At 55.0% G+C, this 115,343-nt stretch carries 82 protein-coding genes and 4 pseudogenes (1 of these 86 only partly in view); 43 read left to right on the top strand and 43 right to left on the bottom strand.

The window, feature by feature from the left end; all coding sequences use genetic code 11:
* Positions 1 to 64 precede the first annotated feature (64 nt).
* A complete protein-coding gene (locus tag JTM80_RS20530; RefSeq protein WP_172356496.1) occupies positions 65 to 1,147 on the top strand; it encodes a Gfo/Idh/MocA family protein in 1,083 nt (360 codons plus the stop codon).
* A gap of 59 nt (positions 1,148 to 1,206) precedes the next feature.
* On the opposite strand, the gene JTM80_RS20535 is transcribed toward JTM80_RS20530, so the two are convergent.
* The gene (locus tag JTM80_RS20535; RefSeq protein WP_172356494.1) at positions 1,207 to 1,851 is read right to left on the bottom strand and encodes an SH3 domain-containing protein; all 645 of its coding nucleotides are present in this window, start codon (positions 1,849 to 1,851) and stop codon (positions 1,207 to 1,209) included.
* A 702-nt stretch (positions 1,852 to 2,553) separates the two neighbouring features.
* Here JTM80_RS20535 and JTM80_RS20540 point away from each other — a divergent pair.
* Complete coding sequence (locus JTM80_RS20540) at positions 2,554 to 4,398, top strand: DUF2779 domain-containing protein (protein WP_205370197.1); 1,845 nt, start codon at positions 2,554 to 2,556, stop codon at positions 4,396 to 4,398.
* 109 nt (positions 4,399 to 4,507) lie between these two features.
* Here JTM80_RS20540 and JTM80_RS20545 read toward each other — a convergent pair whose 3' ends face one another.
* The 4 genes from JTM80_RS20545 to JTM80_RS20560 all read right to left on the bottom strand — a co-directional run bounded on the left by JTM80_RS20545 (position 4,508) and on the right by JTM80_RS20560 (position 11,874).
* Complete coding sequence (locus JTM80_RS20545) at positions 4,508 to 5,830, bottom strand: homoserine dehydrogenase (RefSeq protein ID WP_172356490.1); 1,323 nt, start codon at positions 5,828 to 5,830, stop codon at positions 4,508 to 4,510.
* Between the two features lie 174 nt (positions 5,831 to 6,004).
* Complete coding sequence (locus tag JTM80_RS20550) at positions 6,005 to 6,508, bottom strand: nucleoside deaminase (protein WP_225906695.1); 504 nt, start codon at positions 6,506 to 6,508, stop codon at positions 6,005 to 6,007.
* Between the two features lie 252 nt (positions 6,509 to 6,760).
* Positions 6,761 to 10,372 (bottom strand): AAA-like domain-containing protein, encoded by a 3,612-nt coding sequence (locus JTM80_RS20555; RefSeq protein WP_172356488.1) that lies wholly within the window; start codon positions 10,370 to 10,372, stop codon positions 6,761 to 6,763.
* Positions 10,369 to 11,874: an AAA-like domain-containing protein gene (locus tag JTM80_RS20560; protein ID WP_205370198.1), complete on the bottom strand. Its 1,506-nt coding sequence runs from the start codon at positions 11,872 to 11,874 to the stop codon at positions 10,369 to 10,371. The genes JTM80_RS20555 and JTM80_RS20560 overlap by 4 nt, the downstream gene beginning before the upstream one ends.
* Before the next feature lie 976 nt (positions 11,875 to 12,850).
* On the opposite strand from JTM80_RS20560, the gene JTM80_RS20565 reads away from it, so the two are divergent.
* The 3 genes and pseudogenes from JTM80_RS20565 to JTM80_RS20575 all read left to right on the top strand — a co-directional run.
* Positions 12,851 to 15,778, top strand: coding sequence for a GAF domain-containing hybrid sensor histidine kinase/response regulator (locus JTM80_RS20565; RefSeq protein WP_205370199.1), 2,928 nt, complete (start codon positions 12,851 to 12,853; stop codon positions 15,776 to 15,778).
* A 34-nt stretch (positions 15,779 to 15,812) separates the two neighbouring features.
* Entirely contained in the window at positions 15,813 to 17,183 is a 1,371-nt protein-coding gene (locus JTM80_RS20570) for a hybrid sensor histidine kinase/response regulator (RefSeq protein WP_205370200.1), read from the top strand.
* Positions 17,184 to 18,198: 1,015 nt separating this feature from the next.
* Positions 18,199 to 18,435 (top strand): annotated as a pseudogene (locus JTM80_RS20575) (IS1 family transposase); the annotation flags it as partial.
* Between the two features lie 12 nt (positions 18,436 to 18,447).
* Here JTM80_RS20575 and JTM80_RS20580 read toward each other — a convergent pair.
* From JTM80_RS20580 to JTM80_RS20600, 5 genes are all read right to left on the bottom strand, one after another.
* Entirely contained in the window at positions 18,448 to 19,686 is a 1,239-nt protein-coding gene (locus JTM80_RS20580) for an AbrB family transcriptional regulator (RefSeq protein ID WP_172356480.1), read from the bottom strand.
* Between the two features lie 249 nt (positions 19,687 to 19,935).
* Entirely contained in the window at positions 19,936 to 20,574 is a 639-nt protein-coding gene (locus tag JTM80_RS20585) for a cofactor assembly of complex C subunit B (protein ID WP_172356478.1), read from the bottom strand.
* Between the two features lie 49 nt (positions 20,575 to 20,623).
* Positions 20,624 to 22,189, bottom strand: a complete 1,566-nt coding sequence (gene kaiC, locus JTM80_RS20590) for a circadian clock protein KaiC (protein WP_172356476.1) — start codon at positions 22,187 to 22,189, stop codon at positions 20,624 to 20,626.
* Positions 22,190 to 22,422: 233 nt separating this feature from the next.
* A complete protein-coding gene (gene kaiB, locus JTM80_RS20595) occupies positions 22,423 to 22,737 on the bottom strand; it encodes a circadian clock protein KaiB (RefSeq protein ID WP_068507005.1) in 315 nt (104 codons plus the stop codon).
* 95 nt (positions 22,738 to 22,832) lie between these two features.
* A complete protein-coding gene (locus JTM80_RS20600; RefSeq protein ID WP_399366448.1) occupies positions 22,833 to 23,738 on the bottom strand; it encodes a circadian clock protein KaiA in 906 nt (301 codons plus the stop codon).
* Positions 23,739 to 24,089: 351 nt separating this feature from the next.
* On the opposite strand from JTM80_RS20600, the gene JTM80_RS20605 reads away from it, so the two are divergent.
* Positions 24,090 to 26,891, top strand: coding sequence for an ATP-binding protein (locus tag JTM80_RS20605; protein ID WP_172356474.1), 2,802 nt, complete (start codon positions 24,090 to 24,092; stop codon positions 26,889 to 26,891).
* 249 nt (positions 26,892 to 27,140) lie between these two features.
* Positions 27,141 to 27,488 (top strand): DUF952 domain-containing protein, encoded by a 348-nt coding sequence (locus JTM80_RS20610; RefSeq protein ID WP_205370204.1) that lies wholly within the window; start codon positions 27,141 to 27,143, stop codon positions 27,486 to 27,488.
* Between the two features lie 26 nt (positions 27,489 to 27,514).
* Here JTM80_RS20610 and JTM80_RS20615 read toward each other — a convergent pair whose 3' ends face one another.
* The gene (locus JTM80_RS20615) at positions 27,515 to 28,387 is read right to left on the bottom strand and encodes a P-loop NTPase (RefSeq protein WP_205370206.1); all 873 of its coding nucleotides are present in this window, start codon (positions 28,385 to 28,387) and stop codon (positions 27,515 to 27,517) included.
* A gap of 99 nt (positions 28,388 to 28,486) precedes the next feature.
* Positions 28,487 to 30,133: a citramalate synthase gene (gene cimA / locus JTM80_RS20620; protein ID WP_172356468.1), complete on the bottom strand. Its 1,647-nt coding sequence runs from the start codon at positions 30,131 to 30,133 to the stop codon at positions 28,487 to 28,489.
* A 469-nt stretch (positions 30,134 to 30,602) separates the two neighbouring features.
* Here cimA and JTM80_RS20625 point away from each other — a divergent pair, with 469 nt between their 5' ends.
* The 4 genes from JTM80_RS20625 (at position 30,603) to thiO (ending at position 34,069) form a co-directional block, all read left to right on the top strand.
* The gene (locus JTM80_RS20625; protein ID WP_172356466.1) at positions 30,603 to 30,983 is read left to right on the top strand and encodes a hypothetical protein; all 381 of its coding nucleotides are present in this window, start codon (positions 30,603 to 30,605) and stop codon (positions 30,981 to 30,983) included.
* Positions 30,974 to 31,417 carry a hypothetical protein gene (locus JTM80_RS20630; RefSeq protein WP_172356464.1) on the top strand — a complete coding sequence of 148 codons (444 nt, stop codon included), beginning with the start codon at positions 30,974 to 30,976 and terminating at the stop codon, positions 31,415 to 31,417. Before JTM80_RS20625 ends, JTM80_RS20630 begins: the two co-directional genes overlap by 10 nt.
* A 144-nt stretch (positions 31,418 to 31,561) precedes the next feature.
* The gene (locus JTM80_RS20635; protein ID WP_172356462.1) at positions 31,562 to 31,981 is read left to right on the top strand and encodes a hypothetical protein; all 420 of its coding nucleotides are present in this window, start codon (positions 31,562 to 31,564) and stop codon (positions 31,979 to 31,981) included.
* Positions 31,982 to 32,020: 39 nt separating this feature from the next.
* Positions 32,021 to 34,069 carry a glycine oxidase ThiO gene (gene thiO / locus JTM80_RS23545; protein WP_205370208.1) on the top strand — a complete coding sequence of 683 codons (2,049 nt, stop codon included), beginning with the start codon at positions 32,021 to 32,023 and terminating at the stop codon, positions 34,067 to 34,069.
* Positions 34,070 to 34,126: 57 nt separating this feature from the next.
* Here the strand turns inward: thiO and JTM80_RS20645 are convergent, their stop codons facing one another.
* The 3 genes from JTM80_RS20645 to psbA form a co-directional block, all read right to left on the bottom strand.
* Positions 34,127 to 34,549, bottom strand: a complete 423-nt coding sequence (locus JTM80_RS20645) for a polymer-forming cytoskeletal protein (protein WP_172356458.1) — start codon at positions 34,547 to 34,549, stop codon at positions 34,127 to 34,129.
* 252 nt (positions 34,550 to 34,801) lie between these two features.
* A complete protein-coding gene (locus JTM80_RS20650) occupies positions 34,802 to 35,698 on the bottom strand; it encodes a M23 family metallopeptidase (protein WP_205370210.1) in 897 nt (298 codons plus the stop codon).
* 267 nt (positions 35,699 to 35,965) lie between these two features.
* Positions 35,966 to 37,048 (bottom strand): photosystem II q(b) protein, encoded by a 1,083-nt coding sequence (psbA, locus tag JTM80_RS20655; RefSeq protein ID WP_172356454.1) that lies wholly within the window; start codon positions 37,046 to 37,048, stop codon positions 35,966 to 35,968.
* 364 nt (positions 37,049 to 37,412) lie between these two features.
* On the opposite strand from psbA, the gene JTM80_RS20660 reads away from it, so the two are divergent.
* Positions 37,413 to 38,186 (top strand): IS1 family transposase, encoded by a 774-nt coding sequence (locus JTM80_RS20660; protein WP_205370213.1) that lies wholly within the window; start codon positions 37,413 to 37,415, stop codon positions 38,184 to 38,186.
* A 2-nt stretch (positions 38,187 to 38,188) separates the two neighbouring features.
* Here JTM80_RS20660 and coaE read toward each other — a convergent pair whose 3' ends face one another.
* Genes coaE through glgB form a run of 3 tightly spaced genes read right to left on the bottom strand, consistent with a single transcriptional unit; the run spans position 38,189 to position 42,891 of the window.
* Entirely contained in the window at positions 38,189 to 38,857 is a 669-nt protein-coding gene (gene coaE / locus JTM80_RS20665) for a dephospho-CoA kinase (protein WP_205370215.1), read from the bottom strand.
* Between the two features lie 17 nt (positions 38,858 to 38,874).
* Positions 38,875 to 40,533: a uroporphyrinogen-III C-methyltransferase gene (gene cobA / locus JTM80_RS20670; protein WP_205370217.1), complete on the bottom strand. Its 1,659-nt coding sequence runs from the start codon at positions 40,531 to 40,533 to the stop codon at positions 38,875 to 38,877.
* Positions 40,534 to 40,578: 45 nt separating this feature from the next.
* Entirely contained in the window at positions 40,579 to 42,891 is a 2,313-nt protein-coding gene (glgB, locus tag JTM80_RS20675) for a 1,4-alpha-glucan branching enzyme (protein WP_172356446.1), read from the bottom strand.
* A gap of 617 nt (positions 42,892 to 43,508) precedes the next feature.
* Between glgB and JTM80_RS23365 the strand changes: the two genes are divergently transcribed.
* On the top strand, positions 43,509 to 45,449 hold the full coding sequence (locus tag JTM80_RS23365) for an ABC transporter ATP-binding protein (protein ID WP_172356444.1): 1,941 nt from the start codon (positions 43,509 to 43,511) through the stop codon (positions 45,447 to 45,449).
* A gap of 31 nt (positions 45,450 to 45,480) precedes the next feature.
* On the opposite strand, the gene JTM80_RS20690 is transcribed toward JTM80_RS23365, so the two are convergent.
* The 3 genes from JTM80_RS20690 to JTM80_RS20700 form a co-directional block, all read right to left on the bottom strand.
* A complete protein-coding gene (locus JTM80_RS20690) occupies positions 45,481 to 46,044 on the bottom strand; it encodes a Uma2 family endonuclease (RefSeq protein ID WP_172356442.1) in 564 nt (187 codons plus the stop codon).
* Between the two features lie 619 nt (positions 46,045 to 46,663).
* A protein-coding gene (locus tag JTM80_RS20695) for an IS630 family transposase (RefSeq protein WP_205371487.1) occupies positions 46,664 to 47,618 on the bottom strand; the annotation gives its coding sequence in 2 pieces (ribosomal slippage) (positions 46,664 to 47,276 and positions 47,275 to 47,618; 957 coding nt in all).
* 330 nt (positions 47,619 to 47,948) lie between these two features.
* Positions 47,949 to 48,416 carry a helix-turn-helix domain-containing protein gene (locus JTM80_RS20700; RefSeq protein WP_205370219.1) on the bottom strand — a complete coding sequence of 156 codons (468 nt, stop codon included), beginning with the start codon at positions 48,414 to 48,416 and terminating at the stop codon, positions 47,949 to 47,951.
* 57 nt (positions 48,417 to 48,473) lie between these two features.
* On the opposite strand from JTM80_RS20700, the gene JTM80_RS20705 reads away from it, so the two are divergent.
* Positions 48,474 to 49,382 (top strand): PTPA-CTERM sorting domain-containing protein, encoded by a 909-nt coding sequence (locus JTM80_RS20705; protein ID WP_205370221.1) that lies wholly within the window; start codon positions 48,474 to 48,476, stop codon positions 49,380 to 49,382.
* Between the two features lie 297 nt (positions 49,383 to 49,679).
* Here JTM80_RS20705 and JTM80_RS20710 read toward each other — a convergent pair whose 3' ends face one another.
* Complete coding sequence (locus JTM80_RS20710) at positions 49,680 to 49,859, bottom strand: hypothetical protein (RefSeq protein WP_172356438.1); 180 nt, start codon at positions 49,857 to 49,859, stop codon at positions 49,680 to 49,682.
* A gap of 129 nt (positions 49,860 to 49,988) precedes the next feature.
* Between JTM80_RS20710 and JTM80_RS20715 the strand changes: the two genes are divergently transcribed.
* Positions 49,989 to 51,656, top strand: a complete 1,668-nt coding sequence (locus JTM80_RS20715) for a DUF3352 domain-containing protein (RefSeq protein WP_205370223.1) — start codon at positions 49,989 to 49,991, stop codon at positions 51,654 to 51,656.
* 48 nt (positions 51,657 to 51,704) lie between these two features.
* Here JTM80_RS20715 and JTM80_RS20720 read toward each other — a convergent pair whose 3' ends face one another.
* Positions 51,705 to 53,894, bottom strand: coding sequence for a tyrosine-protein kinase domain-containing protein (locus tag JTM80_RS20720; protein WP_205370224.1), 2,190 nt, complete (start codon positions 53,892 to 53,894; stop codon positions 51,705 to 51,707).
* 564 nt (positions 53,895 to 54,458) lie between these two features.
* Here JTM80_RS20720 and JTM80_RS20725 point away from each other — a divergent pair.
* The 20 genes from JTM80_RS20725 to JTM80_RS20820 all read left to right on the top strand — a co-directional run bounded on the left by JTM80_RS20725 (position 54,459) and on the right by JTM80_RS20820 (position 76,729).
* A complete protein-coding gene (locus JTM80_RS20725; RefSeq protein ID WP_172356432.1) occupies positions 54,459 to 56,243 on the top strand; it encodes an ABC transporter ATP-binding protein in 1,785 nt (594 codons plus the stop codon).
* A gap of 55 nt (positions 56,244 to 56,298) precedes the next feature.
* A complete protein-coding gene (locus tag JTM80_RS20730; RefSeq protein WP_205370225.1) occupies positions 56,299 to 57,465 on the top strand; it encodes a polysaccharide pyruvyl transferase family protein in 1,167 nt (388 codons plus the stop codon).
* Positions 57,466 to 57,522: 57 nt separating this feature from the next.
* On the top strand, positions 57,523 to 58,449 hold the full coding sequence (locus JTM80_RS20735) for a glycosyltransferase family 2 protein (RefSeq protein WP_172356428.1): 927 nt from the start codon (positions 57,523 to 57,525) through the stop codon (positions 58,447 to 58,449).
* Between the two features lie 207 nt (positions 58,450 to 58,656).
* On the top strand, positions 58,657 to 59,583 hold the full coding sequence (locus tag JTM80_RS20740) for a phytanoyl-CoA dioxygenase family protein (RefSeq protein ID WP_172356426.1): 927 nt from the start codon (positions 58,657 to 58,659) through the stop codon (positions 59,581 to 59,583).
* A 2-nt stretch (positions 59,584 to 59,585) separates the two neighbouring features.
* On the top strand, positions 59,586 to 60,845 hold the full coding sequence (locus JTM80_RS20745) for a glycosyltransferase family 4 protein (RefSeq protein WP_172356425.1): 1,260 nt from the start codon (positions 59,586 to 59,588) through the stop codon (positions 60,843 to 60,845).
* An 11-nt stretch (positions 60,846 to 60,856) separates the two neighbouring features.
* Positions 60,857 to 62,125 (top strand): glycosyltransferase, encoded by a 1,269-nt coding sequence (locus tag JTM80_RS20750; RefSeq protein ID WP_172356424.1) that lies wholly within the window; start codon positions 60,857 to 60,859, stop codon positions 62,123 to 62,125.
* Positions 62,103 to 63,281 carry a glycosyltransferase family 4 protein gene (locus JTM80_RS20755; protein ID WP_172356423.1) on the top strand — a complete coding sequence of 393 codons (1,179 nt, stop codon included), beginning with the start codon at positions 62,103 to 62,105 and terminating at the stop codon, positions 63,279 to 63,281. Before JTM80_RS20750 ends, JTM80_RS20755 begins: the two co-directional genes overlap by 23 nt.
* Complete coding sequence (locus tag JTM80_RS20760) at positions 63,278 to 64,525, top strand: glycosyltransferase family 4 protein (protein ID WP_172356422.1); 1,248 nt, start codon at positions 63,278 to 63,280, stop codon at positions 64,523 to 64,525. Before JTM80_RS20755 ends, JTM80_RS20760 begins: the two co-directional genes overlap by 4 nt.
* Before the next feature lie 17 nt (positions 64,526 to 64,542).
* Positions 64,543 to 65,700, top strand: coding sequence for a glycosyltransferase (locus JTM80_RS20765; protein WP_172356421.1), 1,158 nt, complete (start codon positions 64,543 to 64,545; stop codon positions 65,698 to 65,700).
* A gap of 93 nt (positions 65,701 to 65,793) precedes the next feature.
* The gene (locus tag JTM80_RS20770) at positions 65,794 to 66,960 is read left to right on the top strand and encodes a glycosyltransferase (protein ID WP_172358942.1); all 1,167 of its coding nucleotides are present in this window, start codon (positions 65,794 to 65,796) and stop codon (positions 66,958 to 66,960) included.
* A 48-nt stretch (positions 66,961 to 67,008) separates the two neighbouring features.
* Positions 67,009 to 68,373, top strand: a complete 1,365-nt coding sequence (locus JTM80_RS20775; RefSeq protein WP_172356420.1) for a hypothetical protein — start codon at positions 67,009 to 67,011, stop codon at positions 68,371 to 68,373.
* A 118-nt stretch (positions 68,374 to 68,491) separates the two neighbouring features.
* Entirely contained in the window at positions 68,492 to 69,835 is a 1,344-nt protein-coding gene (locus tag JTM80_RS20780) for a hypothetical protein (protein ID WP_172356419.1), read from the top strand.
* Positions 69,836 to 70,066: 231 nt separating this feature from the next.
* Complete coding sequence (locus JTM80_RS20785) at positions 70,067 to 71,380, top strand: NF041680 family putative transposase (RefSeq protein ID WP_205370226.1); 1,314 nt, start codon at positions 70,067 to 70,069, stop codon at positions 71,378 to 71,380.
* A 195-nt stretch (positions 71,381 to 71,575) separates the two neighbouring features.
* Positions 71,576 to 72,076, top strand: coding sequence for a helix-turn-helix domain-containing protein (locus JTM80_RS20790; protein ID WP_172354232.1), 501 nt, complete (start codon positions 71,576 to 71,578; stop codon positions 72,074 to 72,076).
* A gap of 20 nt (positions 72,077 to 72,096) precedes the next feature.
* A complete protein-coding gene (locus tag JTM80_RS20795; protein ID WP_172354233.1) occupies positions 72,097 to 72,642 on the top strand; it encodes an IS630 family transposase in 546 nt (181 codons plus the stop codon).
* A gap of 246 nt (positions 72,643 to 72,888) precedes the next feature.
* Positions 72,889 to 73,686: a ChaB family protein gene (locus tag JTM80_RS20800; RefSeq protein WP_205370227.1), complete on the top strand. Its 798-nt coding sequence runs from the start codon at positions 72,889 to 72,891 to the stop codon at positions 73,684 to 73,686.
* A 127-nt stretch (positions 73,687 to 73,813) separates the two neighbouring features.
* Positions 73,814 to 74,809, top strand: a complete 996-nt coding sequence (locus tag JTM80_RS20805) for a DnaJ C-terminal domain-containing protein (protein WP_205370228.1) — start codon at positions 73,814 to 73,816, stop codon at positions 74,807 to 74,809.
* Positions 74,806 to 75,105 (top strand): chaperone modulator CbpM, encoded by a 300-nt coding sequence (locus tag JTM80_RS20810; protein ID WP_205370229.1) that lies wholly within the window; start codon positions 74,806 to 74,808, stop codon positions 75,103 to 75,105. The genes JTM80_RS20805 and JTM80_RS20810 overlap by 4 nt, the downstream gene beginning before the upstream one ends.
* 68 nt (positions 75,106 to 75,173) lie before the next feature.
* Positions 75,174 to 75,839, top strand: coding sequence for a DUF1614 domain-containing protein (locus JTM80_RS20815; protein WP_205370230.1), 666 nt, complete (start codon positions 75,174 to 75,176; stop codon positions 75,837 to 75,839).
* Positions 75,840 to 75,961: 122 nt separating this feature from the next.
* Positions 75,962 to 76,729, top strand: coding sequence for a PRC-barrel domain-containing protein (locus tag JTM80_RS20820; protein WP_205370232.1), 768 nt, complete (start codon positions 75,962 to 75,964; stop codon positions 76,727 to 76,729).
* Between the two features lie 435 nt (positions 76,730 to 77,164).
* Here the strand turns inward: JTM80_RS20820 and JTM80_RS20825 are convergent.
* The 3 genes and pseudogenes from JTM80_RS20825 to JTM80_RS20835 form a co-directional block, all read right to left on the bottom strand.
* Positions 77,165 to 78,479, bottom strand: a pseudogene (locus JTM80_RS20825) (NF041680 family putative transposase).
* 571 nt (positions 78,480 to 79,050) lie between these two features.
* Positions 79,051 to 80,190 (bottom strand): transposase, encoded by a 1,140-nt coding sequence (locus JTM80_RS20830; RefSeq protein ID WP_205370234.1) that lies wholly within the window; start codon positions 80,188 to 80,190, stop codon positions 79,051 to 79,053.
* Positions 80,191 to 80,482: 292 nt separating this feature from the next.
* A complete protein-coding gene (locus JTM80_RS20835; RefSeq protein WP_172354363.1) occupies positions 80,483 to 81,400 on the bottom strand; it encodes a M23 family metallopeptidase in 918 nt (305 codons plus the stop codon).
* Positions 81,401 to 81,712: 312 nt separating this feature from the next.
* Here JTM80_RS20835 and JTM80_RS20840 point away from each other — a divergent pair, with 312 nt between their 5' ends.
* Positions 81,713 to 84,046 (top strand): cation:proton antiporter, encoded by a 2,334-nt coding sequence (locus JTM80_RS20840; RefSeq protein ID WP_205370236.1) that lies wholly within the window; start codon positions 81,713 to 81,715, stop codon positions 84,044 to 84,046.
* 34 nt (positions 84,047 to 84,080) lie between these two features.
* Here JTM80_RS20840 and JTM80_RS20845 read toward each other — a convergent pair whose 3' ends face one another.
* Positions 84,081 to 84,770 (bottom strand): hypothetical protein, encoded by a 690-nt coding sequence (locus JTM80_RS20845; RefSeq protein WP_172354361.1) that lies wholly within the window; start codon positions 84,768 to 84,770, stop codon positions 84,081 to 84,083.
* On the opposite strand from JTM80_RS20845, the gene JTM80_RS20850 reads away from it, so the two are divergent.
* The 3 genes from JTM80_RS20850 to JTM80_RS20860 all read left to right on the top strand — a co-directional run bounded on the left by JTM80_RS20850 (position 84,769) and on the right by JTM80_RS20860 (position 88,996).
* A complete protein-coding gene (locus JTM80_RS20850; protein WP_172354360.1) occupies positions 84,769 to 85,008 on the top strand; it encodes a hypothetical protein in 240 nt (79 codons plus the stop codon). The genes JTM80_RS20845 and JTM80_RS20850 overlap by 2 nt on opposite strands.
* Before the next feature lie 844 nt (positions 85,009 to 85,852).
* A complete protein-coding gene (locus tag JTM80_RS20855) occupies positions 85,853 to 86,557 on the top strand; it encodes a hypothetical protein (protein ID WP_172354359.1) in 705 nt (234 codons plus the stop codon).
* Between the two features lie 144 nt (positions 86,558 to 86,701).
* Positions 86,702 to 88,996, top strand: a complete 2,295-nt coding sequence (locus JTM80_RS20860) for a penicillin-binding protein 2 (RefSeq protein ID WP_205370238.1) — start codon at positions 86,702 to 86,704, stop codon at positions 88,994 to 88,996.
* Positions 88,997 to 89,068: 72 nt separating this feature from the next.
* Here the strand turns inward: JTM80_RS20860 and JTM80_RS20865 are convergent, their stop codons facing one another.
* Positions 89,069 to 90,496 (bottom strand): ABC transporter substrate-binding protein, encoded by a 1,428-nt coding sequence (locus JTM80_RS20865; RefSeq protein WP_172354357.1) that lies wholly within the window; start codon positions 90,494 to 90,496, stop codon positions 89,069 to 89,071.
* A gap of 483 nt (positions 90,497 to 90,979) precedes the next feature.
* On the opposite strand from JTM80_RS20865, the gene JTM80_RS20870 reads away from it, so the two are divergent.
* A complete protein-coding gene (locus JTM80_RS20870; RefSeq protein ID WP_172354355.1) occupies positions 90,980 to 92,128 on the top strand; it encodes a DUF1517 domain-containing protein in 1,149 nt (382 codons plus the stop codon).
* A gap of 40 nt (positions 92,129 to 92,168) precedes the next feature.
* Here the strand turns inward: JTM80_RS20870 and pcrA are convergent, their stop codons facing one another.
* From pcrA to JTM80_RS20890, 4 genes are all read right to left on the bottom strand, one after another.
* Positions 92,169 to 94,520, bottom strand: a complete 2,352-nt coding sequence (gene pcrA, locus JTM80_RS20875) for a DNA helicase PcrA (RefSeq protein WP_205371489.1) — start codon at positions 94,518 to 94,520, stop codon at positions 92,169 to 92,171.
* 367 nt (positions 94,521 to 94,887) lie between these two features.
* On the bottom strand, positions 94,888 to 95,262 hold the full coding sequence (locus tag JTM80_RS20880; RefSeq protein WP_172354353.1) for a DUF2237 family protein: 375 nt from the start codon (positions 95,260 to 95,262) through the stop codon (positions 94,888 to 94,890).
* A gap of 216 nt (positions 95,263 to 95,478) precedes the next feature.
* Positions 95,479 to 96,435, bottom strand: coding sequence for an agmatinase (speB, locus tag JTM80_RS20885; protein ID WP_172354352.1), 957 nt, complete (start codon positions 96,433 to 96,435; stop codon positions 95,479 to 95,481).
* Positions 96,436 to 96,664: 229 nt separating this feature from the next.
* A complete protein-coding gene (locus JTM80_RS20890) occupies positions 96,665 to 96,895 on the bottom strand; it encodes a hypothetical protein (RefSeq protein WP_172354351.1) in 231 nt (76 codons plus the stop codon).
* 456 nt (positions 96,896 to 97,351) lie between these two features.
* Here JTM80_RS20890 and JTM80_RS20895 point away from each other — a divergent pair, with 456 nt between their 5' ends.
* Positions 97,352 to 98,173, top strand: coding sequence for an ABC transporter ATP-binding protein (locus tag JTM80_RS20895; protein ID WP_205370240.1), 822 nt, complete (start codon positions 97,352 to 97,354; stop codon positions 98,171 to 98,173).
* A 585-nt stretch (positions 98,174 to 98,758) separates the two neighbouring features.
* Positions 98,759 to 100,987, top strand: coding sequence for a hypothetical protein (locus tag JTM80_RS20900; RefSeq protein WP_205370241.1), 2,229 nt, complete (start codon positions 98,759 to 98,761; stop codon positions 100,985 to 100,987).
* A 41-nt stretch (positions 100,988 to 101,028) separates the two neighbouring features.
* On the opposite strand, the gene JTM80_RS20905 is transcribed toward JTM80_RS20900, so the two are convergent.
* From JTM80_RS20905 to JTM80_RS20915, 3 genes and pseudogenes are all read right to left on the bottom strand, one after another.
* The gene (locus JTM80_RS20905) at positions 101,029 to 102,675 is read right to left on the bottom strand and encodes a glycoside hydrolase family 3 N-terminal domain-containing protein (RefSeq protein ID WP_172354365.1); all 1,647 of its coding nucleotides are present in this window, start codon (positions 102,673 to 102,675) and stop codon (positions 101,029 to 101,031) included.
* Between the two features lie 234 nt (positions 102,676 to 102,909).
* Positions 102,910 to 103,281, bottom strand: a pseudogene (rbfA, locus tag JTM80_RS22845) (30S ribosome-binding factor RbfA); the annotation flags it as partial.
* A gap of 103 nt (positions 103,282 to 103,384) precedes the next feature.
* Positions 103,385 to 103,579 carry a DUF751 family protein gene (locus JTM80_RS20915; protein ID WP_172354367.1) on the bottom strand — a complete coding sequence of 65 codons (195 nt, stop codon included), beginning with the start codon at positions 103,577 to 103,579 and terminating at the stop codon, positions 103,385 to 103,387.
* Positions 103,580 to 103,675: 96 nt separating this feature from the next.
* On the opposite strand from JTM80_RS20915, the gene JTM80_RS20920 reads away from it, so the two are divergent.
* On the top strand, positions 103,676 to 104,506 hold the full coding sequence (locus JTM80_RS20920) for a DNA adenine methylase (RefSeq protein ID WP_225906696.1): 831 nt from the start codon (positions 103,676 to 103,678) through the stop codon (positions 104,504 to 104,506).
* Between the two features lie 224 nt (positions 104,507 to 104,730).
* Here the strand turns inward: JTM80_RS20920 and JTM80_RS20925 are convergent, their stop codons facing one another.
* The 8 genes and pseudogenes from JTM80_RS20925 to JTM80_RS20960 all read right to left on the bottom strand — a co-directional run.
* Positions 104,731 to 105,933: an MFS transporter gene (locus tag JTM80_RS20925; RefSeq protein ID WP_205370242.1), complete on the bottom strand. Its 1,203-nt coding sequence runs from the start codon at positions 105,931 to 105,933 to the stop codon at positions 104,731 to 104,733.
* A 23-nt stretch (positions 105,934 to 105,956) separates the two neighbouring features.
* Complete coding sequence (gene moeB / locus JTM80_RS20930) at positions 105,957 to 107,132, bottom strand: molybdopterin-synthase adenylyltransferase MoeB (protein WP_172354370.1); 1,176 nt, start codon at positions 107,130 to 107,132, stop codon at positions 105,957 to 105,959.
* Positions 107,133 to 107,890: 758 nt separating this feature from the next.
* On the bottom strand, positions 107,891 to 108,118 hold the full coding sequence (locus JTM80_RS23260) for a helix-turn-helix domain-containing protein (protein ID WP_205370243.1): 228 nt from the start codon (positions 108,116 to 108,118) through the stop codon (positions 107,891 to 107,893).
* A gap of 373 nt (positions 108,119 to 108,491) precedes the next feature.
* Entirely contained in the window at positions 108,492 to 108,980 is a 489-nt protein-coding gene (locus JTM80_RS20940) for a Mov34/MPN/PAD-1 family protein (protein WP_172354372.1), read from the bottom strand.
* 75 nt (positions 108,981 to 109,055) lie between these two features.
* Positions 109,056 to 109,870, bottom strand: a pseudogene (locus JTM80_RS20945) (IS5 family transposase).
* Positions 109,871 to 110,035: 165 nt separating this feature from the next.
* Positions 110,036 to 112,861 (bottom strand): CHAT domain-containing protein, encoded by a 2,826-nt coding sequence (locus JTM80_RS20950; protein ID WP_205370245.1) that lies wholly within the window; start codon positions 112,859 to 112,861, stop codon positions 110,036 to 110,038.
* Between the two features lie 425 nt (positions 112,862 to 113,286).
* A complete protein-coding gene (locus JTM80_RS20955; RefSeq protein WP_172354406.1) occupies positions 113,287 to 114,318 on the bottom strand; it encodes a YdcF family protein in 1,032 nt (343 codons plus the stop codon).
* Between the two features lie 97 nt (positions 114,319 to 114,415).
* Positions 114,416 to 115,343: the 3' portion of a spermidine/putrescine ABC transporter substrate-binding protein gene (locus tag JTM80_RS20960; protein ID WP_172354404.1), read on the bottom strand. Its footprint extends 188 nt past the window's final position; 928 of the gene's 1,116 nt are visible here — the last part of the coding sequence; its start codon lies off the right edge, out of view — the gene reads right to left on this strand; it ends in the stop codon at positions 114,416 to 114,418.

The following is a 115,343-nucleotide window of genomic DNA, read 5'->3' on the forward strand; positions in this document are numbered from 1 at the left end:
TCCCTCTTCCTCCAGCCCCCTTCTGCTATATCGTGAAAAAGGCAGATGAGCGGACGAACCTCGCATGACACTGTCGGAAATTGGCGTAGCCGTTGTGGGCACTGGGTTTGGGCAAAAGATCCACATTCCCGGTTTCCAGATTCATCATCAAACGAAATTGGTGGCGGTGCAGCACCGCGATCGCCCCAAGGCAGAGGCGATCGCCCAGACGCACGGCATCCCCCACGCTTGCCAAACGGTGGAAGAAATAGTAGCCCTACCAAAGGTGCAGGCAGTCAGCGTCACCACGCCCCCGTTCTTGCACTACGAGCAGGCGAAAACCGTGCTGAATGCAGGCAAGCATTTGCTGCTAGAAAAGCCCACAGCTCTGTCGCTGGCCGAGGCGGAGGAATTGCAGAATCTAGCCCAGTCCAAAGGGCTCGTTGCGGCGCTGGATTTTGAGTTCCGCTTTGTGCCCACCTGGATGCGGCTGGCAGAACTGCTGGCTGAAGGTTTTGTGGGGCAAAAGCGGCTGGTGAAGGTGGACTGGCTGGTGAGCGGTCGCGCTGATGCCAATCGCCCTTGGAACTGGTACGCCCGCAAAGATCAGGGCGGTGGGGCGCTGGGGGCGCTCGGTTCCCATACGTTCGACTATTTGCGCTGGCTCTTTGGCCCGGCGACGCGCCTCTGCGGCAGCCTCAGCACCACCATTCCCACCCGACCCGACCCAATCACGGGCGAGCCAAAACCCGTCGATTCGGACGATACCTGCCGCGTCTGGCTGGATCTGGCGGACGGAACGCCCGTGCAAATCACCCTTAGCACCGTCACGTTTCAGGGCCGTGGGCATTGGGTGGAGGTGTATGGCGATCGCGGTACGCTGATTCTCGGCAGCGATCATCAGACCGATTATGTCCACGGCTTCAAGCTCTGGGCTGCTCCAGCAGGGCAGTCGCTCCAGGAGGTCGAAATTCCCGATCGCCTCGCGTTTCCCCAAACCTACCCGGACGGTCGGCTTGCGCCGTTTCTGCGGGTGGTGGATAGCTGGGTGCGGGCGATCGCCCAGGAATCGTCACCCATGCCCACGCTGGCCGATGGGGTCTATTCGCAGCGGCTAATCGACCGCACCCACGAATCCCATCAAAAAGGGGGCTGGGTGAGCCTGTAGTGACCCGTCCAAACCCCCTAGTTTGTCATAGCAGGAGCGAACTAGCGACGAACCTGCCCCTACCGGCCGCTAAAGTTGCTGCGACCGTGGTCAATCCCAGAGCCAGTCACGCTGCAAAAACTGCGGCTGACCGACGTGCCGCCGCTGGTCTGGATGTTGCAAGTGCCAGACGCAGAAACCGTGCGATAGCCCATCTCAGAAGAGCGGAATTGGTTAATCTGAAGTTCCACCGCACCCTCAAAGTTGCTTCGCACCGTGCCAATGTACTCGACGTTGAAGCGCCCACCCGTGAGGCTAAAGGAACCGTTGCGGTTTTGGCGACCAATCACTAGCTGGGCCTCGCCGGAGCCATTGTAGCGGGCGTTGTCGATAGTGCCCGTGCCGCGAAATACATCGTTTGTGGGCGTGGGGGAGGGGGCAGGAGAGGGGGTAGTGGTGGAGAGGTATTGACCAAAGACCCAGCCTTCGCCGCCGCGCTCGCCCACCACAAAAGCCCAGTTGCCCTGGCGGCGGATAATCTCGACGCGATCGCCACGACGAAGCACAAAAGTGACTGGGAAGCTGGTGCCTGGGCCGCTGCGAACGTTTAGCTCATTGGCCGTCACCGTGGCAACTTGGGCCAGCGCAGCCGTTGCTGCAATGACCAGGGCTGAGCAGGCTGCAAGACCGCCTGCGATCCAGTGTTTTACACGCATATGAATCATCAATTCCTGTTTTTGAGAACACGACAAAACGAACGCTAACGGTTCGATAAAGGCGCAGTAGAATTAACCCAAAATCAACGCTTGTTACACAACGCTTGTCACACAACACCTTCAAACCAGCGCATACGCTGCGTGAACGTCCTGCGTCATACAAGCCGACTCTTGTGTTTGATAAGCGGTTTGATAAACCTGAAGCTGATCCTAAACGCTTAAACTTTACCAGATTTGCCCAAAATCACTTCAAAAAATAGAGAAAAATTTCCTTAAGAGCTTCGTTCTCCAGCAAATTCCCGGCAAGTCTCCGATCAAGATAAACCAGCATCATCGCACAATCTCTTTTGCATCCTCTGTTTTCTTCACCTCTCTTCTGACGCAGTAGCGATTGTGAAACAGATTTAAGCCGAAACAGATTTTAACTAATGCGTTGGGTAGCGCCAAAAGTATCGGTTCTAAGGGATTCGGCTCTAGGGAATTGGCTCTATTGACGATCGCCTAGCCAGAATGCCAAAGATAGAACAGCGCAACGCGATTTCTTTTGGGCGATCGCCATTATCTCTTTGTTCGCACTGTTCGTGCTGTTTGCACTGTTCGTGCTGTTTGCACTGTTCGTGCTGTTTGCACTGTTTGCACTGTTTGCACTGTTTGCACTGTTTGTTTTGTACTGCTTGCACTGTTTGTACTGTTTCTTCACCAATACTCCGCATGTATTTGTCAAAATCTGACTTCAAGCTGGCTCGGTCTTGCCCTACGAAGCTTTACTACCACAAACTGGGCTATCCTTCGGTGCAGGCCGGCAGCGAGTTTCTGGAACTGCTGGCAGAGGGCGGATATATTGTGGAGGCGATCGCCAAACTGCGCTTTCCAGACGGAGTTCGGGTGCAAGCCGAAGCAGACCCAGAAGCGGCAAATGCAGAAACGCTGGCGCTGCTGAACCGTACAGACTCCATCACGCTGTTTGAGGCAACCTTATTGTGCGATCGCGTCGTGGCGCGGGCCGACATTTTGGTAAAACGGGGGCGACGGATTGACCTGATCGAAGTCAAGGCCCGATCCTTTGACCCCACCGAGTATCAAAAGCGCATCGCAGAAGGAAAATCCAGTCTGTTTTCGCTGGCGGCCTGGCGCGACACGCTCGAAGATGTTGCGTTCCAAGCCCACCTGCTGCGATCGCACTTCCCCGATTTCGAGATTCGCGCCTTTCTCATGCTGCCCGACAAGACCAAACCCTCCGCCATCGACCAACTGCATCGCCAGTTTCAAGTACGGCGCATTCCAGTAGATGCAGGCTTTTCGCAGATTCAGGTCGAGTTTTTGGGCGACGAAGCAGCGCTCAGCGCGGCCAGCTTTCTGACCCAGAAGATCGACATCACCGCCGAAGTAGAGGCGACGCTGCCGACAGTTCGTGCAGGCATTCAGCAATACACAGCGCTGCTCTGGCCCAGCTTGCAACGGGCCGAACCCGCCCTGTCGATCAGTTGCCGTGACTGCGAGTATTGGGTCGAGGACGAAGCCCCACTCAACGGTTTTCGCCACTGCTGGGGCGACTTAGCAGACGTGTCGCCGCATCTGCTAGACCTATATCGCGTCGGCAGCCTGGGCGATCGCGCTAATGAACTCATTCAGCACGGCAAGGTCAGCCTATACGACGTAACGCCAGATCTGCTGGTCAAAAAAGACGGCTCCATGAGCGCCTACACCGATCGCCAACTGCGCCAACTCCATCACACCCGCGAAGACACCGAGTGGGTTTCGGCAGAGCTAGCGGACATTTTAGACAGTTTTGACTATCCGCTGCACTTTATCGACATGGAAACCTGTGCGCCTGCCATTCCCTGCTACAGCGGGATGCGCCCCTACGAAACGATCGCCTTCCAGTGGAGTTGCCACACGCTGACCGCACCCAATGCCGAACCGCAGCACGAATGCTGGCTCTGCACCGAAGACGAGTTCCCCAACTTTGCCTTTGCCGAATCGCTGATGCAGCACCTCGGCAGCACGGGCACGCCCTTTATGTGGAGCAAACACGAAAACACCGTGCTGCGAGAAGTGCTGGAGCAAATGACCCGGCGCAGCTATGACAACCCTGCCCTGCGCGACTGGCTTGGCCACACCGTCAAGCTCAACGGGGACGATCGCGGCCGCCTGGTCGATCTCTGCCAGCTAACAGAAAAGCACTACCTCCATCCCCAGATGCGCGGCAGCACCTCGATCAAAGTCGTGGTAGAAGCGATCTGGCGCACCAATCCAGTCCTGCGCGATCGCTTTCCAGAATATGTCCGCTACGACGAGACCGGCCGCCTGCTCAGTCCCTACAAAGCACTACCCACGCAGTCGATCCACGGAGCAGCGATCGCCGTCACCGAAGGCCCTTCCGCCGTCCGCGCCTACCGCGCAATGGTTCACCACACCGAGGGCCCCTGCGACCCCGCTACCCGCGACCAGTGGAAAGACCTGCTGCTGCAATATTGTCAGCTTGACACCGCCGCAATGGTGATGATCTGGTGGCACTGGGCGGGACTGTTGCGGGGGAAAGCGAGAAGAGGGTGAGGGAAGAACGAAGAACGAAGAGGGAAGAACGAAGAACGAAGAGGGAAGAACGAAGAGGGAAGAATGGGGTTTTCGTTCTTCGTTTTTCGTTCTTCATTTTTCATTTTTTCTACAGCACCCGCAGCACGCTAGGAATCTCCGCCACGCCCTCAAAGCCGCGAATCTCTGCCAGGGCTTTGCGGAAGTTGCCCTCGCGCACGTCATGGGTGACAACGACAATTTCCGCCAGGTCGTCCTGAAAGCCAATCTGCACCACGGATTCCAGACTCACGTCATGGTCGCCAAAGCAGGTGCCCAGTCGCCCAATCACACCGGGCATATCGCGGGTGAGGAAGCGGGCGTAGAAGCGGCTGACGACTTCATCCATCGGGCTGATGGTGCAGTAGTGCTGATGGATGCAGGCCAGCAGCAGATGCAGGTCGGCAGTGGAATGAGGCGACCTGCTACCCGTTGCTTTCAAAATCGCCACGATGTTTTGAATATCGGACACCACGGCGCTGGCGGTGGGCCCAGACCCCGCACCCCGGCCAAACAGCATTACCTGCCCCACCGGATCGCCTTCAAACAAAATCGCGTTGTAAACGTCATTGACGCTGGCGAGGGGGTGGCTCTTGGGCAGCAGCGTCGGGTGGACGCGCACTTGCAGATGGTCGGTTGCGTCGTCCGGGGCGCTGGGTTCCCGCAGGGCTGTGGCCAGCAGCTTGATCACAAACCCTAGGCGATCGGCGTAGGCGATGTCGGCGGCGCTGATGCTGCGGATGCCTTCGCAGTAGACTTCGGGCAGCTTGATGCGGCCGCCAAAGGCGAGGGAGGCCAGGATAGCAATTTTGTCGGCGGCATCGAGTCCGTCTACGTCGGCGGTGGGGTCGGCTTCGGCATAGCCCAAGCGCTGGGCATCCGCCAGCACTGCATCAAAGTCTGCGCCTTCGCGGGCCATGCGCGTCAGGATGTAGTTGGTCGTGCCGTTGACGATGCCCATGACGCGGTGAATGCGGTTGACGCTGAGGGATTGTTTCAACGGCTGAATGACCGGAATGCCGCCTGCTACGGCCGCCTCGATCATGACGTACACCCCGGCAGTGCTGGCTGCATCAAAGATTTCGTCGCTGTAGCGGGCAATGACGGCTTTGTTGGCGGTGACGACGTGCTTGCCGTGGGCGATCGCCTTCAAAATGAGCGATCGCGCTGGCTCTAGCCCGCCAATCACTTCCACCACAATGTCAATGTTTGGATCGGTGACGATGGCTTCTAGGTCAGTGGTCAGCAGGTCGGCGGGCAGATCCACCGGGCGCGGCTTGTCGAGCGATCGCACGCCCACTTTGCCAATCTCGATTTCCTGCACCAGCGGATGGCGCAACTCCGGATTCAGCAGAATCTCTGCCGTCCCTGCGCCCACCGTTCCCAAGCCCAATAGCCCAATCTTGAATGCCACAGTTCTCGACCCGTGAAAATCGTCTTCCCCCAATTGTAGGAGGGAATGTCTGCGCGGGTGAGGGCGCTGCTACTGCAAAAAATTCGTATCCAGGGTTCGCCCCGGCTGCTCCAGGCGTTTGGCCGATGCTTTCCGGCGTAAGCGTTAGGTTTTGTAAGGTCTTGACAGGAGACTTCAGGGCGATCGCCAAAAGTCTCGATGCACCGCTACGATTTCGTCCTCCAGCGCATCGAACGGCCCCCAAACGCGAATTGGCTTTTGTCCAGCAGCAAACACCTGGCGACAGGGCAGGCTCAGCGTCGGGTTTTGCGCGTCGCTGCCCGTCAGCGCCAGCAGGCTGGTTTCGGCAATACCATAGACCAAGCGCCCAATGTTGCCCCAATACTGGGTTCCCGCGCACATGACGCAGGGTTCGGCGGTGGTGTAGAGCGTGCAGTTCCACAGATACTCCGGGCTGAAATTGGTGCTTGCAACCCGCACCAGCACGGATTCGGCGTGGTTCACCGTGTTGACGTTGCCCTGTTCTAGCAGCACCGTTTCGTGATCTGGCGCGACGAGAATTGCCCCGAAGGGATGATGCCCAAAGCCCCTAGCGCGGAGGGCGATCGCATTGGCCCGCCGCAGATGATGCAGCATTTGCGCTGGCGTGGGGTCTGGATGGTCGAAGGTGTAAGGCATAAGGCATACGTCTTTCTCAAAATTCGCGCTTACACCACACTCAGCGCGACTCCGCAAAATTAAGCTCGCCCATGACCGACTATATCCCGGCTTCGCTCCGCCAATTTGTCACCCGGCGAGCATCCGAAGCCAGGGAGTATTGCCTAATCCATCAGACTTTCTCTATCTATCGCCATGAGTCTCCATGAGGTTGCCCCGAATGTTGCTTAACGAGGATTCCGCTTGCAATGACCTGCCCACCGGCCCGGGCGCTCAGAAAAACTTGCGGCAAAGTTGGCGATCGCCCTCGTTCAGGGTCGGATGGGTTTTAAAGTAATCCCGCAGCCAGTTGCAGCCGTAGCCCATCAAGTCCAGATTCAGCAGAGAATCCATATTCCAGATAATGGCCACCCGGTCTTCGCCCCCCGATACCACCGTTTTCCTATCGGGGCTAAAGGCAATCGATCGCACGCCCGAATTGTGCCCTTGCAGATTAAACAAGCGCCCGGTAGTGCGATTCCACACAGTCACAGTGTTGTCCATGTTGCCAACTGCAACCTGCTGACCGTCTGGACTGATGGCTACCCGCGACAGGCCAAGCCCGTCTACTTCAACTGCTTCTAGCAGTTCTCCCGTGCGGCTCCATCGCCTAATCGTGCGATCGCGCCCCGTAGACACCAGCCACGTTCCATCTGGGCTAAACGCCACCCCCCACACGGCCCCCAGATGGTCTGCCAGGGTTAGCTTCGGTTCTGGAGATAGCCGTCCATCCGGTTCCAGTCCCCACACTTTAACTGTGCGGTCAATCGCTGCGGTTGCCACCTGCTGACCGTCGGGGCTAAAGGCCACGCTCCAGATCCGCGATGCCGGATGCGCCAGAATCGCTTGGTGTGGTGCAAACGAACCGTCCGCCCGGCGCGTCCAGAGCCGCAGGGCCCCGTCGTCTCCCACAGAGGCAATATGTCGTCCATCGGGGCTATACTGCACGTTCATAATGGAAGCCGTGTGGCCCGAAAGCGCGGTCGTGGTGCGGCTTTGTAGGTCGAGCAAGTAAAGGTTTGTATCTACGCTACCCAGGGCCAGGGTTTTGCCATCCGGGGCAAATGCGCCGGAGTTGAGCCGCTCTGGCAGGCTGAATTGATTGACTAATGCCCCATCCGATCGCCAGAAGCGAACCTGCGCTCCAGAGATGGTCGCCAATAGCAGCGGCTCTCCAGGCGCTTGAGGCTTATAGGCGACTTGATTCACCACTTCTGGTAGCCCAATCAGGGGGATTGAGAACGACGACGGTTTCCATAGCTTGACCTGTCCATCTTCTGATGCGGAAGCAATGGTCTGGTTGTCCGCTGCGATCGCCACATTCCGAACAACCGCCTGATGGCCTTGAAATGTTCTCAACGGGGTTCCATCGCTCCGCCAGAGCTTGACTGTCCGGTCGGCGCTGGCAGAGGCGAGGGTTCTGCCGTCGGCGCTAAAGCGGACGTGCAACACTTCGGCATCATGACCGGCCAACGTTTTGGAGAGGCGACCGGCCCGACTCCAAAGCCGGATTTGACTGTCCCCGCTGCCTGTGGCAAGCAGTTGCCCATTCGGGCTATGGGCGACACTCCATACAGGCGCATCGCTGACCTGAGTGGTCCGAATCAAGGTGCCATCCACTGTCCAGAAAGTCAGTTTTCCATCAGTGCTGCCCGACACAATCTGCTGACCATCAGGACTAAACACGGCTTGCCAGGTAGCCGCATCGTAGCCCGTTAGGGTGCGAACTAGGCTGCCGTCGGCAACGCGCCAGAGCTTGAGCGTGCGATCGCCGCTGGCAGACACCAAAAGGCGACTATCCGGGCTAAACGAAACGTTCCACACCGGGGCAGTGTGCCCTTTCAGCATTAAGCCAACGGAGCCGTCTAGCCTCCACAACTGCACCATGCCGTCTACGTTGGCCGTCGCTACAAATTGGCTATTGGGGCTGATGCGGATGCCGTGGGGCGTGGCGCTGGTGGACAGGGTGCGAACCAGGGTTCCGTCAGGCTTCCAAAGCTTAACGGTGCGATCAGTTCCCCCGGACGCAATCCACTCACCATCAGCACTCTGATCGACTGCCAGGACTCCTCCCTGATGACCGACCAGCCGATTCGTTTCATCCGCACCCTGAACCGCTTGCGCCAAAACCCTGTCAGTTTTCGCATCCAGATCTTGGCGCAGGGTCGGGTCGAGGAATAGCAGCGATTGAAATTTGTGACGCGCCTGAATCGCTTGGAACAGTGCATCGAGCCGCTGGTGTGAGGCGTAGTTGCCCTTGGAAGCAGCGGCGATCGCCCGCACCTCGCTCACTGCCGACCGCTGATAAGCATTGAGCGCCGCCAAACCAGACAGCACCGCAACCCCCAGCGCAATGCTCATGCCCACCAGTAGCCGCCGCTGGCTGCGAGAGCTCCGGCGCTCTAGCTCTAGCCGTGCTTCCACTTCTTGCAGCCGCTCCGCTTCGAGCTGCTGCTGCATGATGCGTCGATCTAGCCCCTGGCTAGCTGCCAAAAATTGATAATCTAAATCGCTTAGATATTTGCCCTGGGCCCAATCTACGGCCGCCTGGAGCGCCTGCCCCCGCAGCAGCCGCGATTCATCCTGAAAGCCAGAGTCTACCCAGGCATTCAGCGACTGGGCATAGGGACGCAGCCGATCCAGTTGCGTATTCACCCAGGCTTTGTCAAACACGGCTCTGTAAATGCGGTTTTTGACGCGCAGGATGCCGTTGTGCTTTTCGACCAGCCCGGAGAGCAGGAGTTGGGTTTGTTCGGGAGAGTCGGGTAGATTTTGGATTTTAGGTTTTGGATTGCTGGAGATTGCAGGTTCGCAGGGCGTTTGTGCAACAGGCTGGGGCAATGGAATCTGGGGCGATGGAATAGCCGTGTCGGCAGTTTCTCGCTGCAAGATCTGCTGATAAAGGCCCAGGAGACGGCTGGCGCATTGCTCGTTAATCAAGAGGCGATCGCGGATTGTTTTCAGGTGTTCTGGCTCGTCTTGCGATTCCCAATGCTGGAGAATGCGCGATCGCACCAGTTGATCAATCCACAGCGCTTCAGTGCCCGGTGGCAGCACGAGCTTGCCCGATGGAGCCTCCAGCGCAATCTGCACCACCAGATGACACAGCTTTTGGGTCAAAAACGGCTGCCCATTCGTCCAGCCCAAAATCGCCCGCACTACGGCAGACGGCTGGCTGACGATCCCCACTAGCCCTTCGATCAGCGGGGCGACTTCATCCGGCTGAAACCCAAATAGCTCGATCGCCGTGCCAATATTAAACGGGGTGCGGCGCTTGTCGTCGATCAGGTCAGAGGGCGTGGCTACGCCAAACAGAGCAAAGCTCAACTGCTGAAACAGGGGATTGTGCGATCGCTGGTTATAGCAATGCCGAATCCAGGCAAAAAAATCGCTCACGCCAAAGGGCAGGCTCAGCAGGCTGTCGATTTCGTCAATCAGAACTACGATGGGCTGCTGCGCCAACCGAGAGACTAGAACATCTTCTACAAACTGGTGCAACTGCTGCACAGGCGAGAGGTCAGCGTGGTTATCGCGCCACTGCTTCAGGTTGATCTGGCTATCTAGACCTACGCCGTGGTGCAGAATCGTGATAATGCCGCGATACCACTGGAGCGGTGTCAGGTTTTCGCTGCCCAGTTGCGTAATATCGAGATAAACGCAGAGACGGCCAGCTTCCTGAAGACGAGCGCTGGTGCGCTGGAGCAGCGACGACTTGCCCATCTGCCGCGAATTCAGCACATAGCAAAACTCTCCCCGAATCAGCGCTTGATAGAGATGCTCATCGGCCTGGCGCACCACATAGGTTGGGTCGCTGGCGCGGAGGCTGCCGCCGACCTGATATCTCATAGCAAGGGCGACTCAGACATAAACTGCTGCCGGAAGTATTGATGGTACAGCCGACAGCGGGACAGTACGCGATTCCCGCAGGGATTGTTTTGCAAATCACCCTCGTAGCGCAGCAAGCCCCGGCTTTCCAGCCGATAGGCCTGGAGCGGGTCTAGCAACACGCTCTGCCCACACTCGGCCAGCACAACGGTTCGCAGCGCCGCCAGCAGGTTTGGATGCTGTTGTATTGTTACCCAGTGTCGCCAGAGGTGGGGACGAAAAATGCCGCCTGTGGCGATCGCCCCTTGCACCAGTTGCGACAGCGACAGTCCATAGGTACAGATGTGATACAGCGCCATCCGCACCAGCCCTGGATGGCCGCCAATCAGATCGATCAGTTGCTCCACTTCGTCCATGCCCCAGGGTAGCCCATGCCGCTGCGCCAGATTTAGCACCTGCTCAGCCGAGAACTCCGGCAACCGCAGCGGCAAGCCGATATTAAAGGGCGATTGATTGATATCCAGCGCTACATACGCTTCGGTAGAATAAACCACCACCAAACGCAGCTTTTGCAGTGTTAGATCTCGCCGCGACTCCTCGTACCACGAGCGCAACAGCGGAAAAAAGTCCTGAGCAAAGGCGGTATGCTCAAAAAATCGATCGATCTCATTCAGCACCAGCACAACGGGCGCGTCGATCTGCTTGAGCAGATAGGTTTTCAGATAAAAGCTACAGCTTAGCTTGCTGCCAATCTCCTCATCCCAATAGTCTTCCAGGTTTGGCGGAATATGGAGCGCCTGCGCCAGCCGCAGACAGAAACTCCGCAAAAACTTACTGAGATCGTTTAGCAGCGCCGAGTCAAACTGGTTGCAGTCTAGCGTCACCGTGCGATAGCCTTGCGCCTCGGCCACCGTCAGCAGGCGCAGCGTCAGCGAGGTCTTGCCCATGCCGCGCGGCGCACGAATCCGGATGACGCAACCGGGTTGAGAAATTTCCTGGTAGGCTAGCGCCTCGATGGGCGGGCGATCGATATAGAACGGTGAGTCGAGCGGTACAGGCCCGTCGGGGTAGGGCAGCGCTCCTGAGAGCGACGGGTTTGAAGGATGAACCGCCGCAGCAGCGGGGCGAGGGCTGGCTTTGGGCCAATGAGTTGGAGGACTCAACGAACCAGACGATTCGCTGGAGCCTAGTTCTATCTCCGTTCTGGGTGATTGGGCAGGCAAGGGGCAAGGCGATTCGCCTGGGGCAACCTCCGATTCCGCCAAATCGCCGACGACAACGTAATCCCTGGACTGCAAATCTAAATTAAAGCTACTAAAGCAGAGGTGCAGCGTTCTTCGATCGATGCCAGAGTTGAGAGACCAGAGGCGGCTGAGGGTTTTGGTAGACACCCGAATCCGGTCGCCCAACTCTTCCAATGTAAAGCGTTCACCATCGTTTTCTGCAATTTCCACAGCGGCGATCGCCGCCTGCAATCGCTTCAGCCCTGCATGGGTCAGCACTACTCCTCGCCGTCGTTTCATTTTCGACTGCTTCGCTGTACCTGATTTTCCTATACTAGATATCTTTGCTTGATCTGCGTCTATCGTTGCCATAGCCCCTTTTCATTTCGCCAGTCCTATTGGTAGTGATACGGAGAGAGTAGTCTGCTGTACGCTACCACCAGAGATCCGCCTTCTGGAATTCAGGCTTACCATAGGCGATCGCCCGCTTAATCGACACGTTAGTCCAGCTTTTCTGACAGCCAACGCCAATATCCACTCATACTACCCGCAAATTTCCTGTAAAGACTTTAGATACGCTCCTGGTTAACTTCCTAACCGTTCCCACGCAATACCTCCCTTGACAACCGAAACCCGGCACAGAAATCCAGCGATGAAATCTGGCCCCTTATCGTCGCAAGCGATACAGCATTTCCTTTCGAGGGGACGCAAGTGCCAACTAAGAAAGGCGAGGGCTTTTGTCCCATCTCATGCCTCACCTGCTTCAAAAACGCTGTATTGGGCGCTTAGTAAACAAGCTTCTAGACAAGCCCCCACTCCATAGCCCGCAGGAATCGATGCAACTCCTTAAAGGCAAGGCAACCATGCGAAAACTGTAATATTAAGAATTTGTAACGTCACTTGTCGTGTCTGCCGCACTCTGACCTTTCTTTCGTAAAACTTCTCCATCCGTTTGAACCTTCCCTCTAGCGGGTATTCTATGCTGTATAGTAGCCAAAATATAGACTTAATCAGCTTTTATAGCTGGTTTTCCAGTATTTTAGAGATTCTGTCAATCCCCTGGCGAAGAAACCTTCTTGCCAATCCACTTGTATTTGGATCTCTCATCGTTGTGTTTGTGTTTGATGGTTTGCCCGACGCGTTTCTAGGCTGTTCTCTCTGGTTGGCTGTCTTTTCTTTTCATACTGTTTAGTATCCGTGTGTTTATTGTTCGTTCGCCTCTACTAGCAAAATGTTTAGCCCATTGATGAATGGTCTTCTGTTGTCCGAGCAGTATATGCCCCACGGTCATTGTTATCTTTGGCAGACACCGCTGGTCAGCCTGCATGTGGTCAGTGATGCCCTAGTGGCGATCGCCTATTTTTCCATTCCAGCGATCCTGATTTACTTCGTCCGCAAGCGCGAAGACTTGCCCTTTTCCAGAGTGTTTTTCCTGTTCAGCGCGTTTATCGTGCTGTGTGGCATTGGGCACCTGTTCGACATTTGGACGCTGTGGCATCCGGACTATTGGCTTTCGGGGTTGGAACGAGCGCTAACCGCACTAGTGTCTTGCTATACAGCGCTCCAGCTGGTGGAACTGGTGCCGCAATTTTTGGCCCTCAAAAGCCCTGAGCAGCTAGAGCGGCTAAACCATCAGCTTGCCGCCGAGGTGGAGCAGCGCAGGCAGGCCGAGTCTCTGCTGGAGGTGCGGGTACAAGAGCGCACCAGCGAACTGTTGAAAACCAACGAGGCGATGCGCCAGGAGATCGAAGAACGCACCATAGCCGAACGCAAGCTACAGCAGTCGTTTGAGCGGGAACAGGCGATCGCCCGCGTGGTGCAGCGGATGCGCCAGAGCCTCAGCCTCAGCCACATTTTTGAGACGACCACCCACGAACTGCGACAAACGCTGGCGTGCGATCGCACCCTCATCTATCGATTCAACCCAGACTGGAGCGGCGAGGTGGTTGCCGAATCGGTCGCCGACGGCTGGAGCAAAATTGTCGTGTCGTCAGAAGTGACCGACGCTTCGTCGCTTTCTTCCAGCCTGGAAAACACAAATTCACACCACTCTTACAACGCTTCTCGCAACTCTGTAGATCTATCCAGTCCCAAAGATCTATCCAGCCCAAAGGATACGAACCCGCCTCCTGAAGCCAGCACGCTGGTCAACCAGGCGGGCTGCACCGTCAAACAATTCGATGGCACCGAAACCCTGATTCGGGATACCTACCTGCAAAATACCGAAGGCGGCATCTATCGGCGCAAGACTGGCTCGTACTGCTGCGTTCCGGATATCTACACGGCTGGCTTTTCTCCCTGCTACCTCAACGTTTTAGAAACCTTGCAGGCTCGTGCGTATACGATTGTCCCCATCTTTTGTCGCAATCAGCTTTGGGGGCTACTTGCCGCCTACCAAAACAGCGCTCCGCGCCAGTGGCAAGAGAACGAAGTGCAGATGATTCTGCAAATTGGTAGCCAGCTAGGGGTTGCGGTGCAGCAGGCAGAACTGCTTGCCCAAGCGCAGACCCAGGCAGAGGAATTGCAGCGGGCCAAAGATCAGGCCGATGCTGCAAACCGCGCAAAGAGCGAGTTTTTGGCCAACATAAGCCACGAACTGCGGACTCCGCTGAATGCCATCCTGGGGCTTAGCCAATTGCTCAGCCTAGATCACAGTCTTCACCAGGACTATCGAAATGACTTGGATACCATTCAAGCCAGCGGGGAACACCTGCTCCAACTGATCAACGACGTGCTGGAGATGTCGAAGATTGAGGCAGGGCGGCTCACCATTCAGGAGAGCGTGGTAAATCTCCAGGATTTGCTCAACAGTTTGCAAAGTATGCTGCAAGTCCGGGCAAATGCGAAAGGGCTGCGGTTGGCGTTTGAGATAGATGCGGATCTGCCCGTGGCGATCGCCACCGATGAAGGCAAGCTGCGCCAGGTTCTCATTAATCTGCTGGGCAATGCGGTTAAATTTACAGAAAAAGGCTGTGTGACGCTACGGGTTCGTGCAGTTCCACATTCCAGCAATTTGACAGCCTCAGATCTGCTGGCGTTCTACCGGTCACCGGCCGACTTGTATCTAGGTTCCATTGATGCAGCGGCTCATTCCACAGCCCACGCTGAAGCCCATTCCGAAGGAGCAGTGAAGCTGGCAACGCCATCCGGACTCAGCCAAACAGCATTCCACTTGCCGTCCAATCCCAAATCAGGCAACGAGGCTGCTCAGAAATACACGCCCATGTATCTGGTGTTTCAAGTAGAAGACACGGGCTATGGCATCGCTGAAGACGAGCTAGACCAACTCTTTAAGCCGTTTAAGCAGACTCGCAGCGGCATGAACGCTTCAGAAGGAACCGGCCTGGGGCTGACCATCAGCCGTAAGTATATACAGATGATGGGGGGCGACATCACGGCTCACAGCAAACTGGGGCAAGGCAGTGTGTTTACCTTCTGCATCCAGGCAGACGCGGTGGATGAATTCCTTTGCGTCCCCGAAACGACGGAGCCAAAAGGACGGGTATTGGGGTTGGCAATGGATCAGCCCACTTACCGTCTGCTGGTGGTAGAAGATCATCCGGTGAATCGAGATTTGCTGATTCGCTTGCTTAGTATTCACGGATTTGAGGTGCAGCAGGCGACTAATGGGCAAGAGGCGATCGCCCTCTGGAAAGCCTGGCGGCCCCACCTCATCCTGATGGATATGCAAATGCCCGTGATGAATGGCTACGAGGCAACTCGGCAGATTCGTCAGGAAGAGGAGAAACTGTTAGATACCAATCCCACTGCCAGTCACACCTGCATCATCGCCCTCACGGCCAGTGCCTTTCGAGAGCAGCGCCAGCAAATCCTGAATATGGGCTGTGACGACTTCATCAGCAAGCCCTTTAAGCGAGAGCAAATCTTTGAGGCGATCGCCCGCCATCTCTCTGTGCGCTATGTCTACGACGATGTTTCGTCAGAACGTGCAGTGGGTAGCGCCAGCACAACCCTCCCCATGCAGCTAGAGCCGGAGCAGTTTCAGTCGATTCCAACTTCCTGGATCGCCAATCTTCATCAGGCTGCCCTCCAGGGAAACGACCTGCGGATTTTAGACCTGTTGGGCGAACTTTCTTCCGATCAAGCCGAACTGCATCAAGCCTTGTCTTACATGGCCCAAGAATTTCAATTCGACAAAATTCTAGCGGCGACTCAGCCGCTTCTTGCCAATGCTGCATCCTAATCCTCCGATGGCTGAGACATCTCAGCACACCAGTATGCCAAACTCTATGCCCAACGCCACCCTAAACCCATTGTGCATCTCAGTGTCGGAGCAACCGCCGAATTCACCCCGACCCGATCTGCTGATCGTGGACGACATCCCTGATAACATCCGCTTTTTGTCAAAATTTCTGATGGCGCAGGGTTACGAAGTCCGCAAAGCCACCAGTGGGGCAATGGCACTGCGGGCGATCGCCGCCTTGATGCCAGACCTGATCTTGCTCGATGTCAACATGGGCGAGATGAGCGGCTATGAACTTTGCACCCGGCTCAAGACCGATCCGGCAACCCAGCACATCCCGATCATCTTTCTCAGCGCAGGCAGCGATACCCTCGATAAAGTCCAAGCTTTTAAGGTCGGTGGTTCGGACTACATCACCAAGCCCTTCCAGCTAGAAGAAGTGCTGGTGCGGATTCAGACCCAACTCACATTGCGATCGCTCCAGGAGTCGCAAAAAATTCAAAACCAAAAGCTGCGACAAACCCTGGAAGATCTCAAACGAGCGCAGGCCAGCCTAATCCAGCAGGAAAAAATGTCCACCCTGAAAAAGGTTGTAGCTGGCGTTGCCCACGAAGTCAACAATCCGCTGAGCTTTATTGCCGGCAACGTCGAGCCGGCCCGCCAGTACGTGCAAACCCTCGTCGAGTTGTCCCATCTCTACCAACAACACTACCCAGATCCACCCGCTGCCATTCGCGACTTCCAGACTGAGGTTGATTTAGATTTTGTTGCTGAAGATCTAAACAAAATCTTGCGGTCGATGAAAACAGGCGCAGCCCGCATCAAAACTGTCGTGTCGGCGCTGCGTAGCTTCACGCATCTAGACGAAGCAGGCCTCAAGCGCATCAGCCTGCAAGATACCGTAGAAACGGTCTTAACCCTCCTCCGCTATCGTCTGGAAAACCGCTCCACAGGTACGACTATTCAGGTTCGCAAACACTATCAGTCTATTCCTCCGGTCAATTGCTACGCTGAGCAAATCAGTCAGGCAATTTTTAATCTACTGGTCAATGCTGTCGATGCCGTCGAAGCAAAACTAGATCATCTGGAGAAAAATCCCTCAGAGGTTCCCTACACGCCAGAAATTGTAATCACGATTCGACAAGGGTCGGAGCGGTGCATCCTGCTCCAGATTCAAGACAACGGCATTGGTCTTTCCCAGGAAAAGCAGAGCCGTCTGTTTGAACCATTTTTTAGCACCAAGCCTGCGGGGAAAGGGCTGGGGCTGGGGCTAGTGACAGCTCGCCGCATTATTGAGGAGCAACACTACGGGCAACTCACCTATGCCTTCGAGGATCATTGCACTACATTTTCAATTTCCATACCTATCAGCGATCTCGCACTCTCTCCCGTCTCTCGCCCTTAGAACAGGCGCACTATTTTCTCTTTATAGAGAGCAGCTTCAGGGTGCCTTCAGTTCGTGGGTCTGGCTTGGCGGCGTTGGTTTTGTGCCGCTGCAATGCCCAATCGAACCAATTAGCAAGCATCTTAAAATATTAAGTGTCTTAAATGTCTCCAGGACTCACGCACTTGCGATGAGTTTTCTGAGTTTTGGACGATTTCTCGCGAATTGTCCAACTGCGTAAGTCCCATGCAAGCTGAACTATCTGAGATTATTCTGACAGTACCTGTATAACAGTACCTGTATATACACCCCTAAACGCCTACTCTAAATTACTCTAAATATAGATAAACCTATACAGTAGGTAACATTATGTCTTTTGGCAATCCCCCGAATGGATGACTTAAATTTCCAAACTGCTATGTTTTTTTTCACCTAAAGATGGGATTGTATTAGGGAGTAATTCGATCTAAAGCCGCTTTGCAAATGGGGCAGGTGCGTTTTTGCGGGTTGCAGGGTTCGTGTCTAGGTGTGTCTGTTTTCGGGTTCAGTTCGTTCAAGAAGGTTTGTTCTCTTTTTTTGTGCGGTTTCTCAACTCTATGTCGGCTGTTTTGGCGAGGTGTGTAAGTCTGCTGGCAGTGTCTTGGCATTTTAGGATTCGAGTCAATTCGGAGTTGGGAACGAGGCGTGAGTAGTCCGTATGCCGCACGGCATGTTTTTGACATTTCTTTCACCAAGCGAGATACATAAGCAAAATACACGAGCAGTCTCAGGTCGTGGCGTTGCCGGGTGTTGGTCTTTGATCACACTGATGGGTTTGCCCTCTGCAGGCGTTGTGGCGCAGTTTACAGACTCTAGTGAGAGCGCTGTCTTCGCAGCAGGTCTTTGCTTTACCCCAATGGCACGACTTTTGAGCTTAGTTCTGACTTTCGACTATCAGAGCGGTTGTCGGCTTGTCTGACCGATGTTGCTGTGTTGAAAACGTGAGCCAGCCCAGAGCGGGTAATGGCTCATGCTTATGTAGTTGATTAATTGCGCTATGAAATGTCCTCAATGCGGTTCAAACCAGATTCGGAAGAATGGCCATCGCCAAGGAAAACAAAATTACCTTTGCAAGTGCTGTGGTCGCCAGTTTGTAGAGTTTTATTCCCAGCGGGGATACTCTGAAGATGCCCGCCAGATTTGTCTGCGGATGCATCGCTCTGGCATTAACTTTCACGAGATTGAGCGGCTGACGGGCATTAATCACAACACAGTGATCAACTGGGTGAAACAGCAAGAGATGTCTTCACTGCTCAGTATGGATGACGATGCCCTGCTGAGCAGCTAAGCGACTATCTATGTAGCTGGCCAGCCAGATCAGCCCTGGCAGGCTCAGGTTAATCACCAGCAGGCGCACCAAATGGGAGGCGGTGACTAGCTCCACATCGTGCTGGAGCGTGAGAGCAATCCAGATCATTTCTGGGGAGCCACCCGGCGCCGCAATCAGCAAGCAAGTGAGCCAGTCCCAGGGGGTCAGCGCTTTGGCGATCGCCGCCGTGAGCAGCCCCGCACTAAAGGTCAACGTGACCGGGATGATGGCCCGCGCTAGCGTGCTAAGCGTGATGCGCGGGCTGTTTGCCCAGTATTCGCCAATCGTTGTGCCCAGCAAAATCTGCCCCACTACCTTGAGCAGCGGTGGCAGGCTAAAGCTGGCATCAGCGCCGCTGGGCAGTCCAGCAAACCAGTCTGCAAAGCCCAGGGGCGCGAACCCCAGTCCTACTAGGATGGGGCAAAAGAAGGTGGCAACGGGAATGTTCAGCCGCGTGCCCAACTGGGCTGCGAGGGCTGCGGCCGCCAGCACAGCAGCTAGCTCTAGACCATTGCCTAGGGTCAGCCAGTGGGCATCGGGCAATAGCGCCGACAGGGTGCTTCGTAAATCGGTCGTGTGGGGAACCTGCGCCACTAGTGGAATCACGGCAATGATCGTGGTGAAGCGCAAAAGCTGCACCAGCGAAACGAATGCGGTGTTTTTGCTGTAGTCAGCAGCGATGCTGGCCATCACGCCGATATTGCCGGGGGTCGTCGCCAGCACGCCCGTTAGCAGGTCTACTTTCTCTAGACGGGAATAGAAATAGCCAATCACCCCGCCGCTGACTAGGAGCGTCATCCCCAGCAGCACCAGCACAGGAATTTGGGACGACAGGCTGGATAGCGTAGACTGCCGGATGGAAAAGCCAATCGCTAGACCGATGAGCACCTGACCCATTTTTCGCAGGGTTTTGTTGGGCAGAGCAGGTCGATGAAACCAGGTGCGATCGCCATAAAAGACCAGTGCCCCGGCTGCAACACCGCCCAAAATCCATGCGCCGCCGCTCAGCCCCAACATGATGAGCGCCAGTCCGATGAAACCCGCCAGCACCACTTCGGCGATCGCCCGCAATACCTTGACTCCAAGGCTACTTTCTAAATCAGCGGCGATCGCCTCAATCGTGTCTTCAGGTGGCTCAATAGGTGGCTCAATCCGTGGCGCGGTCGGGTCTGTCATGCTGCACAGGCAAGCGGTGAGAGGCTACGTCCCTGGCATGAGTGTATAGCAATTCCCGCCCCTCCAATCTCTCGGCCAAGGGTCTGCGGTTCTGGCGTAAGTTCAGCGTAATTTAGGACTTACGCAGTTGGAGGATTTCTCGCGGGCTGCGACCGCGAGAAATCCTCCAAAACCTAAAGAGCCTATCGCAAGTGCGTAAGTCCTGACAATTATTCAGGTTAAAAATCGGGACAGGTGCAGGAATCGTCCCTACAGGCGGAGCGTCTCGCCCAGCTTGTCGGCAATTCCGGCAATCCAGATTTCGTCCTGGCGGGTATAGCTGCGGGGGGCATTGGCGGCTAAGATAATCACGCCGCGATCGCCCATCGGCTGGCAGATCACGCCCTGGGTATTGTCTGGCAGATAGTCAAACTCAATCTTGCCGGGATAGAGTTGCAGGTTCACCAGATAAATCGGCTTCTGGGTATCCAGCGCCCGCTGCACAATGGGGCCGGGGGTTTTCATGACTTTGGGACTCAGCACACCGCGCCGCAGCAGCACGCGCCCGTCTTGCCACACCACGAGCGATCGCGTCACAGTATTGGTCAACAGCAGGTGCGAAGCCCAGGCCAGCTCCAGCTTGGCAGCGTCGGGCAAATCTTCTGCCAGGTCAAACCCTTCTTCGCCGTTGAGAATGACCGCATCGGGCGATCGCGGCTGGATGCGCTGCCACAGCAGCCCAGTAAGAATCAGCACCGCGCTCAAAATCACCCCCACCACGTCCGACCGGGCTTGAAAATCCGTCAGATTTGACGTAGCCAGTCGGTTAATCAGCAGCAGCGTGCCGCCCAGCCCGCCCACCGCCAGCGGCATCAGGCGCAGCACCCGATTTGGATCAGCCTTGCTCACGAGATTTGCTCAACGTGCAACACTTAGCGTAAAACAGCGTAAAACTACTCTAAACTTCGCCGTCGCTCTTTTCCTGGAAGCCCCGCACAATGCGGGATAGCTCGTTCTTCTCGTCTACCGAGATGCGGGTGGGCGAACCGCTGATGATCCGCTCAAAGTTGCGGAACGAATCCTTAATCTCTGGACCATTCTCGCTGATGATATATTCGCGGATGCCCTTGTCATGCCAGGAGCCACGCATCTTGAAGACGTTGATGGCGCGAGACATTTCGCCGCGAATCTCCACATATTGCAGCATCAAAATCGTGTCTGTAATCGTGGAAATGTGGGAATCGGTGATCGAGTGCGACCCCATGAATTGATCCGTGGTGTTGGTAAAGAAGCCCGTAATCTCCTCCTGCTTGGCATAGCCCGTCACGCCGATCACAAACTGCCGGAAGGCATTATTGCTCACGCCCCGCGCCAGCGCCGAGAGCGAGTCGATGGCAATGCGCGACGGCTTGAACTCGGCAATTTCTGACTTAATAATTTGCAGGTGGTCTTCCAAACCCGCCGATTCGGGATAGGCGCAGATGATTTTGAGCAGGCCGCGCTGCTCCAGGTCTTCAAAGTCAATACCCCAGGAATAGGCGTTGCGCGAAAGCTGCGCCCGCGACTCTTCATAGGCAAACAGGATGGCGCGTTCGCCGTTCTGACAGGCGTTTTGCAAAAACATGCTGACCAGCAGCGTCTTGCCTGTCCCTGTTGCCCCTGTTGCCAGGATGATCGAGTCTTTGAAAAAGCCGCCGCCACACATCGAGTCCAGCGTTGCCACGCCAGACGACACGCGGGCATTAGAGGAGCGCTGGGTCAGGCGCATGGCTCCTAGGGGGAAGATATTGATGCCCTGATTGGTGATGGTGAAGGGATATTCGCCCTTCATGTGGGTGGTGCCGCGCAGCTTCAGGATTTCCATCGTGCGGCGGCGGCGTTCGCCCTCTAGCACGTTCCGCACAATCACCACGTTGTCAGACACAAACTCTTCGACCCCAAAGCGGGCGACGGGGCCGTATTCATCGACGCGCTCTGTCGTCATGATGGTGGTTGCGCCGACCTGCTTGAGGCGAGCCACCAGGCGAAAGATTTCGCGCCGCACCACAGAAACGGCGGCATATTGCTGAAACACTGCCGTTACCGAGTCGATCGAGACGCGCTTGGCTTTGTATTTTCGGATGGCGTATTGAATCCGTTCGATCAGCGCCGACAGGTCAAAGTTGCCGACGACTTCCTGCCCTTCGGGATCGGGCGAAGCATCAAGGATGAACAGCTTGCCGTCGTCGATCAGCTTTTGCAGATCCCAGCCAAAGCTGTAGGCGTTTTTGATGATGTCAGCAGGGGCTTCTTCAAAGGTGACGAAGATGCCTGCTTCGTCGAAGTGAGTAATGCCGTTGTAGAGGAACTGCACCGCAAAGAGGGTTTTGCCGGTTCCAGAGGTGCCGCTAACGAGCGTGGCGCGTCCGACTGGCAGCCCACCGTTGCTAATGTCGTCAAAGCCCTCAATCATGGTGCGAATCTTCTGGACACCCATGAGAGCCGCGCCGTTCTGCTGCTGTCCAGTCTGACTCGAATCGTTCATACCCAGATATCTACCAAAAATTTAGAAACTTTTAGAAACCTTGAAGACTCGAAGCGAAGATTCAATGAGGTTTGCTGCTGGAATCGATGGGGCTGATGAGGCAGCTTTAGAAGACGCTGGTAGTCGTGTAGGGTATTCGTGTAGACGGGCGATCGCCCTATCCCTACACGCTGTCTAAAACGCAGCCAGTCCGGTAAAAACGCAGCCAGCACCCCCCAGAAATCCCAGACACTCTAGATTTCTGCCTCCTCTTCACCCAATTCATCATACAGAAGGTCAAGGCCGATCAAGACTTTTTCTCGGTCAGATAGATCGCCAATGATCTTGCGGACAGGGGGCGGCAGAATCTTAGCCAGGGTCGGCGTTGCCAGAATTTTGTCTTCCTCTGCAAGCTGGGGGTTCTTCAGCACGTCAATCACTTTGAGCGCGTAGACTCCCTGAAATTCATTCTCCAGGATGTGGTTCAGGGTTTTCAGCGCCCGCACGGAGTTCGGAGTATTCCCGGCAACGTAGAGCTTGAGGATGTAGGTTTTTCTTAGAGGACTCATGGGTTGATGGGAAAGGCAATCGAATAAAGAATATTGATATAAACCTGGGCGGATAGATAGTGAGATTTGCAACGAGCCAGTAAGGTTCAGCGGATTCAGGTTTCGCGAGGAATCGAGCGGCGATACATCTCACACAAATGGGCAATCACATCAATCAAAGTCAGCCGATAGTCAAGCAGAATTTCGTCGTTGCGTCCCTCCAGTTTGAGCTGTTTGGCAAACTCATCCATTAACTCCATATGAATCTCAACGACCTGCGCCACTGGCACGTCGGCAAAAAACGCCAGGTTCACGAAGTTATCGATTTTTTCGTTGAGATGTGAGTCTTCTATGAAGTAGCGGAGAATGATCTCTCGGTATTCGGCCTTAAGCTGTTCCAGAAATTCCTGCCGCTCTGGGGGGGGCATGTGTCGAAGGAAGTTTGCGGAATTACGCTTGTAGTAGACCCCCAGGTATCCTAGGCGTTCGCTCAACTTCTCAGAGAGGCGACGCTGCTGCTGAATCAGAGAGGAATGGGTCGTAAGCGTGCCAACCCGACTGGGGGTAGACGGATTCAAGCTGGAGGGGGTTGCAGACAGCTTGAGGAATTGGTTGATCGCCTTTTCGGTTAGATGTTCTAGATCGGAGAACTGAGTTACCGGGACGTGCAGGATCGCCGAGTGGTAGGTGATGGCATCTGCTTCTTGCAGCAACTCGTCGAAAATTGCATCGGCAGAGGGCACGGGCTGGAGGGGTTCCGGCTCTAGCACGATGGCAGGCAGAAAGATACTCCTTTGGCGAAGCTGAGAGAGGGCTGTTTTGAGGTCGGGGCTGTTCTCAAACAGCAGACAGTCGATCTGACGCTTTTCGCGCTGAACGTAGTCTAGAAAGAGGTCGAGCTGGTGGAAAGACGTGACCCGACATCGAGAGCGATCGCCCCCGATCATCATATCGCTTTGCCAAGCCTGCAAGAGTGAAGGAAGCAGGCCCTGGGGGTAGATTAACGCGCAGAGAGAAAGCAAGGGCGTGAGTCAGGGATTGCAATGAGCAAGTTGGCAAAAGTCTCGAAGATTCTGCAAGAAATCTGCAAAAAAGGTGACAGTTCTTCAGGCAAAATCGTTGGGAAACGCAACATTTAGCACTAATGTTAGAAGTTTAACACTAGTTATCGGGGCAAACGTTTCCAATCCCTGGATCACACCACCATAATGAGTTTAGGTCTTACGCAATGGGACGGTTTCTCGCAGGCGCAGCCCGCGAGAAATCGTCCAAGACCTAGAAAACTTATCGCAAGTGCGTAAGTCCTAAAGTTTATTGGGTTTAGTGGGTTTTAGGTTATAGCGCTCACCGACCCGGAGTTCTGCCTTGGTGCTATGCCCATTCCTCGACTGCGCGATTTTTTGGAACCCATGTTGTCAGTCTCTATCAAAGAGACGCTGATTGGGCTGATGGCTCAGGGTCGGCAGCAAGAGACAGCTGAGGCGATCGCCGTGGATGAACAGGGTGCGCCGCTGGGTCGGCTGCAAATCAGCCGTATCCTCACACTCTTGCACCTAGACCTGCCCGCAGAGGCGACCCCGCTGCTAGATACCAGCCTAGAAGATATTTTGATCGATCATCCTGCGCTGCTGCAACCGCTGACAGTGCTGCCAGCCGATTGGGAAGTGACCGAGGGTTGGCACTGGCTCCATGCCAGCGATCCGCCGTGGGTGCTGGTGGATGAGGCGGGCAAGGTGCTGGGCGCAGTAGATGCAATCGCCTTTTGGCGACATTTTGCCGTTCTGCCAGCGAGGGCTGACGGGCCGTCCGCTTTCACCGCTCCCGATGCTCTGGCTGCTTCAGCATCACCGACCGACTCATCTTTCCCACCAGACGCGCCTGAACCCCCCTCTGCACTGCCTACCGTCAAACCTGAGAATAGTGCGGGCGATCGCCCCTGGCAGATTGCCGTTGGCACGGCCTCGTCCCCCTTTGGGCGATCCAAGCACAAGGCTCAGCCAGCCGAGGGTGAATCGCCGCTGGGGTCGGGGCTGGTGGGGCTGGTCAAAGGGCTACCTGTGCCGATGATCCTGTGGCGAGCAGAGTGTGGAGGGGTGGCCTATAGCCAGGGTTGGCAGCAGCAGATTGGCGACGAACCCAAGGTGCTGGAGGCGATCGCCGCGATGGAGGAGGCCGACGTTGCTCAGACGGAGGTGCGGTTACCGCCGTTTTGCCGTCTCGAAGCAGAGCCACCCACCGGGCGATCGCCCAAACCTGCGGCAGCGTGGCCGACCCACAGCCCTGCCCACGGTTCCACTCATAGTTCCGCTTATAGCCCCACTCAAAAAGCCCATACGCTACACCAGCGAATCCCCAAAGAGCCAACCCCGACTCCGCCCAACCGCGTCTCTACCCTGCCGCCCTCGCCCCAGCCGCGTCATCTTCATCCCCAAGACATCCTTTCCGACAGCCCCGACGAGGAATATTTTCCAGACCGCGTGTGGCAACTGACCCGGTTCTCGTTGGGCAAAAGCAGCACGCCAGACCTCCAGCCCCTCTGGCTGGTGATTGCTCAAGATGTAACCGAGCAGCACCAGATGGCGCGAGAGTTGGCCACAAAAACCGCTGAGCTAGCCCAGCTTAACCGCCTCAAGGACGAGTTCTTATCCTGCATCAGCCACGAGCTGAAAACCCCGCTGACAGCGGTGCTGGGTCTATCGAGCCTGCTCAAGGAACAGCTAGTTGGGCCCCTCAACGATCGCCAGGCCCGCTATGCTCAACTCATCTATCAGAGTGGTCGCCATCTGACGCTGATTGTAAACGACATTCTGGATCTGACCCGGATTGAAACTGGGCAGCTTGAGCTAAATCTGGAGTCTGTCGAGCTAGCTTCCCTCTGTCATCGGGCCTATGAGCAGGCCCGCCAGCTTCATCAGGAAGTCTCTGTGTCTGAAGCCGGAAAAGCCGCCGAGACGCTTGAAGAACCAGAATTTAGCCTGAGCATTCAGCCGGGGCTAAGCGAAATGACGGCGGATGACCTGCGGTTGCGGCAAATGCTGACCAACCTGCTCTCCAACGCGCTCAAGTTTACGCCGACGACGGGCAAGGTGGGGCTGGAAGTGACTACTTGGGATGGCTGGGTGGCTTTTACTGTCTGGGATACGGGCATTGGCATCGCGGCAGATAAGCAGCATCTCATCTTCCAAAAATTTCAGCAGCTTGAAAACCCCTTAACGCGACGGTTTGAAGGCACCGGGTTGGGATTGGTGCTGACGCAGCGCATTGCCCGACTGCACGGTGGCGACGTTACCTTTATCTCTGAGGAAGGCAAGGGCAGTCGCTTTACGGTGCTGCTGCCCAAAGATGTGCAGCCCCGGCCGACCAAACTGCCGCTTCATGCATCCCGAAAACTTCAGCAGCGGCTTGTGCTGGTGGCCGAGACGAACACGGCCCGAATTGAGATGCTGGATTCTGGTTTGCGCCAGTTGGGCTATCGGGTGGCGATCGCCCGCAGCGGCACCGAAGCCCTGGAAAAAGTGCGGCGGCTCCAGCCTGCGCTGGTGATTTTGAACCCGAATCTGCCGCTGCTGTCGGGCTGGGACGTGCTAACGCTGCTCAAGGCCGGCATCGATACTCGCGCCACGCCCGTCATCTGGAGCGGCAGCACGGAGGAAAAACCGAGAGCGATCGCCTACGGGGCCAGCGCTTGCCTGAGTCACCCCATCCACCCTGAGTCTCTTCGCAAGAGCATTCTGGAAGCCACCCAGACACCGGATGAGTGGTCGCCGATTCCTGCCAATCGCCTGACTGTGCTGCATCTGCGTCTGTCGCCCCAGGCGCTTGCTGCCGATGGCCCCAGCGTGTCAGAGCTATTGCACAGCTACCCCTACCGGGTGGTGGAGGTGAGTGATCTCGACCAGGCAGATTTGCTGGCGCGGGTCTGGAAGCCCCATGTGGTCGTGCTGGAAGGCAGCCTGCCCGATCCCACTACCTATTTCAAACATCTCTATGAACATACGGTGCTGAGTACCGTGCCGATGGTTACCCTCACCCCTGAAGCTACCCAATCTGCTAACCGCGTGCCAGGGCTGACGGTGTTTCCCTGTCTGGCACCGCTGACCCCCGTCGATGCGTTTGGCGCGGTCGAAGAATCGGCCCTGTTTCAGGTCATTCAGGTGGCAAGCGGGCGAGGGTGAGTCTTGGAGTCGGTTCTCGAAGGCATCTCACCCGTCCGTCCTGTGGTTTTCTGTCACGTTTTCTAGTGCGATGTGCAACTTTCAATCTGCCCTCATCCCCCAGCCCCTTCTCCCGACTTGGGAGAAGGGGAGCAAGAGAGGGTTGAAGTTTCTCTCCCGCTCTGGGAGAGGGCTTAAAGCCTTCGGCACACTAGAAAAGGGCGAGGGGATCGGCAAAGTTGAACATCCAGTTTTCCCTATGACCCGCCTATGCTCCTGTTCCACATTACAACTCAACCCCAATGGCAGCGGGCCCAGGCGTTGGGTGAGTATCGGGCCCCCAGTTTGGACGCAGAGGGCTTTATGCACTGTTCCACCGCAGCACAAATTAGCTGGGTGGCGAATACTTTCTTTGCGGGGCAGACAGAGTTGGTGCTGCTGTGGATTGAGGGCGATCGCCTCCAGTCTCCGCTTCAGTATGACGAGGTAGCGGGCGTGCCTGTTGACCGCCACTTTCCCCACGTCTACGGTCCGCTCAATCTGGATGCCGTGGTGCGCGTGCAGCCGCTGCAACCCAGCGCAGACGGGTCATTTGCGATCGCCCTTACGCCTCAGTAGCGCGTTTCGTGCCTAATCTTTCGTGCCTAATCTACGGATTTGGGATTTGGCGGCAAATCGGCAGAAACAGATGGCAACTGACTGATGGGCGCGGGCGCTTTGATCACAGGCGCTTTGATCAGCTGATGGGCGATCGCCTCTAGCGCAAGACTGAGCGGATGGTCAGGATAGGTCAGGTAAAACAGCCCAGTGCTGCCCAGCGCCAGCATCTCATCCACCATCGGCAACACGCCAATCATGGCGTTGCCATAGCTATGCTCCAACTTGCGCCAGACTTCCCTCAGCCCATAGGCAGGCGGCACCTGGTTAGCCAATAGCCAGACTTGAGGGACTTCCAGCGTGTGGGCAATGTCCATCCGCACGGCCAGGCTTTGAAACTCGGTCGCATCCAGCCCCAGCACCAAAACGACTGCATCGGACACTGCCATCCATAGCATTGTGCCTTCGTCCAGTTCGGGGTAAGTGTCGATGAGCAGAAACTCTAGCCCCAGTCGCTCTGCCACGGTGCGGAGGCCCTGCCCCAGGGGGTCGGGATCGTAGCCCTGCTGAAGACACCGCTGCACATCCCGCACCCGCAGGTCGGGCGGCACTAGGCACAGATCGCCCCCCAGCAGCAACACAGTGCCTTGGCCTATCGGAATAGCAGTACTTGAAAAGGGTAGCGGGCGATCGCCCGATTCGGAATCGCTCGTCCAGTTGCTCCACACGTCCTGATTAATTGCTACATCGTCCAACGCAGCCGTTCGACCAAACAGGGCATGAATTCCTGGCGCAGCGCCATCCGCATCCAGAACGCCCACACGGTAGCCCTGGGCGGCAATGCAAGCTGCCAAATTTGCCGTCAGATTGGTTCTGCCGACCCCGTGGCGACAGGACTGGAGTGAAATCAACGTGGGCATGGAGGGGCAACCCCGTTACTTCTCACGTTATTTCTCATCAGTATGACGAAGTTTTGCAGGAATAGGATTAATCCCTGCTGCTTCGGCCGAGTTTCGACTTCAGGTGCTAAGCACTGCCTCCGCCTGATTTTGTAGCAGCAGACCATATTCCAGTCCCTCCACCACCGCCTGATAAGACGCTTCGATGATGTTGGTAGACACGCCCACGGTCGTCCAGCGCTGGTGGCCATTGCTCGACTCCACCAGCACGCGAGTTTTGGCCGAAGTCCCCGCGCCGCCATCGAGAATCCGCACTTTGTAATCCGTCAGGTGGAATTGGGCGATCGCCGGGTAAACATTCACCAGCGCCTTCCGCAGGGCTGCATCCAGCGCCGACACGGGGCCATTGCCCTCAGCCGCCTCCAGATAGTCCTTGCCGTCAATCCGGACCTTGATCGTTGCCAGCGCGTAGGAATTGCCGTCATTCATCTCTGGAGCCATATCGCACCGCGCCTGAAAGCCCTGTAGCTCAAAGAACCGCTGCCGCTGCCCCAGCGCCTCCCGCATCAGCAGCTCAAAGCTAGCCTCCGCCGCTTCAAACTGATACCCTTCGTTTTCCAGCGTTTTCAAGTGCTGCAAAATATGGCGACAGGTGGGATCATCCTTTTCTAGCTCGATGCCAAAGCTGCGGGCCTTGGCCAGCACATTGCTCAGCCCGGCCTGGTCAGAAATCACAATGCGGCGGCGGTTGCCCACCTGCTCTGGGCGGATGTGTTCGTAGGTCAGCGGGTTGCGCTCTACGGCGCTGACGTGGATGCCGCCCTTGTGGGCAAAGGCAGATAGTCCCACAAATGGCGCGTGGTCGTCCGGGGCCAGATTGACAATCTCGCTGATCAGGCGGCTGGTGTCGGTTAGTTTGGCCAGTTGCTCCTCACGGACGCAGGCATAGCCCAGCTTCAGTTGGAGGTTGGGGATCAGCGTGCATAGGTTGGCATTGCCGCAGCGCTCGCCGTAGCCGTTGATCGTGCCCTGCACCATGCGTGCGCCCTCGCCCACGGCCGCCAGGGCATTGGCCACCGCCGTGCCAGAGTCATTGTGGGTATGGATGCCGATTTGGGGAGCAGGGCGATCGGGGTCGAGCGGGTGGCTAGCCAGGTGATTGACAATATATTTGGATACCGCGCGGGTAATCGTGGCCACGTCTTGGGGCAGCGTGCCGCCGTTGGTGTCGCAGAGGACGAGCCATTCCGCCCCTCCGGCGATCGCCGCCCCCAGGGTTTCCAGCGCATAGTCAGGATTTTGCCGATACCCGTCAAACCAATGCTCTGCGTCGTAGATTACGCGCCGCCCCTGGCTGCGGAAATAGCTCAGCGTATCGCGGATCATCTCCAGGTTTTCGTCCAGCGTGGTCTTCAGCCCCTCGACAACGTGCAGATCCCACGACTTCCCAAACACCGTCACCCAGCGCGTCCCCGCCGACAAAATCGGTTGCAGCATCGGGTCTTCGGCAGCGGTGCGTCCCGGTCGGCGAGTAGAACAAAAAGCCACAATTTCCGCCTGGGACAGCGGTTCTTCTTTGATTTGCCAGAAAAACTGCACGTCTTTGGGGTTTGCGCCCGGCCAGCCACCTTCGATAAAGGGAATGCCCATCTGGTCAAGCTGGTGGGCGATTCGCAGCTTGTCTTCTAAGGAAAGCGACAGCCCTTCTCGCTGGGCACCGTCGCGCAGGGTGGTGTCGTAAATCCAGATCGGTTCGGCAGTGGTCATTGAGAGGTGTGGGGTTAGAGGGTAGAAATCAGGAGAAATCAGGAGGATAAGCGCAAACCTTGCGTTTCCCAAACGCTTCAAAAGATTTTTCAAAAGACTCCCTGAGGGAGGTGAATGCAAGTCAAAAAGGAATGTTAAAGTTCAGATGGAGTTTAGATGGACAAATGTATTTCAGTATTCGTGTATTTGGCTGATTTTGCAGAGTTCCAGTCCTCAGAGCCTCGATTTTTCAGAGCCTCGATTTTGAGGGAGCTTTTGAGGGTGCTACCGAACTGCTCCAGCCAAGTGGTTCTGTTTCTTCGCCGTGCTAGGTCTATGCTGCCAGTGCAGACTTTAGGAAAACCGTCTGAGGACAAAGCAGGAAACTATCTCCGTCAGATCCTATTACAGCAGGGGATTGACCTTCATAACAAATTGGCTTTCATAACAATTGGTTGAGTGGGTTGGTTTAGTGGGTTTAGTCTGAATCATGCGTTTGATCAACGGGCGTGAACTGGGGGCTAGCAGTACTCGCGCCATGCAGGCAGAGGGGGCTGGGGCAATCTGGGACTGGCTAGGCTGGGATTGTCTGGGCTGGGATTGTCTGGGCTGGGATTGTCTGGGCTGGGATTGTCTGGGCTGGGATTTTCCAGATTGGGCGCGGCCGTCGCTGTCTTCCAATTCTCCCACGAAGGATCGGCGGTTAGCTTGCCAGACTAAGGTGTTAGGCAGTTTGCGGTTAGGCAGTTTGCGGATGAAGTTTACGGTGAAGGATGACGGGGGCTGGAGGGCGATCGCCCTCTACGTCCAGATCCAAACCCAAAGGAAGTGTGGACTAGGGGCTATTTTGGGGAGCAGGTCATGCTGTTAACTGCTGAGTTTCTTGGGTTTCTCATTGCGTTTTTGATCCTGGCCGCCCTGGTCAACATCTTGGCAAAGGATTGGTATCGCTACCTGGGCTTTGGGCTGCTGGTGTTTTTCGCGCTGACGATTTTCCAGACCCGCTGGCCCATTTCGTTCACGCCACCATCCCTGCGGCCAACGCGGGAACAGCCTCCTGCGGCTCAGGCTCCTGCCAACCTGCCCTCGACCCGGACTCAGGTCAATCCCCAAACCGTTCCCCAAGCCACCAATCAGGCTCCTAGCCGCAGCACCCAGGATATGGGCGGCCCTATCTACGGCGATGGCCCCATCTATGGCGACGGCCCCATCTACGATGGCATGGGGGGGCCATCTGGGGTCTACTACGATGGAACCTACTATTACGACTCTGGTGGCCGCGGCCCAATTCGAGCGCTGTGGTAATCCGGCGGAGTTGAGGCGGACGTAATGCCGCAAGCTTATCTGAGGGCAACTGCCCAGCATAGACTTGAGAAAGCGATATGGGAACGCAGCACGATAGGCACGATACATCGAGATGTCGAGTGAACTCTGGAGGGGGCTAACTGCATGAATACGATCTCTATCGTGGGTTTCATTCTCATCATCCTGGTGTTGGGTGCTTTGATTAATACGCTGGCAACTGGGGCAGTGCGGCTGATTGCGTTTTCTGTGCTGGGGGTAATCGCCGCGCTGTTGCTATCCAATGCAGTCAAAAATCCCTCCGCTACGCTGTCGCTGCCTAGGCTTCCCATTCCCAATATCTTTCGCACCAGTCAGCAGACTCAGCCCCCTCCCAGCCCTGCTGCGGTTGGGGGTGAAGCCACAACCCCCGCCGGAGAAACGCCCGTTCAGCAGGCTCCTGCCTCAGTTGGCGGTGAGGCCACCTTTTCGCCTGATCCCGGCAGCGTTCCACAACAAGACTCGACCTTCCAGCCCCAACCTGCCCCAGCGGCTCCAGCGCAGACACCCGTTAGGGGTCTATGGTAGGGTAGTGGACTGTTTCACCCCCCTCCTTCTGCTGTAGATATGAACTCGGCCTCTGATGTGCTGATTATTGGCGGTGGTGCAGTTGGACTGGCGATCGCCGTAGAGTTAAGACTGCGTGGTGTGTCGGTGACGCTGCTCAGCCGCGACTTTAAGCAAGCCGCCAGCCATGCCGCTGCCGGAATGCTGGCTCCCCACGCCGAGCATCTCGACGGGCCGATGCTCGACCTGTGTTTGCAAAGCCGCGCTCTCTATCCTGACTGGACGCAAAAACTCGAAGACTTGACCGGACAATCCACGGGCTACTGGCCCTGCGGCATTTTGTCCCTAGAACTCGCCATTGAGGGTTCGTCCCCACGCCAACGCGCCCATTTGCCTTCTCCTCATTCCTCCCCTTATCTCGACACTGCGGCCATCCACCTGGCTCAGCCGGGGCTGGGCGATCGCGTCGTCGGCGGCTGGTGGTATGCCGAAGATGGGCAGGTAGACAATCGAGCGCTGACGCTGACGCTGCGGCTGGCGGCGGAGTCGCTGGGGGTGGAGATGCACGAAGGCGTGGAGGTGCTGGGGCTAGAGCAGCGCAGGGAGCAGGTGGTTGGCGTGCAAACGAGTGCGGGACTGTGGCGATCGCCCCACTACATCTTGGCGACGGGAGCCTGGAGCCGTGCCTTGCTACCCGTGCCCGTACAGCCGCGCAAGGGGCAAATGTTTTCGGTCACGGTTCCCTCTGGCGCAATGGCCAGCGCAACGGCGGAACTCCCGCTCCAGCAAGTGCTGTATGCGCCCGGAGCCTATATCGTGCCCCGGCGCGACGGGCGCATCGTAGTGGGGGCAACCAGCGAACCCGTTGGCTTTATGCCTGGAAACACGCCTGCGGGCCTGAACGAGCTGCTGGCGGGGGCGATCGCCGTCTATCCTGCCCTCCAGCACTTCCCGATTCAAGAAACCTGGTGGGGCTTTCGCCCAGCCACGCCAGACGAGATGCCTATCCTCGGCCCTGGTCCCTGCGATAACCTCACCCTCGCCGTCGGGCACTATCGCAACGGCATTTTGCTCACGCCGATGACTGCCCGCCTGATTGCCGACTGGGTGTGTCATCAGCAGGCTGACCCGCTGCTGGCTGCCTTCTCCTGGCAGCGATTTCAAGCGGGCGCTGGCTTGCTGCCTGCTCCAGTTCCCCAGCCACCTTCCTCCCAAGCCTCTCCCCCACCCTTAAATTCCGCTGCCATGATCCAAACTGCTACACCTGCTGACCCAATCTCCGCCGAAGTTCCCATTGCATCCACGTCAACGCCTGACCCAAAGCCGCTGATCATTGCTGGACGCGAATTCCGGTCGCGGTTGATGACGGGCACGGGCAAATATGCCAATTTCGACCTGATGCGCCGCAGCATTGCCGCTAGCGGCAGCGAGATCGTGACGGTGGCGGTGCGCCGCGTGCAGACCAACGCGCCGGGGCATGAGGGGCTGGGCGAAGCGCTGGACTGGAAAACGCTGTGGATGTTGCCCAATACCGCAGGCTGCAAGACGGCAGAAGAGGCAATCCGCGTCGCCCGACTGGGGCGGGAAATGGCGAAACTGCTGGGACAAGAGGACAACAACTTTGTGAAGCTGGAAGTGATTCCCGATGCCAAATATCTGCTGCCTGACCCGATTGGCACGCTCCAGGCGGCGGAGCAGTTGGTGAAGGAAGGCTTTGCCGTGTTGCCCTATATCAACGCTGACCCGCTGCTGGCCAAGCGCCTAGAAGAGGCGGGCTGCGCGACGGTGATGCCGCTGGGTTCCCCGATTGGCTCTGGTCAGGGCATTCGCAACGCTGCGAACATTCAAATCATCATCGAAAATGCCAGCGTGCCTGTTGTCGTGGACGCAGGGATTGGTGCGCCCAGCGAGGCCGCTCAGGCGATGGAAATGGGGGCCGATGCGCTGTTAATCAATACGGCGATCGCCCAGGCGCAAGATCCCGTCCTCATGGGTCACGCAATGGGCTTGGCGACCCAGGCCGGCCGTCTGGCCTATCTCTCGGGCCGCATCCCGGTGAAAAGCTACGCCAGCGCAAGCTCGCCGCTGACGGGCACAGTCACGGGATGACGCGATGACTGGGTGGCGAGGTAACGGGGAATAGGGTCGGGCGATCGCCCCTGATCCCTAGCCCCCAAGCCCGCCAGTCTGCTCTCGTCCAATTAGCTCTGGCAAGCGGCCGGTTCCAGGAAGCGACTTGGCATCCGTCGTGGCCATGTGCCCGGTGTAGAATGCGCCACCTTCGATGTCAATCGCGCCAGCCGTCACGTCGCCTTCCAGACGGGCGGTTTTGCTGACTGACAGCTTGCCATCTACCATGAGACGCGCCTTGACCACACCGTGAATAATCAGGTTGCGGGCGCGAATTTCCAGCCCTTCAACCAACCCGGTGTGCGACACTTCCATATCGCCCAGAACTTCCACATTGCCGTGGACAATGCCATCAACCCGCAGGTTGCCTTCCAGGTGGATATCGCCATTGATCTCGCACTTTTCACCCAGATAGGTCAACGAACCCGATGAAACCGCTGGCTTGCGTGCAAAAAACATCTTTCAATAACCCCCCAAACTGAGTTGCGTTGTCCCTCTACCCTGCACGAAATAACCTGCACGAAATAACTTGACTCCTCTAGGCAGAATTCTACAGCAGACCCAGCTTTGTACTATCAAAGCGGATACGTTCAAAGCGGATACGTTTGGCTGGTCGAGGCTGATCGAGAAAGTCAACACGACATCCAGAGAGATCCGAAGAACTACCGACGCGGTGCTTTAAGACGTAGATGCGCTGCTTCCAGCTAAATCCTACTCCAGATAGTCTTTGGGGTCGATGGGCTGATCGTTGTAATACACCCCGTAATGCAGGTGGGGGCCGCTGGAGCGTCCGGTGCTGCCTAGATAACCCACAAGGCGATCGCGCTCGATTTTCGCCCCCGCCTCGACCTCAACCTTGGTCATGTGGGCATAGAGCGTGCGATAGCCATAGCCATGATCCACAATGACGTGATAGCCATAGCCGCCCTGCGACCAACCCGCCGTCACAACCCGCCCCGGAGCCGTTGCATGAATCGGCGTGCCGTAGGCTGCGGTAAAGTCCATCCCTTGGTGTAGCTCGTAGCCGCCGCCAAAGGGGTTGCGTCGTAGCCCAAACTCAGAAGAAATCTCCACGCCTCGCCCTTTTAGCGGAACTCCCTTGGGGCGTGCGTCTTCGCGGATCAGCGTCTTTTCCAATGCAGGCTGCACCCGCTGCTGCAACTTTTGGAGCAATCCGGGAATTTGCGCATGGGCCGCTTGCAGCATTAGTTCCGGCGGCACTGCCTGCGAGAGTCCACCCTGGAAGTTGCTGCTTTCAGACTGTCGAACGGGAGGACGCAGGGGGCGATCGCCCGCCGACTCAGCCTCAGCAGTCCCAGAATCGTCTTCCATGCCGGCCCGCTGCTGCAAGTCACCAATCTGCGCCTCCAGCACCTCAACTTGCTCTAGGATTTCCTTTGCCTGCTCTGCCAGGGCCGAGTTTTCCTCCGTAAGAGAGTGATTTCGCTGGGTGTAGTTGTAAAAAACTTTGCCAACTCCGACGATGGGGATCGCTGCAACCACGGCCAGAGTTGTCAGCACAACGGCAGGCCGAAAGGTGATTGTGAGGGGCGATCGCCCAGTGCAGGCGATCATCAGCGTGTAGCGTTTGGGGATACGTGGGTTCATGGAAACTCGAACAAACAACTCCGCTTTAAGTTCTTAAAACAGAATTAAGAAGCAATGAAACAAGACCTGAGAATACCAACAAAAAGGCAATCCCGCAACGGGGATCGCCAAGCCACAGGCTTTTCAGCTTGCAATCATAACGTTTGAAATTCGCTAAAGCACTATAAAAATTGGGCTAAAGCAGCATAAAAAATTGGGATGGAAGAACAAACTCCTCCATCCCAATCTGATGAATTCAAACTCAGCAACGCTGAATTGAAACAAACCCTAGCTGTTGATTGCCGGAGCCGTCAGCGCCACAGGAATCGCCTCACCCGAAGCCAGGTCAAGCGGGAAGTTGTGAGCGTTGCGCTCGTGCATCACTTCCATACCCAGGTTGGCGCGGTTCAGGATGTCTGCCCAGGTGTTGATCACGCGACCTTGGCTATCCAACACCGACTGGTTGAAGTTGAACCCGTTCAGGTTGAATGCCATCGTGCTGATGCCCAGCGCCGTGAACCAGATGCAAACCACCGGCCATGCACCCAGGAAGAAGTGCAGCGAGCGGCTGTTGTTGAAGCTGGCGTATTGGAAGATCAACCGACCAAAGTAGCCGTGGGCGGCAACGATGTTGTAGGTTTCTTCTTCTTGTCCGAACTTGTAGCCGTAGTTCTGCGATTCAACTTCGGTGGTCTCGCGCACTAGGGAGGAGGTCACCAACGAACCGTGCATGGCGGAGAACAGGGAGCCGCCGAACACGCCTGCTACGCCCAGCATGTGGAAGGGGTGCATCAGGATGTTGTGCTCTGCTTGGAACACGAACATGAAGTTGAAGGTGCCGGAGATGCCCAGGGGCATACCGTCGGAGAAGGAGCCTTGTCCGATGGGGTAGATCAGGAACACCGAGGTGGCGGCGGCCAGAGGTGCGCTATAGGCAACGCAGATCCAGGGACGCATACCCAGGCGGTAGCTCAGTTCCCACTGACGACCCATATAGGCAAAGATGCCAATCAGGAAGTGGAAGCACACCAGTTGGTACGGACCGCCGTTGTACAGCCACTCGTCCAGAGAGGCGGCTTCCCAGATGGGATACAGGTGCAGACCGATGGCGTTGCTGGAGGGAACCACTGCGCCGGTGATGATGTTGTTGCCGTACAGCAGGGAGCCTGCGACGGGTTCACGGATGCCGTCGATGTCCACGGGGGGAGCAGCGATGAAGGCGATAATGAAGCAGGTGGTTGCGGTGAGCAGGGTGGGGATCATCAGTACACCGAACCAGCCCACGTACAGGCGGTTGTTGGTGCTGGTGACCCAAGCGCAAAACCGCTCCCAAGCCGAGGCGCTATCGCGCCGCTGAATGGTTGTAGTCATAATAAATGCGATCGAATTGCGAATGGATAAATGAGACGGGCTAGCATAAAACCTTCCCGTTCTTTGCATAATAGTTACATTGAGTCAATCTAGCCAAGGTTCTTTACATTTATTTGTATGTTGAAAGGCTCCGATTTTCTTTAGAATTGCCTCAATTTGAGGGGCAGAATTTGAAATAAGGCTGGGGAGGAAGATTCCAGCTTTTTCTAAACAGCAATGGGCGACTTTGTATCAGAATGTGAAGCGAGCGATCGCCCCTTGATTTATTTCAAATTGTGGTAGTGGATTAACGTAAAGGATGGAGAGAAAAAGGAACGCCATCGCCTTTTGAGAGTTTGAGCGAGTAGGCTCCACGACTATCGAGATGACCTGTCCAACCCGTGGGTCCCATGACATCTCCAAGAACGGCACCACCCGGCGCGGTAAGCAAAACTACAAGTGCCAAGACTGCAACCGCCAGTTTGTCGAGAACCCCCAGTGGAAGCCGAAAGACAAGGACACTCGATCTTTCGTTGGTCTACTGCTGTTGGAGAAACTTCCGTTAGCGGGTATCGCCAGGGCTGCCAAGGTTTCGGCTCGCTGGCTCCAGGCTTATGTCAACGCGTGCTATGCAGCCGTGCCGCAAGCAGCAGCGGTCATCCCCAAGGCTAAAGGCAAGCTGAGCGTGCAGATGGATGAAATCGGGTCTTTTGTCGATCGCAGAGGCAACAAGCAGTGGGTCTGGGTGGCCATCGATGCCGACACCCGAGAGATCATCGGCTGCCACATCGGTGAGCGCTCTCGAACATCAGCGATCGCCCTATGGCAGTTCATCCCGGCGGTCTATCGACAGTGTGCCAAAGTCTATACCGATTACTGGGAGGCTTCTGTCACCGTCATTCCCAGCAAACGCCATACGGCTGTGGGCAAAGAGATCGGCTTGACAAGCTACATTGAACGACTGAACAACACCCTGAGGCAGCGGATTTCTCGGTTGGTGAGGAAGACGTTATCCTTTTCCAAAAAGATTGAGAATCACATCGGTGCGATTTGGATGTTTATCCATGACTACAATCGTTGTATCAGAGAGAAGCTAGCAGAACAGGAAGAGGCTATCTTTCCCTTACTAAAAGGCATTACCTCGTTATCTGCTGCCTAGTGTCAAGAGGCTGATGATTCTGATGCGTGTTGGAGTGCCCAGTCGATCTGTTTGAACAGATCGTCCAGGGTTGAGGTGTTTTGAATGATGACGTTGGCGTGGCTGATTTTCTGACTGATTGGCATTTGGCTGTCGATGCGAGCGTGGATCTGTTCTAGGCTGAGGCGGCCGTTGCCGGAGCCTTCTACGTCTCGCTGCATGAGTCGTTCAATTTGCTGTTCGCGAGGGCAGTTGACGACCCAGATTTCGTTGACTAGATCTGTCATGCGGGCTTCGAATAGGAGCGGCACGACGACGACTGCGATCGCCTCTCGCCGCCGTGCCAATTCCTGTAGCTCTGCGGTGATACGATCACGCACGTAGGGATGAATGCGCTGCTCGATCCAAAGACGCTCTGGCAGACTATGGAAGATAATTTCTCCGAGTCGGGCGCGATCGAGTCGTCCATTGGGCATGAGGATACTTGGCCCATATCGTTCCACAATTTCATGGAGTACGGCACACCCAGGTTCAACTGCTTCTCGTGCATATACATCGGCATCTAGTACGGGAAGCTGTCGGACTGTTGCTAGATAGTTTGAAATCGTGGTTTTTCCCATCCCAACGCCGCCAGTGAGTCCAATTGTGCGGGGTGGCGCACTCCGGGTAGAACTATAGCCGCAATCGCTCATAGAGTCACCCTGCTTGTTTAGGAACTCTTTGCCCATTTGACTAATGCTTGCGTCAATCCCTCCAAAGTATACTCTTCTGCCTCTATGTCCACTCGTCCAAATGCGGCTTGGCAGGCTTGTGAGGTTTGGGGACCGATCGATGCCAAGCAGATGGAGCTTGACAGTAAGCTGGGATTAGTGTCCAGAGTTTGACAAAAAGCGGTGAAAAGTTGCTTGAAGCAGTGTACTGTTTTCGAGCTTGCAAACGTAATGATATCGACGTTTTGGTTTTGAAAGGCGTGTTGTACTTCTGCCGCGATGGCTTTCGCGCAGCTTGATTCGTAAGCAGGGACTTCGACGACTGCTGCGCCGCTGTGGGTAAAAGCCTGAACGAGAATGTCTCGACCGCCCGTTTCGACTCTTGGGAAGAGAATGTTTAACCCTTGCAGAGGTTCGGGAAAATGCTCGACTAGGGCATCAGCCACAAAATCAGGCGGGATAAAGTCGGGCTGAATGCCATAGTGCTGGAGCTGGGCGGCTGTTTTTTGTCCGACCACAGCGATTTTGATTCCGTTTAGGGAGCGGGAGTCCTGATTTTGGGCAAACAGGCGCTGAAAGAAGGCATCAACCCCGTTTGTTGAGGTCAAGATCAGCCAGTGGAACTTGGGCAGATGGGCGATCGCCCCATCGAGGGCATCCCAGCTTGAGGGCGGGCCTATCTCCAGAGTCGGCATTTCCAACACAGTTGCGCCCTGGGCTTGCAGGAGTTGTGTAAAGGAGCTAGATTGCCCTGCGGCGCGGGTTACTACCACTGTTTTGCCGGAGAGGGGCAGCGGCATGGGCTGATCTGCTGGAGAATTTATCTGCAAGGTGGAGTTGGACACGGGCGCGATTGCAGCTGACGAGGGAACTGAGCTAACTCCATTTTGGGCTGAGGACGGGGGATCAAGATAGGGGCGGAGGGCAACAACTTCACCAATTGTAATGACGGCGGGTGACAACGCTTCGTGGGCGGTTTGTCGTACGACCGCTTCCAGAGTGCTTGTCCACACTTGCTGCTGAGGATGCCCGGCCCAGCGAATAATGGCGATGGGGGTGTGGGGCGATCGCCCGTTGGCAATTAACCGCTCCACAACGACCGCAAGCTGCTGGGTTCCCATCAGCACGACCAGCGTATCGATCCCCGCCAGCGCTTGCCAATTGAGCGCATCTGGCTCATGGGCACTCACCACAGCAAAGCTGCGGCTTAGCACCGGGTCTGTTAGAGGGATACTTGCCAACAGGGGCCCTGCCAGGGCTGAGGAAATACCAGGGATGACTTCAAAGTGACAGCCTGCTGCGTTCAAGGCATGAATTTCAGACGCAGTCCGCCCAAAGATGAACGGGTCGCCGCTTTTGAGCCGAACAACTTGCAGCCCTTGCTGACACAGGTCAACCAAAAGACAATCGATTTCTGATTGCTTGAGGCTGGGCTGCCCCCCGCGCTTTCCAACGTGAATGCGCTGGCAGTTTGCTGGCGCAAGGTCGAGCAACTCTTGAGAAACAAGCGCATCGTAGACAACCGCTTCAGCCCGCTCCAAGCGCGATCGCCCTTGCAAGGTCAGGTAATCTGGCAGCCCTGGGCCCGCGCCGACAATGGACACGAACCCTGTCGGCACCCTGTCAGGACGCAAAGCCCGATGGGGGGCGATCGCCATCAATCTCTACCTGTAAATGACACAAAAACCGGCTCAGGAGATTCGCTAAAGTGATTCCTCCGGAGGCTCCGAACCCGCAATCTCGCGAGTCTTGCTGCGATCGACCTTCAGCACTAGCACCCCCAACGGCGGCAGGCAAAGATCGATCGAGTAAGGACGGCCGTGGAACGACCACTCATCAGCCCACTTTCCGCCCAGGTTGCCCATGTTGCTGCCGCCATATTCCCGCGAATCGCTATTAAACAACTCACGATAGAATCCAGGTTCCGGCACGCCGACACGATAGTGCGCGTGAGGCTGGGGCGTAAAGTTGCAGACCGTAATCACATATTCCTGAGGATCTTTGCTCTGGCGAATGAAAGATACAACGCTGTGGCGATTGTCGTTGCAATCAATCCACTCAAAACCGTCGTAGGAAAAGTCTTGCGTGTAGAGCGCTGGCTCACTTCTATAGAACTCGTTGAGCTTGCTTACGAAATGCTTCAGCTTTTGGTGCGGTTCGTATTGCAGCAGATGCCACTCCAGGTCGCCCCACACGTTCCACTCACTCCACTGGCCAAACTCGTTGCTCATGAACAGCGTCTTCTTGCCCGGATGCGTGTACATGTAGGTATACAAGCATCGCAGGTTGGCATATTTTTGCCATTCATCTCCTGGCATCTTGCCGATCATGGCGCTCTTTCCATGCACCACCTCATCATGAGAAAACGCCAGCATAAAGTTTTCGCTGAAGGCGTACATGATGCTGAAGGTAATGTTGTTTTGGTGGAACTGGCGGAACCACGGGTCCATGTGGAAATAGTCCAACATGTCGTGCATCCAGCCCATGTTCCACTTCAGGTTAAACCCAAGCCCGCCAACGTAGGTCGGCCAGGACACCATCGGCCAGGTCGTCGATTCCTCTGCAATGCTGAGGATGCCAGGGAAGTAGCTGAAAATAACGTGGTTCATCTGGCGCAAGAAGTCTGCCGCTTCCACGTTTTCTCGACCACCATACTGATTAGTCACCCATTCTCCAGGCTTGCGCTGATAGTCCAGATAAAGCATGGAGGCGACCGCATCAACCCGGATGCCGTCGATATGATACTTGTCGAACCAGAACAGGGCATTGGCAACGAGAAAGTTGCGAACCTCGTTTCGAGAGTAGTTGAAGACCAGCGTGCCCCACTCTTTGTGTTCGCCCTTACGCGGGTCAGCGTGTTCATAGAGGTGTGTGCCGTCGAATAGTGCCAGCCCATGACCGTCTTTGGGAAAATGACCCGGAACCCAATCTACCAGAACGCCGATGCCATTTTGATGGCACTGATCGATGAAATACATCAGGTCTTGGGGAGAGCCGTAGCGCGAGGTCGCAGCGTAATAGCCTGTGACCTGGTATCCCCAGGAGCCATCAAAGGGATGTTCGGCTATCGGCAGTAGTTCGATATGGGTGAAGCCCAATTCCTTGACGTAGGGAATGAGCTTGTCAGCAAGTTCACGATAGGTCAGAAAGCGTGCGCCCGGTTTGAGGTCGGCGACAATGACAGGCGGCTCCTCGGTTCCATCAGGGCGGATGTAGGGTTCGGCAGAGGAGGCGTGGAGCCAGGAACCGAGGTGGACTTCGTAGACAGAGATGGGCTGGGTTAGCGGATCGGTCTGGCGACGCTTTTCGATCCAATCTTGATCCTGCCATTCATAGGTTTCCAGGTCTGCCACGATAGAGGCAGTTTTGGGGCGCACCTCTTGGAAGAACCCGTAGGGATCGGATTTTTCGTAAATATGCCCTTCCTGGTTTTTGATTTCGTATTTGTAGTGCGTGCCCACGCCTAGTCCTGGGATGAATAGCTCCCAGATGCCGTTGCCTATGCGACGCATCTGGTGTTTGCGGCCATCCCACCAGTTGAAGTCACCCAGTACGGAAACGTTTCGGGCATTGGGGGCCCAGACGGCGAAGTATACCCCCTTGACTCCATCGACTTCGGTGAGATGTGCGCCAAGTTTTTCGTAGATTCGGTGATGGTTTCCCTCGGCAAAGAGGTGGATGTCGAAGTCGGTCAGCAGCGGCGAGCGAAAAGCGTAGGGATCGTAGGTGACCCGCTCGTGGTCGCCCTCTTTGATGCGGAGTTGATAGTTGGAGAGTTCTGCACGATCTAGGAGGCACTCAAAAAAGTGGGGATGGTGAGTGATTTCCATCGGGTACTCGGTGCGCTCTTCGGGGCAAACCACCCAGGCTGCGTCGGCATTTGGCAGATAGGCGCGAACAACCCAAACCGTTTTGTCGTCTTGTGTGATCTGGTGGGGGCCAAGTACCTCGAAGGGGTCGTGGTGCTGGTTCCAGACAATGCGATTAACCTGGTCGGGTGCAACGGTCGATGACATGAAACTACCTGCCTGCAAGAGCAATCTAGACTAAGGGGCGGACGTAGCAAAACTCAACTTGACCTTACTATACAGGTCGCTTTGTCCAGTTCATCTATCTATCCTGATGGAACTATCCTGATGGAACAATCCTGACAGAATTGGTGGATGCACGCTAATGCGGAGTGTGGCTGCGGGGTGCAGATGGGCGATCGCCCCTGCCTAGGTCAACAAACGGTGAGCATTAAATCACTACTGCCAACCTGGCCCAGTTCTCAAGTACAAACACTCTGGGAAATCGTGGCCAACACTCTGAGCAATCCGTAAAAGGTCATTTAGGGTCAAGAAACCAAAACGTCAAAGAGCTTTGTAAACAAAATCCAACATTTGCTTATTTATCTGTAATAAACCGTAGCAAATTACGGCTCAAGTCTCAAACGATGTTTAATTTTCTGAAAAACAAAAAATACTGCTAGACCCTTTGGAGCAGTGGGGTGTCTAACCTCAAACTTTCTATCCATAACAAAGGCGCGATCGCAGGTGTGGACGGAGGCGTGGGGGATTTCTCGCCGACGCTGCTAGAATCACTAGAATTACAGATATCTTTGCAAACTCACTGATCCTATGGATCGTTCGCTATGCCAAATGTCGTTGATTTCGCGCCAGTGCTTGAGGTTCGCAACTTGCAGGTGCAGTTCAAAACCGAAGATCGGCTGAATACCGCGGTTGACAACATTTCGGTGCAGGTGAAGCCGGGACAGACGCTGGGCATTGTGGGCGAATCGGGGTCGGGGAAGTCGGTCACGTCGCTGGCGGTGATGGGGCTGCTGCCGCGGCCGGCGGGGCGGGTAACGGCGGGCGAAATCTGGTTTCGCGAGTCGCCGGAGGCAGAACCCGTGAACCTGCTGGCGCTGAGCGAGGAACAGCGGCGACGGCTGCGGGGCGGCAAGATTTCGATGATTTTTCAGGAGCCGATGAGTTCGCTGAACCCGGTTTATACGTGTGGGTTTCAACTCGTGGAGGCGATTCGGCAGCACACGGATATTTCCGAAGCTGAGGCGCGGCGGCGGGCAATGGGGCTGCTGCAAGAGGTGCGGCTGTTGCCCAGCGATGCGGAACTGGAGCGGCGCGTGGTGGAGGATTGGCAAAAGCGAGTGCCCACGGTGGGACGGGGGGGCATAACGGAGCGGGAACTGAGCGATCGCCAGATTCAGCAAGAGGTGATCCGTCAGAAGCAGGCGATGCTCGACCGCTATCCGCATGAACTCTCCGGCGGGCAAATCCAGCGGGTGATGATTGCGATGGCGATTTCCTGCAATCCGGTGCTGCTGATTGCCGACGAGCCGACGACGGCGCTGGATGTGACGGTGCAGGCGACGATTCTGGGCTTGCTGCGAGAACTGCGCGATCGCCGCAATATGTCCATTATTTTCATTACCCACGACCTAGGTATTATTGCTGAAATTGCCGACTGGGTGGCGGTGATGTATCGCGGGCGGGTGATGGAGATGGGCCCGGTGATGGACATTTTTTCTAACCCCCAGCATCCCTATACGCGGGGGCTGCTGGCGTGTCGTCCCCAGCCGGATCGTCGCCTGCGGTTTTTGCCGACGGTGGCAGATTTTATGGAGGTGGAGACCGGGCCCGACGGGGCGATCGCCATTACCGAAAAGCCGATGGATCGGGAACGCCAGCGCCAGTTGAGCGACGAGATTACCGATGCCGAGAGCCAGGAGCGGCTGGCTACCTTGCAGGGGCGATCGCCCTTAGTGTCTGTGGAAAATCTGGAAGTCGGCTTTCCGGTGCGCGGCCTGTTTGGCAGAACCCAGCGCTATCTGCTGGCGGTCAACGGCGTGACCTTTCAGGTGTATCCGGGTGAAACGCTGGGGCTGGTGGGCGAGTCGGGCTGCGGCAAATCTACCCTGTCGCGGGCGCTGCTGCGGCTGATTCCCACGATGGGTGGGCGGATTGTCTTTGACGGGCAAGACGTGACGCATCTGGATCAGCGCCAGCTCCGGCAGCTTCGCCGCGACATGCAGATTATTTTCCAGGACCCCTTCAGCGCCCTCGACCCGCGCATCAGCATTGGTGCGGCCGTGCTGGAGCCGCTGAAGATTCACAACATCGGCAACGCCCGCAGCCGCCAGGAGCGTGTCGCTTACCTGCTAGAGCGCGTTGGGCTAGACCCGCGCTGGAGCAACCGCTATCCCCACGAGTTTTCCGGTGGGCAGCGGCAGCGCATCTGCATTGCTCGCGCTTTGGCGCTAAACCCGCGCTTTATTGTGTGCGATGAGTCGGTTTCGGCGCTGGACGTGTCGGTGCAGGCGCAGGTGCTGAATTTGCTGAAGGAATTGCAGGACGAATTTAAGCTGACCTACATTTTTATTTCCCATGACCTCAGCGTGGTGAAATTTATGAGCGATCGCATTATGGTGATGAATCGCGGGCGCATTGAGGAAATCGGCCCGGCAGAGCAGATCTATCGCCAGCCCCAGCAGCCCTATACCCGCCAACTCATCGACGCAATTCCGGCAGGCACTCTCGACGCGATTCGTCAGCGGCAGTCTCAGCCCGGTTAAGGTGGCTAACTGTCTTGCGTGAGAGCTAAGGCTATTGAAAAACCGCCTGAACCCGCAGCGAAAACCCCGGTAGCAGCGGCGAAGTGAGTTCATCCTGCGGCGAGAACGTCCCAACCAGACGCAGCATTCCTTCACTGTGGCGATACACTGCGATCGCCTGAGCCTGCCAATCCACAATCCAATATTCCTGCACTCCGTATAGCGAATAGAGCTTAAGTTTGAATTCTTTGTCTCGTTGCTGATTCTGCGCCCCCTCTGAAAGAATTTCCACGACCAGTTCTGGGGCGATGATGAAATGTCCTGCCTGATCGATTCCAGTTTCCAACCGCTGATGACTCGCCCACACCACATCAGGAATCACCGCATCCGTCGGCGTAAACACCAGACCGGGCGTTTGGTAGGCATGACCTAACCCTGTTTCGTCTGACCAAACTTCGAGCCGTGTGCTAATCCGATTGGCAGCACCTTGATGGCGAATATGAGGGGCGTGGGTCACGTAAAGCTCTCCATCCACAATCTCATAGCGCTTCCAGCCCCCATCATCGGGCATGACTTCAAGGTCTCTGGTTGTCCATTTCAGAGAGTCTGCCACCATAGAATTTACCGCTGGAAGTTATTGATGGAATTTTGGATTAATTATACTTGAGTATCGAGAATGGTGACGATTTGGCGATGGCGATCGCACTAAGTTCGTCATGGGTAGAAGCGCGATCGCCCCGTTCCCATCATCCATGCTTTTTACGATACAGAAAGCACCCAACACCTGCTTTATGAACTTACTACGTAGAAACTCGCAGCCTTTATTAAGGTTTCCCTGAAGAACTACGGAAACACTAGATTATTTCGGGGGGGGGAGTAAAACTGTGAACAGTGTTGACCGGAACCAAAAGACCTTTTGGGCAAGCATCTTCCACGTCATCCATTTCCAGTGCTGTGAAGTCTACGCCATCTCGATCGAATCAATGGGATTCGCATGGCGTTATGCCCACAAGCACTCAGAATCAAGCTTCTACCCACTAAAATCAAAACTTTAAAAGCCAAATTGGTCTAGCTTCTGCTGGTCACGCTTCAGAGCTAATTTGTAAAGGAGCCTGAAAGCCTTGTTAATCAAGGATTTCCGAGAAACCGCTTTTCCTGGGCAAGCATGACCTCAAAGCCACACATGCCAAGAGTTTCAGGCTTCTTAAGATTTGCTTCATAAATTATAGCGTTTTTCATTCTGGCGAGGCATAGTAACAGCAATGGGAGAACCAATTCTGTAGGTCATTCAATGACACTTGGGAGAAGGACTCCTCAATGGCTTTGTCTAGATCAAGATAGCTCCGTGCCCCAAGGGAGCGCAGAATACTCTTAATCTTTGAAAAGCAATTCTCGATGGGTGAAAAGTCCGGCGAGTACGGCGGTAGAAACATCAGTTTAGCACCTGCATCCTCAATCAACCTCCTAACTTCTTCACCAAGATGAATCGAGCAGTTATCCATGATGACACATGCCCCTTTCCACAACTTAGGAACGAGTCTCTGGGAAATGAAGGCTTCAAAGGTAAGTCCATCGACTGAACCGATGAGATTGGAATAGGTAATTACCTTTTTAAGGCTAATTGCACCAAGAATCGAGACCCGTTTCCCTCGTTTGCTGGGACGCTTGCCATGGGCTCGTTTTCCTTTCGGGGCACGTGCCCGGAGTCGAGCCAAAGCCAGGTTCACTCCTGATTCGTCAATAAAGATTAAGTCTTGAGCCAGGAATCCTCGAACCAGTTGCCAAAATTTGACTCGTTCGATTTGCACCCGTTCAGTTTCCTTTTTGTCGGGATACAGCGTTTTTTTTAAGGGTTAAGTTCAGTTTCTCTAACATACGAAACATCGTCGAAACGCCAATCCGAACACCGACCCTTTGTTCCAGCAAGTCACACAACTCTGCCAATGTCGCGTCATGATTTGATTCAGCAATCGTTTTTAGGATCTCTAGTTGCTCATTACTTAATTTGGTTGGCGTTTGCTCAGTGCGGCGTTTGGGGGCAATCTCACCTGTTTCCCGATATTGTTTGATCAGCTTTCGCACGAAACTGTAAGCAACTCGAAATTGTTGAGCGATTTGACGTTGCGACGTATTCCCTTCAATGTAGACATCAATAATTTTTTGTCTAAGATCTAGTGAGTAGGGTCGCATTTGAGTTAAGGGTAAAGTAAATTCACTGAATAGATTAATCAAAATACGCCTCACTAGGCTAGAAATTGCTATAGCTCTCAGGGACTCCTACCATTCACCTTGACTTATCTTGACTTATTAGGAGTACAAATGATAGCTACTTTTTCTTCGCGTCAATCCAAGTCAGTAGCAAGATTGATCAGTGCTAGTCTCGGTTTAATGGCTCTTTTGGCAACAACAATATCCCTTACTGAATCGGCTAGTGCTGCAGCTGTGCGTATAGGGGTATTTAATGCCAACACGCTTCTTGCAAACGATGATGGTTCCACAGGAGCAGTAGGTATTGGGTTTTCAATTGACTTCTTCGGAAGTACCTACTCTGACTTGTTCGTTAACAACAACGGAAACGTAACGTTTAATGCCGCGTTGGGTACTTTCACTCCATTTAACCTTCTGTCCACCAGCACCCCAATCATTGCGCCGTTCTTTGCAACCGACCCTTTGTTCCAGCAAGTCACACAACTCTGCCAATGTCGCGTCATGATTTGATTCAGCAATCGTTTTTAGGATCTCTAGTTGCTCATTACTTAATTTGGTTGGCGTTTGCTCAGTGCGGCGTTTGGGGGCAATCTCACCTGTTTCCCGATATTGTTTGATCAGCTTTCGCACGAAACTGTAAGCAACTCGAAATTGTTGAGCGATTTGACGTTGCGACGTATTCCCTTCAATGTAGACATCAATAATTTTTTGTCTAAGATCTAGTGAGTAGGGTCGCATTTGAGTTAAGGGTAAAGTAAATTCACTGAATAGATTAATCAAAATACGCCTCACTAGGCTAGAAATTGCTATAGCTCTCAGGGACTCCTACCATTCACCTTGACTTATCTTGACTTATTAGGAGTACAAATGATAGCTACTTTTTCTTCGCGTCAATCCAAGTCAGTAGCAAGATTGATCAGTGCTAGTCTCGGTTTAATGGCTCTTTTGGCAACAACAATATCCCTTACTGAATCGGCTAGTGCTGCAGCTGTGCGTATAGGGGTATTTAATGCCAACACGCTTCTTGCAAACGATGATGGTTCCACAGGAGCAGTAGGTATTGGGTTTTCAATTGACTTCTTCGGAAGTACCTACTCTGACTTGTTCGTTAACAACAACGGAAACGTAACGTTTAATGCCGCGTTGGGTACTTTCACTCCATTTAACCTTCTGTCCACCAGCACCCCAATCATTGCGCCGTTCTTTGCAGATGTAGACACCCGTGGATCTGGTTCCGGTATCGTATCCTTTGGTACTGGCACCGTAGATGGACGTACAGCATTCGGTGTTAATTGGCCCGGAGTAGGGTATTTCAGCAATCAGACTGACAAACTAAACACATTCCAGCTTGTGCTAATTGATCGTTCTGACACGGGTGCAGGTAACTTTGACATTGAATTTAACTACGACCAAATCCAGTGGGAAACAGGTGATGCCAGCAGCGGCGATAATGGTTTAGGCGGGTTTTCTGCACGGGTGGGCTATTCTAACGGAGTTAACACGGCGTTTGAGCTTCCCGGATCAGCTATTAACGGAGCATTCTTAGATGGTGGTTCAAACAGTCTAATTGCTAATCGCTTGAACTCAACTGTAGACGGACGTTATGTCTTTCAGGCAAGGAATGGGACGGTTGTGAACCCTGACTCCATTCCGACTCCGGCTCTGTTGCCTGGTTTGGTTGGCATGGGTGCAATGGCACTGCGGAAGCGGAAGGCGGAAGCGGTTGAGCAAGAGAGTGAGGCTTAATTGGCGTTAGGCGCTTGTTAAAACTCGGAGTTCTAAAGTCAAAATGAAGGCTCTGCCTGAAGACTGGCTCAGAACTCCGAGTTTTGTGTGACTGGGCGCGATCGCTGGGCTAAAACTCGGAGTTCTAAAGCCAAAATAAGGCTCTTGCCTGAAGGATGGCTCAGAACTCCGAGTTTTGTGTGACTGGGGACGATCGCCCTAACTTCCAAAATCTTTGATTTCTCCCGATATGCAATGCTGATGGTGGAGGTTTACCTACCATGATTCAGTTCTCTGCGTCTGAGTCAATCATTCGCTCTAAAACGGCTCGTCCCACGGTTCTCCCAGCAGCCAGGAAAAGAGCATCGCGCCGAGGGCGATCGCCAGCCACGCGGGCCAATGGAACAAATGGTTGACCAATACAATCGGGAAGTAGACCACCGCTTGCACTAGCGCCAGCGTGATGAAAAATGCCAACAGACCGATTGCAAACGCCACGAGTTGACCTGCTCCTTTGCGATGCGTGCAACCCCATGCTACAGCAAAGCGATTGGAGCGAAAGCCGTCTGCATTGCCCCGCTTCCTCGCTATCCTGATGGCAGCATCGGCATGAAAGGAAAGAAAGACATGAATCAAAAAAAGCCCAAGGGAAACGGTGCGGGGGCGTGGCTGGTGACTGGGGCGGCGATCGCCCTAATTGCAGGCGGCGGGCTGGGCTACTGGCTCTCTCGCCAGCCCAAACCGGGCGCAGTCTCCGATGTACCCGCTGGGCTGGAAGCCGCCCCCCGCGATGCGCTGCTGGCGCTGTCGATTTCTACCCGCCCGGCCCAGTGGCGACAACTGCGTGAATTTGGCACGCCCCAGACCCGCGCCCGACTCGATCAAGCGCTGGTGAACTGGCGCGATCGCCTGCTCACGTCCAAGGGCTATCGCTATGCTCAGGACATTCAGCCCTGGGTGGGCGACGAGGTGACGCTGGTGCTGCTGGCTCCGGCTGCGGAAACCGAAAAACCGCCTGCCCTCTGGATCTTGCCGATCGAAGATGTCGAAAAGGCACAGCAAAGCCTGTCGCGACTGGGGGCGGGCGCATCTGCCCCTGCTCGCAGCCACAAGGGCATTGCCCTCCGCACCCTCGCAGGAACCGAAGGACAGACCCTCAGCGCGGCGGTGCTGGAGGATCGCCTGGTGCTGTTGTCGGACACGGCTTCGGCGATTGAACGGGCGATCGATACCTATCAGGGCGGCGAGGCGCTGACCCAGTTGCCGAATTATTCCCTGGCCCTGGCGCAAACGGCCGTGCCTGAACCCTTTGCGCGGCTGTATGTCAACGGGCCCCAGGCAAAGGCGATCGCCGCTGCGAATTCTATCCAGCCAGCACCGCTGTTGGGCCTAACGCCCCTGCAAAACAATCAGGGTCTAGTCGCCAGTGCCCGTCTTACCGAAACGGGGGTGCAACTGCGGGGTTTTAACTGGCTACCCGCCGACAGTCAGAATCGCTATCGGGTGATCAACAATGCCGGAGATTTGCCGAAGCGATTGCCAGACGATGCGCTGATGGTGGTTTCGGGCAGCAGCTTCCAGCAGTTTTGGCAGGGCTATAGCCAGCAGGGCAGCGTAGTCAATCCCCGCAATCCGCTGAACCCCAACATGCTGCGCGAAGGGCTGCTCAGCACCACTGGGCTGAACCTGGAAACGGATCTGGTGGACTGGATGAATGGTGAATTTGCTCTGGCGCTGTTGCCGCAGCCCGATGCGACGGGCGAACGTCGTCTGTCGCTGGCCTGGGTGGCGGAAACGAGCGATCGCCCCGCAGCAGAGGCCTCCCTTGCCAAATTAGACGAGGTGATGGGCAGTCGCTATCGGTTTCGCGTTACCCGAGCAGAGGTGGGTGGGCAACCCGTGGTGGGCTGGGCATCGCCCTTTGGCTCGATCAACGCAACCCACGGCTGGCTGAATAACAACACCGCCTTTTTGACTCTGGGTACGGGCACGCTTCCCAGCCTGCTGCCCCAGTCCGAAACGCCCCTGTCTACCGATCCAGACTTTTTGGCCGCCACCACGACCTCTCTGAACAATCAAAACGGGCAATTTTTTATCGATATTGAGCGGCTGCTGACGAGCGACACCCCCTTTCCACTGCCCAATCTGCCGAATGGGGCCGAGATTTTTCTAACAGGAATGCGATCGCTCGGCATTACCACTGCCATTGAGGGCGATCGCACGACTCGCTATGACCTAAACCTGATCCTGCAAAAATCGACCGAACCCGTTGCGCCCCTGCCGCCGCCAGAGTGAGGGAGGCGCAAACTTCGTTCTTCGTTTTTCGTTCTTCGTTCTTCTCCCTTAAACCCTCGTATAAGCAGAATAGACTGCTTTCTCGTTGACCCGCACCCGGTTCGCCACAATGCCCAAAATCGGCAGGTTCGACACGCGGAAGGTTTCCAGCGCGTCGGACAATTGCTTGCGCTGCACCTGACCCAGGCTGGCGACGATCAGCGTGCCGTTGGTGTAGGCGGCGACAACGCTGGAATCTGCCAGGTTCAGAATCGGCGGTGTATCGTAAATCACCAGGTCAAACAGACCAGCGCACTGGCGGGCGACTTCCTGCATCCGGGGCGACGTGAGCAGACGGATGGGGTTGGGAGCCATTGAGCCTGCGGTGATGATGTAGAGCGAGGAGTCGGGCGATCGCCGCCGGATCACCTGCTTTAGCGACACATCGTTGTCGCTCAGCAAATCCGTCAAGCCTAGATCATTCGGCAGGCTCAGCCGCTCGTGCAGCGTCGGTCGCCGCAAATCGGCATCCACCAGCAGCACCCGCTGCCCCAGCGAGGCCGCCGCCTGCGCCAGATACAGCGCCACGGTGGATTTGCCTTCCTCCGGTGTAGCGGAGCTAATGGCGAGCGATCGCAGCGGCTGCGACGCACTCAGCAAATTCACCCGCGTTAGCAAGGACTGGAATGATTCCAGAAACAACGGCGAGAGCTGCTGGTCAGCCGTGAAAATTGGCATCGGCTGGAGCGGAATTTGCCCCAGCACAGGCAGCCTCGCCCCCATCTTCAGTTCATCCGGCGCGTGATAGCGATCGGCCAGGATTTCGATCAGCAGCCCCACGCCAACGCCCAGCAGCGACCCTAACAATGCTGCGAGAAGCAAATACTGGCTAACGTTGATGCTGGCGATGTTGGTTGGATCGCCGTTCGCATTACGCAGCAGGGTTGGGGGGTTGATCAGCTCCCACGGGGTTTGCTCCTGGGCAGCATCGACCTGGAGCGCCTTTTGCCGGGCCGAAAACTCGGTGAGAATGCCAGTGGCAATGTTGAGCTGCCGCTGGAGTTCGTCGTATTCGTTGGCGGCGGCAGGCAGATTGCGGATCTGCTGCTGAATCTGGCTCTCGGACTGGGCGATCGCCCGGTTTCGGTCTTCTAGCACACGGATCTGGTCTTCGACTTTATCCAACACGCGCCGCGCTTCGCGGTTAATCAACTGCTGGATGTTGTTGCGCCGCTCCTGGAGATACTGCATGTCGGGGTTGAGGTCGGTCATGCGAGCGGCCTCGGTGGCCAGTTCTGCTTCATACTGCTGAAACAGTCCCAGCAGCGTGCCATATTCGGGTGCTTGGCTGAGGATGGCGACGGGATCGTTCGCAGCTAGGGCCGCATAGCGCGATCGCGCTTCGACCAGGTTGGTATTTGCGGCCAGTCGCTCTTGCCGCAAAGTGCCCGACTGCTGCGTCAGTTGCGTGCCCTCCAGAGCCGGATCAATCAGCGTGTTGCGCTCTCGAAAGGCCTGCAGCCGTGCCTGGAGGCGATCGACCTGCTCCTGCAATGCCGGAAGCTGGTCATCAATGAACTGTACTGCTTGCCCAATGCTGGTTTGGCGCTGCTCTAGGGCGTATTTTAAGTAATTACCTGAAAGCTCTTCCAGCGCAGCCAGCACCACTGCTGGATCACTATCTTGATAGGAGACTCGGATAATTTTCGTGTTTTCGTCTCTGTTGCCGATGCGGTTGCTGAGACGTTCCACCACAAGCCGCCGCTCCAAAATCTGCCGCGCAACTTCATCGGTCAAGTTGGGATCACGCGCCTGGAGGCGATCGACTAGGGGCTTGATCAGTTGCGGATTGCGGAGAATCCGAATTTGAGTAGGGTAGTCTAACCTTGGCCGACTCACGTCTGTGCTGCCAACTCCGTCAACCTGGGCAGCCGTTGTTTGGCGACTGGCTTGGACATCGCTGGTAACTGGCTCTACGAGTAAATCAAAGCTGCCGATGTAAGACGGTGGCGTGTTGTTTGCCTGGTTCAAGATCAAAAACGCGGCGGCTGCTGTAGTGCCAGTAGCCACGCCCAGGATAATTGGGGCGCGTCGCCGCAGCGCTGCAAAGACCCAGCCGATATTCCAGGATTCTTCTCCCGCAGCGCTATTGATAGTACCCTGATCGACTGTCTCTAGCCTGGCCAGAACAGGTTCTGACGTGGGCCAGCCAAAGCGCTGGGGATTGGAATTGGGTTGAAAGTTGGGTTCGCTTTTCATAGGCTGCTGAGAATCTGTGGGAGGCTTGACAACAACGTTCCGAATGCTGAGATAGATTCCCAAAATCGGTCGGTTGCTCAGACGACATGGGTTCTGTTAGATATTTACGCTTTTCCGCATTCGGGCCCGGATTTTTACGGAAAGTCGGATTAACGGCAGGGGTCGATTTTTTCTGGAGCAGCGGGCGATCGCCCCACAATTTCCTGCTCATCACCCCCTAATCCTCTTCAGATCCTCAGCACATCTTCAGATCCTCAGCACATCTGCCCTCAGCAAAGCGTCGCGAAAAGCACCCTCCGAAAATCTGGACAAACCAAACACCGCATCAGCAAATTTTCGAATACTCCGGATTTCCACGAAGCCTTCATGAACTTGGATACAGAAGGCTTCGAGTTCATGTTGCATTCTGTTAACTTGCCTTCGAGAGGCAGAAGGGCGATCACGCTGTTTATTTTTTGGAGAGCACCAGTTTAGAGTTAGAAAGCTAGCTTGAGTACCAAAGCTTTTAATTTAAAGCTAATGAGCCGAAAGCTCTAGAAGAATTAAGAATCGCACTACCTTCCTATGCTGCAATACTTGAAGAAGATCTGGTTTATTTTAGGGAATTCAAAGAGGCAGATCCCGCTGTTATTTCTGGTATTTACTATTTCTTCACTTGCTGAAACTCTGGGAATTGGGATGCTCGGGCCCTTTTTTACAATTGTTTCAGATCCACAAATTATTGAGCAGAATTCTGCTCTGTCAGGAATATTTGGTGCTTTAAGGATATCTTCTACAAGAGGCGTGATTACTTTTCTCTGTATTTTCATAGCTGTAACTTTTATTCTGAAGTCAGCACTCTACTTCTTTTCTAAGCTGTATATTCTTAAGTTCAGCCATATGCATAGGGCTAACATGATTCAGACTTTAAATCATGCCTATCTTTATAGTGATTACAATTACTTCATTTCCAAAAACTCATCAAGTCTAATTAAGAATATCACACTCGAAACGCAGGAGTTCTGTTACAAGATTCTACTGTCCTTGCTGTACGGCGTTTCAAATCTGTTTATTCTAGTTTTTCTATTTGTCTTAATGGCGGCAACAGATTTGCTTCTTTTAGCCGCAACCCTTTCCGCATTGCTGCCTGTTGTGCTGCTGATTTACTTCATGAGACATCGATTAAAGCGCTGGGGACGAAAGAGTTCAGAGGCACTGCAAGGCATTATTAAGACGCTCAATCATGGGCTAGGTGGATTTAAAGAAACTCGTGTTATTGGCTGTGCGCCCTACTTTGAAGCGCAAATGGCTAGCAATGCAAAGCAATATGCTCAGGCGGCTTCCTTTGCTGCAAGCTTTGACATGTTGCCTCGCATTTTGATTGAAACAGTGTTAGTTGTGTTTATCGTGTCATTCATTGCAATTTCACAGCTTTTTCTATCTCGTAGCACAGATCTACTAATTTCTAGCCTCAGTGTGTTTGCAGTTGCTTCGATTCGCCTGGTGCCTGCCGCTAGCCAACTCATGTCTACCATTGGTAATCTGCAAAGCACTCGCCACGTCCCGGATATTTTATATGCTGATCTGAAGGAAATTGAACAACGGTTCTCTGTATCTAGCAATAGCAGCCTAGGGTCTAGGGAAAGAGCTTTGAACCATACAGTTGCGATGGACTTTCAGCAGCAGATTCGATTATCGAATGTGGTTTATCGCTACTCAACGTCTTTAGACCCAGCAATTAACGATGTATCGTTAGAGATTCAAAAGGGAGAATCGATTGCGTTTATCGGAAAATCTGGAGCAGGCAAAACCACGTTGGTCGATATTATCTTAGGTTTGCTTACGCCTCAAAGTGGAGATATTACCGTTGATGGGGTGTCTATTTACCGAGATTTGCGAGCATGGCAAAACTTGGTGGGCTACATTCCACAATCTATTTTCCTGTTAGACGACACGATCGAACGAAATATTGCCTTTGGGGTTCCGGATCATCTGATTGACTATAGAAGGTTAGAGCAGGCGATCGCCGCTGCTCAGTTAGAGGAACTGATTGCCCAGATCCCCAAAGGCATTCATACTCGCATCGGAGAGCGCGGCGTGATGCTCTCCGGTGGACAGCGACAGCGAATCGGCATTGCCAGAGCGCTCTATCATGAGCGAGAAGTGCTGGTACTCGACGAAGCTACTTCTGCCTTGGATAACGAGACCGAAAAGAAGGTAAGCGAAGCAATTCAAGCACTGTCAGGTAAGAAAACAATAATTATTATTGCCCATCGCTTATCGACAGTAGAACATTGCAATCGAGTCTATCTATTGGAGACTGGAAAAGTTTTAAGATCTGGAAAATATAGGGAAATTATTGCCTCTTGAGAATTCTGAAAATTATTAGCTTACGCAGGAAATACTAGGCTGAAATATAAGACTTATGAAAAAGATGATTGATAGCCCAAGCAAAGCTTTGGCCTTCTATAGTGCAATAACTCAATTTGATAATCTTGGCGATCTCCTCATTAATAAGATTCTGATATCAGAAGTGAGGAATTATGCACGACTGGTAGTCAATGTCAATGGTGTTCCAGAATGGTACAGACAAGAACTTGGCTTGCTACCAGAGGAAATTATTGAGGAATCCAGAAGTAAATTTCGTGTTCGCATTATCTTGGCAGGTATCAGAAGGCTGTCCGGGTTCAAAAAAAATACCTTTGTGATTATCAATCCTGGACACAGTTATGGAGATATGAAAGTGCTAGGAGGTGTTTTTTTCAGAATATTGATAAACTCGACCCTGATCTACTTGTCTGGAGTCAGACGTTGCCGTTTTGGTTGCTCCATTGGCCCCTTTTGGGGAAGACGGGAAAGCCTAGAAAGATGGCAGTCTAGACTAACGTACTTTAATTCTGTAAGAGACAGCTCGTCAAAAAGCTATGCCGAAAGTATAGGAATCCAGAATACAGTATATTTTCCTGATTTAGCTTGGTTAATGGAAACACGATATACGCGAGAAAGGCCCTCTATTGAGTCTCGAGAGTTTGTAATTCTTAGCTTCCGAGATTCAACTCCTGGTTTCTTGGGTCAGCATTTAGACGCTCAAGAATATCAAAATCTACTATTCTCCAAGATAGATGGAATTGTAGAATATGCTTCGAACGTTCTATCAAAGAAGATTCTGGTTTGCCATCAAGTTGAGCGCGATGAATCTATGTCAAAGTTGATATATGAGCGCTACAAAAGCACGCATAAAGTTGATCTTCTGGACTCTAGAGTGACAGCAAGAGATATGGAAAAGGTGTATTCAAGTTCATGTCTTGCTTTTAGCAATAGGCTTCATGTCCTAATGTTTTCTATGGCTTTTGGATCTCTGCCTGTGGCTGTTATAGACTCAAAAAGGCATACGAAAATATCAGGAATTTTTATTGATTATAGTATGGAATCCTTGATACTAGATATTCATGATAAAGATACATTTGTACGGCAGAGGCTGGATGACTTGTTGCAGAGACAAATGCCATCCTTGAATGAAATTATTGTTGATTCTTATCAGAAAAACTCTGCTATTGCCAAATCTTTGATTCAAAAGACCATTTTGGGATAGTTTAATCTTTTGGATTTGATTTGCGACGGAATAAACCGTTTTAGACTGGCTAGAATCATGAAAAAAGCTGTGGCAATTATTATATTTAATCGACCAGATAAGACCCTGAAAGTGCTTGATAAAATTCGTCAAGCTAAACCTGAAAAGCTCTTTGTGATTGCAGATGGGCCGAGAAGTGAGAATATTAATGATGCAAAGAGGTGTTCTCAAACTCGTGCAATCATCGATCAGGTTGATTGGGAATGTGAAATCCTAAAAAACTATTCGGAACATAATTTAGGCTGTGGAAAGCGAGTCGCATCTGGTCTGGATTGGGTATTTTCGTTAGTTGATGAGGCAATTATTCTGGAAGATGACTGTGTCCCTCACTCCAGTTTCTTTTCTTTCTGTGAAGAACTTTTAGACCGCTATCGAGACGATGCTAGAGTTATGTCCATATGCGGAAAAAATGTTCAGTTTGGACGCAATTCAACTAAATTTAGCTATTATTTCTCTCGCTATGCTCACTGTTGGGGATGGGCAACATGGAGTCGAGCATGGAAATACTTCGATTATGACATGCTTAATTGGGAGATGGTAAAGTCTGAAAATCTTCTGGAAGATATACTGGGGGATTCTCGCTCTGTTGGTTATTGGACTAGTATCTTTCAGTCAGTTTACGAGCGAAGGTATCAGTCTGCTTCTTGGGCTTATCGCTGGCTGTTGTCTAGCTGGTTGCAGAATGGTTTAAGTATTTTGCCAGGTGTAAATTTAGTTTCCAATATTGGCTTTGGCGAAGATGCAACACATACAACAACGACGAGCGAGCGAAGCCAGTATGCCAATATGCAGACGGAAACAATGCAGTTTCCTCTTAAGCATCCGCCTTATTTAATTCGTAATCGAGCGGCTGACAAGTTTGAGCAAGATACCCTGTTTGACCCTAGCTTAATGACCCGTGCCAGAGCGAAACTGCTACGCATGCTTGGCAAAAAAGTGATTTAAGGTAAAGTAACTTCATTTCTGTTAGTTCCCTTGGTTTTCCGCGACCTTGATCTGCTAGCCTCTGAACCCCTTACAGTATGGTTAATCCTGATTGGCATTTTGAGGGTGGTGAATGAATCAGAATGCTAATGATTTCTTGATTTGTTCAGGCAATGTTCTTCCGGTGCTTCATAAAAATAGCTTGCAGTCTATTCCTGGAAATACATCATGTCAATTGCAAAATTTTCAGTTAACCAGCCGAAGGAGATTCAACAGTATTACCGAGAGCAAGGTTATGTTATTATTTGCAAGGCCTTGAAGCTTGACAAGATTGACGTATTGCTGGATCTGGTTGAGCAAAAGAAGCGCGATCGCCTGTTTGTCTTCAACAGCCAGGATACCCATATCCCCACCCGCCCTCGCCTTACCGAAGCAGGATTTATTGAAAACTCGATGCTAAATCCTGCGAATTTGAAGTTTTCGCCTCGACTATCTCGCGCTATTGAAAGCTGCTTGGTTGACCCAACGGTGGCCGAGATTCTGAGCGTTTTATCGGGCGATCGCGCTCATGTGATGATACAAAATATGCTGTTTGATAAGTCAACTGGCACAATCGAGCATCAAGATCACTATTACCTAGATGCTGATCCACCCGGCAATATGGTTGCAGCCTGGTATGCATTAGAAAATATTCAAGAAGATGCAGGCTGCTTTTTTGTTTTACCCGGAAGCCATAGGGGACGAGTAATTTCCAGAGCCAATGCCAAAAATTTTAGTGATCATGAAGACTATCGCAAGGAAATTATCACGCTGATTCACAATAGCGACTATCAATATAAGGCTTTTCCCTTAGAAAAAGGGGATGTTTTATTCTGGCACCCTTACACCATTCACGGAGCCTACAAAAATACTAATCCACAACATAGCCGCAAGTCGCTAACGGCACACTTTTATCCGGCTCAGTACAAGCCACTCTATGCAGCAAACGCACCCAAACTTCACGCTTCCATAAACCCGCGCATTTTGATGACAGGCGATGCGATCGCCCCCTATGTGGATAGCTTCAAAACCTACTTGCGCTTTGTTGCCAATGCTCTTCGGGGGCGCGGTCCAGAAATGGTCATGCGTCGAGAAAACTATGAAGAGGCTGCCTGAGCATGAAAATTTTACATCTCAGCACCTTTGACACCATTGGCGGCGCAGCGCGGGCAGCCTACCGGGTGCATCAGGGGTTGCGATCGCTCGGAGCAGATTCCTGGATGCTTGTGCAAAAAAGCACCAGTGGCGATCGCACTGTCTTGTCTCCAAAGACCCTACTGGGACAAGTCGCGAGTCGCCTTCGTGCTGAAATAGATGGACTAGCGCTGCGTCCCTATCCCCACGTCAACAAATCAGTTTTTGACATCCAGCGTACGCCCAACCGAATCTCTCCCCGTATCCAGCAGCTTAACCCTGATATTATTAATCTTCACTGGATTTTAAATAGCTACTTGCCTATTGAAAGCTTGACGCGCATCCCAAAGCCGATCGTGTGGACGCTGATGGATATGTGGCCGTTCACTGGCGGCTGCCACTACACGCAGGGATGCGATCGCTACACCCAGGCTTGCGGAAGCTGTCCCCATCTCGGCAGCACCAGCGAAAATGACCTATCTCGTCGCACCTGGCAGCGTAAAGCGAAGGCGTGGAAGGATCTCAACTTGACGATTGTTTCCCCAACGCAGTGGCTCGCAGAGTGCGCTCGTGCCAGTACCCTGTTCAAAGACTTGCGTATCGAGATTATTCCCTTTTGCCTCGATACGCAAACGTATAAGCCGATCGATCGCCAGGCGGCCCGATTCGCCCTCAACCTGCCGCCAGATAAGAAGCTGATCCTGTTCGGGGCCATTAGCGCTACCCAGGATCGGCGTAAGGGATTTCAGCTATTGCAGCCCGCGTTACAGCAACTTGCTCAGACTGAACTGAATTCGCAAGCTGAAGTCGTGGTGTTCGGCTCCTCCAAACCGGAGTTTCCTGTTGATTTGGGTTTTCCTGCCCGTTATCTGGGACATCTCAGCGATGACGTTACATTAGCCTTGGCGTATTCCGCTGCGGATGTATTTGTAGCGCCATCGCTACAAGAAGCGTTTGGGCAGACGGCATCTGAGGCGATGGCCTGCGGCACGCCGGTCGTTGCGTTCAAAGGCACGGGACTGGCGGACATTGTGGATCATCAGCACAATGGCTACCTTGCCAACCCGTTTGAGATTGAGGACTTAGCCCAAGGAATCCGCTGGATTTTGGAGCATTCCGATTCGGAGCAATCACTGCGAGTGGCTGCTCGCCAAAAAGCTGAACACGCCTTTTCACTTGAGTTACAAGCTTGTCGCTATCTAGAGCTTTACCAAGACTTACTGGCTCGAATGCCCCCTGCATAACCACACTTCCCATGCAGATCCCATCTACAGACCTAGAGTTCAGCCTGGTTTGTTTTGACCTGTCGATCTACGGTCATCATCCACACTATATTTTGCACCTGTGTAAAGGTTGGACGGCGCGATCGCCCCTGGGAACGCTCTTTTTCGTCGTGTCGCCCCAGTTCCTCAAGGTTCATGCCGATGTAGTGCGGCAGTGCAGCCAGGGTGCCTCTGTTCAGTTTGTGGCGATTACCGAAGCTGAACAGACTGCGCTGAAATCTCGCAGTTCTGGCATTGCTCGCAACCTTCGCAACTTCCAGGAATGGCGATTGTTTGCCAGGTATGCCCAACTGCTGCAAGCTGACCATGCGCTGATGCTCTATCTAGACACCTGTCTTTTGCCAATGGCAGCTGGACTATCGTTTCCTTGCCCTGTTTCAGGGATTTACTTTCGCCCTACATTCCATTACTACACCTTTAGCCCCCGCCCCCAAACCTGGCGCGATCGCCTACAGGCCTGGCGCGATCGCCTGATCCTCGGCGCTGCGCTGCGCCATCCCCAGTTTCGCACGCTGTTTTCCCTCGACCCGATTGCACCAGGCCATATCACGCCGCCCCCCCATGTCAAGGTCTGTGCGCTAGCCGATCCGGTCGATTTGGCTTACCAGTCGGCCGGTTCTGGGGTCGAACTCCGCCAGCAGTTAGAAATTGAGGGCGATCGCACTGTATTTCTCCTGTTTGGTGCGCTGACTGCCCGTAAAGGGATATATCCACTACTGGAAAGCTTGGAACTGTTGCCTGATGAAGTTTGCCAACAGGTTTGCTTGATTTTGTTAGGGGAGGCTAATGCTGGTGATCAGCCGCGAATTGCTCGTTCAGTATCGCTGCTGCGTCAGTGCAAACCGATTCAAATTCTAGAGCGCTATGAGTTTGTAGAAGATTCGGTGCTGCATCAATATATCGAAATAGCAGATGTGGTGCTGGCGCTGTATCAAAAGCATGTTGGTATGAGCGGCATTTTGATGCAGGCCGCGTTGCACCAAAAGCCCGTGCTGAGTTCGGATTATGGATTAATGGGTGAACTGGTGCGCCAGTATGAATTGGGGCTAGCGATTCAGTCGGAAAAACCAGGGGCGATCGCCAACGGAATTACCCATTACATTTTGCAAGGTCAAGAAATCAATATTAATCTCCACAGAACACACGAGCTCATTGCAAATCATACCTCAACGAAATTTTCTACTTCTATCCTAAGTGAGTGCGTCAGCCAGGAGATTTATGCAAAAGCCCAGCACCTCTAAAATTGCCTGGCTGCTGCCAACGACCTGGTTTTATTGGCAACCCGCTTTGAGTGAACTGACTCGATATTTTCCGCATACCAAGGTTTTTACGGGGCTATTTCCAGGTTTTGCAAAAGGACTAGAAAATCCTTTAGACGTAGAGATGGTTGGTAAGCAAAAAGTGGTGACAGTTACGAAGTCTGTTACCAGTTATGGCAATAACTTTACTTATCTTTCACCCAAGATCTTGCCTCGACTGTTCCAATATCGCCCTCAAGTTGTGTTTTCTAGCTCCTTTGGCATCTGGACATTGTTTGCACTGCTAACAAAATGGCTAGGCAGATGGAAAGTCGTCATTGCATACGAAGGCAGTTCGCCGGGAGTAGATTATCGAAATTCACCCCTCAGATTGGCGTTGCGTCGAGCAATGGTGTGGGCTGCTGATGCTTGCATTACCAATAGTCGCACTGGGCAAAAGTATTTAATTGACTGCCTGGGATCGCCGCCAGAACGAACCTTTGCTCAGCCTTATGAAGTGCCGGATGTGCGCTCTCTGGCAGCAGTGAATGAAATGCTGGAGATTGTTGTTCCGGGTCAGTTGCTCCGTTTTTCAGATTTGAGGCATCCAGTTTTTCTTTTTGTGGGCAGTATGGTGCCCCGCAAAGGGGTGTCATGTTTACTGGATGCATGCAAGCTCCTGAAGGACGCAGGAAGTAAGGAGTTCAGCGTGCTGTTAGTGGGTGATGGCCCGCAGCAAGAAGATTTACAGTCATATGCGCAGCAGCATCAGCTAGAGAATTGCGTCACTTGGGTGGGGCGGATCAGCTATGACGACATCAGCACCTATTTTCATCATGCAGACGTATTTGTGTTGCCCACACTGGAAGACACCTGGGGCATGGTGGTGCTGGAGGCGATGCTGCTGGGAAAGGTGGTGCTGTGTTCTACAGGGGCGGGTGCAGCAGAGCTCGTGCGAGAGGGTGAAAATGGCTATTGCTTTGCGCCCAATGACCCAGAGGCGCTGGCTGCCGCGATGCAGCGTTTGATCACCGATCCGTCTCAGATTGCTGCGATGGGAGAGCGTTCAAAAGCAATCATGGCTGACTATAGCCCGCAGCAAGCAGGCGTATTTCTAAGACATGTTGCAGTCATGGTCATGGGAGGCGAATCAACATGAACCAGCCTCTCTGCATTTTGCTGTCGGCCTATGCCTGTCGCCCCAATATGGGGTCGGAGCCAGGTGTAGGCTGGAACTTAGCGCGGGCGATCGCCCAGCATCACCCCGTCTGGGTTCTCACCCGTGAAGACAATCGCCCTTTTATCGAAGCCGAACTTACTCAGCATCCATTCCCAAATTTGCAGTTTATTTATTGCGATGTTCCGGGTGCAAAGCTTTGGCATCGTAGTAATAAGACTGTTCATCTTCATCATTATCTTTGGCAACTCAGCGCCTACAGCACTGCAAAACGCTTATTGTCGCAGATTCAGTGGGACGTAATTCACCACGTTACTTACGTTCGCTATTCCTCGCCCAGCTTTCTGAGTCTTTTGCCTGTGCCGTTTGTTTGGGGGCCTGTGGGTGGTGGTGAAATGGCTCCTGCCGCGTTTTGGGAAGAGTTTGATCTCTATGCGCGAGTATATGAAGTGCTGCGCTATTTATCCCATCGGCTAGGCGAGGCTGATCCATTCACGCGCTTGACGGCAGCTCGCAGCGCTCTGGTCAGGGCGACGACCAAAGACACTGCCGCACGCCTGCGGAGCATGGGCGCTCAGAATTTAGAACTTTACTCAGAGTCAGGGCTTTCTCAAGAAGAAATTGTCAAGCTTTCAACCCTGTGGCCACCTACTTCAGACCCTGTGAGGTTTATTAGCATGGCTCGGTTGCTGCACTGGAAAGGTCTGCATTTGGGCATCCGAGCCTTTGCCGCCGCAAAGCTGCCTGACGCAGAATATTGGATTTTGGGAGAGGGGCCGGAGCGCGATCGCCTTCAACGGCTAGCAGATGACTTAGGAGTTGCAAAGCAGGTAAGGTTTTTCGGTAAGCTCCCTCGTCATGAAACCCTAAATCGACTGGGTGAAAGCCATATTTTGGTGCATCCTAGCCTTCATGATTCTGGCGGTTGGGTTTGTTTGGAAGCGATGGCGTGTGGACGGCCAGTCATTTGTTTTGACTTGGGTGGGCCAGCCGTTCAAGTTACCGAGAGTACCGGAATCAAAGTCGCAGCCCACTCCCCCTCGCAAGCAGTTTGCGATTTGGCAAGCGCCATGACTCAGCTTGCAACAGATGCAGAACTGCGATCGCGCCTCGGCAAGGCAGGACGGGAACATGTTCAAGCCCACTTTTCCTGGGAGCAAAAAGCAAAGAGCTTAATGCAGATATATAAGTTAGTGAGCAAGAAGCAATTGCAACCCTTCATCTAGTCAAGAGCTAAAAAGTCATGACAACACGGAATATAGCCTACTTTACAGGCCGTCTCCTACCTGCATCAGAAACTTTTATTCGCGCACAAGCAGAAAGTTTAAAGACGTTTAATCCTCACTACATCGGTACACGCTATATTTCTGGTTTGCCACTTCCAAAAGAAAGAGTGTTTGCAGTTAATTCAAATCAGTTTACAGGGTCTGCTCAGGAGTTGATTTTTAAGCTTTCAGGGATTGCACCACATCTTGTAAAACACCTTAGGAAACTCGAAGTATCACTAATTCATGCACATTTTGGAGTGTGTGGAGCTTTAGTGTTACCCATTTCTAAAGCCTTGGATCTGCCATTGGTAGTCACTTTTTATGGACTGGATGCCACCATGACAGATGAGTATGCTAATCGTGAGTCTATCAGCACAAGAGTATATATAAGAAGACGAGAATCCTTGAAGAGATCAGCCTCTTTGTTTATTGGTGTATCCGACTTTATTCGAGATAGGCTAATTGCTCAAGGCTTCCCATCTGAAAAAATAATTTCACACTATTATGGCGTAAACACACAGGAGTTTTCCCCAAATCAAAGAGTTGAGCGTGAACCAATCGTGTTGTTTGTAGGACGCTTCACTGAGAAAAAAGGCTGTGAGTACATTATTAAAGCTATGGCAGCAGTCCAGTCTGCTTTGCCAGACACCAGTCTTATCTTAATTGGCGACGGAGATGAAAGACAAAAGCTTGAAGAAATGGCCTCCCAGATACTAAAACGATATCAATTTTTAGGCTTTCAACCCTCTGATATCGTGAAAAAGTGGATGAACCGTGCTTCAATCCTAGCTGTACCTAGCATTACTGCATCTAATGGTGACTCAGAGGGTTTGCCTACTGTAGTTGTTGAAGCGCAGGCGATGGGGTTACCTGTTATTGGTTCTAGACATGCAGGTATTCCGCAGGCGGTAATTCATGGAGAAACTGGATTCTTAACAGAAGAACGAGACTGGCAGACCTTAAGTAATCTAATTTTTCTGGTTCTTCAAAACAAAGAATTGCTGAGAAGCCTCAGCGTTCGCGCTAGAGAACATGCAGTTAGCAACTTTAATCTAGATAAACAAACTGAAGTTCTGGAATCTATATATAAAAACTTAATACACCAATTTAACAGTATCAAATCTAAACATTAGCTTGATTACTTGAGTACACAACATGAAGTCAATTTCGTAATGCAGCAGATAACAGTTAGAAGCTTTAAAGAGCCTCATCGCATATATTTACCCATGCACATCCTCAGCATTCACAACGCCTATCAAATTCGCGGTGGCGAAGATGAATCCTGTGCTGCTGAACAGCAACTCCTGCGGGAACAGGGTCATCAAGTCGATGTGTATCAAGAGGACAATGCTCGCATCCAGACGCTCAATTCAGCCCATGCTGCTATCAAAACCACCTGGTCTGCCGAGTCCTATCGGGACATCCGGCAACATCTTGCACAGCATCCGGTTGATATCGTGCATATCCAAAACTTTTTTCCCCTCATTTCTCCCTCTGTTCACCACGCCGCCAAAGATGCAGGTGTGCCTGTGGTACAAACCCTGCGAAACTATCGATTACTGTGTCCCAATGCGCTCTTCTTTCGAGCGGGCCAGGTCTGCGAGGATTGCTTAGGAAAACCCATTCCTTATCCTGGTGTGCTGCATGGCTGCTATCGTGAGAGCCGCGCTGCCAGTGCTGCTGTAGCTGCAATGCTGCTTGCCCATCGTCTGCTAAGAACTTGGATTGAAACCGTAGATTACTTCATTGCACTCACAGAATTCGCACGTCAAAAATTCATTGAAGGTGGTCTACCAGCCCACAAGATTGTTGTGAAGCCCAACTTTGTGAGTCCTGATCCTGGTGTAGGAGACGGGCGAGGTGGCTACATGCTCTACGTTGGGCGGCTCTCGGTCGAGAAGGGACTGGACACACTGATCGACGCATGGCAGCGGCTAGACTTATCAGTTCCCCTCAAAATCATTGGTGATGGCCCGCTCTCTGATCAGGTCAACGCTGCTGCTCAAACCCATCCCTCTATCGAATGGCTGGGACGACAGCCCATGAATCAGGTTCACAATCTTATGGGCAGCGCTATGGCCGTCATCTTTCCGTCTAAATGGTACGAAACCTTTGGGCGGGTAGCAATTGAGGCATTTGCTAAAGGAACCCCCGTGATTGCGTCAAATATTGGGGCGATCGCCGAAGTTGTCCAACCTGGCTACACAGGCCTACAGTTCCATCCCAATGATCCGGACGATCTGGCACAACAAGTGAAATGGGTATTGAATCATCCAGAAGCGCTCCAGCAAATGCGTCAAAATGCCCGTGCTGAGTTTATCGCCAAATATACTGCCAAAGCCAATTATCAAATGCTAATGGATATCTACAGCAAGGTTCAGAAGCAGGTTTAACTGTACTTCTAAATTCCTATATATAGTGCGTTTTTGGCTTTTAACAAGATGAATCAGGTTATAGATATCTCTGTGCAAAAGCGAGGACGGCTGAGAATTCCTTCGCTTGTTGTTTTTGCCTTCGCAACAGTCTTTTTTCCTCGTATTGTGGAGTCGGCAGGAGCACCCGCAGCGATTAACTTCCTTCACTTTGCAATTGTTCCTATAGTCTTTGTACTAACCTTTACTAAGATTCGCAACAAAGGTAGTTCAGGGATCTGGGTCACTCAACTTTTGCTGTTGGGCTTGTTTTTTCTATTGCTAAGCATGACTATCAGCGCCTTTTTAAACAAAGCAGGGTTGGTTAATCTATTCATTGGATACATGCTTTTGGCAGAGCCGTTTTTTCTACTGGCAATTATTGTCTACACGCCAATGAGTGCTCGTAATGTGCGCTGGATGCGAGGCTGGATTTTAGCATTTGGTGCTAGCAATGTGCTTCTAGCATTGGCCCAAAAGCTACTAATTAGCATTGGCGTACTGAGAGTGACCAGAATGACAGTAGCTGATAATATACAGGGCGTATTTTATCTCTCTGGAGCAGGTCATGTGGTGTCTGCCTCTGTTTCTCTTACGTTTGGTTTGTACTACTTTGCCAGTGCCAAAAACTCACCCCTATGGCTACGCATTACAGTTTTTGTTTCAACAATACTTCAGCTTTTATTCGCTGACGCTAAGCAAACGCTGCTAGTTTTTCTGGCTGCTTGGGGGATCCTGATTTTGGTTAAGCTGACGGATATTCGAGTAGTTATTCAATACATCATTAGCGGCATTCTGGCTTTTTACTCATTCCTCTGGGCATTGAGAAATGTGCCATTATTCGCAGCATTCAACGGTTGGATTCGTCCTGGACTCTACGGCCCCGATGGCGATGCAACTGTACTTAAACTTAGCGGCTTTTCAATTATTGTTTCATTTTATGAAAACTTTTTGAATTGGTTGTGGGGATTGGGCCCAGGACATACGGTTGGACGTTTGGGAGGCTGGCTGCTGAAAGAATACTCCTCATTGCTAAGCCCACTGGGAGCGACTACTCGACCTGTCAGTTCTGAGGTCGGAAGAGTCTGGGGAGAAAGCTATCTAGATTCCAGCTTCTTCTCGCCTTTGTTTGGCTGGATTGGGATTTGGGGAGATTTCGGCTTGTTGGGGTTGGGGGTTTATTTATTTCTGTGGTGGGTCGTTTGGCATTTCCTGTGTCAAGACGACTTCTCTAAATTCACAGTGATTACTGTGTTTATCTTTGGGTTTATTTTCACCCAGATGGAAGAACCGGGCTATATGCTGACGGTCACGACCTTGCTTGGATTGCGATGGCAAGAACTGTGTGCAAAGGAAACTCCTCCTACTCGACGAGTCTATTTACAGCTTTCCTGATGGGATGAATGGTAAGCGAAGTAAGTGGATATAACGTCTGCACGATCGCTTCTGAGGAACATCTCTCTGGTTTTGTGCCGTTGGTGTGTGAATAGATCGTCCTTTTTAAGAGTATGCTATGACCCAGGCAGCTACCCTCACGCTTACGCTCCAGCCCGTTGCGGGTCGGCACGTCTTCGTTCCGCCGGAACCTGTGCTTCAGTTGCGGCGGGCGGCGCGGGCGGAGGGGGAGAGCCTTTCGCCGCGGTGGGTTAGTGACGATCGCCCCCTCCTTTCTCCCCGAGTTCCCGCAGCCGTTCCGCATCGACTCGGTGTGGCGGTGGGCGTGGCGATCGCCGCTACTGTGGGCACCAAGCTTTACCAGAGCCATACGCCGCTGCTGTATAAAAGCACGTTTGAATTGACCCCAGTGGCGCAGCGATCGCAGACTATCGGCACAGCCACAGCCACGACTGACATTCGTCCAGAGGTGGATCAGGCGACGCTGATTCAGGTGTTTCGGAGTCATCAGGTGTTGCTGCCTGCGGTGCGCGACTTGCGGGCGCATAACATCAATCTGAGTCCGGCAGCGCTGGCGCAAAATCTGGAAATTGTGCCGCTAGCGGATGGGCGACTGGAAGTGCGATACCGCCATCGCAGTGAGCGTGTGGCGCAGATGGTATCGCGGCAGCTTGCCCAAACCTATGTGGACTATGGCGATCGCTGTCGGCTGGATGCGTGCTACGCGCTGGATCAGGCAAAGGCAGATTTGACCGAGGCGACCGGGCAGGTGGCGCGGCTGGAGCAAGCGATCGCCCAGTTCCGGGCCCGCCCCGATGCCCAGAACCTCCGCCATCGCGCCGACACCCTCACCCGCCGCACCGCAGAATTCACCCGCTACCTGACGCAGACTGAGCAGGAGCTAAAGCTGGCGCAAGAGCGATATCAGACACTTCAGACCCAGCTTCCTATCGCCAGCGCCCAAAGCATTTTGCAGCAGCAGGCAGACTATCCAGCATTGCTGCAAGACCTGCACCAGACCGAGGGACACATTGCTACGCAGCTTGCCCAGGCGCAGCCCGATAGCCAAACCCTATCTGCCCTTTACCAGCGCCACCAGATGCTCAGCAGGCAACTGAATCAACAAGTGGCGATCGCCCTCAACCAGTTCCTCCTGACGCAATTTCCAGACCTAGCCGCCGACTCAGAAACACTGCCGCCCGCGCTCTCGCAAATTGAACAAGCGTTTGGACTGGCGCATCAGGTGAACCTGCTCAGCGCTCGTCAGCGGGCGATCGCCCCCATCCACCAAGCCATGCAAGCCGACAAGGTGAGGCTAGCAGAGCTACTGCAATATCAGTCCAAGCTGGAAACCCAACTGGCGGTGCAGCGGCGAATCTTGCAAGAGAGCCAGCAGCAGCACGCCCGCCTCCAGCAGGAAATTTCTGAGCGTCGAATCGTATGGCGTGTAGCAGGTGCTTAAGCGTCACTTTCGAGCTTGACTCGAAAGCATAGAGTTGAGTGAGCATGACGCTGTACGCCTGCACATGGCAGCAAAGCACCAGATTTAAGCACTTGCGATGAACTTGCTAGATTTTGGATGTTTTTCCTCTGGCGGTATTCCCTTTAGTTTGGACTAATGGTGAAGAGGAAGGCAGTCAATGAGAAGCACCGACTGCCGTAAGGTCAATGAAGTACAACCAACATTGACCCCATGATTTTCAACGAACTTCAGCAATTTCGCCAAACGTTGTATGCCAGCTTGGGAAACGCCAGAGATGCCCTGTTTGATCTGATGGATGCCGTGTTAGTGAGTGCGTGCATCGTGTCGTTTGTGAGGCTATCGCAGAGTCCTGTCTTTCGTCGCCAGTGGTCGAGCCCCTATGAAGCGTTGCGCGATAGCCGCCTACCCCGCTCAAAGGTGCTGAAGCTGTTGGTGCAGCAGATACCGACTCAGCAGCAACCGTTGTTGGCAGGTGATGCGAGTCGGTGGAACCGTCCTGCTGCCAGGCGTTTGAAAGACCGCACCTTATCAGGCAGAACAGGACATGCCCCGATAGCCGGACAAAACTACAGTACCTTAGCCTGGATTGCTGAAGACAGGGGCAGTTGGGCATTACCATTGCGGCATGAGCGCATCACCAGCTTTGAAACACCCGCCAGTAAAGCGGCATTCCAACTCAAACAAGTGACTCGGCAGTTAGCGGTGCGTCCGTTGGCGATCTACGACCGAGGGTACGGCAATGCCAGTTTTGTCAACCAAACGGCAGGGATTGAGGCAGACTTGCTGCTGCGGGTTACATCCAATCGATGTGTCTATGGCGCGCCCCCAGCGTATCGAGGGCGAGGCGCACCTGCCAAGCATGGACATAAGATGAAACTCAATGACCCTGACACTTGGAGTGTCCCGGTCGAAACCGTTGAAGTCGATGATCCCAACTGGGGACGAGTGCGGGTCAGTCGTTGGAGTGCATACCATTTCCGCAAATCCCACAAACGGGCAATGGAAGTGTTGCGCGTGGAGGTGCTGGAGACACAGAGCAGCACGCGACGCTTGGCTCCTTTGTGGTTAGTTTGGCTGGGTGAGCAGATGCCTCCGTTAGAAACCCTGTGGTTGCACTACCTCCGTCGCTTTGCCATTGAACACTGGTATCGCTTTGCCAAGCAGAGGCTATATTGGACACATCCCCAGTTCAGTTCTGTATCGGCAACCGAACAGTGGAGCAGCCTGATGCCGTTGCTCAGTTGGCAGTTGTGGTTAGCGCGAAAGGACTGTACTGACCACCCCTTGCCCTGGCAGGCACCGCAAGAAACGTTGACTCCGGGTCGGGTCGCACAAGCGTTTGCAGGCATTTTGGCAGCGATTGGCACCCCTGCTCCTGCGCCTAAACCTCGTGGTAAATCGCCAGGACGAGGCAAGGGGCACAAGCCAACTCCTCGTCCCTGCTATCCGATGGTCAAAAAACGAGCCTCGAAACGCAAGACATCCGAACAATCCCTGAACAGTCCGGTTGCAACAGCAGCTTAACTGCGAGCAGGATTGTATCCAATTCCTTAAGTTCAACTGTTATGAACGGTTGAGCAGATTCTTTATGGCATCCTGTTGAGCATTATTGTGATGCCAGTTAGTCCAAACTAAAGTATTCCCGAGGAGATGTCCAACTGTGTAATATCAAATCTCCAAAGATCTGCTACATGTAAGAAGACGTTAGAGCGAGCCGCCATGAGTGGAGTCCTCAAAATCGATATCGCTGAAACAGCAGAAGAACTAAAAGCCGTCTTGGAACAACAGCAACGGTCATCACAGCGCCGTAAAGTACAGGTGTTGTGGTGGTTAAAAACCGGACAAGCGAAGAGCGTTGAGCAGTTAGCCCAACTGAGCGGTTGCCATCGCACGACCGTGTCTCGTTGGCTGAGCCAGTATCGACAGAGTGGACTCGAAGCGTTGGTGAAGGTGGCATCTCGCAGTGGACGACCGCGAGCGATTAGCGGTGAAGTCCTGGCATCTTTGGAACGGGAACTGCAAGATCCAGAAGGCTTTAGCAGTTATGGAGCAGTGCAGCAGTGGCTCGCAGCGGTGCATGGTCAACCCGTCCCCTACAAGACGGTGCATAAGACGGTGCGCTATCGGCTCAAAGCGAAGCTCAAAGTGCCCCGTCCGGTGTCAAAGAAGCAGACTCCTGGGGCGTGCGAGTCCGTTCAGCAAACCTTGCAGCCCAGATAAGCCAGTCGATTCCGCCAGCCTTGAGACAACGCTACGGGGGGCGAATCCGCTATTGGTGCAGCGATGAGAGCCGCGTCGGACTGCTGACGGTTCAACATCGCAAGTTGACGGGCTTTGGGGTGCAGCCGATTGGTTCAGTTCAATGGGACTTTGTGTATCGGTGGCTGTACGGTCTAGTGGAACCGCTGAGCGGTGCATCGTGGATAGTCGAGTTTTCTCATCTCGACAGTTCCTGTTTTGAGGCGTTTTTGCACAGCTTTGCGGCTCAGTTCCCCGATGATTTACATCTGATTCAGGTGGATAATGCCGCAGCCCATACGGCTCAGACCCTGACGATACCGGACAATGTCATCTTGGTGTTTCAGCCGCCTTATTGCCCTGAGGTCAATCCCATTGAGCGGGTCTGGCGGGAACTCAAGCGGGAGCTAGCTTGGGTTCACTTTGATGATGTTTGCCAACTCCAGCACGCCATCAGCCAGTGGGTTTGTCGCCTTTCGGCGGAGTCGCTGCGATCGCTGACTCAGTGGGATTGGATTGTCGATGCTCTATGTGTAGCGGGTATTTAGAGAGTTGATATAAGCCCTATAGGTTTGGTTTTCTGGATAACCCCCTAATAGCCAAAACAGGCAGGTGAGAGATATTATCAATACGGATTGCACCCGCCATGCAAGTGATGTGAACTTTTGAAAGTATTCAGCACTGCATTTAGCACTGCATAGATGAATTAGCAGCCAGCTAGAGGGTGAGTAAACGCAAGCTAAGAGCGTTAGCCACTGCTCAATACATACTTGAGGCACTTGAGGAGAAAGTTTATGACATCTGCCTTTGCCAAGCCTCCGGCGAAATGTGTATCTGCTGCATTTAAAGACCAGGTAAAGCTGCAAGATGCTGTCCAGCGCTTGCTGAATCGGGGTGTCCCCAAAGAGCGTATTTCAATTGTGGGACGTAACTTTCAATCCGAAGCTCGAATTACTGGATTCCTAACCAAAAAGGACGTGATTCTGGATGGATTAGCCAGTGGAGCCTTCTACGGTTCGCTGTTTGGTTCTGTCTTGAGTTTGCTCACAGGTGTAGGGGTGTTGTTCATTCCTTTTCTAGGGGCAGTGGTGGCGGCTGGGCCACTTGCTGCTGCACTGCTGGGTGCAACGAGTGGCGCGTTGTATGGAGCCTTGGGAGCGGGCTTGGGGTCTGCCTTAATGTCGCTAGGGATGCCCCAAGATAAAGCTGCAATTTATCAAACGCGGGTGCAAGCGGGCGAATTTTTGCTCGTTGTAGAGGTTCCTGATGAAAAGTCTGGTGAGACTTTTTTGCTCTTGCAAAGTGCGGGAGGCGAAGAAGTGGCCATCACAGATATGCAAATCCCACAGGAATCGGACGGAGAAATGACGGGAAGTGAGCAAATTTCGCCAGAAATACGGGCAGATTTGTCAACGGAAGCTCAGCAGACCTTTTTAGAAACCTATAATCAAACGCTTAGCGAGTCCTCTGAAAAAAGTAATGCCTTGATGAAAGCTTGGGAGCGGATTAAACAGTTGTTTGAGCGGGATGATAAGGGCATTTTTTCAAAGCGCAAAGCCGACAATAATCAGCAAGACTCAGGAACGAGCTAGGGATTGAGCGAGATGAGGCTGAGACAACCATTACCTAATTTAGGTACCTAATTTAGGTTGCAGAGAAAATCTAGGTTGATTTTGTTACCTGTATCCCCTCATCGTATTCCCTTCATCAGAGGTGCCAATGGCTACAGCCGATTTCAAGGACTACTACGAAATTCTCGGAGTTAGCAAAACTGCTACTCCAGAGGAAATCAAAAAGGCCTACCGAAAACTAGCGCGTAAGTATCATCCTGACTTAAATCCAGACGATCCAGAGGCAGAGGCTCGCTTTAAGGAAATTAATGAAGCTCATGAGGTGCTGTCTGATCCAGAGAAGCGCCAAAAATATGACCAGTTTGGACAGTACTGGAAGCAGGCGATGGCAGGTGCGCCGCCGCCGGGTGGGTCAGGTTTTGAAGAAACGGACTTTGGTCAATACGGCAGCTTTGATGATTTTATTGACGAATTGCTAGGTCGGTTTGGGCGAAGCGGTGGAACTGGGCGGCGGGTTTATACTTACCGCACCACAACGGGGCCTGAGGGATTTCGAGAGTATGTCGAGTTTGGGGACGATCCCTTTAGCCGCTTTACTGAGATGCCTGCTCAGGATACCGAAGCGGCGATCGCCCTCACTTTGTCTGAAGCGTTTCACGGCACGCAAAAGCGCTTACAAATTGGAGATGAGACGGTTACAGTGCGAATTCCGCCGGGTGCCAAGTCTGGCAGTCGCATTCGGATTAAAGGGAAGGGGCAAATTAGTCCCTTTTGTCAACAGCAGGGGGACTTGTACCTAACCATTGAGCTGCTGCCTCATGCTTTCTACAAGTTTGACGGCAATAACCTAGTCTGTGAAGTTCCGATTCGTCCAGATGAAGCAGTGTTGGGCGCTCAAGTCGAGGTGCCTACTCCGGATGGCTCGGTGATGATGACCATTCCTTCTGGTGTAGACTCAGGTCAAACACTCAGGCTACGGGGCAAAGGGTGGCGCGACCCGAAAGGCAATCGAACAGATTTGCTGGTTCGCTTGAAAGTAGTTTCTCCTAAGGATCTCAGCCCTCAGGAAAAAGAATGCTATGAAAAGCTGCGACAGGTGAGCCACTTTAATCCTCGAAACGCAATTGCGGAGGTGCGCCTATGACCCATAGTTTTGGTCTATCTCGTCTGGTTTGGTCGGAAACGGGCGATCGCCTATATAGCTTCGAGCAGGCTGCATACTTTACACAAACTTCGGTTCCACTCATTGAGAAGTGCGTGGCGCTAGGAATTATCGAGCCTGAAAGCACTATGTTACACCGACAAGACTTAGTGAGAATTGTAAGAGTCTTGCGACTGCGCCGTGATTTAGGACTAAATCTAGTGGGTGCAGCAATGGTGTTAGATATGGCAACTGAAATTGCTCAACTCAAGGCGCAACTGCGTGCCCTGCGTCAATAAGTTGAGTATCTGTTCGTTGAACAAACGAGCTTGAGCCATAACCAAGCAACCCTAAAGCATTACTAAATATGATTTATCTTCCTGTCACGTTTACTCTATTCTTGCTCTTCTTATTGCTGTTTCCGTTCATTTGGTTTGCAATCGCCCTCGATGTAGTAGAGCTAGCGGTATCAAAGTTAGGCTTCTCTCCTAACGTTGCATTCCTCCTATTCATCTCTATGTTAGTGGGTAGCACGATCAATATCCCTCTATATGAACGAGTCACAACCGTGCCCGTTATTCCAGGCTTTTCTGATCTCTGGACAGCACGATTTTGGGGTATCCCACTCAGAAGAATTGAGCAAAAGACAATCGTTGCACTCAATGTTGGAGGTGGCTTGATTCCATCTCTATTGGCGATTTATGAGTTCACACGATCTGATCCATTTCTAATCCTGCTGGTTACGGCAATTGTGACAATTGTCAGCTACTTTTCGGCTCAGATCGTTCCTGGAATTGGCATCCAAATGAATGCTCTGGTTGCTCCGTTGACCGCTTCTCTGGTTGCAACGTTAGTTTCTCCAGCACCTCAGCCCATTGCGTTTGCAGGAGGGGTTTTAGGAACGTTAATTGGTGCTGACTTGCTACATCTGCGAGAGATAGAAAAGATGACACCAGGAGTCTTGAGTATCGGTGGAGCAGGCGTATTTGATGGGATTGCTTTATGTGGGTTATTTGCCCTGCTGCTTACCTGAAAGCCCTACCTGAATGCTCTAGATTGCCCTATCTAAAATTTGATATTGATAGATAGTGATCCTCCCAGGATTGATTCCTCTAAATCGATTGTCAGCTTGATGAGATTTTGGAGGTTCTAGCCATGTTCAACATTATTCGTCGTAGCCAGATTGTTGGCTTGGTTGCAATGGATGGTAGTACCGCAACCCGTCTGGGCGGTGTTGAAGAAGTTTGGGTAGACGGTCAGGGGCGTGTAGTCTATTTTGCTAGCAGTGCGGGCTACACGCCGTTGGAGCAAATTTCTCTAATCGGGCCGGATGCAGTCCTAACTTATTCTGACTATGCTGTTGAGCCATCTGTGAGTTTGCGCCGCTTATGCGGAATGCGCGTGCGAACTCCGTCTAGATCAGACATATTGGGTTGGATAGAGGATTTCTTGTTTGACTGGGAAACCGGGGATATTGCGGCCTATGTCTTGGGTGGAGAGATTGCTGCTCCCTTTGGTGGCCGAGCGGTTCTATTTCCAGAGGATGTGGAGGTCATTGATGCTGATTATGTCCTCATCAAGGAGGATGCAAAAAGTCGCTTACAGGGAGAATCGGAAGGGCTACAGGGATTTTTGAGCGAAAAGTCTCAGCAGGTGAAAAACTTGGTGAAACACATGAGCGATCGCCTAAAATCTTTGGTTTCTCCTGACGATCACCCCGATGTAGTACGGGTTAAAATCCGAGAAGTCTGTGATGAGTTTGCTGGATCAAAGCGACACGACAAGAACGTTTTGCAAGAGGCAGTTGATTTCCTGCAAGACAAATGGGAAGACCTACAAAAGAGCCTGTATCGGGCTAGTGATCGAACCAAGCAAGCGATTGATTCTGCTTGGAAGCGATTGATGGAAAAATCTGGTGAATAGTACGCAGCCTGATTAGGCTCTATATATTTGCGCTCGCAATGAAATTGCTCAAGCCTTTGCAAACACTTGGCTGACGATAGGTTGCAAATCTGGGGCTGAGACTGAGAATCGATGCCCTTATATCAATTCTCTAAATACCCGCTACACATAGAGCATCGACAATCCAATCCCACTGAGTCAGCGATCGCAGCGACTCCGCCGAAAGGCGACAAACCCACTGGCTGATGGCGTGCTGGAGTTGGCAAACATCATCAAAGTGAACCCAAGCTAGCTCCCGCTTGAGTTCCCGCCAGACCCGCTCAATGGGATTGACCTCAGGGCACTTTAGTTTGGACTAACTGGCATCACAATAATGCTCAACAGGATGCCATAAAGAATCTGCTCAACCGTTCATAACAGTTGAACTTAAGGAATTGGATACAATCCTGCTCGCAGTTAAGCTGCTGTTGCAACCGGACTGTTCAGGGATTGTTCGGATGTCTTGCGTTTCGAGGCTCGTTTTTTGACCATCGGATAGCAGGGACGAGGAGTTGGCTTGTGCCCCTTGCCTCGTCCTGGCGATTTACCACGAGGTTTAGGCGCAGGAGCAGGGGTGCCAATCGCTGCCAAAATGCCTGCAAACGCTTGTGCGACCCGACCCGGAGTCAACGTTTCTTGCGGTGCCTGCCAGGGCAAGGGGTGGTCAGTACAGTCCTTTCGCGCTAACCACAACTGCCAACTGAGCAACGGCATCAGGCTGCTCCACTGTTCGGTTGCCGATACAGAACTGAACTGGGGATGTGTCCAATATAGCCTCTGCTTGGCAAAGCGATACCAGTGTTCAATGGCAAAGCGACGGAGGTAGTGCAACCACAGGGTTTCTAACGGAGGCATCTGCTCACCCAGCCAAACTAACCACAAAGGAGCCAAGCGTCGCGTGCTGCTCTGTGTCTCCAGCACCTCCACGCGCAACACTTCCATTGCCCGTTTGGGGTATTTGCGGAAATGGTATGCACTCCAACGACTGACCCGCACTCGTCCCCAGTTGGGATCATCGACTTCAACGGTTTCGACCGGGACACTCCAAGTGTCAGGGTCATTGAGTTTCATCTTATGTCCATGCTTGGCAGGTGCGCCTCGCCCTCGATACGCTGGGGGCGCGCCATAGACACATCGATTGGATGTAACCCGCAGCAGCAAGTCTGCCTCAATCCCTGCCGTTTGGTTGACAAAACTGGCATTGCCGTACCCTCGGTCGTAGATCGCCAACGGACGCACCGCTAACTGCCGAGTCACTTGTTTGAGTTGGAATGCCGCTTTACTGGCGGGTGTTTCAAAGCTGGTGATGCGCTCATGCCGCAAATGGTAATGCCCAACTGCCCCTGTCTTCAGCAATCCAGGCTAAGGTACTGTAGTTTTGTCCGGCTATCGGGGCATGTCCTGTTCTGCCTGATAAGGTGCGGTCTTTCAAACGCCTGGCAGCAGGACGGTTCCACCGACTCGCATCACCTGCCAACAACGGTTGCTGCTGAGTCGGTATCTGCTGCACCAACAGCTTCAGCACCTTTGAGCGGGGTAGGCGGCTATCGCGCAACGCTTCATAGGGGCTCGACCACTGGCGACGAAAGACAGGACTCTGCGATAGCCTCACAAACGACACGATGCACGCACTCACTAACACGGCATCCATCAGATCAAACAGGGCATCTCTGGCGTTTCCCAAGCTGGCATACAACGTTTGGCGAAATTGCTGAAGTTCGTTGAAAATCATGGGGTCAATGTTGGTTGTACTTCATTGACCTTACGGCAGTCGGTGCTTCTCATTGACTGCCTTCCTCTTCACCATTAGTCCAAACTAAAGAAACTTTGTTCACAGGGCTTAAGCCTGGAGAAGCGCTTTGGAGAGGGCGATCGCCCTTACAAACCGGCTTCTCACCGATTCACTCGTCCATTGATTAAGTAGGGTTATGTCTAAAGGCAGGGATTGGCGTAAAGTTTTATAACAAAATTGCTGTGTCTCTTGTTACAATCTCCTATAGGGAGGAAAGCGAAATATTCCGTGCCTGTTTTGAGATAGCCTGTTTGGGATAGCTTATTTCAGGGCAGACTGCTCGGAATGTTTCCGGCTGTATTCTCACGCCCTTCTGCACGAATTGGGAACGCGCAGTTCGGGTTTTCTCCAAGCTAAAAAGACAACGTCATCAAACATGGTAGGGGCTGGCTCATTGGGTCAGCCTTTTTTCATGTTCTGAAATTTGCCTTGAAATCTGCTACTTGAACACCGCAAATTGCCACCGGAACGTCCACACTTTAGTTTGGACTAACTGGCATCACAATAATGCTCAACAGGATGCCATAAAGAATCTGCTCAACCGTTCATAACAGTTGAACTTAAGGAATTGGATACAATCCTGCTCGCAGTTAAGCTGCTGTTGCAACCACAACTGCCAACTGAGCAACGGCATCAGGCTGCTCCACTGTTCGGTTGCCGATACAGAACTGAACTGGGGATGTGTCCAATATAGCCTCTGCTTGGCAAAGCGATACCAGTGTTCAATGGCAAAGCGACGGAGGTAGTGCAACCACAGGGTTTCTAACGGAGGCATCTGCTCACCCAGCCAAACTAACCACAAAGGAGCCAAGCGTCGCGTGCTGCTCTGTGTCTCCAGCACCTCCACGCGCAACACTTCCATTGCCCGTTTGGGGGATTTGCGGAAATGGTATGCACTCCAACGACTGACCCGCACTCGTCCCCAGTTGGGATCATCGACTTCAACGGTTTCGACCGGGACACTCCAAGTGTCAGGGTCATTGAGTTTCATCTTATGTCCATGCTTGGCAGGTGCGCCTCGCCCTCGATACGCTGGGGGCGCGCCATAGACACATCGATTGGATGTAACCCGCAGCAGCAAGTCTGCCTCAATCCCTGCCGTTTGGTTGACAAAACTGGCATTGCCGTACCCTCGGTCGTAGATCGCCAACGGACGCACCGCTAACTGCCGAGTCACTTGTTTGAGTTGGAATGCCGCTTTACTGGCGGGTGTTTCAAAGCTGGTGATGCGCTCATGCCGCAATGGTAATGCCCAACTGCCCCTGTCTTCAGCAATCCAGGCTAAGGTACTGTAGTTTTGTCCGGCTATCGGGGCATGTCCTGTTCTGCCTGATAAGGTGCGGTCTTTCAAACGCCTGGCAGCAGGACGGTTCCACCGACTCGCATCACCTGCCAACAACGGTTGCTGCTGAGTCGGTATCTGCTGCACCAACAGCTTCAGCACCTTTGAGCGGGGTAGGCGGCTATCGCGCAACGCTTCATAGGTGCTCGACCACTGGCGACGAAAGACAGGACTCTGCGATAGCCTCACAAACGACACGATGCACGCACTCACTAACACGGCATCCATCAGATCAAACAGGGCATCTCTGGCGTTTCCCAAGCTGGCATACAACGTTTGGCGAAATTGCTGAAGTTCGTTGAAAATCATGGGGTCAATGTTGGTTGTACTTCATTGACCTTACGGCAGTCGGTGCTTCTCATTGACTGCCTTCCTCTTCACCATTAGTCCAAACTAAAGTCCACAAAAATCCTGCAAAAATCCTGTAAAAACCCTACAAAAACCTCATAAAAAGAAAGAAACCCCCGGCCGAAGCCGGAGGGTTCAATCAGGGTGCATCTACCTATAGCTTCAGAGTTCAGGGCAGCCTATCCGGAGAAAACGAGGCCAATCTCGCCAATTTTCTGGTCAATTTTGCAGAAAATCAGGCTGCACGGCAGGACTATTCAAACCCCTGATTGCGCCAGGGCACCGGATCGACGGACTTGCCATTGACAAACAGCCCCCAGTGCAAGTTGGGCCCGGTCGCAGAACCCGTCGCGCCGATCGCCCCAATTCGCTGGCCCGGCTGCACAAAGTCGCCCTCCCGCACGTCGATGCGGCTAAGGTGGATGAAGATGCTGCTAACGCCCTGGCCGTGGTCAATCCCAACCGAGTTGCCGTGCAGCACAAAGCCATCCTCTACGCGCCCCACCAGCACCACCCGTCCCGCCGCCGGAGCCACCACGGGTGAACCCTGCCCACCTGCATAGTCCACGCCGCGATGATAGTAGTTCTCGGCAAACACGCCGTTATAGTAGCGCCGCACGCCATATTCTGAACTCACCCGTCCACTGGCGGGACGCGCAAATGCGCCACGCCAGTATTTCTCCGGCGATACGATTTGCTTTAGCGCATCCACGCGAGAAAACTCGTACTCGGTGCCGCCAGAGCCGCCGCCTCGCACCCGAATCCGCTGCACAGGAAACGAGCGATCGCGCAGCGTGATCGCCACATTTCGCGGTTCCCCCATACCCGACACCTGGATCACCTTGCGCCCCGGCCGGTCGAGCGGCGTGGTGGGCAGCAGCGCCCGATAGCGATTTCCACTCAGTGGAAACACGGGATAGGCCGTGCCGTCCATCGTCACAGTGGGTGCGACCTCACCAGGAACCGTGGGCCGCAGCACAACGGCGATGGTATCTCCCAGGCGGGGATTGGTCGGCGCGATTTGCAAATCGGTTGCCTGGGCAGGCGCGATTAGAAGGATGAGCAGGGCGATCGCCCCTAGCCCAGCCCCCAGAAGCATCTGACGGCCCTGACGGAGCTTGCGAAAGGCTGCGGTTACCGAAAGCGACCGGACTTTGAAGAGAGGAGTCATGGCAAGGCGCTAAAACTCGACAGTGGTTGCCCAGAAGGTTACCATCGATCGCCCGTCCAAGTCTAAGTCCGAGTCTAAAAAGATTGCGTCTGGCTGATCCCAGAGTCTTAGAAGCCATGCCAAAAGGCTCCGTCTAAAGCGATCTTAGAAAGATGTTAGAAATCTGCATTAGGAATCTGTGGGCATTGGGCGATCGCCGTTCCGCGAAATCGGAGATTGCCTTAAAGTGAAAGAAGGTTAAGTTTTTTTATTTTTCTGAGTATTAGGTTAAGAACTCAGACACACTCGAACACACGAGGAACCCTTCAGTCCGTGCAAGAAGATTTTCGTCTCATTGTGGATTTAGTCGTGGTGCTGGCGGCGGCAGCCGGGGGTGGTCTGCTGGCGGCGCTTCTGCGACAGCCCGTACTGCTGGGATACCTGCTGGGTGGGGCAATCGTCGGGCCTGCAGGGCTAGGGCTGGTGAAGGAACTGATCCAGGTGGAAACGCTGGCCCAGTTTGGCGCGGCGTTTTTGCTGTTTGCGCTGGGGGTGGAGTTTTCGCTAAACGAACTGCGGAAGGTGCAGGCCATTAGCCTTGGCGGTGGGGCGCTGCAAATTCTGTCTACGATTGGCATTACGGCGCTGGTGTCAGTTGGCATTGGCTGGGTCACCTCGCCGACGCAGGGCATTTTCCTCGGCTCGATTCTGTCTCTGTCTTCCACGGCGGTCGTGCTGAAGTGCTTGATGGAGCGCAACGAAACCGAAACCCTGCATGGGCGCGTCATGCTGGGTATTTTGGTGGTGCAGGATTTGGCCTTGGGGTTGATGCTGGCAGTGCTGCCTGCGCTGGAGGCTCCATCGGGCGAAATTGGCGCGGCGGTGGGCGTGGCGCTGCTGAAGACCGCGATGATTGCGGGCGGGGCGATCGCCGCTGGGATCTGGCTAATTCCACCGCTGCTGCGCCTGCTAGCCCGCACCGAAAGCCGCGAACTGTTTCTGCTGGGCGTGGTGGCGCTGTGTTTGGGCATTGCCCTACTGACGGAGTATCTGGGGCTGTCGATTGAGATGGGCGCGTTCATCGCGGGTCTGATGATCTCTGAGGTGGAATACGCCGACCAGACCCTCACCTACGTAGAGCCGATTCGAGATATCTTCGCCACGCTGTTTTTTGCAGCCGTGGGCATGTTGATCGATCCCCGCTTCATTTGGGAGAATCTGGAGCTAATTTTGGGGCTGGTGGCGCTGGTCTTTGTTGGCAAGTTTTTAATTATTGCGCCCCTGGTTCGCGCCTTTCGCTATCCGCTGAAGACAGCGCTGATCACCGGCCTGGGGCTGGCGCAGATTGGCGAATTTTCCTTCGTGCTGGCAAGCAAAGGGCAGGTGCTGGGTCTGGTGTCGCGCCGGGTGTATCTGCTGATTTTGGGCACGACCGCGGTCACGCTGGTGTTTACGCCGTTTGTGCTGCGGCTGGTGCCCAAAGTGTTTGCCTGGGCAGAGTCGGTTCCGGCGCTTCGCAACTGGCTGGAGGGCGGCGAAGGCCCCCAGGAGATTTCCGAGGCGCTGCCGCAAAAAGATCACGTCGTGGTCTGTGGCTATGGGCGGGTGGGTCGCACCATCGTCCGCCTGCTGCGGGAGAACAACTACCCCGTGGTGGTGATTGACCAGTCGGAGCAGCGGATTCAGAAACTGCGAGAGGAGCAGATTCCCTATGTCTATGGCAATGCGGCCAGTGTGCATGTAATGACGGCGGCGGGCGTAGAGCAGGCGCGGGGGATGGCGATCGCCCTGCCGGATGCCATGAGTACACGCCTTTGCCTGAAGCGAGCGCTCGAGCTAGCGCCCGATTTAGACGTGGTGGTTCGCGCCGCGCAGGACAAAGACATTGAACTGCTGTATCAGCTTGGGGCGCGAGAAGTCGTGCAGCCAGAGTTTGAGGCCAGCCTGGAGCTTTCGGCGCACCTGCTCATTGGCACAGGGCGATCCACGACCGAGGTGCTTCAGGAAGTAACCGAAATTCGCAATAGCCACTATCGAGAACTGCGCCCCCAGCAGGATTCCAAAGACGTATCTCGCGATCTCCAGGCCGCCACACAGGACATGAACAGCAGGTGGTATGCCCTGCCTGACCAGTCTCCGCTGACGGGTATGACGCTCGAAGAGGCAGACCTGCGGCGGATTGCAGGCGTGAGCCTGATGGCGATTCAGCGGCGAGAGGGCGATCGCATCGACTATCCCGACGCGCAAACCGTTCTGCAATCGGGCGATCGCCTGCTGCTGGTGGGCGATGCGTCAGAAATTGCCACCTTCAAGGATCTGGCCACCGGGGAAGTGCCCGTGCCCGCCAAAGACCTCTCCTGCCAGTGGGTTGCCGTACCCGATGCCAGTCCGCTAGCGGGGCAGACCCTGGGCGACCTGGATTTGACGCAGACCTACGCTGTGCAAGTGCAGGCGGTGCGCCGAGAGGGACAGTTCATCCGCTTTCCCGACGGCTCCATTGAAATTCAGGCGGGCGATCGCCTGTTGCTCTGCGGCACGCTCTATCACCTCAACCACGCCTACCAGTGGATCACTGCCGCCTCGCCCATCTTGCCTGCGCTGTCTCCGCCCACGCTCAGTGTCCCGGTGATGGATGCCGTCCCACGGGGCGATCGCGAGGCTTCTTAAATCAAATGCAGTTGCAGTTCAACGCGGTTGAACCCTAGCTGGCCCGTGAGCTAACCTGCGGCCCCGCCCAGAGATGTGTCTTGATCAGCCCAAAGGTCAGAGGCTGATCTTCCGTGGCGACGTGCGTTCGTCCCCGCAGATCGACCGTGCAGTAGTGAACTTCGGGATCGCCCAAATTGCAGCAGCGAAACAGCGCTCGATCAGGATATTGCTGACTCCAGCCCAGCAACACTGCATTGGTATAGTTCACAAAGCTGGGCGCAAGCGTGTAGACATTGCCCGAAAACTGCTCCCACACCACGGCATAGTCCGATGCATGGCTGGCAGCAAAGCGCGATTCAAACTCTCGACACAGGAGGCGATCGCCCGTTTCTGACCAGGCAATTGGAATGGCGATCGCAATACTGCCCGCCAGATCCGACTCACCCTGCTCAGCAAAAGGATTATTCGACAGGGGCGAAGTCGGCGATACGGTTCGCAGCTCGCGGGTCTGCAAATTTTCCACAAACAGGGCGCTGCTGACCCGGCTGCGGCTGATATCCGTGCCGACCTGCATTTGCAATCGGCTATAGGCGATGTACTGACCATCTGGCGACAGCAGCGCCGACGTGCGATAGGTGTGTAGACTGGCGGCTGGCGCTTCGGTTTGGGTCGTCAGCACCCAGTTCCAGGGGACGGGAAAGGGGCTGTCGATCGGGTCAAGCTGGACAGGCGGTTGGTTCATGGTGGGCAAGCAACTCAAAAACGGTGTTTTCAAAAAGGCAATTCAAAAAGGCAATTCCTTAAAAAAGGAGCAAACTGCTGAATCACAATTCAATAGAGAAGTCCGGATGATTGCCTGTTTTAACCCAGCGCCGCAAGCACTTGTTAGCACAAGTGTCAGCATGGGGCTGCAATCAAATCGCTGCTTGAACCTGATCCAAATCCAGTCCCAGCATCAACGATTTGTCCAGTTGGATTAAACAAATTGGGTTAATAAAAAGTACAAGAATGCCGGGTTCAAACCCATACAGGTTCAACCCACTTGGAGCAAAAGCTCAGGTGTACTCAGGCTTTAGGGTTTGTTAGACCTAACACGATTGAATGATTTCTGGCAGGCACAGCCTGTGAGCAATCCGTGAGCAATCTTTCAAACCTTAAGCACTAATTTCAAGCGCGTGAATCCTCTCTATTAGTCTGTTAGATTTTCGGCAAAAACCTTTGTCAGACTTTAAGCAACTGAAAGGAAGCAGCAGGGTGACAGGCGGTAAGGACGAATAGCCTCTGAACCTAAAGCTTCTAAGACCTGAGGATCAAAGGCAACCGATCAAATCGAAGGCAATAGATTCAGAGGTAACGGAGAAAATGAAGACCGTCTGCGAGTGTGCTACTGAGCAAATTCCACACACCATATCTTAGGTATAGCAACTCTTAGCAAGATTGATGAATGTCGCGTCGAACTTTGTAACAACTCAAAGTAATGCTCAAAGTAACAGCTCAAAGGCTGGTTGCCTGACACAAGTCCCGAAAGCCCAGAAAATTCGTTGTCTTGGGATCGAAGCCCATAGCTCCTGAGTTGGAGCCGGAGGGCTTGGTCAGAGGAGCTTTTGGGCCAGCGTCCCCTACGAGAAATCAGGGGTTTCCAGAGATGTGTCAGGCAGTCAGGCTCAAAGGCAAAGCTTGGAGTCACAGAGTCAGAATCGCGATTTTCGGAATGGAATTTTTAGAGAGATGCAGGGAGATTTTCTTGAGTGGGGCTTGTTCCGCTCCCGAATTCTTCCACTATGATTGGAACAACGCCGCGCTTGGATCGCCTGTACTTGAGTTATGACCGCTGCACCCCGTCCTCCTGCCAGAAGCCGTCGCCCTCCTGTGCCTACTCAAACGGCCCGTCGTCCAATTTCCAGGCGGTTTGACGCAGCATCGGCCCATAGCGGTGGCAAGCTTGCCCCATTTCCCCAGCAGGGAGAACTGGCTCCGCTGCCTCCGCGTCCTGTCCGAAAATCGCCGCCAGTGGAGTTGATTGCGTCACCCCGATCTGGGGCAACACTCCAGCCTGCTTCCCTCAATCCGCCGCCGAGGCTTCAACGAACTGCGCGGCGGCTGGCTCGATCGGCGCAGCGGCAGGGCGATCGCCCAGTGGTTCAGTCCATTCCGGTGGCTCGAAAACCGCGCTGGCTCAATCAGCTGTTGCGGACGCAGCGGGCCTCGACAGTGATTACCACAGGGCTGGTGACGCTGAGTTTCGCAATGTACGGCTGGACGGTCTATATCCAGCATCTCTGGCGCGGCGAATTTGACCGGATGCAAGCGCTAGAACGACAAGAACGCCAGCTAACGGCAGCCAGCGAAACCCTGCGGCAGCATCTCGCAAACCAGGCTGAGCGCCCCGACTCTGGGCTGATCTTGCCCACGCCCGAAAGCGCGATTTTCCTGCCTGCACCGTCGCCCGCTCCTGCCCAAAGCCCAGTCCAAAGTCCAGCCTCGGAGCCTGCTGCACCCCTGCCCGCAGAAGTGCCAATGGCCTATTAGCCGATATGAGCCAAGGCGACTTGGGTTGGCGCGGGATCGCTGGACAGACTCAGGCTGATGCAATCTGGCTTCCCGTCCCAACAGGGCATTTTCATTTTCAGTGTTTTGTCAGTATTTTTTGGCTCAGTATTTTTTGGCATTGTCATGACCCAATCGGTTCCCCCACCCTCTGGTCTTCGACGATCCCAGCGTGCGGCTGGTAAGCGTTCTTCTAGTCCTGCAAGTAAACCTGCAAAGACGACGGGACGACCAGCTACCAATCCGCCCCGTCGTTCTCCTGCCGTCTCTGTCCGCCGCCTGCTGCGACAGTGGGGGCGATCGCTGAACGCAGCCTGGCAGGTTCTCCATGATCTGGGCGAGGGGCGATTCCCACAGGGATCGCTTCGCAAATCTCCCGGACAAGGGGCAACTCGGTCTGCTGCCCAGCGGACGGCCCGTTCAGTCGTATCGCCTCAGCGGCCGTTGCGGCGTGCATCGCTGGCGGGCCCATCTCTGGCAGGCGCATCTCTGGGGGGTGCATCTCTGGGGGGTGCGTCCCAGGGGCGATCGCCCCGTCAGAGAACACCTGGTCCAGCAAGTCCGGGCCGTTCTGCTCGATTCCCCCAACCCCGTGTGAACCCGTCGGGATCGCGCCCCCAGCGGGGGAAACGGCAGACAGCCCCTCGATCGGCGGTTCGCCCAGCGTCGAAGTCTGTGCGTCTGCATCGGGTCGATCCCGCCAGCCATCCCTCAGCGGCGCGGATGCTGGTGGTGTGGGGCGTGTTGACCCTTGGCGCAATCGGGCTGACGGCCAATCTGTTTCGCTTGCAGGTGCTTCAGGCAGATGTCTTGTCCAGCCGCGCCCAAGCTCAGCAGACGGTGAGGTTGCAGCCGATTTTGCCGCGCCGCCCAATTGTCGATCATCAGGGTACGTCGCTGGCGGTGGATCGGCTGGTTTACATGCTCTACGCCCATCCCAAGCTGTTCAAAAAGTCCAAGGATGAGGTGGCCGAGGCGATCGCCCCCATCCTCAACCAGTCCTCGGTAGATTTGGCTAATCTGTTCGACGAGCAGGACAGCGGCATCGAGGTTACCTTCGGACTCTCGGAAGATGCCGCCGACCGGATTCGGGCCCTGCGGCTGGACGGGCTGGAACTGCTCCCCCGACAGCAGCGCTTCTACCCGCAGCAAGACCTACTGGCGGAGGTAGTGGGCTATGTCAATCTAGATCGAGAAGCGCAGGCGGGTGTGGAGTATACCCAGCGGGCGGCCCTGGAGCGGTCGAACCAAGTGGCTCGCTTTTTGCGCCGCGGACAGGATCTCGTTAAGCCTGGCGAAATTCCCAACTATATGCTGAAACAGGACGACCTGCGGCTAAAAATCACGGTTGATCGACGGCTCCAGCAAGCTGCTCGCAAAGCGCTTAAACAAAAAATGGCTGAGTTTAGCGCAAAGCGGGGCGCGGTGCTAGTGATGGAGGTACAGACGGGGGCGCTGCGAGTGATGGCAATAGAGCCATCCTTTGACCCCAACCAGTACTACACCTACCCGATGGATCAGCTCCGCAACTGGCTGCTGACCGATCCCTACGAGCCGGGTTCAACCTTCAAGCCAATCAACGTGGCGATCGCCCTAGAAGCCGGCACCGTCCGCCCCAACGACAGCTTCTATGACGAAGGGCGAATCTACATCGGCCCTTGGCCGATTCAGAACAGCGACGGCGCGGCGCGGGGTTCCCAAACCGTCGGGGAAATCGTCGCCCACTCTAGCAACGTCGGCATGGTGCGAATCATGCAAACGCTGAAGCCAGAGATTTATTACGACTGGCTGGCAAAGATCGAACTGGCCAAGCCCACGGGGATCGATCTGCCGTTTGAAACAGCCGGCCAGGTGAAAAAACGGGATCAGTTCCTAGGCGATCCGGTGGAGGTGGCAGTGACTGCTTTTGGGCAAGGCTTTAGCCTGACCCCGGTGCAACTGCTGCGGCTGCAAGGGGCGATCGCCAACGGCGGTTTCCTGGTCACGCCCCACGTCGTCGAAGGCCTCTTTGACAGCAGCGGCAAGCTCCACTGGCAGCCCCAATACGCGCCGCCCAAGCAGGTTTTCTCGCGTGAAACGGCGCAGGCCGTGCTGGGCATGATGGAAAAGGCCGTCGAAGAAGGCACAGGCACGCCCGCCCAAATTCCTGGCTATCGCATTGCTGGCAAAACGGGGACGGCTCAAAAAGCCAGCGCCACGGGCGGCTACGACAACGTTGCCCGAATCACCAGCTTCGTCAGCCTGTTTCCGGTTGAGGCTCCCCGCTATGCGGTGCTGGTGGTCATCGATGAACCCCAGGGCGACAATGCCTACGGCTCCACCGTTGCCGCGCCCATCGCCCGCGACGTGATGGAAGCGCTGATCCGCATTGACCTGATTTCTCCCAGCAAGGCTCCGGATACGACGGTCGTGGAGCAGTAGCGCAATGTGGAGCAGTAGCGCAATAATGAGTGGCGCAAATGTGAGTGGCGCAAATGGCGCGTCCATTCCCCTTCACGGCTGAGACACGGGATAAAAGCTATACCCAAACTGGGACTGACTGGGGACGATTTCCACGAGCTGCATGGCCTGGTTGCGATCGCCCGATGGTAGGAACCGCACCACACCCGTCGCCCCTTCAATGGTATCAGCGTTGGAGCGCAGAGATTCCGCAATGGCAGCGCGATTGGTTTTGCCAATAGAAATGGCCCTTATAAGGGCGATCGCCGCATCGTAGGCCATAGCGGTGCGCCAGTTCACGTCACCCCCCCAATATTGCCGCGAGGAGCGCACAAAGGGCGCATTGGGGTCTGCCAGCAAGATCCACGGCACGGCGACCACCATGCCCACCGCCGACTCGCCGCCGACCTGCAACACGCGGGGATTGTAAAGGCTATCGCCCCCCAAAATCGGCAGCCGCCGTCGATTAATCGCCACAACTTGCAGCGCCGGGTCGAGCGTGGCTGTGTTGGCCGCCAGCACCAGCACCTCTGCACCCTGCTGGGCAGCTTGGTCAAACGAAGCCACCGAATCGAACCCCGCAGCCGACAGGTCAAATTCGCCCACAACCTGCCCCCCATCGCTAAAGACAGCCGTCGTAAATTCATTTTTGAGGGAGGTGCTGTAGGCGCTTTGGGAATTGTAGAAAACCGCAGCCCGCTGAACCCGCAGCCGCTCTAGCATATGCCGAGACAGGGCCGCAGCAGTAAAGCGATCGCTCGGCACGGTGCGAAAGATGTACTGCCCTGCGCCCGAAAGCTGAACCGACGTGCTGGTGGGCGAGATCATGACCAGTCGACCGGCTTCATAAACCGGGGCAGCCGCCAGCGTGGCATCGCTGCCAAAGTGCCCAATCACGCCCAGCACCGAGCGATCTTTGACCAGCGCATCCGCCACCTGCGGAGTCACATCGGGGCTATTGTCGTCGTTGACAATCATCACCTTGACGGGCACGCCGTCGATGCCGCCTGCACGATTCACCTCATCCTGAGCCTGGGCCACGCCCCGCAAGATTTCCAAAGCCGAATTTGCGGAGGTGGCAGTTGGGACGGCCACAGCAATAGTGTAGGAATTTTGATCCCCAATGCGGGCATTGTTTAGATAGATCAGCGCCTCCGGGTCGTTGCGGTTTGCCTGGAGGGAGGCCTCCAAGTTGGCGATCGCCCCCTGATAGTCTCGATTGGCCAGGGCTTGCACGGCCGCCTGCTTCTGAGAGGAGGCTCCTTCGGGAAACAGCAGTTGCGCCCCGGTGCTGAGGCGATCGCTAATACGCCCTGCCCCGCCGCCCTGCCCTGGACTGCTTGTGGAGGGAGAACCGCCCTGCCCGATGCCCACGCCACCAAAACCCAGATTTCTGCCAAACCACCAAATGCCGCCTGCTAGCAGCAACAGCGTCACCAGCAGCGACAAAATCAGAGGAAGCGTTTCATTTTTCTGAGACATAGGCGTTTGGGTAGGGCACTCAGCCGCAAGATAACCGCGTAAAATCCGTTCTTTTATCCGTTCTTTTATCAGTTCATACTTATCAGATTACGAGACCTATGACGAATTGGCGGCCGATTCTGCCGATTCTACAGAAGCAGGCAGCATGGGTAGAGAATGTTGCCCAACGCCCATCGTCGCCTACCTCCATTCTTCCCAAAAGCGCTACGGATAAAATCGCTGCAAGCCTTCCAGACGCTTTGGCTGGTAATCTAAAAATTGCTTGTAACCGTTGTAAGCCCTAACAAAAAGACCGACCCAAGCGGCTTCCAGACGCTTTGGCTGGTAATCTAAAATCGCCAATCTAAAATTCAGAATTGACATTAGTTTGAGATTACTTGACGTTCTCTCTGGCTCGTAGGATTATGCGAGACATCCCAGGCTCCGCGCTTCGCTGACTCCCCTCGGCCAGATGCGGCCAAGAATTCGCCAAAGACAAACATCATGGCTAAACACATGACCCGGTTTCGCAAGATTCGCCAGACGGTTCAATTTGGCGCAACGACGCTGCTGGCACTGGCGCTGGTCAATGGCCTAAGCGTAGACGGGACAGGCGGGCTAAGCGGGCGAGAATTTCTAACGGGCAATCCCCTGCGGCAGGGCTTTGCTCGACGCGCTGAGGCGGCTTCGGGTGGTCGCTATCGCGGCGGCACATTCAACCGTCCGTCGGGCGGCGGATCGGCTGGGGGCGGCTATTCCGGCGGGGGGTATTCGGGCGGCGGCTACTCTGGCGGTGGCTATTCCGGGGGCTATGGCGGTGGCTACACCTCGCCTGACTATTTCCCCGTACCGGGGCGCTACTATCCGCCGCCCGGCCCCATTTATATTCCGTCCAATCGGCCACCCGTGATCGTTGCCCCCGGCGGCGGCTATGTCACGCCCGTTGGCGGCGGGGGCGGGGGTGGGCTGTTTCTGCTGTTTTTCCTGCTGCCTGCGGGGCTGATGATTTTTTCCACCGTGATGTCGGCCATGCAGCGCACGGGGCGATCGCGCATTCCGGCGGCTCGTCCGGGGCGCGGCGAACTGGAGAACGACATTGTGACGGTGACGCTGCTCCAGGTGGCGCTGTTGTCCCAGGCGCGATATATCCAGGAACGGCTGAACCAGTTAGTGGCAGGCATCAATACCGACACGAAGGCAGGGCTGTCGGAGGCGCTGCGAGAAACGGTGCTGGTGCTGCTGCGATCGCCCGAAAACTGGACCCACGCCCGCGCCCTATCCAAGACCGTTTCCAGCCGCGAGGAAGCTGCCCGCCTGTTTGAACAATGGTCTATCGAAGAGCGAGGCAAATTCACCTCCGAAACCCTGGTGAACGTGGGCGGCAAAATTCGCCGACAGCCGCTTGACCTCAACCCCAACGATGACCCCGCCGCCTACATCGTGGTGACGCTGATTGTCGGCACAGAAGACGACCGCCCCCTATTTGGCCCCATCCACACGGTCGAGGAACTGAAGCTTGCCCTGCGCCGCCTGGGGGCCATTCCGCCCGAATACCTCGCCATCTACGAACTGCTGTGGACTCCCCAAGACCCCACCGACAGCCTCAGCCGCGAGGAACTGCTGACGGGCTATGCCGATATGGTGCAGGTTTAGGGTCTAGCAGGTCGAGGGATTCGGTAATCAGATAAAGGGATTAAATCACTCGCTGCAAGGTTGTGATCTTCGGGTCAATGATCTTCTGCCCCTGCCCCGGAAACTTGATAGCAAGGCAGATTTTGTTGCCTGCGCCGAAGATGTGAGTCACCTGGCCCGCGCCGTAGGCTTTGTGAACGACGCGATCGCCCACTTTCCAATCATCCGCGTGGGTGTTGAGCAAGCTTTCCTGGGCCCGCTTCGCCTTCACCTCGCGGATGGGGGTTGCCAGTTTCTTGGGCAATGCGCCCACCGCGCTGGTTAGCAGCAGTTCTTTGGGCAGTTCTGCCAAAAACAGCGATGGTGCGGCGGGTTCCCGCGTGCCATATAGTCGCCGCTCACGGGCATAGCTGATGAACAAACGCTCCTTGGCGCGGGTAATGCCGACGTAGCAGAGGCGGCGCTCTTCCTCCAGCGAGGCGGGGTCTTCCATCGAGCGGAAGTTGGGAAACAGGCCCTGCTCTACGCCAACGAGGAACACCACGGGAAACTCCAGTCCTTTGGACGAATGCAGCGTCATCAGCGACACCTGGCGCTGGTCTTCCTTCGTATTGTCCAGGTCAGAGGCGAGGGACGCATTGGCCAGAAACATCAGTAGCGTCGCGCCTTCGTTCTCTTCCTCAAATTGCAGCACCGCGTTATAGAGTTCCTGCACGTTTTGCAGGCGATCGTCCGCTTCGTTCGTGCCTTGCGCCTTCAGGTCTGCTACATAGCCCGAATCCTCTAGCACCCCCTGCACGATTTCCGCGGGCGGCGTGTCTTCCAGCTTCGCTTGCCAGGTCTGGATAGTGTTGGTAAAGCCGCTGACCGCCTTGGCAGAGCGCCCCGCCAGCGTGCTGACTAGGGTTTCATCGGTCAATACCTCCCAGAGCGTGCGATCGAGGTCGCGGGCAGCAGACTCCAGCCGATCGATCGTGGTCTTGCCGATGCCGCGCCGGGGCGTGTTGATAACGCGCTTGAGGCTCACGGTGTCTTGCGGATTGGCGATCGCCCTCAAATACCCCAGCACATCCTTAATTTCCTTGCGGTCATAGAACCGCAGCCCGCCGACGATGTTGTAGGGAATGCCGTAGCGCCCTAAAAATTCCTCAAACGCCCGCGACTGCGCGTTCGTGCGATAGAGAATTGCAAAACTGCCCCAGTGCAACTCCGGGTTATTTTGCTCCAGTTGGCGGATCTGGTCGATCACGAATCGCGCCTCATCGGTTTCGTCTTCCGCCCGAAACAGAAAGATTGACTCGCCCGCGCCCCGCGTCGCCCGCAGCACCTTGTCGATCCGCTCGGTGTTGTTTTCAATTAGCTCATTAGCCGCTTCCAGAATGTTCGCCGTCGAGCGATAGTTTTCCTCCAGCTTTACCATCGTCCGCGTGTCGTCATCCGGCAGCCCATCGCCAAAATCGTCCTGAAACTCCAGCAAAATCCGAAAATCCGCTGCTCTAAAGGAATAAATCGACTGGTCCGCATCGCCCACAACAAATACAGAGCGGTATTCCCAGTCTTTGAAATTTTCCGTCTCTTCGCCGTTCGTCACCAATAGTCGAATCAGGTCATACTGCGTGCGGTTCGTATCCTGATATTCGTCCACCAGGATGTGTCTGAAGCGTTTGTGCCAGTATGCCAAAACCTGTTCATTTTGGCGGAATAGCTGGACGGGGATCAGGATCAAATCGTCGAAGTCAAGCGCGTTATTTGCGGCGAGTGCTTTTTGATATTCAGCATACACATTGGCGATCGTCCGGCCGCGAAAGTTGGGCTGTTCCCGTTCCAAATCAGCGGGCGACCAGCCCTGGTTTTTGGCATTGCTAATGGCGTAACGGACCGAGCGCGGATCAAATTTCTTGTCATCTAGATTGAGCTGATTGATGACAATATCCTTCACCAATGCCTGCGCGTCGGATTCGTCAAAGATGGAAAAATTGCGGTTCCAGGAATAGCCACCAGGATGCCGAAACTTTTCAATGTCAAATCGCAAAATGCGGGCACAGAGCGCGTGAAACGTACCGATCCACAGGTCTTTGGTAATCGTTTTATAAACAAAAGACTTCAGCCGCGTTTGCTCATGTTCGGGCAGTGCCTCCAGGGGTTTACCGTGCTTGCTCTGGGCCTCGCGCTCGGCAAACAGCTTTTCAATCCGCTCCTTCATTTCGCGGGCGGCTTTGTTGGTAAACGTCACCGCCAGAATATTTTCGGGGTCTACCCGATGGGTCAGCACCAAGTTGGCGATGCGGTAGGTCAGCGCCCGCGTTTTGCCAGAGCCAGCGCCCGCCACCACCAGCAGCGGTCCACAGTAATGCTCGACGGCACGGCGCTGGGACGGATTGAGGTGGGCGAGGAAGTCGGCGGTTTTGGGCATGGGGTGAGGGAGGGGGAACAGGGAGCGCGGAATGCTGGAGGTGAGGGAATGTCGGGATGGAGCAGGGGTTAAATCCAAGACCCCAATGTCTTTCACCCGTCGATCTGACGCATTTTCTGAGGTATTTAATGATTAACCATTCTGACCCGATTCGTGAAACTTCCGCGAAACTTCATTGTAGAAACTTCAGGGGCAGAAGCTTCAGGTTTGGGTGCGGGCGATCGCCCCTAGCGCCAACTCCCCCAATGGCGCGACAAGTGAAGCTGCCGCAAGCCCCAATAAGACTTCCCTGATCGCCCAAAATTCAGAATCGCAAATCCAAAATTGCAAATCCAAAATCCAAAATCAATACCAGCCAAACGCCCCATCACCCCGCCAAGTCCAGCGCATGTTTCTCCAACTCGGCCATCGACACATACTCCAGCGCCGAAGCATGAGTCGCAGCTAGCACGACCGGCGGCGCAACGCCAGCATCCAGCGCTTCTTTCCAGCGGGAAGCACAGAGACACCAGCGATCGCCCGGTTTGAGGCCAGGAAACCCGTAGGCAGGCATGGGCGTACACAGGTCATTGCCTTGGGCTTTGGTGTAGTCGAGGAATTCCTGAGTCACCTCAGCGCACACGACATGGGCCCCAAAATCGCCCGCCCCCGTGCTGCAACAACCATCCCGATAGAAACCCGTCATCGGCGAAATCGAGCAAACCTCCAGCTTGCTGCCCAGTACATTTCTTGCGTCTGCCATGAATTCCTCTCGCGTTAAACTCTGCGCTAAATCCGCTAAATTCAAAGACTGCAAACGGCAACAGCGACACCGCTACCCTTTTGTAGCCTACGGGTTGTAGAAACTAGCGTCAATCAGGCAACACAAGCGGAGCAGACTGCGAGAGTTGCGCCATGCAGGGGGCAGCAGTCCTAAAGGCGTATTAGAAGACGGAACACCGGAACCCAATCCGACAAACTAACGCTTTGACAGAGCCACCAGCGACAGGAACTCGTAGCCGATTTGTGCGCCGAGGTGGGCTGTCACCTGGGAATGATCCATCGCAGGCAGCACTTCTACCACGTCGCCGCCGACCCAGGTGAGTCCCGTGCAGGCTCGCAGATAGCCGAGTCCCTGAAAGCTCGTGGGCCCGCCGACTTCGGGGGTGCCCGTGCCGGGGGCAAAGGCAGGGTCAAAGAAGTCCACATCGAAGGAGAGAAACGCCTTGCGATCGCCCACTTTTTCCCGCACCAGCGCCCCGATTTCCTCCGGCGTGTGGTGCATCAGTTGCGTGGTGGTCAGCACGGTGAACCCGGCGTGGCGCGGCGTATCCAGATCGTCGGAATCGTAGAGCGGGCCGCGCATTCCCAGTTGCACCGAGGCTTCGGGAAGGATTAGCCCTTCCTCCACAGCGCGGCGAAACGGCGTGCCGTGGGTGTACTTATGTCCAAAGTAGCTGTCCCAATAGTCGCCGTGTGCGTCGAAATGCACCAGCGCCAGCGGCCCATGAGCCGCAGCCAGCGCCCGCAGTTCCCCCAGCGCCACGCTATGGTCGCCGCCAATGCTGAGCGTCACCACGCCCGCTTCGGCCAGAGGTTGGATCGTGCGGGCGATCGCCCCCAAGCTGTCCTCAATAAACCCCGGCACCACGGGCGCATCACCGTAGTCCACACAGGACAGTGTTTCAAATACCATCACGTCTAGCTCAGGGTTGTAGGGCCGCAGCAGCGCCGACGCACCGCGCACCGCCTCTGGTCCAAACCGCGCCCCCACCTTGAACGTCGCTCCCGTATCAAACGGCAGCCCGACAATGGCCACATCTACATCCGCCGGATCTTGCACGTAGGGCAGTCGGGCAAAGGTGCGAACCCCCGAAAAACGCGGCGATTCGAGCGAGTTGGCAGGCTGATAGCGGGGCGGTTTGAGAGAAGGCATGAGAAAAACAGCAGGTAGAAGACAGACGGCCAGAGCGAAAGCATCCGGAGAATGCACTGAATCATGCACTCGCAAGGCAATGGCAAGGCACTGACAAGGCAATTCGGGCGATCGCCCCTATAGCCTGCTTCTATTCTGATACAGGTCGGATCTGATACAGGCCGGGTATTAAAGGTTGCTGGCGTATTTGGAGGGCTGAAGTGAGCGATCCTCAACCCCCTGCCATCTCCTAGCGCCGCGAGGTATCTCTTGGCAAGTCAATCCGGTCGATGGGCGTAATAGGACGAATCAGGTCAGACCGCTGCACCGTTTGCGCTGAATCCTGTCGAGCGGCAAGCTGAACCGGACGGGCGATCGCCGCTCCTTGCAAACTGATGAAAACCGCAGCAGCGTAGGTGAGCCAGACACCAAACCGCACACCAAGCTGCACACCGAGCCGCACACCAGAGTCACGTTTCATGGGTCAGATTCCTCTCAAAAATAAATGCACCAAAAAAAAGCGCCAGAAAAAATGCGCCAGAAAAAATGCGCCAGAAAAAATGCGCTAAAAAGATCGGCTCTCAATGCACCCAGATGTAATACAATTCACCACAAAAGCACTACAGCCCGTGCCTTCTCAGCCTATCGATTCCCCCCAACAGGCACACTTCCCCCATCGGGTACTTTTTAGGGCGGCTACATAGGGGCGATGATTGCAGCCACTCCTTGCAAACGCAAATCGCAAACGCAAATTGCAAACGCAAATTGCAAACACGAGTTGCAGAATACAAAACAGGTCATACAATCTGTTTGCAAACTCCCAACGATTCATTACGAGCTAGCGCTGGAAATTTGTAAATTCGCGAGAATATGGGCGTGGGGAGCATTCAGGCAGTTTATTCACCACAGATTCATTCGCAACAAGGAAAGCTGGGTTATGCTGCTTCGACTTGCCAAATCCGCTGCCGAGTCAGCCCCTTTTTTCAGGGCAGATAGCACTGCGATCGCCCCTCTGCTGGCCGCGCCTCAGGTGGCAACCTCTCCAGTGGCGACCTCTCCAGTGGCGACCTCTCCAGTGGCGACTTCTCCAGTGGCGATCGCCCTGCGCGACATCGATCTGGTCTTTCGCAGCGAAGGAGAGCCGTTTCAGGCGCTTCGGCACATTAATCTAGAAATTCCCCGTGGCTCAGTGCAGTTGATTATGGGCCCAGCAGGCGCAGGCAAAACCACGCTGCTGCAAGTCGTAGCAGGGTTGCTCTCGCCCACCGCAGGACAGGTCGAACTGCTAGGCACCAATCTGACCCAGTTGTCCCGCGCCGCCCAGGCCCACTTCCGCAATCGGCATCTCGGCATCGTGTTTCAGGATTACAATCTGCTCCGCAGCCTGACAGCGCTGGAAAATGTGGAACTGGCGCTGAATATCAAAGGAGTTTTCGGCCCCAGTGCCCGCACCGAAGCGCGATCGCTCCTCGATGCCGTAGGGCTAGAAAGCCGCGCAAACGTTTTGCCCCGGCAGCTTTCGGGCGGACAGCAGCAGCGGGTCGCCGTGGCGCGGGCGCTGGTGGGCCGCCCCGACCTGATTATTGCCGACGAGCCGACTTCGGCGCTGGATTCGGCCAACGGGCGCAAGGTCATGGAGTTGCTCTGTCGGCTGGCGCGAGAGCAGGGCAGCACCGTGCTGATCGCCACGCACGACCCCCGCGTGAGGGAATTTGGAGACGCGATCGCCTATCTCGAAGACGGTCAAATTCAGGCGTAGAAAATCTCAGGAAATCTTTGAGGCAGGCCCAGAATACTGTTTACCAGGCAAGAGTAAGCCTTTTCTGGAATGCCGGAAACGGGGCGTATTTTACTGTCTTGGCAGATCTGATGCAGCACCAGACGGTAGCGTTGGACAGCCCGGATGAAGCAAGACCCAGCCGCACCGTTTGATATAGTCCAGGCTTCACTGCTGAATCTCTGCGTCCTGTCAAACTGAAGCTCCTGGTCTGCAACAAAGCAGCGCGACAAGACTCGACTTGGCGCTGCCATTTGCTATCGAACGCATATCCAGCACGTTCAGGATTGACGCATTTGCGATCAGTTTTCTGGATTTTGGAAGATCTCTCGCAGGTGCAGCCCGTGAGAACTCGTCCCACTGCATAAATCCTAGCGTTTCAAAAAATGATTCAGGGCTGGATGCTTTGAACGTTGAGATGAAAATGGATTTGGCAATGTCTGTACAGCTTCTATGAAGAAACTTTCGATTTTTAGTCATCATTTATTCCCTATGCGATCGCCCTTTTTTCAATCCTCTAGATGGCTCAAGTCCAGCGGATTTTTGTTGATTTTAGTGTTTGGAAACTTGCACCAATTTGCCCTTGCTCCAGCGCAGGCACAGCCACAGCCCACCCGCGCCATGACTGGGTTTTGTTTGCAAGAGCAGGACACAGAGAGCGATCGCCACTTTTTTAGCCGGATGCGCCGCCTGGAAGCAGATTTGGCAGCCGAACGGCTGGAGTCCGCCAGCGACCAGATGACTGCCCTGCTGAAGTTGGCTGGCAGCCTGCCCGCACCCCAAAAAGCGCTGCGTCTGGCGGGCTTGATTACCGAAGAACCGGGCTATAACCCCAATCCCTGGCGAACCCTGATCGAGAAGGCTGACGAGCGCGACCAGCCCGGTCTGGTGTTGCCGATGCTGGCAGAAGCCGTGCGGGAAACCCGGACGTTGGGAGCAGGCTACAGCTTTTTGAAATCGCAAACCCTGCTGGCGATCGCCCGTGCTTATCTGGCGCTAGACCAGTTGGAGGCGGCGGGGGCAACGCTGGAACTGGCGGCTCGGGCAGTGCAGACAGTGCAAGGCGACGAATTTAAGGTCAATGCGCTAGTGCCGATTGCCGATGCGGCGGTATCGGCCGGACGGGTAGACCGGGCGATCGCGCTGCTGAATCAGGCAAACCGTCACGCCAGCGCCATTGTTCACCCCAACCCAACCCGCCGCCGCAGCGCCCTGGCCAAAGTCGCGGCCAGCTATGCCAAAGCCGGACAGATTACACTGGCGCAGCAAATTGCCCAGAGCCTTACTGACGTGCCCTATGCCCAGGGGCAGGCCAAGCTGGAGATTGTGCGGATGCAACTGACGCAAAGCCAGTGGGAGTCTGCGGCGGCCACAGCCCGGAGCATTGCCGACCCCAGCGCGAGGGCGATCGCCCTGGCCGAAGTCGCCAGTGCCTACACCGCCCGCAACCTGACCGGGGGCGAGGCCCTGTTTCAGGAAGCCGTGACCGTTGCAAAATCAGTCAATGATACCGAATTCACGCTAGAAACCGTGGTCAACACCTACGCGGGCGTTCGCATCGACCCGGCGCTGGCGGTGGCGCAGGCAATGACGGATGCCGAGAAGCGATCGAGCGTGCTGACCAACCTGGCGCTGCAACTCTGGGGACAGCAGCAGACAGACCAAGCAGCCGCCGTGATGCAGCAGGTGGAGACTGCACTACGGCAGGTTCCGTCCGATTGGCAAGCCTTTCAGGTTCGCCACCTGGTGCAGCGGGCGATCGCCGTTTCGGCCTATGACCCTGCCATCCGCATCGCCACTGCGCCAACCGATCCTTTTCTGGCGGGCGATCGCGATATCGTTCTCTTGCTGATTGTGCAGCGGGCTGCCGAACGACAAGCCCTGGCCGCCGCAGACCAGGCATGGATGAGCATTGCGCCAGAAAATCTGGAGATTCGCAGTCAGGCTATGATGGCGCTGGCAACAGCCTATGTGAATGCGAACCAGGCAGACCGGGCACTGGAATTGCGTCAGGCGGTTCACCCAACCGATGGGCTAACGCAGGTGCGGCTGACGGCGGCGATCGCTCGTCAACTCCTGCTCACGGGCAATATTGACCCCGCCACGGACTTATTTAACGAGGCACGAACCACTGCCGCCGGGCTAGCGACCCCGATCGATCGCCTGCAAGCAGCCTCAGCGGTGGCGCTGGAAGTGGCCAATGCCCGCCAGCCTGTAGATCCGTCCATGCTCAACCTGGTTCGGCGCAGCGCAGTTGAAATCAACGACTTTTCCACCAGCAGCTATTATCTATGGTCGCTAGTGGAGCAAACCGTGGCCCTGCGCCATTTCGATCTGGCCTTGCAGCTTGCCCTGGCCACGCCCGACCCCGACCGCCGGGAGATGTCGCTGGGAACGGTGGCAGAGGCCGCCCTGCGGGACGGGCACACAGATCAGGTGCTAAAGGTCATCGACCAGAGCCGCACGCCCGAAATCCGCGTTGGGTTGCTGCTGTCTTTGGTGGAGCGGGCCCGCCAGGACGGCCAGCCGCAAGAGGCGATCGCCTACCTCGCTCGCGCCCTAGAACTCGCCCGCACGATTCCCGACCCCGAAATCCGCACCTTCACCTTTGGCAATGAAGGCGGCACAGTTGTAGACGACGACCGCGATCGCGCCAGCGCCTACGAGGCGATCGCCATCCACTATGCCCAACTGGCTCGTCAGGCAGAGGCGCTGCGAGTGGCCGGGCTGATTCAACATCCTCAAGAGCGCGATCGCGTCAGGCGGCGGGTGCTGTGCTACGAGACGCGGACGTAGCGGGGTTCAATCTGTTCAATCGACTAGCTCAATCAACTAGCTCAATCGACTAGCAAGGTTTGCAGGGCGATCGACTGGGCCTGCGCCATCTGCCCATAGGTGAACACATAGGGAACCTCAACGGGTAACTGCGGCAAAAACTGCTCCAGGATATACGGACTGCCGTAGACCACCAGCCCCGCCAACTGCTGCGTGTCTAGCAAATGCTGAAACCACCCTGCTGCAAGCTGGCTCAGTCCAGCGCTGCCGCGAAACGGGTTGCCCCGCACAAAGAGTTGCAGCAGTGTGGGCGTGGGCGACGGTTCCTGAAGCGCTAGACCGGCCGGTGTGTGCCCATCGACGATTTCCACCCGAAAGCCGCGCTGTCTGGGGAGGGCGATCGCTGGCGCGGTGCGGTTCAAAAACTCTCGCTCCAGCACATCATCCAGCACAATGAGCGTGCGGCGCGGCGCGGCAAGGGTCAGATTCTGCAACCGGGAGCGCGTAGGCACATGAACCCGCATCGACCCTTGCAGCAGGTCGGTCGCCAAGTGCTGGGTTTGGGGTTGGGCCAGATGCGCCATCAGCGGCTCGATGTCGAACCCAGCAGGCGGCAAATTTTCCCAGGCGTGGGACGTGCCGCCCGTGGGCATTTGGGGACGCAGCTTGCGCTTGGCCTGCTGAATGCGGGCGAGGGAGTCCTGAATCCGCGCTGGGGCAATGCGACCCGACGCGACAGCATCGCAGACGGCCTGAATTGCGCCCTCTGGGTCAGCAGGCATTAGCAAAATGTCGGCTCCCGCTTCCACGGCCAGCACGGCGGCTTCGTTGGGGCCATAGTGATTGGCGATCGCTCCCATGACCAGCGCATCCGTTGAAACCAGCCCGTCAAAGCCCAGGCGATCGCGCAGTTGCCTGGTCAAAATCCGGCGCGACAGCGTGGCGGGCCAGCGTTCATCCAGCGCCGGAATCAGCAGGTGGGCGCTCATGATGGAATCGACCCCCTGGGCGATCGCCGCCTGAAACGGAGGAAATTCAACCTGCTCTAGTCGAGTCAATCCGTGGGGGATCAGCGGCAAATCTAGATGCGAATCGGTGGCCGTGTCGCCGTGGCCGGGGAAGTGCTTGGCACAGGTCAGCACCGGAAACTGCTGTGCGCCTCGAATAAAGGCGGTGGCCAGCTTGCTGACGATCTCTGGTGTATCGCCAAAGGCCCGCACGTTGATCACTGGATTCGCCGGGTTGTTGTTCACATCCACCACTGGAGCCAGCACCCAGTTAATGCCCACGGCAAGGGCTTCCTGCGCCAGGGCCGCGCCCATCGCCTCGGCATCGCGCAAGGCCGCAGGCAAATCCCGCTTGGCAAGTTCACCCAGCGCCATCGGCGGGGGAAACCAGGTCGCGCCTGCAAATCGCTGCCCCACGCCCTCTTCCACATCGGCAGCAATCAGCAGCGGCAACTCTGCCCAAGACTGGAGCCAGTGCGATCGCCCGGCCACCTCCGCCGCACTGCCGCCCAGCAAAATCACACCACCCACGCCCAAATCTTCCACCCAGTAGCGCAGTGTTTCCAGGGGTGGCTCCCAGGCGGGATACTGAATCTGATGGTCAAACCAGTAGCCGGAGGCTCGCACGACCACCATCTGCGCCACCTGCTGCGGCAGCGACAGGTCTTCCCACTGGGGACGAAGCTGGGCGCGAGTCGTCATGAAACCGGGCTAAAAATTGGGCTAATCCTCAGCGCGAATGAGGGAATTGTCCTCATCCTCATCCAGTTCGTCATCGAAGTCATCATCGAGTTCGTCGGCAAATTCGTCGTCCAGTTCGTCGTCGAACTCGTCATCTAGTTCATCCTCTAGTTCGTCGTCGAGTTCATCGTCAAATTCATCTTCCGGTTCGTCGGAAAAGTCTGACTCAGCCCGGTTCTCAGACGACTGGAGGGCTTCCAAAGTCTCTGGCTTGCGCTCGGCGCTGAGGCGGTTAAGCAACGACAGGACTTGAGTGCCCCGCTCGATGGAGCGATCTTCCACAAACACAACTTCCGGCGTGCGACGCAGGCGAATCCGCTGACCCAGCGTGCTGCGGACATAACCCGTAGCAGACTTTAGCCCCGCCATCGTCTCTGCGCGGGCCTCGTCCGAACCGTAAATACTGACGAAGATCTTGGCGTGCTGCAAATCTCCCGACACATCGACCTCGGTAACACTGACCATGCCCACGCCAACGCGATCGTCCTTGATGCCAGAGATCAGAAGCTGGCTCACTTCGCGCTTGATTAATTCTGAGACGCGGGAAACCCGCCGATCGGTTGCCATAGGGTTGCAAAAGAATCAGGGTTCATGGGTGAAGGAGCGGGGTCAGGGATCAGGCGGTATCTGGTGATTGCGACCTAGCACCCGACACCGAGCGTCTGAATCCCTAAAGCTCCAGCATAGCGCGGAGGGTAAAGGCAATGAAGGCGAAGCCAGAGAGGAGCAGAAGAGACGTGGCGATCGCCGTCGTGGGCCTTTGAAACAGCGGCAACAGCGGCTTGACGAATGTGTATAGCACGCCCAGCGAAAAGCTAATTAAATAGCGGGGGTAGCGAGAAACGTTTGTAAAAAAGTCCTGCATTGGAGTTGCAAATAAGAAAATGCGCCGAAATTTTTCTCGTCATCTATTCTAATGGGTAATTTCATCTGTACCCGCACCGTCTCCCCGGATAGTTCCTTGGTTACTAGCGTTTCGCCCACTCTCTTGCCGCGCCCCTTTCTCAAGTGGGCCGGGGGCAAGGGACAACTGATTTCGCAATATCTCCCCTACTTTCCCGATTCCTTTGAAACCTATCACGAGCCGTTTTTGGGGGGCGGCGCGATTTTTTTTCGGCTGCAACCGGCGCGGTCGGTGCTGATGGATATTAACGATGAGCTGGTGAACGTCTATCGCTGTGTGCGCGATCGCGTGATGGATGTGATAGTGCTGCTGGAAGAACACCAGCTTCATCACGGTCAGGACTATTACTACTGGGTGCGAAGCAATCCGGGAACGACGGATGTGGAGCGGGCGGCACGGCTGATCTACCTGAACCGAACCTGCTTTAACGGACTATACCGAGAGAACTCGCGGGGTCAGTTCAACGTGCCGATGGGGCGCTACAAAAACCCTAAGATTTGCCACGTAGACTTGCTGCAAGCAGCGGCGATCGCCCTCCGCCACACGGAACTATTCGCCCATCCCTTTGAGATGGTGCTGGAACACGCCCGCACGCCGCAGGATTTTGTCTACCTCGACCCGCCCTACTACCCCATCAGCGCCACCAGCCGCTTCACGTCTTACAACCGCTACGCCTTTAACCGAGACGACCAAATTCGCCTGCGGGATGTGTTTGCAGAACTGGCGCGGCGCGGGGTCAAGGCAATGCTGTCCAACTCTGACTGCGAGTTTATCCGCGACCTCTACGCCGACTTTCCCACCCACACCATCACTGCCGCCCGCTCAATCAACTCCAACGCCCGTCGCCGGGGAAAAATTACCGAAGTGTTGGTGACTTCTTATCGCTAGCTGGTTTGTCGCCAGATTTAACCAGCCAGATTTAACCAGATTTAAAAAGAAAAACGGGGCAAGCCCCCTTAGCCCCGTTTCTCAAACAAGAGGTGCCTGTCATCAGGCAACTGAGAGTTAACCTCTATGCTTCTTAGAATAATCGCTGAAACAGAGCTAAAACCTCACCCAACTTGCGTAAAACTATCTGCTCATCCTGGAGGATCTGACTGGGCGACCGCCCCTCACCCAGGAGTAGGAGAAGGCTTGCGGGCCCACAGCAGCGCGATCGCCACCAGCAGCGCCGCCGCACCCAGCAGCGACAGCCCGCCCAGGCTGAGTGACAGCAGACCCGCTTGCAACGCATTTTGCAGGAGATTGGCCGCCGAAACGCCGCCGAGGTATAGCCCCACGCCCAGCCCAGCGCGGCTCACGGGCACTTGGGCAAGGGCTACAGGCAGGCCGCCGTTTTGAATCAGCGCCAGCGCCAAAATCAGCACTAGAATACCCAGCGCTACAATCGCCGCCGAGGGCACCAGCCCCCACAGCGTCGCCACCAGCACTGCCCCCACTACGCCAGCCGTCAGGGCTAGTCGATTGCCCAGGCGAGTGGCGATCGCCCCCAAGGGCACGGCAACGACGGCAATGGCGATCGCCACCCAGAGCATGATTTGATTCGAGTTTTGACCCGGCAGATGGGTCGAGGTCATGCCGCGCACCGCATCCATCATTAGCCGCTGCCCCCAGCCCAGACAAAGCCCCACCGCCGCCAAAAAGCTGAGGCTGCCCAGCGAGGGCAACGGTGACGCATCCGTGGCGATCGCCCCTGACAGGGTGAAGGAAACTGGCGCATCCAGCCGCCTCAGCAGCGCCGCCGCCAGCAGCAGCACTGTAGATCCCACCAAGAAAGTGGCCAGCGGCCCCAGGTTCAAGATCATCTGGTTGACCACAGGCGCTAGAGTCCCCACAATGCCACTGGCCACCGTGAGGAAGCTGGCGGCCAGCGGCAGATGCGAAACCGTCGTGTAGTGCCCTAAAAGCGACAGCACGGGACTATGAAACACCGTCATCGCCAGCGACCACGCCACCAGCACGAACAGCATCAGACCCCGCAGCGCCGTGCCCGTGTCCAGCACCGTGATGCCAGGAATCGCCAAAAAGAGCGCCGCCGTTAACACGACCCCGACGGCAATGAAGGGGAAGCGGGTGCCCGTCCAGCGCTGCGCCCGGTCAGACAGGCTCCCCATGAGCGGCTGGAAGGCGATCGCCAGCGCATTTTCCAGGGTGGCGATCGCCACCCCCAGGCTGATCGGTAGCCCAAATTGCTCCAGCAGTTGAGGGACGTAGGCTCCATACATCACCCACATCAGCGTAATAGCCGACTGCACTGCAGCCAGCCCCAAAACCTGCCGCCACAAAACGGGCGATCGCCCCACGGGAGAGATCATCGGTTGACCTAGTGTTCCATGACCTAGTATTCCGGCACGGAGGGATCAACCTCGCGGCTCCAGGCAGTAATGCCGCCCTTCACATTGATGCCGTCGATCCCGGCCCGCTCTTTCAAAATCGCCAGCGCCTTGGCCGAGCGCCCGCCCATCTTGCAGTGGGCAATCAGCTTGTGCCCGTTCAGCAACTCCTGCACCTTGGCCACGCCGTCGCCGTTTTCGATTTCCGGCAGCGGAATCAGCGTCGTACCGGGAATTTTGGCAATTTCGTATTCATTGGGATTGCGAACATCAATCACCACGTAGCCATCTGCACCACTGTCGAGCAGTTGCTTTAGCTCAGTCACGGTCATTTCCTGCATTTCAGACTGTTGCTGTGCTTCCATTGCTTTGGCCTGGGGAATTCCACAAAACTCTTCGTAGTCGATCAGTTTCTCAATCACCGGACGCTCTGGATTGGGGCGCAGCTTTAGCTCTCGGAAGGTCATGTTAAGCGCGTTGAACAGCAGCAGCCGCCCGTTCAGGGTTTGCCCCTGCCCCAGAATAATCTTCACCGTTTCCGTCGCCTGGATCACGCCAATAATGCCAGGGAGAATGCCCAGCACGCCACCCTCGGCGCAGGAGGGCACCAGACCCGGTGGTGGGGGTTCGGGATAGAGGTCGCGGTAGTTGGGCCCGTCCTGGTAGTTAAACACCGTCGCCTGCCCCTCAAACCGGAAGATAGAGCCGTAGACATTGGGCTTGCCCGACAGGACACAGGCATCGTTCACCAGATAGCGCGTTGGGAAGTTGTCGGTGCCGTCTACCACAATGTCGTAGGGTTCCATAATGCTCAACGCATTCTCGGAACTGAGGCGGGTTTCGTAAAGATCCACCTGGCAGTAGGGGTTGATTTCCAAAATCCGGTTTTTGGCGGACTGAATTTTAGGTTTGCCGACCCAGGAGGTGCCGTGAATCACCTGCCGTTGCAGGTTGGAGTGATCCACCACGTCAAAATCTACAATGCCGATGCGGCCAATGCCCGCCGCCGCCAGGTACAGCAGCAACGGGGAACCTAGCCCACCTGTACCGATGCAGAGAACACTAGCCGCTTTCAGCCGCTTTTGTCCCTCTACACCGACCTCCGGCAGGATCAGGTGTCTGGAATATCGTTCGTAGTCGTCTTTGGTTAACTGGATCTCGTCCAGATTGGGATTGAGCATAGGGGTTTGGGTATCAGGGTTTAGAGGTTAGGAGCTAGGACAGGATATTAAGGTTTTTGGGTAACGGAGTGATAGATTCAGGCGGAATGAGGAAGGATTTAGATTTATCTTCCTCATGTCTGTTCCTCCTTAAAACTAATTCAATCGATTCGTCGGAATCTTTTCAATCTTTTCATCAGACTACGACTCCAATACTCCAAAATATTCCAACATCCCGCTACACTTCATCTCGACATCACAATTATTCAGAACAGATTATAGGACTTACACAGTTGGACGATTTCTCGCGGGCTGCGCCCGCGAGAAATCGTCCAAAACCCAGAAAACTTAATCGCAAGTGCGTAAGTACTCTGTAAATTAAGTATCTGACGGTTTTACTCCCACTGGTGCAGGTCGAATGTTGTCGTAGTGACGACTAAGTTTGCTCCTGGCAGTTTCAGCTAGACGGTTTCCCGTTCAGGGTTTAATTGCCGCTAACAAGGCACAAGAGCCATTTTTTTCATAACTGTAGTGTTCTTTGTAGACATGACCCGCTTGCATCAGCAACGGGGCAACCACCTCACCGATGAGGAAACAGGGACGCTCATCGAAGCAGACTACCGGGTAGGCAGGGTCATAAGGTTGGGCGTACAACCAAAGGATCTGTTCCATTTGAGCAATAAAGCGGCTATCCAATTGACCCAGACACCACGTCTGCTTGAGGTGAGGCTTCAACTCGTTTTTTTGAAAATCTTCGCGACTTGCGTATGTGAAATACTCTAGCAATAGTTCAGTTCAACCGCCTTATCCGCCAGCAGACGCAAGTCCCAGCGGTCATGACCGACTGGGGCTTCACTACAGGCTAAAGCCGTAATATTGGCTCGTTGCTCACCATCAAACTCGATTGGACGACCCGAGCGGGGCTTGTCATGCAGCATCTGCAATCCTTCCTGTTCATAGCGCTCGCGCCATGCCTGCACCGTCGTCTCTGAGACACTTAAGGTCATCGCAACGGCACTTACGGGTTTGCCTCGGTCAAGTTCCAGTAAACCAGTTGCCTGCTTAAACTGCCGGGCTCCCAGTTGACCCTTACGCAACAAATTCTTTAGGTAATCGCGGTCGGTTGGACGCAGTTCGACTTGGCACTTTTTCATCTCTACTCAACTAACAATAGGACTGTGAACAGTCTACTACTCACTCGCTTGAGTCCAAAAAACTTAATTTACAGAGTAGTAAGTCCTAAGAGCTAATTTATGAAGCAAATCTTAAGAAGCCTGAAACTCTTGGCATGTGTGGCTTTGAGGTCATGTTTGCCCAGGAAAAGCGGTTTCTCGGAAATCCTTGATTAACAAGGCTTTCAGGCTCCTTTACAAATTAGCTCTAAGATGATTCAGAATAGATGAGGGGTTCTGCCTGAAAGGCATGGTCTTGATCCAAATTCCAGGATAGTAAATCCTGGGCGCTTCTTTGGGAAACAGACACGATGATATAGGAATAGTGTGGCCAGGCGATCGCCCGGTCGCATTCTGAGGGCACAGCGGGATGGTCGGGATGGGAGTGATACACGCCGATAATGTCGAGCTGGCGATCGCGCCCATATTTCATCGCAGCCAGCATTTCTTGGGGATCAATCCAGTAGCGATCGCGCTTGCTGTTTGCGAGTTGAGGCTGGCTCAGCAGGTCTGAAATCAGCGCAGCGGCTTCTGGGTTCCAGGCATTTTCAGCCGTCCACAGTTCTACCACCGTCCGAATCGTTTCGTCGCCTGTCGATGCTGTCTGTCCTAGCAGCAGCCCACAGCATTCTTGCGGGTAGGTTTGTTCGGCATGGGCGCGGATCGCCTGCCAGTGGGCTTTGGCTAAATGCAGCATCGGTTGCAATGGGTTTAGGGATTGCTCAAACCAGCGTGTGAATACTTGCTTGTTTAGAGCTGATTTATAAAGTAGCTAAGCTGCCAAGCGCTTGAGCATCAATTGAATCATGGCACCGTAGATCATGGCTTCACTCATTTCGCAATACAATTCGTAGTCTTTGCTCAAGCGTCGATAGCGATTCAACCAGCCAAAAGTTCGCTCCACAATCCAGCGCTTAGGCAGAATTTCAAACGACTTGGAGGTTCGTTTGATGACTTCTACGCGGACAGGTTCCCCACAGACCTGTTGGACTGCATGGGCAAACTTCTTGCCGCTATACCCCTGGTCTACCCACACCACCTCAAGCCGGGAGAGTTTATCGCTGGCTTCATCGAGCGTGACCACGGCTCCAAGCCGTTCTGAGGCATTCGCTTCGGTGACTAATACCCCAATTAAAAGCCCTTGGGAGTCTACAACGAGGTGGCGCTTACGCCCCTTAACCTTTTTGCCACCGTCGAAACCGTAGATGCCCCCCTTTTTTCGGTGGTCTTGACCGATTGGGAATCAGCAATTGCCACACTGGAGTCTATGGTTCTGCCCATTTTCTGCCGCAGGTCTGCTCGGCGTTGGTCGTGCATCTGCTGCCAAATCCCCTTGCGATGCCATTTGCAAAAGTAGAAGTACACCGTTGTATACGGGGGAAGGTCATGCGGTAGCATTTCCCACTGGCATCCAGTACGCTGCACGTAGAAGATTGCGTTGAGGATTTCTCGAAAGTCCACTTCACGGGGACGACCAAAGCCTTTACCGGCAGGTATCAGCGGTTGCAAAACGCTCCATTCTGCATCACTCATATCACTGGGATAGGCTTTGCGCTTGGGATTGGCGATTTCCGGTAGGCGACTCATAGGCGGGCTTCAGAAGCATCTCTTTCAGACTAAAGTTCACCCTCAGGTTCGCCTGCCTCTATTTAGATTTTCTTTATAAATTAGCTCTAAAGTCCCCCTTTTTAAGGGGGATTTAGGGGGATCTTGCACGCTTTGCTACAAAGAGTAGGACTTTTCAAACATCCTCTAAAGCCAGTTGCCCAGCAGCACGTAGGATGCCCAGAAGCGGGGCGCGTCGTAGTTTGCCCGCAGTAGGCTCAGCTGGGCCTGGCGCAGAGCTTCGGCTTTGGAGATGGGGCTGCGCGTTAGTTGGTGATAGAACTCGATCATCAGGTCGGCTCCGGCTTCGTCGTCTACGCTCCAGAGCGAGGCGATGGTGCTGCGGGCCCCGGCGCGGACTGCCACGCCTGCGAGACCCAGCGTGGCGCGGCGATCGCCCTCGGCGGTGCGGCAGGCGCTCAACACCAGCAGTTCAATCGGTTCCGGGCTGTCTAGCTCTTGGACTTGCAGCAGGCTGCTGAGGTCTTTCACATTGACCCGGCTATCCCACGCCAGGATGAAGGTGTCGGCAGCATTGGAGCTAAACTCGCCGTGGGTTGCAACGTGGACAATTGAGGCGGGTGCGGCGCTTAGAGAATTCTGGAAATTTTGCTGGGTAAAGCTTGTGTTGATTAGCACGCGGCTGGGCAGGGTTTTTTGGATTTCCTCTAGCTCCTTTTCCACGTTGGGCAGGGCAGGAAAATTGTCTCGTGCTTCCGTCAGCCCGGCTATCAGGGCGCGAAACTGACGCTGCTGGAGCGGGCGCGGGTCGGGCAGTTGCAGACCAGGAGCCAGCGCCACGCTGTAGTGTTCGATCAAATACTGGCGACCGTCGTGCAGGGCTGCCATTGGCACGTTGCGGAGCGCCCCGTCTAGCACGAAAACAAGCGTCTGGTTTTCGGTCAACTGGTCTGCAATGGGGCGAATCAGCCAGTCGTAGACCTGCTGAGACAGCGCCAGTCCTTCTGGGGAGGGGTAAGCGCGATCGCGCAATTCTCGCAGCAGGTCTTCGGACACCCGCTCCACGGTTTCCTGGGCGACGGGCGTGGTGTAACGGCGGAGGGGCTGCTGGGGCTGCTTCAGGATGACTTCAATCCGGTCGGGCAGGACAATGGTATACAGCACGGCGGCGGGCAGCGTAGACAAATCCACTACCCGGTCTAGCTGAAACTGCGTATCCAGGCAGGCTTCCCGAAAGAAGTTGTCCAGTTCTGCCACTTGCAGCCCCTCGATCACGTCCCGCGCCTGCACCAGCCGCTCCAGGTCGGGGGTTGGGTTTTGCGGATCGAGCAGCAAATCGACCAACTGGCGATAGACTGGCTCCACGCTCTCGCGGAAGGAGAACTGCACGTCTCGGTTAATGGCCACCAGATCGCCCCGAATGGCTTGCAGGCTTTGCACGGACTGGCTGTAGGCGGCGATCGCCCCCGTTTTGTCGCCCTGCACCAGCAGCAGTCGCCCCAGTTGCCACTGCCAGCGATAGGCGATGTCGGCGGCGGCGATTTGCTGGGCCAGGTTGAGCGCCTGCTGAGTCAGGGTTTGGGCTTCGCGCCACTGTCCCGTTTGTTCGTACAGATGCCCCAAGCTGCCCAGAGCCAAGGACTCTGCCCGCAGGTCGTCCAGTTCCCTCGCCTGCTGCACTGTTTTGGACAGCCGACGGGCGATCGCCTCTAGCCCAGGATCGCCGCCACTGGCCTGGGAAATCGCGGTCAACCCCTGCGCCAGTTCGATCTGGTTAAACAGCGTCGGACGGCTGGGGGGCAGTAGGTCGAGCTGCTGCTGAAGGGCTGGATAGCGCGATCGCGCCTGCTCCCACTGGGCCGTTTCCACCAGCAGGCTGAGATGATTTAGCGCCGCCTGAAGCCGCAACTCTGCCGAGGGGGACACCTGGGCAGCCTCGTCATACAGCTTCAGCACGATTTCCGTCTGCTGCAAAAAGGTGGTGGCGATGCGTTGCTGGCGCTGTTCGTAGGCCCGCCGAGCGCGATTGTCGGATAGGGGGGTCTTCAGTCGCTGAACTGCTTCGGTGGGGGTCATGCCTGCCTGGCCCAGCGTGGCGATCGCCCTGGCCCGGCCCAGATTTGCCAGGCTAAGGGTGACGGCGGCGATCGCCTCCTGGGTGGCGGGCGTGGGCGACTGGGTGTGCAGCGCGGCGGCAATCCGGCGGCTTTGCTCTAGGGCTTGACGGGCCGCGTCCAGATCGCCCGCCACGCGCTGAGCATCCCCAAGCGTCCGCAACACCTGCGCCTTGGTCAGCGAGTCGGGTGTGGCAGCAAGCTGCTGGTTGATAGCGGCGAGTTGGGCGATCGCCCGCCGATATAGCCCTAGGGATTGCAGCGCCTGCGCCTGGTTCATCTGCGTGTCGATGGCGGCTAGGTCGCCCACCTGCTGAAACAGCGCCGTTGCTCGCTCCCAGGACTCTAGCGCTGCATCTGCCTGTCCCCGCGCAAATTGGAGCCGCCCCAAAATGGTCAATGCCTGCGCCTGTGCCTGCTGCACTGTCACAGTACGCACCGCGAGGGAATTCAGCAGTTGCACCGCTTCGGCAATGTGCCGCTCTGCCGTGGCCCATTCTCCAAGCTGCTGATGCGCCAGCGACAGGTTTGCCAGCGTTAGCCCAATTTGGAGACGAGTTTGCTCCCCAAGGCTGGGGTCTGCGCCCGGTTGCCGCAGTTGATCGAGGAGGGCTTCCAATTGGGCGATCGCCTCTCGATAGCGACCCGCTTCGTAGAGCGACCGGGCAGAGTGTGGGGGGTCGGGGGAAGAACGAAGAGCAAAGAACGAAGAAGGAAGAGCGAAGAACGAAGAACGGAGGGGGAATGTGGAGGGGGGCTGTGCGGGAAATTCAGACCAGCGCTGGGTGCGTAAGGTCTCTGGTTGGGAGGTGGCGGGAGCAGCGTGGATTTCTGGCGACGGGGAGGATGCGGCGGGAAGCGTGGCTGTTGCGGAATGCGCTAGGCCTAGTGCCAGCACTAGCCCCAGAAGCAGCGTTGTGATCCACTGCCTGGTTTTGCGACTGTGGGAGACGCGGTGGGAACTGGAGTGGGGCGTTCGCGCAAGCGTTGCGGAGCAACATCGCCTAGGCGTTACGGAGTAATATCGTCCAAGTGTTCTGGAGCAATATCGTCCAAGTGTTCTGGAGCAATATCGTCCAAGTGTTCTGGAGCAATATCGCGCAAGCGTGGCGGAGAAACCTCGTGCAAGCGTGGCGGAGAAACCTCGTCTTTCTGCCGCAAACCGCTGCCTTGGTTTGGCAGTGAAACGTGCTGGTCTCCGGTGGTGGCCTTGGCTCATCGTCCGATCGCCCCTGCAAGTTGGACTGAGTGTACTCTAGATTTTCGCCAGCTTCTTGCCGGGTCGCAGTCCCCGCTAGGAGAAGATTCGTGAAGCGTTGCTAACTAAATAGGGCTGACCAGCCAGCCGCGCATAAAGTAGTAAACCGAAGACAAATATTCGTCTACCACGCGGGTCGTCAGCGCCAGCGCGTCTACATTGGGCACCAGGTCGGCGACGCTGGCAATCAGACGGCGATCGTCCAGTTGAAACAGGAATTGGTCGGTGGGCAGTCCCAGGGTTCGCAGACCGCGACTGGCAAAGGTGGCGCGGGCGCGGCTGACGTTGAGCAAGGGCACCACCAGCAGCAGGCTGTCGGTTTCTTTTTGGTAGCCCAGGGGGGTCAGGATGCGCTCGATAGCCACCGCGTTGCTGTAGAGATCCGTGCCTTCGGTGTCGATTACGATGCGATCGCCCTGCACGCCCGCGCTGGTCAAAATTCCCTGCACCGTCTGAATGGCGATCGCCCGCGCCTCTTGCGACGCATTCAGCCCCAGTTGCGACCCCAGGCTGACGATGACCAGCGGGTTTCGGCCCTGTTCCAATTCACCCCGATAGACGCGAGCCGCAAAGAAGAGCCGCGAGGCCAGCACGTTGGTAAACCCGTCGCGATCGCTGCTGACCTGGGTGCGGCTGCGGTAGGCCGGGTCGGCCGGGTCATTGCTGTCGCCTAGCACCACGATTGCCTTGACGGATGCCGGGTTAAAGTCCACCGGCCGCTGCACCGCTGGGCTATAGGCCAGCGTGCGGGCCGCCTGCGAGGTCAGCCAGTAGGCCACAATCGGCGTACTCGTCAGCAGCAGCACCAGCACCGCCGCCAGCACCAAATTGCCATCCACGCTTTTGGCCCCTTTTTTCAGCGAACTTAGCAGCAGGAAGAACACCAGACCCAGCGGTTTTAGCGGCAGCGACAGCACGCTCCAGACCGTGCCCACGGTGCGATTGGTAGGGTCAATGAACGCCAGAATGACGAAGGCAAACAGGATAATGCCGCCTAGCCACGTCAGATAGACCCTGGGAATAAACTTGCTGAACACGTACCAGAGGATCGTGCCAATTAGCAGCCAGAGCAGAATTCGGGTGAGCAGTTCAAACATGGTTGACGGGTCGCCCGCTGGAGGTCGATGCCGGGGGGCAAAAAGGTCTAGTCCAGTGTAATGCGCGATCGCCCACCCGGTAACGGATTTCTGGCGGCTATAGGCTGGTGAGCTGCGTCCAATACTGGTCGTAGAGTTCCGTCGCGTCGCCGATCGGGGAAATGCGCTCACATTTTTGCAGCGCTGCCTGGTTGGGATAGAGGTTGGGATTGGACTTGAGGGCGTTGGGCAGGAGGTCGATCGCCGCCTGGTTTGCCGTGGCGAACCTCAGCCGCTCCGATGCCTGTGCCAGCACATCTGGCTCCAGCAAGAAGTTAATCCAGGCATAGGCCGCATCGGGGTTGGGGGCAGCCGCCGGAATTACCATCGTATCGGTCCACAGGGACGAGCCGCTGGCAGGAATCAGGTATTGGATGTCGGGATTTTCTTCGGACACCTGGAGCGCGTCGGAGGAATAGGCCATGGCGATCGCCAAGTCGCCCGTCAACATCTGATCGCGCCAGCCGTCGGTGGTAAAGTTGGCGATCGCAGGCTTGAGCTTTTGCAACTGCCGGAACGCCGCCTCCAGTTCCTTTGGGTTGGTGGAGTTATAGGAATAGCCCAGCGACTTCAGCGTTGCGCCCATCACCTCGCGCACGTCGTTAAACAGCGTCACCCGTCGCGCTAGCTTGCTCTGGTTGTCCCAGAGATAGTCCCAGTCCTGCGGCGAGGGGTTTAGCTGGGTGCGGTTGTAAACTAGGCCGGTCGTACCCCACACGGCGGGAATGCTGAACTGATTGCCGGGGTCGTAGGGCGGGTCTTGGAACTGGGGCAGCAGGTTTTCGGCTCCGGTGATTTTGCTTTTGTCCAGTTCTGCCAGCAGGTTCAGTTCCCTCATCTGCTCCACCATATAGTCGGAGGGGTAGATGATGCTGTACTCGTTGCCGCCGCCGGCCTGCACCTTCGCCAGCATGGTTTCGTTGGAGTCGAACACATCGGCGATCGCCCGCACGCCTGTCTGCTCCTGAAACTGGCTCAGCAGCTCG

This window comes from Thermoleptolyngbya sp. PKUAC-SCTB121, from assembly GCF_016919485.1.
GTDB classification, from domain to species: domain Bacteria; phylum Cyanobacteriota; class Cyanobacteriia; order Elainellales; family Elainellaceae; genus Thermoleptolyngbya; species Thermoleptolyngbya sichuanensis.

What these genes read in the sequence shown, in the direction of transcription:
- JTM80_RS20530 (WP_172356496.1), top strand. Translation starts at nt 65, where the DNA reads ATGACACTGTCGGAAATTGGCGTAGCCGTTGTGGGCACTGGGTTTGGG.
- JTM80_RS20535 (WP_172356494.1), bottom strand. Translation starts at nt 1,851, where the DNA reads ATGATTCATATGCGTGTAAAACACTGGATCGCAGGCGGTCTTGCAGCC.
- JTM80_RS20540 (WP_205370197.1), top strand. Translation starts at nt 2,554, where the DNA reads ATGTATTTGTCAAAATCTGACTTCAAGCTGGCTCGGTCTTGCCCTACG.
- JTM80_RS20550 (WP_225906695.1), bottom strand. Translation starts at nt 6,508, where the DNA reads ATGCCTTACACCTTCGACCATCCAGACCCCACGCCAGCGCAAATGCTG.
- JTM80_RS20555 (WP_172356488.1), bottom strand. Translation starts at nt 10,372, where the DNA reads ATGAGATATCAGGTCGGCGGCAGCCTCCGCGCCAGCGACCCAACCTAT.
- JTM80_RS20560 (WP_205370198.1), bottom strand. Translation starts at nt 11,874, where the DNA reads ATGAAACGACGGCGAGGAGTAGTGCTGACCCATGCAGGGCTGAAGCGA.
- JTM80_RS20565 (WP_205370199.1), top strand. Translation starts at nt 12,851, where the DNA reads ATGCCCCACGGTCATTGTTATCTTTGGCAGACACCGCTGGTCAGCCTG.
- JTM80_RS20570 (WP_205370200.1), top strand. Translation starts at nt 15,813, where the DNA reads ATGCCAAACTCTATGCCCAACGCCACCCTAAACCCATTGTGCATCTCA.
- JTM80_RS20580 (WP_172356480.1), bottom strand. Translation starts at nt 19,686, where the DNA reads ATGACAGACCCGACCGCGCCACGGATTGAGCCACCTATTGAGCCACCT.
- kaiC (WP_172356476.1), bottom strand. Translation starts at nt 22,189, where the DNA reads ATGAACGATTCGAGTCAGACTGGACAGCAGCAGAACGGCGCGGCTCTC.
- kaiB (WP_068507005.1), bottom strand. Translation starts at nt 22,737, where the DNA reads ATGAGTCCTCTAAGAAAAACCTACATCCTCAAGCTCTACGTTGCCGGG.
- JTM80_RS20605 (WP_172356474.1), top strand. Translation starts at nt 24,090, where the DNA reads ATGCCCATTCCTCGACTGCGCGATTTTTTGGAACCCATGTTGTCAGTC.
- JTM80_RS20610 (WP_205370204.1), top strand. Translation starts at nt 27,141, where the DNA reads ATGCTCCTGTTCCACATTACAACTCAACCCCAATGGCAGCGGGCCCAG.
- JTM80_RS20615 (WP_205370206.1), bottom strand. Translation starts at nt 28,387, where the DNA reads ATGCCCACGTTGATTTCACTCCAGTCCTGTCGCCACGGGGTCGGCAGA.
- cimA (WP_172356468.1), bottom strand. Translation starts at nt 30,133, where the DNA reads ATGACCACTGCCGAACCGATCTGGATTTACGACACCACCCTGCGCGAC.
- JTM80_RS20625 (WP_172356466.1), top strand. Translation starts at nt 30,603, where the DNA reads ATGCGTTTGATCAACGGGCGTGAACTGGGGGCTAGCAGTACTCGCGCC.
- JTM80_RS20630 (WP_172356464.1), top strand. Translation starts at nt 30,974, where the DNA reads ATGCTGTTAACTGCTGAGTTTCTTGGGTTTCTCATTGCGTTTTTGATC.
- JTM80_RS20635 (WP_172356462.1), top strand. Translation starts at nt 31,562, where the DNA reads ATGAATACGATCTCTATCGTGGGTTTCATTCTCATCATCCTGGTGTTG.
- thiO (WP_205370208.1), top strand. Translation starts at nt 32,021, where the DNA reads ATGAACTCGGCCTCTGATGTGCTGATTATTGGCGGTGGTGCAGTTGGA.
- JTM80_RS20645 (WP_172356458.1), bottom strand. Translation starts at nt 34,549, where the DNA reads ATGTTTTTTGCACGCAAGCCAGCGGTTTCATCGGGTTCGTTGACCTAT.
- JTM80_RS20650 (WP_205370210.1), bottom strand. Translation starts at nt 35,698, where the DNA reads ATGAACCCACGTATCCCCAAACGCTACACGCTGATGATCGCCTGCACT.
- psbA (WP_172356454.1), bottom strand. Translation starts at nt 37,048, where the DNA reads ATGACTACAACCATTCAGCGGCGCGATAGCGCCTCGGCTTGGGAGCGG.
- JTM80_RS20660 (WP_205370213.1), top strand. Translation starts at nt 37,413, where the DNA reads ATGACCTGTCCAACCCGTGGGTCCCATGACATCTCCAAGAACGGCACC.
- coaE (WP_205370215.1), bottom strand. Translation starts at nt 38,857, where the DNA reads ATGAGCGATTGCGGCTATAGTTCTACCCGGAGTGCGCCACCCCGCACA.
- cobA (WP_205370217.1), bottom strand. Translation starts at nt 40,533, where the DNA reads ATGGCGATCGCCCCCCATCGGGCTTTGCGTCCTGACAGGGTGCCGACA.
- glgB (WP_172356446.1), bottom strand. Translation starts at nt 42,891, where the DNA reads ATGTCATCGACCGTTGCACCCGACCAGGTTAATCGCATTGTCTGGAAC.
- JTM80_RS23365 (WP_172356444.1), top strand. Translation starts at nt 43,509, where the DNA reads ATGCCAAATGTCGTTGATTTCGCGCCAGTGCTTGAGGTTCGCAACTTG.
- JTM80_RS20690 (WP_172356442.1), bottom strand. Translation starts at nt 46,044, where the DNA reads ATGGTGGCAGACTCTCTGAAATGGACAACCAGAGACCTTGAAGTCATG.
- JTM80_RS20715 (WP_205370223.1), top strand. Translation starts at nt 49,989, where the DNA reads ATGAATCAAAAAAAGCCCAAGGGAAACGGTGCGGGGGCGTGGCTGGTG.
- JTM80_RS20720 (WP_205370224.1), bottom strand. Translation starts at nt 53,894, where the DNA reads ATGAAAAGCGAACCCAACTTTCAACCCAATTCCAATCCCCAGCGCTTT.
- JTM80_RS20725 (WP_172356432.1), top strand. Translation starts at nt 54,459, where the DNA reads ATGCTGCAATACTTGAAGAAGATCTGGTTTATTTTAGGGAATTCAAAG.
- JTM80_RS20730 (WP_205370225.1), top strand. Translation starts at nt 56,299, where the DNA reads ATGAAAAAGATGATTGATAGCCCAAGCAAAGCTTTGGCCTTCTATAGT.
- JTM80_RS20735 (WP_172356428.1), top strand. Translation starts at nt 57,523, where the DNA reads ATGAAAAAAGCTGTGGCAATTATTATATTTAATCGACCAGATAAGACC.
- JTM80_RS20740 (WP_172356426.1), top strand. Translation starts at nt 58,657, where the DNA reads ATGTCAATTGCAAAATTTTCAGTTAACCAGCCGAAGGAGATTCAACAG.
- JTM80_RS20745 (WP_172356425.1), top strand. Translation starts at nt 59,586, where the DNA reads ATGAAAATTTTACATCTCAGCACCTTTGACACCATTGGCGGCGCAGCG.
- JTM80_RS20750 (WP_172356424.1), top strand. Translation starts at nt 60,857, where the DNA reads ATGCAGATCCCATCTACAGACCTAGAGTTCAGCCTGGTTTGTTTTGAC.
- JTM80_RS20755 (WP_172356423.1), top strand. Translation starts at nt 62,103, where the DNA reads ATGCAAAAGCCCAGCACCTCTAAAATTGCCTGGCTGCTGCCAACGACC.
- JTM80_RS20760 (WP_172356422.1), top strand. Translation starts at nt 63,278, where the DNA reads ATGAACCAGCCTCTCTGCATTTTGCTGTCGGCCTATGCCTGTCGCCCC.
- JTM80_RS20765 (WP_172356421.1), top strand. Translation starts at nt 64,543, where the DNA reads ATGACAACACGGAATATAGCCTACTTTACAGGCCGTCTCCTACCTGCA.
- JTM80_RS20770 (WP_172358942.1), top strand. Translation starts at nt 65,794, where the DNA reads ATGCACATCCTCAGCATTCACAACGCCTATCAAATTCGCGGTGGCGAA.
- JTM80_RS20775 (WP_172356420.1), top strand. Translation starts at nt 67,009, where the DNA reads ATGAATCAGGTTATAGATATCTCTGTGCAAAAGCGAGGACGGCTGAGA.
- JTM80_RS20780 (WP_172356419.1), top strand. Translation starts at nt 68,492, where the DNA reads ATGACCCAGGCAGCTACCCTCACGCTTACGCTCCAGCCCGTTGCGGGT.
- JTM80_RS20785 (WP_205370226.1), top strand. Translation starts at nt 70,067, where the DNA reads ATGATTTTCAACGAACTTCAGCAATTTCGCCAAACGTTGTATGCCAGC.
- JTM80_RS20790 (WP_172354232.1), top strand. Translation starts at nt 71,576, where the DNA reads ATGAGTGGAGTCCTCAAAATCGATATCGCTGAAACAGCAGAAGAACTA.
- JTM80_RS20800 (WP_205370227.1), top strand. Translation starts at nt 72,889, where the DNA reads ATGACATCTGCCTTTGCCAAGCCTCCGGCGAAATGTGTATCTGCTGCA.
- JTM80_RS20805 (WP_205370228.1), top strand. Translation starts at nt 73,814, where the DNA reads ATGGCTACAGCCGATTTCAAGGACTACTACGAAATTCTCGGAGTTAGC.
- JTM80_RS20810 (WP_205370229.1), top strand. Translation starts at nt 74,806, where the DNA reads ATGACCCATAGTTTTGGTCTATCTCGTCTGGTTTGGTCGGAAACGGGC.
- JTM80_RS20815 (WP_205370230.1), top strand. Translation starts at nt 75,174, where the DNA reads ATGATTTATCTTCCTGTCACGTTTACTCTATTCTTGCTCTTCTTATTG.
- JTM80_RS20820 (WP_205370232.1), top strand. Translation starts at nt 75,962, where the DNA reads ATGTTCAACATTATTCGTCGTAGCCAGATTGTTGGCTTGGTTGCAATG.
- JTM80_RS20830 (WP_205370234.1), bottom strand. Translation starts at nt 80,190, where the DNA reads ATGATTTTCAACGAACTTCAGCAATTTCGCCAAACGTTGTATGCCAGC.
- JTM80_RS20835 (WP_172354363.1), bottom strand. Translation starts at nt 81,400, where the DNA reads ATGACTCCTCTCTTCAAAGTCCGGTCGCTTTCGGTAACCGCAGCCTTT.
- JTM80_RS20850 (WP_172354360.1), top strand. Translation starts at nt 84,769, where the DNA reads ATGGTGGGCAAGCAACTCAAAAACGGTGTTTTCAAAAAGGCAATTCAA.
- JTM80_RS20845 (WP_172354361.1), bottom strand. Translation starts at nt 84,770, where the DNA reads ATGAACCAACCGCCTGTCCAGCTTGACCCGATCGACAGCCCCTTTCCC.
- JTM80_RS20855 (WP_172354359.1), top strand. Translation starts at nt 85,853, where the DNA reads ATGACCGCTGCACCCCGTCCTCCTGCCAGAAGCCGTCGCCCTCCTGTG.
- JTM80_RS20860 (WP_205370238.1), top strand. Translation starts at nt 86,702, where the DNA reads ATGACCCAATCGGTTCCCCCACCCTCTGGTCTTCGACGATCCCAGCGT.
- JTM80_RS20865 (WP_172354357.1), bottom strand. Translation starts at nt 90,496, where the DNA reads ATGTCTCAGAAAAATGAAACGCTTCCTCTGATTTTGTCGCTGCTGGTG.
- JTM80_RS20870 (WP_172354355.1), top strand. Translation starts at nt 90,980, where the DNA reads ATGGCTAAACACATGACCCGGTTTCGCAAGATTCGCCAGACGGTTCAA.
- pcrA (WP_205371489.1), bottom strand. Translation starts at nt 94,520, where the DNA reads ATGCCCAAAACCGCCGACTTCCTCGCCCACCTCAATCCGTCCCAGCGC.
- JTM80_RS20880 (WP_172354353.1), bottom strand. Translation starts at nt 95,262, where the DNA reads ATGGCAGACGCAAGAAATGTACTGGGCAGCAAGCTGGAGGTTTGCTCG.
- speB (WP_172354352.1), bottom strand. Translation starts at nt 96,435, where the DNA reads ATGCCTTCTCTCAAACCGCCCCGCTATCAGCCTGCCAACTCGCTCGAA.
- JTM80_RS20890 (WP_172354351.1), bottom strand. Translation starts at nt 96,895, where the DNA reads ATGAAACGTGACTCTGGTGTGCGGCTCGGTGTGCAGCTTGGTGTGCGG.
- JTM80_RS20895 (WP_205370240.1), top strand. Translation starts at nt 97,352, where the DNA reads ATGCTGCTTCGACTTGCCAAATCCGCTGCCGAGTCAGCCCCTTTTTTC.
- JTM80_RS20905 (WP_172354365.1), bottom strand. Translation starts at nt 102,675, where the DNA reads ATGACGACTCGCGCCCAGCTTCGTCCCCAGTGGGAAGACCTGTCGCTG.
- JTM80_RS20915 (WP_172354367.1), bottom strand. Translation starts at nt 103,579, where the DNA reads ATGCAGGACTTTTTTACAAACGTTTCTCGCTACCCCCGCTATTTAATT.
- JTM80_RS20925 (WP_205370242.1), bottom strand. Translation starts at nt 105,933, where the DNA reads ATGATCTCTCCCGTGGGGCGATCGCCCGTTTTGTGGCGGCAGGTTTTG.
- moeB (WP_172354370.1), bottom strand. Translation starts at nt 107,132, where the DNA reads ATGCTCAATCCCAATCTGGACGAGATCCAGTTAACCAAAGACGACTAC.
- JTM80_RS23260 (WP_205370243.1), bottom strand. Translation starts at nt 108,118, where the DNA reads ATGACCTTAAGTGTCTCAGAGACGACGGTGCAGGCATGGCGCGAGCGC.
- JTM80_RS20940 (WP_172354372.1), bottom strand. Translation starts at nt 108,980, where the DNA reads ATGCTGCATTTAGCCAAAGCCCACTGGCAGGCGATCCGCGCCCATGCC.
- JTM80_RS20955 (WP_172354406.1), bottom strand. Translation starts at nt 114,318, where the DNA reads ATGTTTGAACTGCTCACCCGAATTCTGCTCTGGCTGCTAATTGGCACG.